Raw genomic sequence first — 110,511 nt, forward strand, 5'->3', positions numbered from 1 at the left:
CGACTGTTCCCACTGCCGGCGCGGTTCGTGCGGATAGATCGTATCGGTGGCGACCAGCTTGCCGGTGGCGTCGACCGCGGCGACCTTCACCCCGGTGCGCAGGCCCGGGTCGAGTCCGAGCACCACGCGTGGCCCGGCGGGTGCGGCCAGCAGCAGGTCCTTGAGGTTGTCGCCGAAGATCGCGATGGCTTCGGCCTCGGCCTTCTCGCGCGCCTGGTTGAACAGGTCGAGCATCAGGTGCAGCTGCAGCTTCGCGCGCCAGGCCAGGCGGCAGGCGTTGCCCAGCCAGGCATCGGCGGCGTTGCCCTGGATGCGGATGCCGGCGTGCAGCGCGACGCGGCCTTCGGCGTAGGCGTTGCCGGCCTCGGCGTCGGCGCCCGGGTCGAGTTCGAGCTGCAGGAACTCCTCGCGCCGCCCGCGGAACAGGGCCAGCAGGCGGTGCGACGGGATCTTCGCCAGCGGCTCGGCGTGGTCGAAATAGTCGCGATACTTCACGCCCGCCGCTTCCTTGCCTTCGGCCACGCGCGCACGGATCACGCCGTTGGCCGACAGCCATTCGCGCAGCTCGCCAACCAGCGTCGCGTCCTCGCCCCAGCGCTCGATCAGGATCGCGCGCGCGCCTTCCAGCGCGGCCTTCGCGTCGGCCACGCCGCGTTCGGCATCGACGAAGCTGGCGGCGAACTCTTCCGGCACGCGGGTCGGATCGTCGAGCAGGCCATCGGCCAGCGGTTCGAGCCCGGCCTCGCGCGCGATCTGCGCGCGGGTGCGGCGCTTGGGCTTGTACGGCAGGTACAGGTCTTCCAGCCGCGACTTGCTGTCGGCGCCTTCGATCTGGGCGCGCAGCGCGTCATCGAGCTTGCCCTGCTCGTCGATGCTGGCCAGGATCGCGGCGCGCCGGTCCTCCAGCTCGCGCAGGTAGGCCAGGCGTGTTTCGAGGTTGCGCAGCTGGGTGTCGTCGAGGCCTTCGGTGACTTCCTTGCGATAGCGCGCGATGAACGGCACCGTCGCGCCCTCGTCGAGCAGGCCGACGGCGGCTTCCACCTGGGCGGGACGGGCGCCGATCTCGTCGGCAATGGTGGCGGCGATCTTGCGCGCCAGCGCGGGGGAAGGAGCCTGCATCGTGTCCGGTATCCATGCGACCTCGTCGCGATGCCCGCATTGTCGCAACGCGGCGCGCGCGGCGACAGGTTGACAGCGCGGTCATCGCGCGGCAGCGCGATCGCGTCAGAGCCGGCGCTGGACGCGATCGTCGCGCGCGCGGCGCCGCCACGGCAGCGGGATCGCGAACAGCATCAGCGCCGCCCACGCCAGCCGGCTCGACCAGCTTTCGCGATCGGGCGCCTCCAGGGCAGCGGCCTCGTCGCCGTCGCCGTCGAGCGCGTATTCGCCGGCGTCCATCGCGCGCAGCACGGCGCGCGCGCGGTCCACGTCGCGATGGGCCACGCGCAGCTTCACCCCGCCCACCGCCAGCCGCCACTCCCAGTTGGCCATCGCCAGGTGCTCGTCGCCCAGGTGCGCGTCGATGCCTTCGGACTGCAGCAGGCCGCGCGCCAGGTGCGCTTCGATCGGGTCGGTGTAGTGGGCGACGGTGGTGAACATCGTGCGCCGATGATGCGCCGCCGCCGACGATCGCGGCCAGTGCTCCTGCAAGGGCGGCTTCAGCCGCGAGCGGCGCACGGCCGACGCGCGCCGTCGGCTTGGCGCGAAGCCAAGCCCACGCCGCGTCGCGTCCGATCCCGTCCTCGAGCGGCGAATCCAGAATCTTTCGCAGCCCGCAGCCCGCAGCCCGCAGTCCGTTGCGCGAAAATCCGTTGCCGGCACGCTCGCTGGGTCGCGCCGCCGCGAGGCCATCCGCCCCGGCGCCGCCCCGAATCGTGACCTGGAGTAGGCTTGGTCGCCATGAAAAACGCCGCCCTGCTTCTGATCGCCGGATGCGCGCTGCTGGCCGCCTGCCAGCAGGCGCCGCAGCCTGCAACCACCACCGATGCCGCTGGCAACACGCTCACGCAATGGGCGCTGCCCGCCGCGGCCGGGGCCGCGCAGCCGGACCTGTCGCTGGCCCCCGACGGGCGCCTGCTGCTGAGCTGGATCAGGCCCTTCGACAAGCAGCGGCACGCGCTGCAGTACACCACCTTCGACCGCCAGCAGCAGTGGCAGTGGACGCCGAAGACGATCGCGGTGGGCGCATCGATGGTGGTCAACTGGGCCGACACGCCGCACGTCGCGGCCACCGCCGATGGCACGATCTGGGCGCACTGGCTGCAGAAGACGCGCGGCGCGGGAGATGGCGCGGCCTACGACATCATCGTGTCGCATTCGGTCGACGACGGCCTGCACTGGAGCGGCCCGGTCCGGGCGCACGACGACGGCAAGGCGGTCGAGCACGGCTTCGTCTCCTTCTGGCCCGCGGCGCGCGACCGGCTCGGGATGGCGTGGCTGGACGGACGCAACACTACCGGCGGGGCGCACGCCGGCCATGACGCCGGTGCCGCCGGCGATGGGGCCGGTGACGACACGACCGAAGGCGCGGGCATGACCTCGCTGCGCGCGGCGAACGTCGATACCGCGTCGCGGATCGCCGATTCGGTGGAAGTCGACCCGTCGGTCTGCGACTGCTGCGGCACCGATGTCGCGGTGACTGCGCGCGGGCCGCTGCTGGTCTATCGGGATCGCACCGCCGACGAGATCCGCGACATCCGCGCCACGCGTCTGGACGGCGATGCCTGGCGCGCGCCGCAGCCGGTGCACGAGGACAACTGGAAAATCGCCGCCTGCCCGGTCAATGGCCCGGCCGTGGCCGCGACCGGCAACGGCGCCGTGGTCGCCTGGTACAGCGCCGCCGACGACCGGAGGAAGCTGCAGCTCGCACGCAGCGCCGACGCCGGCGACAGCTTCGGCGCGCCGGTGATCGTGGACCAGGGCGACGCGGTGCAGGGACGCGTCGACGTGGCCCTGGACGCGAAGCAGGCCTGGGTCGCGTGGTTGCGCGAGGACGCGGGTGGACAATCGCTGTGGCTGGCGCGCTACGCGCCGGACCTGTCGCGCGAACTGTCGCGCACGCAGCTGGCGAAGCTGCAGGGCCGCGGCCGCGCCACCGGCTTCCCGAAGCTGGTCGCGCGCGACGGCGAGGCGTTCGTCGTGTGGACCGACATCGTTGGCAGCGTCCCGCAGCTGCGCGGATTGCGGGTTCGGCCGGCGCGCTGAGAGCAGGAGCGCCGATGCCGCGAGCCGTGATCGTTGGCTGCATAGCAGTGACGCGGGAAGAACGGCCTCAGCGGCAGGTTGGGCGGGACGTGAGCCGGTGAAGTGAGAGCTCGCGGCTGAAGCCGCTCCTACAGGAGCCGTGGGCGAATGGCGAACGGATAACGCTTCCGCCGGCTCGCGGCCGCGGCGCCTACTTCTCCTTGCGCCAGTTCACCGAGCCGCGGTTCTCCACGCTGCTCGATTCGATTTCGATGTCGAAGCCCTTGCGCAGCAGGTACTTCAGCGTCAGCACCTGGCCGGTGCCGAGCAGCGAGACGCCGAAGCCGATGTACAGGCGCGGCGAGATCTGCTTGCCGATGCCCAGCACGCTGCCGCCCAGCGCGCGCGACTCGATCACGCCGGCGTCGTCCAGGCCGATCTTGCTGCCGATCTGTCCGGCCAGCAGGCTGCCGCCGGCGTTGAGCGCGGTGGTGGCGGCGTTGAGCTGGTTGCTCTCGTCGCTCGACAGGTTGGAGGTCGAACGACCCAGCGCGAGATAGGACAGCGCCTCGGAATCGTTGGTCGCCGGGTCGGACCAGACGTCGGCCTGGGGCGAGGACGCGCGGCCGGTGACGTCGATGCCGGCGGTGATGTCGTGCGCTTCGATCCGCCGCTCGGCGCGGATGTCGAGGATCGGGTCGGACACCGGCCCGTTGGACCACACCAGGTGGCCCCGGCTGATCCGCAGCTTCTGGCCGTAGGCTTCGTAGCGGCCGCCGACCTCGAGGTTGCCCACCGCGGTCATCTCGCGCCCGGGCACGGCGCGCACGCGCAGTTCACCGCCGAGGGTGCCGTCGAGGCCGAAGCCCTTGAGCTTCACGTCGTCGCCCATCACCAGGGTCAGGTCGAGGTCGAGCGGCGATGCGCCGGAGCGCTCGGGGTCGATCGGGTCGAGCACCACCACGTCCGGCGAAGCCGAGACGCCTTCGTCCAGCCGCTCCAGGTCGATCATCGCGCTGGGCACCGTCACCTTGCCGGTGACCGCGAGCGGCTGGCCCGCGGCGTAGCGCACGGCGATGTCGGGATCGGCAATCGCGCGCAGGTCGCGGGTGTTGGACACCAGCACGCCTTCGCCGTGCAGGCGCAGGACCAGCGGGGTGTCGGTGCCGCGCCAGCCGAGGCTGCCGTCGACGTGCAGGATGCCGGCCTGCGCGGCGCTGTCCGGCGGCGCGGATCGCACGCTGCCGGTGATGCGCGCGGTGCCGTCGGGCAGCGCATCGAGGCGCACGTTGCCGTTGTCGAGCAGGATCCCGAGCGCCGGCAGCTCGGTGCTGAAATCGCTGAGCTGCGCCTGTCCGCCCAGCGATGGCGCGGCGCGCGACCCGGACAGGGTGAGGTGGCCGGCGAGCTTGCCGGTCGGCTCGACGATGTCCTGCGAGAACAGTTCCAGCCAGGTCAGCTCGTCGGTGGCGACGTCGATCGTGCCCGACAGCGGCGAATCGGCGTCCCAGCCGGTGGCCAGTCGCGCGTCGATGCGGCCATCGCCGTTGAAGGCCGCGGCGAGCGTGGCGTTGATCCGCCGCGGATCGAAGTCGGCGTCGAGGAGCAGGTTGCTGTAGCCGATCACGTCGCGGCGCGAGCGCTGGCTCATGCGCAGCCCACCGTCCGCCGATGCGATGGTCACGCTGCCGGCCCAGGCGTTGCCGGCGGGGCGCAGCCGGCCGTCGAGCGCGATCTCGCCGCGCAGGATCCAGGGCCGGCCGTCGTCGCGCTCGGGCAGGTAAGGCGTGGCCAGCGAGAGCGGCAGGCCGCGACCCTCGACCGCCAGTCCGCGGCGCGGCCAGTCGGCGCTGGCGCACAGCGAGCCGCCGTCGCTGGCGGCAAAGCAGCTTTGCGAGAGCGTCCAGTTGCCGCCGCGCTGCGCGTAGCGCGCCGGCGACTGCAGGCGCCAGGTCGCACCTTTCGCCGGCGCGAGCTGCAGCGACGCCAGCGTGCCCTGCCAGTTGGCACCGGTCCTGCGCGCGCTGCTGGCCAGGTCGAGGGCGCCGATCTCGCCGCGCGCGCTGGCGACCAGCCGCAGGTCCTCCACTGCGCCGCTGGCATCGATGCGCACGCTGTCGAGCGCGACGCCGGCGCTGACGCCCTGCGCCGACAGCGCCAGTGCGCCGCTGCCGCGTTGCCACGGCAGGCGCCCCTTGGCGACGAGCGAGGCGGCGGCGTAGTCGCCGTACCTGAGTCCGCTGCCGGTGAGGTCGGCCTCGACGTCGGGTGCGTTGCGCGGGCCGGCGAGGCGCAGCGTGCCTTGCAGCGTGCCGCTGGCGTCGGGCAACAGGTCCTCGAGATGCAGCGGCGACAGCCGCGCGTCGACCGCGATCACCTTCGCCACCCGGCCCTCGGCGTCGATCCGGCTGTTGCCGGCGCGCAGTGCGATCTCGCCCGAATACTCCGGCTGCACCGTGTCGCTGGCCAGCGCCTTGAGCTCGACACTCGCGCGGCCTTCGAGCGCACGACCGCGCAGCTGGCCGCCGATGTGCGGGACTTCGACCGTGGCGTCGTAACCGCCGTCGGCGCGCGCACCGCCGCGGCTGGCGACGTCGGCGTCGACCGCGCCCTCCCAACCGTCGACGAAGAACCCCGGATCGAAGCCGTCGAGCGTCGCGCGGGCGTCCCAATGCAGGCGCGGCGCGGTCCCGGCCTTGCCGTCCAGCGCGATGCGGCCGCGGTCGAGCGCAAGTTCCACGATGCCCGCATAGTCTTCGCCGCGCGCGGTCACGTCGGCCTTGCCGTCCAGCGCGCGGCCGCGCAGCCGGCCGCTGAGCTCGGGCACCGACAGCGTGGCATCGAAGCCGCCACCGTCGAGCGCGCGGCCCTGCGTGGCCAGCGTGCCGTCGATGTCGCCGTCCCAGCCGGTGACGAAATAGCCCGGATCGAAGCCGTCGAAGCTGGCGTCGAGCTTCCAGCTGGTCGCCGGGCTCCATGCGACGTGGCCGCGCGCGTCGAGCGTGCCGGTCGGCGTGCTCGCGCGCAGCGTGCGGAACGTCATGCGACCGTCGTGGCCGCGGCCGTCGAGCGTGACCGCCGCCCGATCGCCGTCGCGCGCGATGTCGGCCTTGCCCACCGCGGCCCACGCGGCGGCGGTGCCGGCCAGGCCCAGGTCCGCGTCGACCACGATCACCGGCGTGGCGTCGGTGCCGGCGACCGGGTCGGCCGGCGCGCCGCCGAAGCGCAGGCCGCGCGCGTTGACCGCGTAGCGGAACGTCGCCCTGCGCGGCTCGCTGAAGTCGCCGCGTCCGCGCGCCTGGATGGTGCCGTCGAAGATCTCAAGCTGCAGCGGTTCGAACGCCAGCACCTTGTCTTCCAGCACCAGCTTCGACGGCCGCACGGTGGCGCGCAGCGTGCCCTGTTCGAAGCGGCCCTGGACCGTCGCGCGGCCGCCGACGCCATCGGCGCGCAGCTGCAGCGCGATGGGCGACGGGTCTGGTTCCTTCGCGCCGGCGAGCAGCGCGGTGTCGAGCCGCTCGGCGCGTGCGCGCAGCTGCCAGTGCGGCGTGTCTTTGCCCTGCAACAGCAGGCTGGCGCGCAGCGGCCCTGGCAGCGCGCCGCCGATGCCGACCTCCATGCGCCGCAGGTCGCCGCGCGCGACCAGGCCAACGCGCAGCGGCGCGCGCTGCAGCGGCGATGCGGCGCTGCCGGCGATCGGGATCACGGCGGTTGCCGTCAGGTCGACGCGATAGTCGTCGCGCGGCACGTAGTCGCCGTGCGCGGAGAAGCGGCCGCGGTCGCTTTCCACCACGACGTGTTCCAGGTGCAGCTGCCGACGGCGCGCGTCGAGCCCGCCGCGGACGCTGCGGATGTCGATCAGGTGCTCGCCCTGCCGGGTGATGCGCAGGCCATCGACGCGGATCGCATCGGCCTGCAGCCCCAGCGGCGGGTTGATGTCGGGCAGCACCTCGGGCCAGGTCGGCAGTTCGAACGGCGCGTCGGTCTTGGGCAGGTCGAGCGTGGCGCCTTCGACGATCATCGTGTCCAGCCGCAGCAGCTTGCCCAGCAGCGGACGGATGTCGGGGTCGATCACGATCCGGCGCGCGGCGAAGGTCAGCGTGCCCGGCTTCGCGCACTGCCCGTAGGGCACCGGTTCGCCGTCCTTCTGCGGGCACGTCTGCTGCACGAAGCGGACGTCGTGGATCGCCAGAGGCCCGCTGGCCGGGCCTTCGGCGCGGCTCCACGACAGGCTGGTGCCGGCCGGCATGCGCGCCTTGACCTGGGCCAGCAGGAAATCGCGGCCGCCCAGCGTCGACAGCAGCCACCACGCGACCACCGCGACCAGCAGCGCCAGCCCGGCGATCGTGAACGCGCTGCGGCGCGCCAGCATCCGGGCGCGCGCGTGGCGGCGCGCGCGCAGTTCGGCGATGCGCGCCTCGCGCTGCTCGGGCGTGAGATCCGGATCGAGGCGCGATCGGCGACGGAAGACCGGGGCCATGCTCAGAACTCCGCCCCGATGCTCAGGCCGATGGTGAACGGCGAGTCGGGATGGTCGAGGCCGCGCGCGATGTCGAAGCGCAGCGGGCCGACCGGCGATTTCCAGCGCACGCCGACGCCGACGCCGGTGCGCCAGTCCGCGTCCGTGCCGTCGAACGCGCTGCCGCTGTCGACGAACACCGCGCCGCCCCAGCTGTCGTTGAAGTAGTGCTCGAACTCGCCGCTGGCGGTCACCACGTTCTTGGCGCCGATCGAGAAGTCGCCGAGGCGCGGGCCGACCTCGCGCCATTCGTAGCCGCGGATGCTGCGGTCGCCGCCGGCGTAGAAGCGCAGGCTCGGCGGCATCGCGGTGAGCGCGTCGGTGAAGGTGTGGCCGATTTCGCCGCGCACGATCAGCCGGTTGCGTTCGCCCAGGCCCTTGAACCAGCTGGCGCGCGCATGCACCTGGGCGAAGCTGGCATCGGAGCCAGCGCCTTCCGCGCCGCCGCGCAGCATGACCGAGCCGCCGATGCCGCGACGCGGGAACAGTTTGTCGTCGACGTCGATGTATTCGGCCCGCAGCGCCGGGAACGCGAACGTCGCGAAGCGGTACGCGGTCGGCGTGTCGGGGTTGTTGTCGTCCTCGGCCACGTAGGCCCAGCGCTCGCGCAGCACGTGCAGCGAGGCGACCAGGTTGAGATGGCGGTTGTACTGGCCGCTGCGGCTGGCGACGAACTCCACCCGCCGCGAGTCGATGTAGTCGGTCTGCTCGTCGGCGAACTGCAGGCTGGCGGTGTACCAGCCGTCGAGCCAGGCGAACGCGGGGATCCGGTATTGCAGCGTGAGGGTCTTGCGCTTCTGCGCGTAGTCCAGTTGCGTCAGCGCTTTGTGCCCGCGCTGGTTGACGTAGCGACGTTCCAGCCCGAAGCGCACGCCCGGTCCGCTCTCGGTGCCGTAGCTCAGGCCCGCGGTGTAGACGTCGCGCTTGGCCGGCGTCAACGCCACCTGCACCGGCACGCGTCCGTCCACGGCCTGGTCGGGCTGCGGCTGGATGTCGATGCGGCTGAAGTAATCCAGCGCGATGAGCGACTGGCGCAGGCGGTCGAGCCGGCCCTGGTGGTAGTACTGGCCTTCCTCCCAGTACACCAGCTTCTGCAGCAGCCGGTTGCCCACCACCTGTTTCGGCGACTGGGTGAACGTGGTTGCGCCCATGTCGTAGCGCGCGCCGCTGGTCCACACCAGGTCGATGTCGGCGGCGTTTTCCGCGCGCGTCACCTCGACCCGGTGCGAGGCGAAGTCGGCGTCGAAGTAGCCGCGCTCGGCCAGGCGCCGGGTGATCCGGGTCTTGCTGGCTTCGTACAGGGCATGGTTGAACACGTCGCCGGTGTCGGGCCTGAACTTGCCAAGGTCCTGCCGGAGGTAACGATCGCGGCCGCCCTCTCCGAGGATCGCGACGTCGGCGTCGCGCACCCGCACCGGTTCGCCCGGCTGGATGGTGATCACCACGTCGGTGCCGCCGTCGGTCCGGTTGCGCTCGACGGTGATTTCCGGCGAGTAGTAGCCGAACGGCTCCAGCGCCTCGCGCGCCTCGTCGTCGGCCTCGCGCACCAGGTAGCCCAGCCGACGGCCGGTGACGTCCTTGCCGATCGCCTCGACCAGCGACAGCGAGACGCGCACGTTTTCGGTCATCCCGTCGTCGAGCCCGTGGATCTCGACCGAGCGCACGGTCGCCGCGCCCGCGGTGGCGGAGGCGAACAGGAGGACGAACAGGAGCGCGGCAGCGGCGGCGATGCGGGGGAGAGCCGGGGGCATGCGGGGAGGATACCCGGCGCCGATCAAGAACCGATTAACGGATCGATGGTTGACGCGTCATGGGTCGGCCCATGCATCAAGCGCCGGTAGCTGCTGACGGCAGCGCGGGACCACAGGATCAAGCCAACGTCTAGTGGAGCGGCTTCAGCCGCGAGCGTTTTGGCCAGGGTCGCGTCATGGGGTAAAGCTCGCGGCTGAAGCCGCTGCCACAACAACAATCCGGCGGCAAATTACGGATCGAGGCAAGCGGGCATGCACCCTGGCAGGCCTGTGCTCAGCCCGACAGATGCTCGATCGCCGCGACGCTGCCCAGCCGCTCCGACAGTCGCCGCAGCAGCGCGAGCCGGTTGTTGCGCAGCGGCGCGTCGTCGACGTTGACCATCACGCCGTCGAAGAACGCATCGACCTGGGGCCGCAGCCGCGCCAGATGCGCGAGCGCATCGACGTAGTCGCCGTGCGCCAGCGCGTGGCCGGTTTCGGCGTACACGGCTTCCACGGCTTCGGCCAGCGCGGCCTCGGCCGGCTCCTTCAGCAGCGCGCGGTCGACCGTGGCCGGGACCTCGTCGCCGGCCTTCTTCAGGATATTGTTGATGCGCTTGTTGGCCGCGGCCAGCGCCTCGGCCTCGGGCAGCTGGGCGAACGTGCCGATGGCGTCGATGCGGCGGTCGAAGTCGTACAGCGAGGCCGGACGCAGCTCGGCGACGGCGTTGAAATGCTGCACCGGCACGCCCTTGTCGGCGTAGTAGCCGCGGAGCCGGTCGAGGATGAACTCGTAAACTGCAGGTGCGACAGTTTCCGGAACTGGTGACCAAAGCGACACGCTTGCACTCTTGGCTTGGACGCCCATTCTTTTTGCGGCATCCATGGCGTGAGCGAGGCGATCGGCTTCTGCAGTTGCCATGTGATCGGCAACATGTTGAATCGCCAATTTGCTCAGCTCTAGCAGGTGAAGATCGAAACCAGATTCGATGATCGTCCGCGCCAGCCCCAGCGCGTTGCGCCGCAGCGCGAACGGATCCTTGTTGCCCGTCGGCTTCAGACCCGCGGCGAACCCGCCGGCCAGCGTGTCCAGGCGCTCGGCGATCGCCAGCACCTTGCCAAGCTTCGACAGCGCGATGTCGTCCGCGGCAAACCGCGGCTGCCAGGCCTCGTCGAGCGCGTTGGCCAGCGCAAGACGGTCATCATGCGACAGGTCCTCGAGCGCGGCGTCCTGCATCGCGTAGTAGCGCCCGGCGATGCCCTGCAGCTCGGGGAACTCGTTGACCATGCGCGACTGCAGGTCGGCCTTCGACAGCGCCGCTGCGCGCCTGGCCAGCGCCGGGTCGGCGCCAACCTGCGGCGCGATCGCTTCGGCCAGCGCGGCCACGCGCGCGACCTTGTCGGCCACCGTGCCGAGCTTCGCCTGGTAGGTCACGGTCTTCAGGCCGTCATTCATCGACGCCAGGCCCTGCTTCATGTCCTCGACGAAGAAGAACTGCGCGTCGGCGAAGCGCGGGCGGATCACGCGCTCGTAGCCCTTGCGGATCTCGCTCTCGTCCTTCGACGCGATGTTGGCGATGCCGATGAAATGCTCGGACAGGCGTCCGCCTTCACCGAGCACCGGGAAGAACTTCTGGTTCGCCTCCATCGTGGTGATGAGCGCCTCCTGTGGCACGGCGAGGAAGCCGGCCTCGAACGCGCACGCCACCGACTTGGGCCATTCGACCAGGCAGTTCACCTCGGCAAGGTTGCCCGCCTCGATCCGCGCGCTGCCGCCGGCCTGCTTAGCCGCGGCCTCGACCTCGGCCACGATGCGCGCGCGGCGCTCGTCGGGATCGACCAGCACCTTTGCGCCGCGCAGGGCGTCGACGTAATCCTCGGCGCGCCCGATCCACACCGGCTTGTCGTGCATGAAGCGATGGCCGCGGCTCATGCGGTCGGCCTGGATGCCGAACAGTTCGCCTTCCACCACGTCGCCGCCCAGCAGCAGCACCAGCCAGTGCAGCGGGCGCGCGAAGGCGTGGTCGTGGCCGCCCCAGCGCATCGGCTTGGGGATCGGCATCGCCGCGACCGCCTCGCGCAGGATCTCCGGCAGCAGCGCGCGCGTGGCCACGCCCGGCTTCACCGCACGGTGGACGAAGCGCTCGCCCTTGGCGTCGCTGGTGCGCTCGAGCGCGGTCCACTCGACGCCCGCCTTGGCCGCGAACCCTTGCAGCGCGCGCGTCGGCTGGCCATCGGCGTCCAGGGCGATGTTGAGATAGGGGCCGAGGACTTCCGAAGCCTGTTCGGGCTGCTCGCCGGCGACCGAAGGCAGCAGCACCGCCAGGCGCCGCGGCGAGTAGAGCGGCTTCGCCCCGGCTGGCTCCACGGCGATGCCGCGCTTGCCCAGCGCGTCGACGACGCCGTCGAACAGCGCCTGTGCCAGCCCGGGAAGCGCCTTGACCGGCAGCTCTTCGGTGCCCAGTTCGATGAGCAGGGATGTGGTGTCGGACATCGAAAGCCTCTTGCCTTGAAGTCCCCCCTTCAAGGGGAGGATTTAGGTCGGGACGGGTGTCCGGGACGGCGGCGCGCCTTCATGGAAACCCTTCCCCACCCCAGCCTTCCCCGTGACGGGGAAGGAATGAGTTCACGCAGCCTTGGCCGCCTGCTTCAGCCCTGGAAACCCGAGCTTCTCGCGCTGTGCCAGGTAGCTTTCGGCCACCGCCTGCGACAGCTTGCGCACCCGCAGGATCGTGCGCTGTCGCTCGGTGACGCTGATCGCGCGGCGCGCGTCGAGCAGGTTGAAGCTGTGGGAGGCCTTCATCACCTGTTCGTAGGCGGGCAGCGGCAGGTCGAGCTCGACCAGGCGCAACGCCTCGGCCTCGCAGGCGTCGAAGCGGTGGAACAGCTCCGCCACGTCCGCATGCTCGAAGTTGTACGCGCTCTGCTCGACTTCGTTCTGGTGGTAGACGTCGCGGTAGGTCACCGGCGTGCCGTCCGGGCCATGGGTCCAGATGATGTCGAACACGTCGTCGACGTTCTGCAGGTACATGCACAGCCGCTCGAGGCCGTAGGTGATCTCACCCAGCACCGGCCGGCATTCCAGGCCGCCCGCCTGCTGGAAATAGGTGAACTGGGTGACCTCCATCCCGTTCAACCACACTTCCCAACCCAGGCCCCAGGCGCCCAGCGTCGGCGATTCCCAGTTGTCCTCGACCAGCCGCAGGTCGTGCACCAGCGGATCGATGCCCAGCTCCTTGAGCGAGTTGAAGTACAGCTCGACGATGTTGTCGGGCGAGGGCTTCATCACCACCTGGTACTGGTAATAGCGCTGCAGGCGGTTGGGGTTCTGCCCGTAGCGGCCATCGGTGGGGCGGCGGCAGGGCTGCACGTACGCGGCGTTCCACGGCTCCGGGCCGAGCGAACGCAGGAAGGTGGCCGGGTGGAAGGTGCCGGCGCCGACCTCGAGGTCGAGCGGCTGCACCAGCACGCAGCCGCACGCCGCCCAATAGGCGTTGAGCTTCTGGATGAGCGCCTGGAACGTCGGTCCCTGCATCGCCGTGGGTCGCTGGAAAGGCCGGCCAGTATAGCGGGCGGGCTGCGGGCGCCCGCCGGGAGCAGGCGACGCCGCGCACCCCGGCAGGGATAATCGCGGCCTGCCCGCGCCCTTCGGAAAGCCATGTCCCGCAAGCCGTTCCTGATCGTCGAAACCGGCCAGCCGGTCGCTTCCATGCGTCGCCATGGCCGCTTTCCGCACTGGATCCGCAGCGCCGCCGGACTGGCACGCGACGAAGCCTTCGCGCTGGACGTCGCAGGCGGCGCCGCGCTGCCGCCGCACGACGGCCTGGCCGGGGTGATCATCACCGGCTCCGGGGCGATGGTGACCGAGCGCCGCGACTGGAGCGAACGCAGCGCGCAGTGGCTGCGCGGGGCGGTGCAGGCGGGCACGCCGGTGTTTGGCATCTGCTACGGCCACCAGCTGCTGGCGCATGCGCTCGGTGGCGACGTCGGCGACAACCCGAACGGGCGCGAGATGGGGACGGTGGCGATCGACCTGCTGCCGGAGGCGGCGTCCGACCCGCTGTTCGGCGGGCTTCCGGACAGCTTCGCGGTCCAGGCCACGCACCTGCAGAGCGTATTGCGCGCGCCCGAGGGCGCCACGGTGCTGGCGCGCTCCGTGCACGATGACTGCCACGCCTTCCGCTGGGGCGACGCCGCGTGGGGCGTGCAGTTCCATCCCGAGTTCGGCACCGTGCACATGCGCGGTTACGTGCAGGCGCGCGCGGAGGCGCTGGCGAAGGAAGGACGCTGCCCCAGGGCGCTGGCGAGCGATGTGTCTGCGGCGCCACATGCGCGCCGGGTGTTGCGGCGTTTCGTGCGGCACGCACGTGCCAGTATGCCGCGTCGCCGCTGAGCGCCACTGCTGTCGAGCTGTCGTGGGAGCGGCTTCAGCCGCGAGCTTTCCGAAGCAAATTCCGCCCCCTTTTCCGAGGCCCTTCGCCTGCTGCCTGGGCGGCTCCTGCTTCGTGTCCGATCGTGCGCCTCGCCGCGACCTGACGGATCCGGCGCGACCTGCAGGCCTTCGGGGCAAATGTCCCCTGGCTTCGCCTGCGGCGAATGCCTCCTCCTTGATTTGTCCCGAAGGCCTGCAGGCCGCGCCGGACGATCGGGTTGCAGACTTGCGGAAAGCCGGGCTCCTGTCTTCGCTATGAACCGCCGCGCAGGTTGGAACGCAGGGTGCGAATGTCCTTGGGTGCGAAATCAAGGGGGAGGCGTCGGCAACAAGCCGACGCCGGAGGACATTCGTACCCAAGGGCATTCGTACCCTGCGCCCGGTCATTGCAGAAGCAGTGCTTTTCCCCGGTCGGAAGAAGAACTTTTTCCGACCGGGCAAAGGCGGGAAGCTCTCCCGATTCCCGTCCTTCGAAAGCCCGTGGCTGAAGCCGCTCCCCCACCGCCGGTCGCGTACGATATCCACCTGTTCCCCACCCCCGGCGCGAGGCGCCAGACGTCATGTCCACCCACGCAAGAAGTCCTGCCGCCGGCTGGTCCTGGCTGATGCAGGCGGTCAACATCGGGCGCAGCAATCCGCGCGCGGTGTTCGGCGCGGTCGCGCTGCTGGCGCTGGTCGGGCTGGTGCCGAGCGTCATCCAGCTGGTGCTGCAGTCCGGACTCGGGCTCGGGACGACCGCGAGCCTGGCCGTGATGGCCGCCTGCACCCTGGCGATGGTGGTGGTCTATCCGCTGCTGATCGGCGGCGTGCTGCGGGTGATCGATGCCGCCGAACATGGCCGCCCGACCCATGCCGCGGCGCTGTTCGACACCTTCCGTGCCGGCAGCGGCGCCGGCCGGCTGGTCGGCTTCGGCGTGGCGATGTTCGTCGCCTATCTCGTGCTGTTCGTCGCGGTGGTGGCGCTGTTCGGGCAGGACTTTTCCGGCTGGTACATGGAGCTGCTCAGCGCCAGCACCCAGAACGATCCCGCAGCGCAGGCCAAGGTGCTGCAGGACGTTCCCGACGGTTTCGGCACCATGATGGCGCTGGGTACGCTGGCGGGGCTGTTCTTCAGCGGCATCTACGCGATCGGCTTCGGCCAGGTGGCGCTGGCCGGACGCGGCGTGGGCAGCGCGCTTGTCGACGGGGTCGCGGGCACCCTGAAGAACGTGCTGCCGATCCTGTTGCTGGCGATGGTGGTGTTCGCGGGTTTCCTCGCGTTCGCGCTGGCGCTGGCGATGGTGATCAGCCTGCTGGGCATGGTCGGCGGGCTGGTGCATCCCGCGCTGGCGGTGCTTCTGGCCGCGCCGGTCTACCTCGGCGGATTGCTGATGCTGTACGTGGTGATGTTCGGCGTCATGTATTTCATGTGGCGCGACGTCTGCGGCGAAGCCGCGCCCCTGCCGCCGGGGCAGGTCGAGTTGTGAGCCCTGCCGCGCGCTTCTCGTAGGAGCGGCTTCAGCCGCGAACTCTTGTTGGCCGGGAATCGAAATCGAACAGCCGGTGTTCTCGCCCCTTGGGAACAACGGGCAATGTAGATGTGCTCCAGGAGCTCGCGGCTGAAGCCGCTCCTACGAAGAGATCAGAGCCCGAGCGCGGCGTCGAGTCCCGCTTGCAGGACGCGATTGGTGTAGCCGACGCACGCCATCGTGGCGTAGACCAGCAGCAGCGCCTGCAGGCCCAGCCACGCGCGCGCCCACGTGGGCAGCGGCGTGCCGTCGGCGCACGACTGCACCATGCGGGTGCCGGCGACCAGGTCGTGCAGCGCGCGTCGATCGGGACGCAGCAGCACCAGCGCGTGGCCGATGTTGAGGGTGAGCCACGACAGCGCGCCGGCCAGGTGGCGTAGCAGCGCGCGACCATGCCCGATGCGGGCGCATTCGTCGTCGACCACTCGCAGGCCGAGCGCGCGCTGCCCCGGCGTCGCCTGCCGCGTCGCGGCTTCGAACGCGAGGTGATAGAGCGCCCCCAGCGCGGCGAAGCCCAGCAGCGGCGGCCAAGCCAAGGCAAACAGCGTGTGCTGCAGCGACTGCGTGGCCGCGCGCAGTGCGGGATCGGCGAGCCACTGGGTCGCTGCCGCCGCCGGCGGCATGCCGGATACGAGCGCATCGCCCAGGCTGCGGGCTGCGGTTTCGAGCAGGGCCTGGTACTGGGTGCCGAGTTCGCCGGCGATGCGCCGGGCGCGGGGCCACGCCAACAGCGCGACCGGCATGCCGACCAGCGTCGCGTCCAGCGACCAGGCCGCGCAGCGGCGCCAGAACCCGGCCGCGACCATCAGCGCGCGCGGTCGTCCGTGGCGGCGTCGGTGGGATCCGGCTTCGGCACCACCGCGCGTGCGGCGATGATGCCGGCCTCGTAGAGCAGCATCATCGGGATCGCCAACAGCAGCTGCGAGACCACGTCCGGCGGGGTGATCACCGCGGCGACGATGAAGATGCCGACGATCGCATAGCCGCGCCATTCCCGGAGCTGCGCCGGCGTCACCCAGCCCAGCAACACCAGGATGACCAGCGCCACCGGCAACTCGAAGCTGGCGCCGAACGCCAGGAAGATCACCAGCACGAACTCCAGGTAGGCGTTGATGTCCGGCGTGATCGCGACGATGTCCGGCTTGAAGCGCAGCAGGAAGTTGAACACCATCGGCAGCACGAGCAAGTACGCGAACGCGCATCCGGCGTAGAACAGCAGCACCGCCGAGCCCAGCAGCGGCACGGCGAGTTTCTTCTCGCGCTTGTACAGCCCCGGCGCGATGAACGCCCACGCCTGGAACAGCAGCCACGGCGCGGCGGCGAACAGGGCAATGAAGCAGGTCAGCTTGATCGGGGCGAAGAAGGCGCCGGCCGGATTCATCGCGATCATCTGCTGCCCGGCCGGCAGCCGCGAGACCAGCGGCATCGCCAGCCAGGTGTACAGCTGGCTGGTGAACGGCAGCAGCGCCAGCAATGCCACGACCACGCCGACGATGCCGCGCAGCAGCCGCGAGCGCAGTTCGACCAAGTGGTCGAGCAGGCTGCCGTCGGCGGCGTCAGGCGCGGTCATCGCGCGCCTCTCTGGGTGCGTCGTCGGCCGCGTCGTCCGGCTCCGGCTCGTATGCGCGGGCGTAGCCGGGCGCGTCGCGCCGGTCGGTGGGTGTCAGCGCAGGCGGCGGGTCGGCGGTGTCCGCGGGCAGCGCCCTGGTGGCGGTGCGCATGGCGTCGAATTCGCGACGCGCCTCCGCGTCCGCGGCGCGCACCGAGGCATCGATGTCGCGCATCTGCGTCTCGGTTTCGCGCAGGCTGCGCTTGAGCTCGTCGGCGGCCAGTTCACGCTCCAGTTCGCTGCGCACCGAGTACCACTGCGCGCGCGCGCGCCGCACCCAAAGCCCGGCGAAGCGCGCCGCCTTCGGCAGCCGCTCCGGGCCGAGCACGAGCAGGGCCACCACCGCGATGACGAGGAGTTCGGAAAAGCCGATGTCGAACATGGCCGGGCGCCGCGGATCGCGGCGTCAGCGCTGGACGTGGTCGTCGTCGCGCTGCTTGTCGGAGGCGTTTGCGTCCGTGCGCGACTGGTCGCCGAGCTGCCCGGCGGGCTTGTCGTCGTCGCGCATGCCCTTCTTGAATTCCTTGACCGCGCTGCCGAGGTCCTTGGCGCCGCTGGTGAGGCGCTTGGTGCCGAAGACCAGCAGTACGACCGCGAGCACGATCAGCCAGTGCCAGATGCTGAAACCGCCCATGGCTTGTCTCGCATGTACGTTGGAGGAGTGCGAAGGATAGCGCAGCGCGCCGCGCGCGGCGGCCGAGGCGTCAGGGCGTGGGCGGCAACGGCTCGGTGGTGGCCGGGTTGTCGACGGTTTCGAACGGCTGTGGCTGCGGATCGGTGGCCGCCGGCAGCGGGGTGGCCTGCGCGGACGGCTGCGGTTCCGGCATCGTCGTCGCAGGCTGCGCCGCGACCGGCGCCTGCGCGGCCGTACCCGTGCCGCGTTCGGCGCGCGCCGCCGCAGTGGCTTCCTCGAGCTGGTCGCGGAAATCCACCACCGCCGTCGAAGGCGCGCTCGGCGCGCGGCCTTCGAAGATCATCCGCGGCGTGGTATCGAGCCCGTACACCGCCTCGTTGGCGGCGTCGTCGATCGACAGCACCGCGCCGTCGAGCGCGACCCCGGCGAACAGCCCGCGCGCGCGCGACCACGACCAGATCTCGGCCTTGAGCTGGCCGTCGGTAGCCAGCGCGGCGCTGCGCCCGACCGGCCCGGCGGCGACGCCGGCATCGGCGCCAAGGGTGACCTTGCCGTTGACGATCGATTCCAGGCTGCGGTCGTTGCGGAACACCAGCACCACGTCGGCCGACTGCACGCCGGCCTGGAAACCGATGCTGCCGCCGGTGAGCTTGACGAACACCGGGTTCGACCAGGTGCCGTCGGGATTCTTCACCGACATCAGGCCGTGGCCGCGGCGGCCGCCGAGCACCAGCCCGACCTTGAGCGTATCTGGGACGACCACGATCGCGCGGGCCTCGTCGAGCAGCTTGTCGGGGATCGCCGATTCCGGGATGGCCTGGATGTCGGTCAGCACGCGCACCGCGTTGGCCGAGCGCGCGTCCTCCTGGGCGCCGGCGTGCGCCGCGGTGGCCACGCCCAGGGCGAGCAGCGTCGCGAGCGCCAGCGATGCCAGGCGCGGCGTGGAGGTGCGGTTCGGCGAAAGCGGGTGCGTCAGGGACATGGCGGGCTCCGGCGGGAATCGTGGCGACGCGCGGATCGCGCGACGCTGGCGGCTCAGGCTAGTGGCGGGGGGATGAATCCACTCTGAGGACAGCGGAACCGCGCAGGGGTTCCATGCAATCGCGTGCAGGCGTGGCGTCGATTCTGCCAGCCGACGGTGCCAAGCGCCGGCGGGCCTGCCATCCTATGTCCATGCCAACCGCACCAGACATGCCAGCACCCGGCGCCAACCGCGCCGTCGACCTCGCCGCGTCCGACACGCCTGCACCGCAGGGCGTGCTGGTCGTCAACCTCGGTACGCCGCGTGCGCCGACCGCCGCGGCCGTGCGCCGCTATCTGGCGGAGTTCCTGCATGACCGTCGCGTCGTGCAGCTCAGTCGATGGCTGTGGTGTCCATTGCTGCATGGCGTGATCCTGCCCTTGCGCTCGCCGCGGGTGGCGAAGAAGTACGCCCAAATCTGGATGGAAGACGGGTCGCCGCTCGCCGTGCACACGCAACGGCTGGCACTCGCGATCGGCGAGCGCTTGCCGGACGTGCGCGTCAGCCACGCCATGCGCTACGGCGCACCGGATATCGCGACCGAAGTGCGCGCCCTGCAGTCGCAGGGATGCGCGCGGGTGCTGGTGCTGCCGCTGTATCCGCAGTATTCGACCACCACCACCGCTTCGGTGGCCGACGTGGTGGAGCGCGTCGCCAGGGCCGCCGGCGCGCCGCAGCTGCGCATGATCGACCAGTACGCCACCGATCCGGCCGTGATCGCGGCGCTTGCCGGCAGCGTGCGCGCGCACTGGCAGGCCCACGGGCGCGGCGAACGCCTGCTGCTGTCCTTCCACGGCATCCCGCAGCGACTGGTCGACGGCGGCGATCCCTACTCGACGCAATGCCACGCCACCGCCGCGGCGCTGGCGCAGGCGCTGGGGCTGGGCCACGGCGAGTGGCTGGTCGCCTTCCAGTCGCGCTTCGGCCGCGAACAGTGGCTGCAGCCGGCCACCGACGCGACGCTGCGCGCGCTGGCGGGCGCGGGCGTCGGGCGCGTCGACGTGGTCTGCCCCGGCTTTCCGGCCGACTGCCTGGAGACGCTGGAGGAGATCGCGCTGCAGAACGCGGAGATTTTCCGCGCCGCGGGCGGCGGTGGCCTGTCGTACATCCCCTGCCTCAACGACGCTCCCGCGCACGCCGACGCGCTGGCGGCGCTGGTCAGGCGCGAACTGGACGCATGGCGCTGACCCGCGCCGGCGGCACTGACGGGCCATCGCCCGGCAGGTTCGCGCTCGAGGAGTTCGCGCTCGACGTTCCGCTCGGTCGCATCACTGGCCTGCGCGCCGGCGCGCCCGGCGCACCGCGGGTGCTGGCCCTGCATGGCTGGCTCGACAACGCCGCCAGCTTCGTGCCGCTGGCGGCGGAGTTCGAACGCACCGGCCTGGACGGCATCGAACTCGTGGCGCCCGACCTGCCCGGCCACGGCCGCAGCGCGCACCTGCCGCCCGGCGCGGACTACTCGTTCGCCGGCGCCCTGCATTCGGTGCTCGACATCGCCGACGCGCTGGGCTGGGAGCGATTCGCCCTGCTCGGCCATTCGATGGGCGCCGGCATCGCCAGCCTGGTCGCGGCCGGCTGCCCGCACCGGATCGAACGCCTGCTGGCGATCGAGGCGCTGGGCGCGCTGCCCGAGGCGCCGGAACGCACCACGCAGCGCCTGCGCGAGGCGGTCGCGGCCACGCGGGCGCTGGCGGACAAGCGGCTGCGGGTGTTCCCCGACCTCGAACCGGCGGTGCGCGCGCGGATGCAGGCCAACGGACTGGGCGAGGCGGCCGCGCGGCTGCTGGTCGAACGCGGCGTGCGCGCCGTGCAGGCCGATGGCGCAGCGGCCGGCTTCGAATGGAGCAGCGATCCGCGCCTCACCCTGCCGACGATGGTGCGCATGACCCATGCGCAGGTGCGCAACCTGGTGGCCGGCATCGAGTGCCCGACGCGCGTGCTGCACGCCGATCCGCCGCAGCCGTACCTGCCCGAACCGCTGCGCAGCGAGCACGCCGCGCTGCTTCCGCGCGGCGAGCGCATCGTGCTGCGCGGCGGCCACCACCTGCACATGGAGGATCCGCGCGCGGTGGCGGCGGCGATCGGTGATTTCTTCCTGCGTTGAACGCGCCGTGGGTCAGTGCGCGCCGCTGCGCAGCTGCACGTTCATCGTTACCGCGCCGGCGTCGTGGTCGTCGCTGAACGACAGCACGGCGGCGCGGTCGCCCTTTTCGTAGTTCAGCAGGGCGCCGTCGCTGGCATCGCGCATCGCCAGGGTCTGCTTCCAGCCGCGCCCGTCCATGCTGGCGCGCGCGGCTTCGAACAGCGTCGAAACGCGGCCGGGTGCCCGCAGGCTGACGACCCGCAGCGCGCCGCGATCCATGAGGCTGTCGATGCGATAGCTGGCGGGCAGGTAAATGTCGCTCGGGAAGTCGTCGGGCAGCGACAGTGCGTCGCCACGGGTGAACAGTGGACGTTCGCGTGCGGGCCTCGCCGCATCGTGCACCGGAAGCCGCAGGTCCGGGTGCTCGAGCGGGGATTCGGCGAACGCCTCGCGCGACTGCCGGCAGCCGGGCGTGGCGGCCAATGACAGGACGAACAGCAGCCACCAGTGGGAGGATCGAAACGGCACGACGCGGATCGCTGTAGTCCGGCGATCGCCGGGGACAGGGAGGACAACGCGATCGGCGCGGTCAGCAGGCCAGCAGGCGCCGCAGCCCGGACTTGAGCCGCCGGCCTTCGAGGTGGAAATAGCGTCGTTGCGCGCGCCAGTCCGGGCAGCGCGCCTCGACCTCGCGCCAGAAGGCCGGCGAATGATCGCGATGGACCAGGTGGCACAGCTCGTGCACCAGCACGTACTCGAACGCCGCCGGGCTGCCCAGCACCAGCGACAGGTCCAGCGACATCGCATCGTCCGGGGCCAGCGATCCCCACTGCGACGACATCACCTTGAAGCGGATCCGCGACGGCGCGTGCGGCAACGTGGGCAGGTAGCGGGGCATCCAGCGACCGAGGTCGGCGCGGGCCTGCGCCTCGTAGAAGTCGCGCAGCGCGCGCCGCAGCGCAGGCAGGCCGGCGCGCGCGGGCGCCTGCATCACCAGCGCGTCGCCGTCGAACTGCAGCCGCGTGAAGCGGCCTTCCTGCCAGGCCAGCGGCAGCATCTGTCCCCGCAGCGGCAGCTGCGCGGTCACACCGGGCTGCAGCGGCGCCACGCCGTCGTCGTCATCGTGCAGCGCCAACTGCTGCGTGAGCCAGTCGTGGTGCTCGCGCACGAAGCGTTCGCCGGACACCAGGCTGGCGCGCGGCGGCAGGGTCAGCCGCGCACCGCGTTCATCCACCGACAGGCGCACGCGCCGCGCGCGCGGATCGCGCACGCGCTGGATCTCGATGCAGCGGCCGTCGTCGAGTGCGAACGAAAGCGTATCGCGCTCGACCGCGCGTGGCTTCGGCGTCAGCAGGCGGAACAGGGAAGACATGCGTGCGGGGCAGTGCGCGTGGGCGCAGGAACGAATTCGGTCACGCGTCAGGATGCGGCAAAACGCCGGCGAAGAAAAGAAAAACGACGGCCCTTGCGGGGCCGTCGCGGGATTCGAACACGGTGGCTGGCTTAAAGCGCGCGGTTCACCGGCAGCATCACGGTGTCGCGCGTCGGGATGTTGGATTTCAACGTGCCGTTGCGGGACTGCCTGGGCAGCGTCTGGCCCGCCTGCGAATACCACTGCCGGGACAGCGACTGGCAGCGCGCCGATGCCAGCAGCGGATCGGCGCTGGCCGCGATCGTTTCGCCGGAGCACTGGTCGATGAACTGCTTGCCCGCATCCGTGAGCCTGTCGGGGAACTGCATCGTGGCGTCAGCCGGATCCGCCGCATCCGCCGGATCCGCCGCGGCCGCCAGCGACGGGACCGCCAGCGCGGCAGCGACGGTCAGTACACCCATGAACGCAGCAAAATCTCGTTTCATTGCGACAACCTCCGATGTTGGCCCAGGACTGGACCGTACCGGGGAATACGTGCAGGGGCCTCAAGGCGTCGCAGGGCCTCTCACCCATCGGCCTTAGACAGCTTCAACGCCGGCTCCAGCAGCGCGAACAGGCGCTTGAGCTCGCCAGCCATCAGTGCGAAGCGGATGTCGAGTTCGGCGCGGATGTCCTCGGTTTCCGTGCCCTCGAGCTGATCGACCGCGCCGTCGAGGAACTTGAGCTTGCGGATCACCAGATCCTCGCCGAGCACGAACGAGACGTGGTCGTCGAGCACCAGCGCCAGCCGCGTGACCTGCTTGCCCGATTCGAGGTGCTTGGCGATCTCGTCGGACTGCAGCTCCTGGTGCTGGCACTTGACCACCGCGCCGTGCTCGGCGGCGTCCTTGAGCTCGCATTCCTCGCCAAGCGAAAAGCCGTCGGGCAGCGGCTCGCCCGCGATCCAGCCGGTCAGCACCGAACGCGGTGCGATCTCGGCGTTGAGCGGAAGCGCCGGGAAGCTGCCCAGCGCGTTGCGGATCTCGGACACCACGCCTTCGGCGCTCTTGCGCGAGGAGCTGTCGACGATGCACAGGCCGTGCTCGAGGTCGAGCATGGCGTCGGTGCGCGACGGCCGCACGAAGGCGCGCGGCAGAAGTTCGTGCACCAGGTCTTCCTTGAGCCGCTTGCGTGCGCGTCCGCCGGGCTTGCGGCCTTCGCGCTGCTCCATCTCGGCGACCTTCTTGGCCAGCAGGTCGTTGACCACCGACGAGGGGAGCAGCTTGTCCTCGCCGCCGACGGTCAGCCAGATCGCGTCCTCGATGCGGTGGCTCAGCGACTCGGCGTCACGGCCGAACGGCGACACGAAGCCGCGCGAGGACAGGTCCAGCCCGCCCACCGGCTTGAGCGGGAATTCGGCCAGGTGGGTGTCGAGGTCGGACAGGTCGAGCGAGGTCGGAAAGCGGAACAGGGTGAGGTTTCTGAAGAACATGAAGGGTCCGGGATGGGAGTGGGAGAACTGGAATCAGGAGGGACAATCAGCGATCGCCATGGGAAGCGAGCATCTGGAATCGCGCAGGTCGGCCGAAAGGCCCCCCGCGCGCAGCGTGCTGGCCCCGCCTGCGCGGGACGGACGACGGAACGGCCATCGGCGATCAGGGTTCGCCGCGCGCGTCGCGCTCGTGCGGCTCGCCGGCCAGCCATGCGTGCGCGTCGGGCAGCGCGGTGGCGGCGTCGCGGCCCAGGGCGAGGAAGTCGAACAGCCTGGGATCGCTCAGCTGCGACGGCCGGATGTCGCCCAGCGCGCGTGCGATCTGGTCGATGCGGCCGGGCGATTCGCGCTCCCAAGCCTCGAGCATCCTCGCGACCTGTTTGCGCTGCAGGTTTTCCTGCGAACCGCACAGGTTGCACGGGATGATCGGGAATTCCCTGGCCGCGGCGTAGGCGGCGATGTCCTCTTCGCGCACGTATGCCAGCGGCCGGATCACCACGTGCCTGCCGTCGTCGCTGAGCAGTTTCGGCGGCATGCCGCTGATCTTGGCGTGGAAGAACAGGTTGAGGAAAAACGTGGCGACCAGGTCGTCGCGGTGGTGGCCGAGCGCGATCTTGGTGAAGCCCTGTTCGGCGGCGAAGCGGTACAGCGCGCCGCGGCGCATGCGCGAGCACAGCGAGCACATCGTCTTGCCTTCCGGGACCACGCGCGCGACGACCGAATAGGTGTCCTGTTCGAGGATCCGGTAGTCGACGCCGAGCGACTGCAGGTATTCCGGCAGCACGTGCCCGGGGAATCCGGGCTGCTTCTGGTCGAGGTTGACCGCGGTGATCGAGAACGCCACCGGCGCCTTCGATCGCAGCTGCAGCAGGATGTCCAGCAGGGTGTAGCTGTCCTTGCCGCCCGACAGGCAGACCATCACCTTGTCGCCGTCCTCGATCATGCCGAAATCGGCGATCGCGCGCCCCACCTGGTGGCGCAGGCGCTTGGCCAGCTTGTGATGCTCGCGTCCGGCGCGCGGATCGGCCGCGACGCGGCGAACGGGCTCGGCAAGGGGCAGGATGGTGCTCATGGGCCGCCCATTCTACGGGTCGCGCGCGAGGGCCGGACCGGCGCTGACGACCGCCCGGGACCGCGTGTAAGCTCGGCCACGATGGAACCTGCCAACGACGCCGTGATCAGCCAGAAGCTGGTCGACCTGAAGACCGAACATCGCGACCTGGATCTCGCGATCTCGCGCCTGCAGGCCGACATCCAGGCCGACGAGCTGGCGGTCAAGCGGATGAAGAAGCGCAAGCTGCAGCTCAAGGACCAGATCGCGCGCCTGGAGTCGGATCTGATTCCCGACGAGCCCGCCTGACCGCCAAGCGCCCGAAGCGTTCGAATTCCGCAAGCCTTCGCTTCGAAGGAAGGAGCGCGCGCGCCTACGCTGCCGGCGGCTCCGGCGCAGGGGCCTCGACCTGCGGCCTTACCGCCTCGGGGCTCACCTTCTCGATCGTGTGCCGCAGTTCGCGACCCAGGATCACCTTGGCGTCGCGCGCCCAGGCCACGAGGCGCTGGTCGAAGACCAGCTTGCTGTTGCCGTCCAGCCACACCAGTTCCAGCTCGCGCAGCTTCTGGATGAAGCCGCGGAACAGCGTCTTGTCGAAGAATTCCGGCGCCGCCGGTGCGTACAGCAGGCTCAGCCGCTGCGCGGCGAGCTGGCACAGGCTTTCGAGTTCGCCGGCGCCGAGCGTGCCGGGGCCGTTCTTGGCCAGCACCGAGATCGCGATGTAATAGCGCTCGAACGCCTGCTGCAGCGGATGGCCCAGGGCGCGCAGGCGGAACACCTCGTCGCTCTGCCCGGCGTTGCGCGCCAGGATGCCGCCGTCGTCGTCGCTGACCTGTTCCAGCAGCCCCTCGCGGATGAACACCTCGATCGTCGCGTCGATGCGCGTGGCGAAGCTCTCCGGGTCCCACGGCAGGAACAGCTCGCCCTGCAGGAACGGATACACGCTGCGGCCGATCCCGAGCAGGTTGGCGCGCGCCATGCGCCGGTTGTGCTGGAAGCAGCACGCGATCCAGGCAGACGCGGTGAACAGGTGGAGGACGTTGTTGCGGAAGTAGCTCAGCAACACCGCGGTTTGGTCGTCGGCGACGCTGAGCACGTCGCCCAGCGGGTGCGCGGTGCGGCGCAGGACGCCGATCTCCTCGCCGTGGGCGATGATTTCCTCCGGCGAATGCGGGGTCACCGTCACCAGTTCGCTGTAGGGCACGTCCACCAGCAGCGTCTTCGACAGCGCGATCTGCGCGCGCAGGTCGCCCTCGCCCATCGCGTGCTTGGGGGTCGACAGCAAGGCCAGCGCCAGCAGGTTGATCGGATTGACGTCCGCGGCGCGGTTGATGTTGACCTGGATGCGCTGCGCCAGGGTGTCGACGGTCGACGACAGCCACGACGGCTTGTCTTCTTCGGACACCGGCTTGCCATCCCATTCGGGCGCCTGCTCGGCGAGCACGTCGCCCAGCGCGATCGGCTCGCCGTAGTTCACCACGACCTGGCCATAGTTCTGCCGCAGCACCCTGGGGATGCCCCACAGCAGCGACCAGATGGATTCCTTTTCCTTCGGCTTACCGGTGAGTTCGTCGAGGTAGCTGCCGCCTTCCATCAGCTTTTCGTAGCCGATGTAGACCGGCTGGAACAGCACCGGGCGCGTGGGCTGGCGCAGGAACGCGCGCACGGTCATCGAGATCATCCCGCCCTTGGGCTGCAGCAGCCGCCCGGTGCGCGAGCGTCCGCCTTCGATGAAGTACTCGATCGAGTAGCCGCCGGCGACCAGCTGCGCGACGTACTCGCTGAGCACGGCCGAATACAGCATGCTGCCGCGGATCGAGCGTCGGATGTAGAACGCGCCGCCCTTGCGCAGGATGGTGCCGATCACCGGCAGGTTGAGGTTGATGCCGGCGACGATGTGCGGCGGCACGATGCCGCGGTCGTAGAGCAGGTACGACAGCAGCAGGTAGTCCATGTGGCTGCGGTGGCTGGGCACGTAGACGATCTCGTGCCCGGGCGCCACGGCCTTGAAGCGGTCCAGGTGGTGCACCAGCACGCCGCGGTAGATGCGGTTCCACACCGTGGTCAGCAGGAAGCTGGCCGAACGCACCACGGGATGCGAATAGTCGGCGGCGATCTCGTAGGCGAAGGCGTGCGCCTTCTTCCACGCCTCGGCCGGCGTGCTCTTGTCGCGGCGCGCCTGGTCGGCGATCGCGTCCTTGACCGTGTCGGCCGCCAGCACCTTGTCGATCAGCAGGCGGCGGGTGGACAGGTCCGGCCCGATCATCGCCTCGCGGATGCGGTTGAAGTGCGTGCGCAGCACCCGCGAGAGTTTGCGCACCGTGCGTTCGGGCGGCAGGTCCTCGGCGATGATGCCGCGCAGGTCCACAGGCGTGGCGAAGCGCACCAGGGTGTTGCGGCCGTTGAGCAGGATCGCCAGCAGCCGGCGGAAGCGCCCGACCAGGGCCCAGTTTTCCGAGAACAGCACCGAGAACCACCCGCTGGCGCGGTCGGGCGCCTGGCCGACGAAGATCGACACCGGCACCAGCTGCACGTCCAGCGCAGGATCCTCGCGGTGCGCCTCGAGCAGTCGCGCCAGCGATTCGGAATGGGTCTTGGCCGGGGCGGGCTTGCCGGCCGACGCCAGGTAGTTGAGCGTGCCGCCGGCGCTGCGCCGGGACAGCGCCACGTAGGCGCGCTTGCGGCCGAGCGGATCGCCCGGCAGCGGTCGCAGCGGCGACGGCATGCCGTTCTCGCGGCAGGCACGGTCGAGGATCAGGGCATTGGACAGGCCGTAGTCCTCGAGCACGTAGCACACCGGGCGCCGATCGATGAACTGCTGCGGTGTTTCGGGTTCGATCCGCAGCGAGATCCACGGCCGCAGCAGGCGGCCGAGCATGCGGGCCCACAGCGGCCGCCGTTCGCGCAGCTGGACCACCGAAGGCGGCGGGCCATCGCCGCGCAGGGGGGGCTGCGCGTCGGGCATCGCGGTGTCGCTGGCCTCGGCGGCGGGCGTCGGGTGGTCGCCGGCTTCATCGCTGCCCGCCAGCATCGGACCGGCCGACGCGTCGGCGCCGGGCGCGGTCGCGTCGCCGGGCGGCGCGGCTGCGACCTGCGGGTCATCGCCAGGCTGGGCGGATCGCTTGGGGTCGGGTTCGAACAGGTTCGGCTGGGTGGGCATCGCCGGCATTATGCCGAAGGCGGTCGCCCCGCCGCCGCCGGGCGGGGTTTGGCCGCGGCAGGCGCGTCGACTGGCCCCGCCGGCGCTGCGGCGGGCCGATCCAGCGCTGCGCGGGCGTGACGCAGCACGTCGCTCAGGTACCAGCGGCCGTCGTGGCGCTCGACCTCGACCACGGTGTCGACCGGCTCGCCCGCCAGCACGTAGCGCATGCGCACCCGCGCCGTGTCGCCGGTCTGCGACTGCAGGCTCGCATCCAGCGCGTCGAGGCTGGCATCAAGGTCCAGCCCGTAGCCAGCCAGCGCCTGTTTGACCGCGGCGGCGAACGGCGCCATCCGGCGCAGGCTGTCGTCCATGCCGAGGCGGGCGAAATCGGCTTCCGAGGCCAGCCCGGTCCGGCGGGCCGCGGCTGCCAGGCGCGGGAGGGCCGCATGGGCGCGGCCGGGATCCGACAGCGGCGCCGCCTGCGCCCAGCGGCTCATCGCGGTCACGATCTGGGTGTAATGCTCACGCTCGGCGTCGCTGAAATCGCCCTCGTTCTGCACGTACTGGACGCCGAACAGGCCCAGGGTCGCGGCGGTGGAGTCGATTTCGCGGTCGGCGTTGGCGAACTGGCGATCGAACACCTTGCCCCAGCGTGCTTCCGCTTCGGGCGCCTCCAGCGCGGCCAGTACGCCCGGCAGGTGCTCGCCCAGCGGCAGTTCGTCCAGTGGCCAGCGCGTGCGGCCCTCGCGCCAGGCGGTTTCGAGCCGGGCATGGAGGTCGGGCGGCACCGCGTCGCGGGCATAGGCATCCAGGGCGTTGTCGCGCAGGTGCCGGGTGAGCAGGCGCACGGCCTGCGCAGGCTTGTCCGCACCGGGTGCCGGAGTGGCCGGCACGGGCGCGTCCGCCGCCGGGCGGCAGGCCGCGACGAGGGTGCACAGGCACGCCAGCAGCAGCGGGGTCCAGCATCGGCGCATGTTCGGTCCCCGTTGGGCAGCGGGGCATCTTGGCGGCGGGGACCGGGTGCCGCAAGTTCAGCTGCGCCGGCTGTGACCGGGTGCGCACAAGCCGTCGCGCCCCTTCCCGCGCGTCGCATCGCGCATTGCGCCGTTCGGGCGAGCCGCTGGAGCGGGTCGCGAGCGCGCGGCTGTTCGCGCTACAGGTCGCGGACCACCCAGTGCACGGGCGTGTCGGTGGCCTGCGCGTCGAGCGCAGCCTGCGCGACCTCGTCGGGCGAGCGTCCCGCCTTCCACGCCGCCGCGATCGCCGCCAGCCGCTCGCGGGTGGCGCGGGTATAGGCGCCTTCGAGTTCGTTCTGGGCGTCGGCGGCGAGCTTCTGCGGGTAGAGCGCGCGCGCGTCGTCGCTGCGGTTGAGCAGCGCGATCATTCGCGACAGCGCGGTGCGGAAGGTCGCCGCGCCGAGCGCCGTGCGCTGGGTGCGCTGCAGGTGCCACACGGTCAGGTATTCCACCGGCCCCAGCAGCCGCTGCGGGGTGGCGCCGAAGAAACGCCCGGAGAAGGCGCTTGCGTCCAGCGGGCCGGTGCTGTCGGGCAGTCGCGCCGCGCCCCACGAGCTCAGCGCCCCGCCGGGCATGTCCATGCGCCGCAACGCGGTGCCGAAGGTTTCGGCCAGCAGGCGCTGCGCGCGCGTGTCGTCGCTCTCGGCGACCACGCCCAGCAGCCGCAGGAACAGCGGATAGCGCTCCTCGCCCAGGCGCCGCACCAGGCGCTTGAGCACAGTCAGGCGGTACTCCGGATCGCTGTGTGCGGCCAGCGCGGACACCAGCCGGTCGGCGGCGGCACGCAGTTCGGCCGGCGAGGGCACCGGCTGCGAGGGATGAGCGTTCATGGCGTCGCCCGGGGGATCGATGCGCGCCAGTCTAGGCGTCGCGCCCGGATGGAGCGAACACGCGGCGCGCGCGGATCAGCCGATGGCGGAAAGAATGGCGTCCGCGGCGCTGTCGGCCGCGCTGGACAGTTCCATCGCGCCCAATCGCGCTTCAAAGCCGTGGTCCCCGGCCAGCATCCGCAGGCCCGCGGGCACGCCGTCCCACGCTGCGGCGTTGAGCACGTCTTCGCCCGCGTCGGCGCTGGGCGCGCGGACGTCTGGAGCGGTCCCGCGAAGCTGTTCGAGGCCTCCAAGCTGGCCTGCGCCGGTGCCCTGGTCGCGACCGCGCAGTTCGTCGAGCGACACCCGTCCATCGAGGCGGTCGAGGCCGGCTCGGGTCAGGTGCGGATCGGAACTGCCGATGGTGCTCATGGAAGGGTGCTGGAGCCTGCGGGGAGCCGCTTGGGCGGCGATGGCGGAAAGATAGCGCCGCAACGCCTGTTCAGCCATCTGGGGGCAACCCTAGATGACAGGGGCATGACGGGCGAGCGTTCAGCTGCGCGAACCCATTCAGCGACGCATGGCGCGGCGCGGCGCCGTGGTGCCGACGGGGGGCAGCGGACGCCATGCTAGCCTGCGGCGGCACGCAGTGCACCAGACCGTTTGCAGCAGAGGCCGGCATGGCAGACAAGGACAAGGGCGCCGACAAGACCGAAAAGCCGACCCCGAAAAAGATCAAGGACGCGCGCAAGGAAGGCAACGTCGCCAAGAGCAGGGAGCTCACCAGCACGGTCCTGGTGCTGGGCTGGCTGGTCGGCGGCTGGCTGATGATGGGCTTCATGTACCGCAAGATGCAGGAGCTGTTCGATGCCAGCATCGGCGCGGTGGGCCAGCCGTTCGAGGTCGGCCTGCGCGAGGTCGGCCGGATCGCGTTCGACACCCTGCTGTGGCTGTCGCTGCCGCTGCTGGCGCTGGCGCTGTTCCTCGGCGTGCTGGTGGAGTTCCTGCAGGTCGGCCCGCTGGTCACGATCAAGAAGCTCACGCCCCAGCTCGACAAGCTCAATCCGGTCGAGGGCATCAAGAAGATGTTCTCGATGGACAACCTGGTCGAACTGGTCAAGTCGATCATCAAGAGCGCCGCGCTGATCTTCATCGGCGGCTTCGTCCTGTGGGGCATGCTGCCGGCGCTGCTGCGCCTGCCGTCCTCGCCGCCGGCGGCGATCGGCTCGGCGATCTGGTACGCGCTGCTGCGCATCGGCATCTGGACGATCTTCGTGTTCTTCTTCGTCTCGGTGCTCGACGCCTGGTACCAGAAGTTCTCCTACACCAAGCAGTTGCGGATGAGCCGGCGCGACATCCGCCAGGAGGTCAAGGAGAACGAGGGCGACCCGTACATCAAGTCGCGCCGCCGCCAGTTGCACCAGGAGTGGTCGCAGCAGAACATGCTTTCAGCCGTCAGGGGATCGAATGTCGTGGTGACCAATCCAACCCACATCGCCATCGCGCTGCAGTACGAACACGGCGTCGACGACCTGCCGGTCGTGGTCGCCAAGGGCGAGGACGGCATCGCCGCGCTGATCAGGCAGACCGCCGAGGAGGCCGGCGTGCCGATCATGCAGAACGTGCAGCTGGCGCGCGGGCTCAACGAGAAGGTCGAGCTGGACAACTACATTGGCAGCGAGTTCTTCGACGCGGTGGCCGAGGTGCTGCACTGGGCCGAGGGCATGCGCCGCGAGGTCGGTGACGGCAGCAGCGGCGAAACCTGAAGCGAGACCGCCCCGCGCCGCTAAGGCTTCTTTGCCCGGCCGCTGCATATCCTCGGTGACCCGTGTGCCTGGGATGCCTGCCCAGTCGGAAGTGCATCCGATTTACGTGCCAAACACCCGCTGCAGCACGTCCAGGAAGCCGCGGCTGTCGCCGAGGCGCCGGATGATGAACTCCATCAACGAGCCCAGCATCAGCAGGATGATCGCGGTCGCCAGCCAGGCCTTGATCGGCAGCGTCAGCGCGAACACGTTCAGCGACGGCGCGTAGCGGTTCACCAGTCCGAACGCGAGATCGATGATCAGCATGATCACCACCGCCGGCGCCGCGAGCAGCAGCGCGGCGGTCATCAGGTAGCTGAACTGGCCGACGAACAGATGCATGCCGGCGACCTGGATGGTGGGGAAAAACGACATCACCGGCCAGATCGAGTAGCTGGTCAGCAGCAGGTCGAGGAACACCAGGAACGCGCCGCTGGCCATGAACAGCCACGCCGCCAGCTGCGACAGGAACTGCCCGTGCAGGGACGTCTGGTGGCCCTGGATCGGATCGAAGATCGACGCCATGCTCATGCCGATCTGGGTGTCGAGGATGTTGCCGGCCGCGCCGATCGCCCAGAACACGATGCCGAAGCAGAAGCCGATGGCGATGCCGATGAACAATTCCTTGAGCACGATCGGCGCCATCACCGACATTTCCATGCTTGTACCGGGCAGTCCCGCCAGCGCCACCGGCAGCGCGACGATCGCCAGGCTCACCAGGAAGCTGTTGCGCACCATTGCCGGCATGTTCTGCTGGGTCAGCAGCGGCAGCATGATGAAGGCGCCGGCGATGCGCGGCAGGGTCAGGCCCAAGGCCAGCAGCGGATTGCCGAGGAACTGCTCGAACTGCATCGGTGAGAGCGGCCTAGTGCCGGACCAGGCCAGGGAAGTCGACGAAGATCCGGTCGGCGAAGGTGTACAGCGTGCCGCCGATCAATGCCGCGGTGATGAACAGCGTCACCACGATGGTGAAGAACTTCAGCGCGTAGGCGAACGTCTGCTCCTGCAGCTGGGTGGCCGCCTGCAGGAAGGCGACCAGCAGGCCCACGAGCGCGGCCGCGCCGACCGGCGGACCGGACAGGATCAGGGTCAGCCACAGGGCCTGCTTGGTGAGTTCGATGACTTCGCCCACGTCGTCCTCCTCAGTTGCCGTACGTCAGCACGAGGCCGTGCACGAGCTTGGCCCAGCCATCGATCAGTACGAACAGGAGCAGCTTGAACGGCAGCGAGATCGTGGTGGGCGACAGCATCATCATGCCCAGCGCCAACAGGATGTTGGCGACCACCATGTCGATCACCAGAAACGGCAGGAAGATCAGGAAGCCGATCTGGAACGCCGCGGTGAGCTCGCTCACGGTGAACGCGGGCACCACCACCAGGAAGTGGTCGGCGCTGATCTCGTCGCGATGCGCCGGCGGCAGCAGCCGCTGCGCGCTGCGCAGGAAGAACGCGCGCTCGGCGTTGTTCGAATGCTGCAGCAGGAACGCGCGCAGTGGTTCCTTGCCGGCGTTGGCGAGCCCGAGCATGCGCGCCACGCCTTTTTCCGGCAGCGGCGCCAGCGTCTCATCAACCTCCTCCGAAGCGGCATCGCCGCCAGCGCCCGGGCTCGCCGGCGCTTCGTCGCGACCGTCGCGCACGTTGGCGAAGGACGGGCCGCGCGCGCCGGCACGCGCCTCGGCGGCTGCCGCGGCGGCCTCGCCGTCGGCGGCGGCGGGCGACGTGGCCGGCGGCGGTTCGGTCGTCACCGCCGGTGCCGCGCGCGGGGCGGGCTTGGCCAGCAGTGAGGGCACCGGCGGCGGCTGGCCGTTCTTGCGCGCCTCGATCGCCGCCTGCGTGTCGAGGATCACCGGATACATCACGTAGATCGACAGCACGATCGCCAGGCCGTTGATGACCACGTTCGGCGGAACCTGCTGCAGCCCCAGTGCGTTGCGCAGCAGGCTCAGCACCACCACGATCTTGGTGAACGAGGTCACCATCACCGCCACGAAGGGCGCCAGCGCGAGGCTGACGACGGTGAGGATGACCAGTGCCGGGTCGAGGGTATTGAAGTCCATGCAGGGCCTTGGGGTGGATGGTCCGTTGGTGCCATCGGGAGGGCCATGGCGGGTATCGCGCGCCATGGCAGCCCCCGTGGAGTCAGATCAGCAGGCTTTCATTCCCAGGCCAGCAGGCGCACGCCGAGCGTGTCGCCCACGGCCACCACCTCGCCGCGGCCGGCGATCCGGCCGTTGGCGCGGATGGTGACGTTGGCGCCCCGCAGCTGGGCCGGCAACGCGAACACGTATCCCGGCTGCAGCGCGGCGAGGTCGCCGATGCTCACTTCGACCCGGCCGACGTCGAACGCCAGCTGCACCGGCAGGTTGCGCGCAACGGCCTCGCCGCCGGCGGCGTCCGCACCGGCGTCTGCGCTCGCATCGTTGGGGGATTCGTCGTTCATCGTGGAAGGCTCCAGGGGGGAAGATCGTGGTTGCGCGGGCGCGGCGATCCGCCAGCCATCGGGCGCGGCCACCAGCGGCCACGCCAGCCGCGTCGCGCGCGCCTGCAGCGGCGGCAGGCTGCCGTTGCCGATCAGCACCACGTCGCCGGGTTGCAGGCCCTGCCAGTCGGCGAGTGGAAGGCTCGGGCCGTCGAAGCCCACCAGCACCGGTATCGGCAGGTCGCGCAGCGCGTCGAGCCGCGGCAGCGGGTCGTCTTCGTAGACCGGTTCGGCGCGGTCCTGCAGGCGGGACAGCCAGCGCACCGGGAACCGGATCGCGCCGCGCAGCGGTTCCAGGTTCGCGCTGTCGGGGTCGGCGTCGGTGGCGAAGGCCAGCCAGATTGCGTCCTCGTCCGCGGCGTCGCCGTCGGTGGCTTCCTGCGGCAACAGCGAGGTGCCGAGCACTTCGCTCAGGCGCATCAGCCCACGCTCGTGCGCCAGGCTCCACGCCAGCAGCCGGGCGCGGCCGCGGTAGTCGCTCCAGTGCAGGCCGGATGGGCTGGGCTGCGTCGGGTCCGCGGTTTCCAACCGCAGGCGCAGCGCCGTGCCTTCGGCGTCGACGCAGAAGGTTTCATCCGCCGCTGGCGCAATGCCGGGCGTGAACCGCAGTACCGCGCCATCGCCCAGTGGCCAGCGCCTGGGCGCTGCGAACAGGTCGCGCAGCGCCTCGGCCTGTGCCGGGGCGACGCGGGCAATGCAGTCGTGCAGATCGCGAACGGCGGCGGGCGCCCGGGAAACCGGCGCCTTGCGCGCGGCGGGCTTGGACTTGCGTACTGCGCTGTCAGGCATGTCCGAGGGCTACCTTCATCAGTTCGGGCAGCGAGCGCACCCCGAGTTTGCTCATCATGTTGGCACGATGCAGTTCGACGGTCTTGATGCTGATGCCGAGGATGTCGGCGATGATCTTGTTGGGCTTGCTGGCGATCACCAGGTCCAGCACCTGGCGCTCGCGCGGGCTGAGCTTGGCCAGGCATTCACCCGCCGCGCCGACCGCGCCGTGGCTGCGCGCGCTGGCCAGCGCGGCGCGGATCGCGCCCACCAGCGCATCCTCGCTGAAGGGCTTTTCGAGGAAATTGGCCGCGCCCTTGCGCATCGCCTCCACGGCCAGCGGCACGTCGCCGTGCGCGGTGACGAACACCAGCGGCAGCACGATCCCGCGCCGATGCAGCTCGTCCTGCAGCTGCAGCCCGCTCATCTCCGGCATGCGCATGTCGGAGACCAGGCATTCGGGCTCGGCGCCGTGGCGGTCGCCGCCGTAGGCCTCGATGAACTCCGGCCCGGACCCGAACGGCACCGCCTCGAAGCCCGCGGTTTCCAGCAGCCACGCGGTGGAATCGCGGAACCCCGCGTTGTCGTCGACCAGGTACACCCGTGCCTCGCCCATGGATCAGACTCCCCCTGCCTCGTAATGCGGCAGGGTGAATCCGAACACGCTGCCGCCGCCCTCGCGCGGTTCGAAGAACAAGCGTCCCTTGTGGTACTCGATGATCGACCGGCAGATCGCCAGGCCGATGCCGAGGCCGTCGTTCTTGGTGGTGAAGAACGGCGAGAACAGCTGGTCCTGTTCGGCCGAACTGAGCCCTGTGCCGCGGTCGCAGACGCGGATCTCGACCTCGCCGTCGAGGTTCACCCGGCCCTCCACGCGCAATTCGCGCTGGGCCACGGGAATCCCGCGCATCGCCTCGATCGCGTTCTTGACCAGGTTCAGCAGCACCTGTTCGACCATCACCCGGTCGGCATAGACCGGCGGCAGCGAGGCGCTGAGCGCGATGTCGATCCGCAGCTGCTGGCGTTCGGCCTCGAGCCGCAGCAGTTCGAGCACGGTCGCGGCCATCGCATGCACGTCCTGGGCGTCGCGCCGCGGCTCGCGGGCGCGGACGAATTCGCGCACCCGCGAGATCACCGCCGCTGCGTGCTCGGCCTGGGTGCGCGCGGCCTGCAGCGCACGTTCGACCTGGGCCGGGCCGCCGGCCTGGTCGATCAGGCGCAGCGAGCCGTTGAGGTAGTTCACGATCGCCGCCAGCGGCTGGTTGAGCTCATGCGCCAGCGTCGCCGCCATCTCGCCGACCGACATCATCCGCGAGGTGAACAGCAGCTTTTCCTGCTGCGACTTGTGCGAGTCGAGCGCCTCGATGCGCTCGCTGATGTCGATCGCGGTCAGCAGCGCCAGCGCCCGGCCTTCGTGTTCCGCCTCGCCCCAGTGCAGCGCGTACCAGCGTCCGCTGTGCGGCGCGCGCACCTCCGAAGGTTCGGCATCGTCGAGCGCGCCGTCGCGCAGCCGGGCCAGCAGCTGGTCGCGCTGGGCGTGTTCGGGCAGGGCCGCGAACTCGTGGCCAAAGCGCTGGTTGGCGGCCACCAGCGCGCCGTCGTCGCGGGCGTAGGCGGCGCAGGCGAAGGGCACGGCCTCGAGCAGTGAGATCGCGCCCGGCCTGGCGGACGGCGCAGCGCGTGGGCGCTTGCCCGAAGCGGGAACGGCCTTGGCCGCCTTGGCGCCCACCGGGCTCACGCCGCCGGCGCCGCGCTGGTCGCCCCGGGGCGCGGGTCGCTGTTGCCCGGCGTGCCGCGGCTGCTACGGTACCCGGCGACCCGGCGGCACTTCCCGCCGACTTTCCGGAACCCCATGAACTCCCATCGCCCGCCGCTCCTCCCCGCCGCCATCGGCGCCCTGCTGGCCTGCTCGCCTCTGGCCTCGCTCGCAGCGCCCGCACAGCCCGAGGCGCCGAGCTCGCTTGCCGGCGAAGTGCTGGGGATCCTGCTGCCTCTGGCCTTGATCATCGTTGCCCTGATTGCCGTGCTGTACCTGATCCGGCGTCGCTTTGGCCTGACCGGCCAAGATGCGCCGCTGTCGATCCTGCAGATCCTGCCGGTGGGATCACGTGAACGGATCGTGCTTGTGAAATCCCGCTCCGGTCGCGTGTTCGTCGTGGGGGTTGGAGCTCAAACAGTGAACTTGATCACAAATTTGGAACAGTCGGATATCGAGCCCGCTCCCTCGTCCGCTGCCTCCATGGATGCCGCCGACACCCATATAGCGCCGTTGGGTTAAATCGTCGTGAGCCCAGGATTACCGATTCATTACAAGGACTTGCATTCATCTGGATGAACCCGGGCCGAATCGCTGGAGTGCCCTGAACCCTCGCGATCACGTCTTGTGGAATTGCGGAAGGTATCGTAATTTGCCACAAAGTGACGCATGAGGTCAGGGGCAAATGCGGCAGGTTCGCATCATCTTCGATGAGCACTCGATGTCTGGCGCCAGACCCTGCGGACACGTCCGCTGTCCTGGCCTTGGCCCCGATCAGACAGTGCGGCCAAAGGCGGACTCGATGCCTGCGTACACCAATGGGGATCTTGCGTGCGCGCGCTGATCGACTCGATCTTCGCCGCGCCGGCCGGTAACGCACCGCGCCAGCGCACCGGTTACAGCGACATCGTGCTGGCCTTCGCCGCGGTCACGATCATCAGCGTGATGATCCTGCCGCTGCCGATCATGGCGATCGACACCCTGGTCGCGGTCAACATCTCGATCGGCTTCGGCCTGCTGCTGCTGGCGATCTACATCCCCACGCCGGTCGCGTTCTCCAGCTTCCCGAGCGTGCTGCTGCTGACCACCCTGTTCCGGCTCGCGCTGTCGATCGCGATCACCCGCTCGATCCTGCTCAACGCCGAGGGCGGCCACATCGTCCAGACCTTCGGCTCGATGGTGGCCGGCGGCAACCTGGTGGTTGGCCTGGTGGTGTTCCTGATCATCACCGTGGTGCAGTTCATCGTCGTGGCCAAGGGCGCCGAGCGCGTGGCCGAGGTCGCCGCGCGCTTCACCCTCGACGCCATGCCCGGCAAGCAGCTGTCGATCGACTCGGACCTGCGCTCGGGCCTGATCGACAAGGACGAGGCACGGCGCAAGCGCCGGCATCTTGAAGTGGAAAGCCAGCTGCACGGCAGCCTCGATGGCGCGATGAAGTTCGTGAAGGGCGACGCCATCGCCGGCATCGTCATCATCATCATCAACCTGCTTGGCGGCCTGGCGGTGGGCGTGCTGCAGCACGACATGCCGCTGGGCGAGGCCACGCACACCTACTCCATCCTCACCATCGGCGACGGCCTGGTGTCGCAGATCCCCGCCATCCTGGCGACGATCGCGGCCGGCCTGGTGGTGACGCGCACCGCAGGCGAGGAAGACGACAAGCACCTGGGCGACGCCATCACCCGGCAGATTTCCGGGCAGCCGCGGGTGCTGCTGATCACCGGGCTGCTGGCGCTGCTGATGACCCTCGTGCCCGGCTTCCCCAAGCTGGTGTTCGCCGTGCTCGGCATCGCGATGCTGACCATGAGCGCGTGGCGCTATCGCCACCAGTTCGAAATGCTGCGCCGCGCGTTCCGGGTGCAGGACGAGGAAATGGTTGCATCGCGCAAGCCGGTCGACGCCGACGACCTCGCGCCGCCGGCGCCGCTGCAGCTGGAGATCGCGCCGTCGCTGGCGATCCTGCTCGGCGACGAAGCCGAGACGCGCAGCCGCGTCGCCGGGCTCGCCCAGGGCATGCGCGAGGAATATGGCGTGCCGATCCCGGTGCCGCAGGTACGGGTGTCGAGCGCGCTGGGCGAAGGCGAGTACCGGCTTACCGCTCATGGCGCACGGATCGCCTCCGGACGCGTGCGCGGCGACGCCCATTTCCGCCCGGCCCGCGCCGGGATGGAAGCGGCGCCGAAGCTGCCTGGCTTCTTCCCGACGCTCAACGGCGAGTGGGCCGATGCCGCGAACGACGGCACGCCCAGACCGATCGATATGGTCAGCGATCACCTGCGCAGCTCGCTGAAGCGGCGCATGGGCGGCTTCATCGGCATCCAGGAAACCTCCAACCTGTTCGGCAAGATGCAGCGCGACTACCCGGACCTGGTCAAGGAGATGCTGCGCGTGGTCGCGCCGCAGCGGGTGGCCGACGTGCTGCGGCGGCTGGCCGAGGAGGGCGTGCCGGTGCGCAACCTGCGCGATGCGTTCGAGGCGATCACCGACGTCGGTGGCCGCGAGAAGGACGTGGTGCTGCTGACCGAATACGTGCGCGTGGCGCTGAAGCGCGAAATCGCCGACCGCTACGCCGATGCCGACCGCACCCTGCACGTGCTGCTGATCCACCCGGAGCTCGAGGACAAGCTGCGCCAGTCGGTGCGCGTGGCCGGCGGCGCCAGCCAGCTGGCGATTTCGCCCGAGCTTGCGGCACGCCTGGGCAACGAGGTGCGCGCGCAGCTCGCGCGCCAGCCGGAGGACGTGCGCCCGGTGCTGCTGTGTTCGCTCGATGTGCGTCGCCACCTGCGCAAGCTGATGGAGGTCGACTTCTTCGACCTGCCGGTGTTGTCGTACCAGGAACTCGCCCCGGACCTGCGCATCGTGCAGGCCGGCCAGATCAATGCATAACGCTGCAACAACGACAGCGCAGAATTCCGCGAGGAGCCAAGCCATGTCATCCACGAAGCCCGAATCCCCCGCCGCCGAAGCCGCGCCCGAGCCGGTGGAAGCGCCGGTCAACGTGCTGCGCATCCTGTCGGGCCTGCATGCAGGCGCCAGTCGCGACCTTGCCGAACAGGAGATGATCCTGGTGGGCAGCGGCGACGACTGCGACATCGTCCTGGCCGACCAGGGCGTCGCCCGCCACCACGCGCTGATCAACCTGATCGGCGGCATGTCGTCGCTGCGCGCGCTCGATGCGCCGCTGCGCGTCGATGGCCAGCCGCTGCATCCCGGCGACCCGGTCGAACTGCGCGGCCTGCAGCGGATCCAGATCGGCCAGGCGGCGATCGCCTTCGGCGAAGAGCATGATCCGGGCTGGGCCACGCTCGCGCCCGATTTCGACATCGACGAGCCGCGCGCGCCTGCCGCGGGCGTGCGCAAGCTGCCGCTGGTCGCGGCGCTGGCGGTGCTGTCGCTGGCGTCGCTTGCGATCTTCGCCGCGGTGATGCCCAAGCCCGAGCAGCCGGCGGACCCGCGCAGCCAGCTCAATTCCCTGATCGCCGAATTCCAGGTGCGTGACGGCCAGGTTTCGGAGGACACCGAGGGCAGGCCGATCCTCAAGGGCACGGTCGATAACGACCGCGTGCGCGAGAGCATCGAGGGCCGGGTGGCCCAGGCCGGATTCGAAGCCGCGCTGGACCTGCGCTCGGCCGAGAAGATCGCCGCCGACGTCAGCGAAGTGCTGCGGACCCAGAACATCAATGCCAAGACCCGCTACGTCGGCAACGGCGTGGTCGAGGCCAGCGGGCGGTTCGAGGACATGGACGCGATGCGCGCCGCCGCCCGCTCGCGCGCGATGGACGATGTGCCGGGCGTGACCAAGGTGCTGGTGAGGAACTACGTCGAGCCGAAACAGCTCAAGCGCACGGCCAACGGGCCCACCGAGGCCGCAATCAAGTCGGGTCCGACGCGGATCGTGTCGGTGGTGCGTGGCAAGACGCCGCACCTGGTCGCGGTCGACGGCACCGAGTATCCGGTCGGGGCCGAGGTGCCCGGGCACGGCCGGCTGGTGTCGATCGGCGAATCGGCGCACGTCGTCAGCGCCGACGGCATGCTCCACAAGATCGTGCCCAAGCCGGTGACCGCGGCGGAAATCGCAGCCGCCGCCGAACAGCAGGCGCAGGCGGACGCGGTGGCCGCGGGGTCTTCGACCGCGCAGCCCGACGCCGATCCCGCAGGCGAAGTCGCCGATCGGCGCGTCGCACGCGCGGCCGGCGCCGAGCCGACGGGCGGCCACGACAGGCAATAGTGTTTCACGCGGCGCCATCGGGGCGTCTGGTTCCATCGAAGCGCGATCCAGCGATCGCACCAAAGGAGAGACCATCATGATCGATAACCCCATCAACCCCGTCACAAGCTTCATTGGCCGCGCAGGCGTTGGCAGCGCATCGGTCGGCCGCGGCGGTTCGTCCACCGACGGTGGCAGCTGGTACGAGGCGATGTCCAAGGCCTGGGGCCAGACGCTGGACATCCAGGCATCGCGCATCACCACCCTCTCGGACGTGATCAGTTCCGGCGGCGACCAGCCCTCGAACATGGTCAAGCTGACCGCAGAGAGCCTGAAGATGCAGTTCATGTCGAACAACGCCGCGACCTCGCAGAACAGCGTCGGCCAGGCACTCGAAACGCTGGGCAAGCGCCAGTAATGCGTGCCGAGCGCTGCGCGTGCGCGTGGCGGCGAATCGCCGCCGCGCGGGCATTGCATCGCGATGATCCGCATGTCGCCAAGTCCGAGGAGAGACGGAAATGATCGAAGCCATCCAGGTCGCGGTGGATGCCGCGCAGGCCAATCCGGCCGCGTCCCCCGCGGCGCAGCCGCAGGCCACCATGTTCGAAGTCAGTCAGTTCGCGGAGGCCTACGGCAACGGCGGCAAGGCCAGTGCCAGTGCAGGCCCGGCGCAGGTGTCCGCGGCCGCCCAGCCGTCGGAGGGCATGCGCGCGCTGCTTTCCACCTTCGAAAACCTCAACACCGGCGCGGACAAGATCAGCGCGATGTCGCACGCGATCACCAGCAGCGGCGCCGATCCCACACCCGGCCAGCTGATGCAGGTCACGATGGAAGCGCACAAGTTCCTGTTCAAGGCGGAACTGACTTCCAACGTCGCCAACCGGACTTCCGATGGCGTCCAGCAGCTGTTCAAGCAGCAGTCGTAAGGCGGGAGCAGGCATGAAAGCGTCGAACGCAATCAAGCGTCCCGTGGTGCTGGCGTTGCTGCTGGCATGCCTTGCGCTGGCCGGCTGTGGTGGCACCGCGCTGTACAGCAACCTCGAGGAACAGCAGGCCAACCAGGTGATGGCGGAACTGATCGGCTCCGGGATCCAGGCCGACAAGACGCTCTCGACCGACAAGAAGGGCTGGGAAGTGCGGATCGCCAAGGACGACATTCCGCGGGCCATGCAGATCCTGCACGCCAGGGGCTTGCCGCGCCGGCAGTCGTTCACGATGGGCGACCTGTTCAAGAAGGACAGCTTCGCGACCTCGGCCACGCAGGAAAAGGCGCTGTACGTGTTCGGCCTGGAAGAGTCGATGCGGCAGAAGCTGCTCAAGATCGACGGCGTGGTCGATGCCGCGGTGTCGATCGCGCTGCCGGACCGCGATCCGCTGGGCGGGGACGCCGCGGATTCGTCGGCGTCGGTCTTCATCTACCAGGCGCCCGGCGCGGACCTGCGCGATCGCGAAACCGACCTGAAAGTCGGGGTCAAGGACAGCATCGAGGGCCTGGACGACGTCAACAAGGTCACGATCAAGTTCTTCACCGTCGGCTCGACGATAGCCGGCAAGCAGGCCGCGCGCGGCCCGGCCGGGGCGATGCCGGTGCTGTCGTCGATCAGCCCCCTGGCGATCGCGATCACCGTCGCGATCGCGGTGCTGCTGGCGCTGGTGATTGCGTTCGGTGGACGTATTCGCGCGCGTTTGGCCCAGCCAAAGCAGCCGCCGCGCGTGTGGAACGGATGAGCCGGGCGGCACGATGAGTTTGCAGGCGGTGTTCGCCGAGATCCATCCCGACTGGTATGGCCAGGCGGACGGGGACGGGCCCGAATCCGCGTCGCCGTCGCCGGAACTCCTGCAGCGCGCACGCGACAGCGCCCTCGGGCGCAGGATCCTCGCGCGCTGGCTGATGCGGGACGTCGGCATCGGCGGCGCGCTGCTGGCGCCGCGTCCCGACGGCGCGCTGGCGGCCGCGGTGGTGCGCTGGCCGCGTGCGCGTCTGGCGACGTTGCTGCGAGATGTCGGGGCGCTCGCCTATGCGCCCGTGATCCGCGCCGAGGTCCGGCGCGAACCGGTGCGCCTGCTGCGGCGCGCGCTCGGCAACAGCTATCTCCTGGCGCTGGACAAACAGGTGTGGGACGGCCAGGTGCCGCCTCCTGTCGCCACGCGGCTGCGCGCGGCGCTGGCGACCACCCTGGCAGGCACGCCCGACGCCGCGGCGCTGCACGCCCTGCTGGATCACCAGGGGCGCTGCGAACTGCATGCCTGGGCGGCGCAGGCCGATCCTGCGCTGGCCGAATGGGTGCTGCTCCAGTCTCCGCGCGAGGCTCCTGTCGCCGCGCATTTGCCCGGGCAACAGGTGCAGTTCCTGCACGACCACCATCTCGCCCGCGCCCGCGCGGGTTGACCCACCGGAACGAGGCCATGTCCGCCGAGCCAGTACGCCGCTCTTCCACCCGCTCCGCCGCCTCGGCCACGGTGTCGGTCTTCGAGCCGCGCCGCTTCGACCGCGCGCTGGCCGGCAACGTGGTGCCGGCGCGGCAGTGGCAGCGCATCGAGGAGCTCGACGCGCTGCTCGAACAGGTCAACGCGCTGTACGTCGAGGCCGGCACCGAAATCGCAGCGGCACGCGAACAGGGATACACGGACGGCTTCGCCGAAGGCCTGGCGCGCGTGCAGCAGCAGATGACCGAACACCTGGCCGCGCTCAACGAACGCCGCGCACGCGTGCTGGCCGAAGCCAGCACGCGCGTCACCGAACTGGCCTGCGCGATTGTCGCGCGCATCGCGCCGAGCTTCGACGCGAGCGCCGTGGTGCCGTCGCTGGTGATGCAGGCGGTCGAGGCCGCACAGGCCGAACAGTTCCTGATGATCCGCGTGCACCCGTCGGTGCGCGACGACGTCGCAGCCGGCCTGGGCGCCGTGCGTCAAGCACATCCGGCGGTGGGGGTGATCGAACTGGTCGAGGACGTGAGCCTGGATCCGCAGAGCTGCGTCGTGGTGTCGGAGGCCGGCGAGGTCCGTGCCGGCGTCGCGCAGCAGATCGAGGCGATCCGCACCGCGCTCGCCGGCGTCGGGGGACAGGGATGAACCTGCCCTTCGCCTCCCCGGCGGACACGGTCCGGATCGTGCCGGGGGCGGCGGCGGACCCGCTGCTTGGCGCGCTCGCCAAAGTGCAGTCGATCGAGCGCGTCGGCCGCGTGGCCGAGGCGCACGGCACGCTGATCCGCGCCACCGGCCTGAAGGCGGCGATCGGCGAACTGTGCGAACTGCGCAATCCGGTGGGCGAAGGCGACCCGCATTTTCACCTGGCTGCCGAAGTGGTTGGCGTCTCGAAGCAGATGACGCTGCTCACGCCGCTCGGCGCGCTCGACGGCGTGTCTGCGACCACCGCCGTTTACGCCACCGGGCGCCAGGCCGCGGTACGCGCCGGCAACGGCCTGCTCGGCCGCATCCTCGACGCCCACGGCGAGCCCATCGACGACAAGGGTCCGATCGGCGACACGGTGGAGGCGCCGATCTACGCCGCTTCGCCCAATCCGCTCACCCGCAGCCTGATCGAGCGCCCGTTCTCCACCGGCGTGCGCGCCATAGACGCCACCATGACCACCGGCGAAGGGCAGCGCGTGGGCATTTTCGCCGTCGCCGGCGGCGGCAAGAGCACGCTGCTGGGCATGCTGGCCCGCGGCGGCGACGCCGACGTCAACGTCATCGCGCTGGTCGGCGAGCGCGGGCGCGAGGTCAACGAATTCATCCACGACAACCTCGGCGCGGAGGGCCTGGCCAAGTCGGTGATCGTGGTGGCCACTTCCGATCGGCCGGCGCTCGAGCGCAGCCGCGCGGCCTGGGTCGCGACCGCCATCGCCGAGCATTTCCGCGACAAGGGCAAGCGCGTGCTGCTGCTGCTCGATTCGGTGACGCGCTTCGCCCGCGCGCTGCGCGACGTGGGCCTGGCGGTCGGCGAGCCGCCAGCGCGGCGTGGCTTTCCGCCGTCGGTCTTCAGCGCGCTGCCGCGGCTGTTCGAGCGCGCAGGCAACAACGACAAGGGGTCGATCACCGCGTTCTACACCGTGCTGGCCGAGGACGAGGACGGCGGCGACCCGATCGTGGAGGAGGTGCGCTCGATCCTCGACGGCCACATCGTTCTGTCGCGCAAGCTCGCCGCCGCCTACCACTACCCGGCCATCGACGTGCTCACCAGCCTCAGCCGGGTGATGCCGCGCGTGACCGAGCCCGCGCACCAGCGCGCGGCCGGACAGCTGCGCAAGTACCTGGCCAAGTACCAGGACATCGAGCTTCTCCTGCAGTTGGGCGAATACAAGCGCGGCACCGACCCGGATGCCGACATCGCGATCGAGAGGATCGGCCCGATGCGCCAGCTGCTGCAGCAGCCGGCGAGCGAGCTGGTGCCATTCGACCAGTCGGCGCAGGCGCTGCGCAGGTTGTTCCCGTGAAGGATGGGGATCGGAAACTCGGGGTTCGGGATCTGGCAGCGCATGCGCCAGCCCCGTTCGCCTTCCACGCATCCGAAACTCCGAACCCGACCCTGCAATCCCGGTGTTTCCAATGAAGCGCTATCCCCTGCACACCCTGCTGCGGGTGCGCGAGCACCGCACCGATGCCGCGCGGATGGTGGTGCTGGAAAAACAGCGCGCGGTGCAGGCCTGCCGCGATGCCTGCACGCGGATCGAGCACGAGATCCTGCAGCTGTGCGATGAGCGCAGCGGCCAGCGCGCGCGTCTGCTGGACGCGCCGCCGCCCGGCGTCGACTGGTCCAGTGTGCTGGCGCAGCGCGAGGCGCATATTGATTGGCTGGGCGCGCAGGTGGAGGCCGCGCGCCAGCGGCTGGCCCAGGCGCACAAGGCGCTGCAGGCCGCCGAGCGCGAGCTGGTGCAGGCGCGTGAAGCCTTCTTCCGCGCCAAAGCCCGGCAGGAAGCGCTCGAGAAGCGACGCGACAGCTGGCGCGGCGAACAGCGCGCCCTGGAAGCGCGGCAGGAAGAAGACATCACCGCCGATCTGCTGCTCGCGCGCCACCACGGCGCGCGGCCCACGCATTGAGAGGACGACCATGAGTATCGACCGCAGCCCGTCTTCCACCCAGACGACGACCCAGGACATCAGTCGCGACAAGTCCGACACCCGCCCCCGGGAACCGGCGCCGCGTGAGAAGGTCGACGACTTCCAGCGGCTCTTGCAGGGCAAGCGTGAATCGCGCGAGCCGCGCCTGCAGGGACAGCCGGGCGACGACAGCCAGCCGCTGCAGCAGGCCGGACGGCGCGAAGGGCAGGAAACACCGAAATGGCAGCAGGACGAAGGCGCCATCGCCGGCCGGCAGGAGGCGGGCGAGCACTACGAGGACGACGCGCTGCGGCGCCAGCGCGACGACACGGGCGGCACTTCGTTGCAGCAGCAGACGCTCGACCCGGCGGCGCTCTACCAGGCGCAGATGGCGATGCGCGACGGCCTGCCGCAGGCCACGGCGCCGACGCCGCTGAACCCGAACGCCTTTGCCGACATGGTCGAGCGCCACCTCAAGCAGATGGCCGCCGATCGCGGCGCGGCCGGCGACGGCGACGGTCGCGTCCTGCTGCGCATGGCCGACGCCACCCTGCCGGGTACCGACCTGCTGCTCAGCCGCACCCCGGAGGGCTGGATGCTGCGCGCCGATGTGCGTTCGCGCAGCAGCTTCGACGCAATCCGCGAAGCCGCGCCCGAGCTGGCCCGCCGCTTCGCCGAGCGCAACCTCGGCACGCTCAGCATCGATCCGCATTTCCATGGCTGACCCCATGCGCCCTCCTAGGGTGAACCCCAGATCGGGCCTGTCCTAGCTTGGCGGTGAATCGGCGGCGGTGGAAAGTGGAATTGCGCCCCCGTCCCGTTCTTGAAGCAGGGTCAGCAGGCGTCCATTCCAGACTGATGAGCAGGGAGAAATCAAATGTCTTTTGACCTAGGCGGAATCTGCAAGCTCGCGGGACAAGTCATCGGCGGCATGATCGGCGGTCCGGTCGGCAGCATGATCGGCAGCATGATCGGCGACATGGTCGGCCAGATGATCACCAACCAGGCCGGCGATTCGCTCGACTCCTCGGGCCTGTCCAGCGCGGCACAGAACATCTTCAACGCCAACTACAGCGCGGGCCTCGGAGGCTGATCGATGAATGACCCCCGGCAGTCCGCCGTGCAGGACTGGATGGACGGTCTCGAGCAGCTGCAACAGGCAGGCGCGATCGATGCGGATGAGCAGAACATGCTCATCCGCTACCTCGATGAGCACAAGCGCGCCATGGACGAAGCACTCGCCGGCATCGTGCCGGAGTATGAGAGACGCGTGGCCGAGGATGGGCAGCTGGAAGCCGACCAGTGGTTGGCGACAACGGCGCGAGCGCTCGGGGAAGAGCATCGCGAGCAGAGGCAGCGCGTGCTTGGATCCCTCGCAGTCAACAGGGATGCCACAGCCTGACCACCCCGGCAACGCGAAGGCCCGCGTTGTCCCTTGGCCCACACCCCGCTGGATCACCGGTCGTTAACGCGAGTAGCGCCTGCAGCTGGTAAAAACGGCGGTACTCCTTTCAAAACATCGGATGAACATGAATCACAACAAGGGCAAGCGCCCCGTTCCGCTCGATGTGCAATCCCTCCAGGCCGCCGCAACCAGCGCGATCGCCAAGCCTCCCCGCATCGAGGATGGCAATGGCAGGATCTATTTCGACGGCGACGAACAGCGACGCCAGTTCAAGGAAGAGATTGACCGCCTGCGCGCCGAAGATGCCATCAGCGCCGATGAACACGCGACCTTGGACAGCGAATACGAGCGCATCCAGCGGCAGACCTACGACCGGTTGACCCAGATGACAGCCGAATTCGAGCGCCGGGTCGAGACCAGCGGCGAAGACGAGGCGCGCCGCTGGCTGGCGGCGGAAGCGGAGGATTTTCGCCAGGCCCTGGAACGGGCGCCGGAAGAGGTGGCTGCGAAGCTTCCCGGTGCATAGGGTCAGCCCCAGCTAGGTTACGACCTAGCTTGGAGCGAAGATGCGCTGGACGTAAAAAGACACCACGGAATCAGGAGTGCGGTTGGATCGGCACCCTGCGAGACCCGAAGCGGCTACCAGGCAATGGCCGGCCAATCCAAATCAGACAGGAGAACATCATGTTCCAGAATGCCATCAGCTCCATCGTCAACGTCAGCATCAATGGCGCCGGCAAGGCCTCCACTTCGAGCTTCGACCTCGGGTTCAAGACCGCATTCAAGGCCGCGTCCGACGCGTTCGCCAAATTCCTCAACGACCAGATGGTCGAGAACGGCGACAACACCGGCGACGCCAAGAAGAAGGCCAAGGGCGGCAGTGCTGGCGCTGCCAGCTGGTTCGAAGCCATCGCGGGCGTGTTGGGCAAGCAGCTGGGCGAGCGCGTCATGAAGCTGATGGATGCCCGCGACCGCATGGAGAAGAACTTCGAGGCTTCCACGGAGCCGGAGAAGAACAAGGAAGGCGCCAAGGAATACATGAAGGCGCAGACCGACTTCCAGGTGCAATCGCAGATGTTCGGCATGGACAGCCAGATGGCCGCCACCTCGATCAAGGCGATCGGTGAAGGCCTGGCGAGCGTAGCGCGCAAGCAGTAATCCGCGCAGCAAGCCCGCCACACAGGAACGCCGGGATGCAGATCCCGGCGTTTCCCTTTTGGAGCATGCCCATGTCCCGATTCCCGTCCTCATTTCCGCTGGTCTGCGCCGTGGCCCTTGCAGGATTGTGCGCGCAACCCGTTGGCGCGCAGGATTACGGGAGCGGCTGGTTGGACGTCGCGCAGGGCATGCGTCAGAACATGGGCCAGCAGGAGGCCTTGCGTGATCGCATGCGCATGGCCAACGCCAGCAACAAGGCCGCCCAAAAAAGGGACGTGACGCGGTCTCGCGCCGATGCACCACGCACGCGTCCATCGAATGATGCCCAGCCTGCCGATCCCGCTACCGAAGGACTGTTCGCGCAGGCAGCCGCCAGCGTCATGCGCGTGGCGCGGTCGAAGGGGCCGCCGCCGGCGAGCGACGTTTCGCCAGCCCGTTTCCAGTCGTCGTCACGTGTACGCGACCGCGTAGTGCAGCGTTTCGTGGCGCTGCTCGACCAGAGCGATGGCTTGGAACGCGACCAGATTCGTGCATTCCTGGAGTCCGGCAGCCTGAAGCGCGACTTCGACGCGGTGTTGGACAAGTTCGGCTTCGACAAGCACAACCTGGCCGATGTCGTGTCCGCCTACTACATCGGCATGTGGGAGGTTGGCAATGGTCGCTACATGAGCGACCAGCAGGCCAGGGCGGTGCGCGCCGCGCTCGCTCCGGCGCTTGTCCGCGACACCAACCTGGGCGCGTTGTCGCAGGAACAGAAGCAGGAGGCGGCCGAGACTTATACGTTGTTGGTGATGTTGGCCATCCTCAATCAACAGGTTCTCGACAAGCAGGGACAGGCTTCGGCCGCCAAGGTGTTCCGCGAGGGCGTGTACAAGGGCGTCCTGCGGCAAGGCGTCGACTTGCGCAGGCTCGACGTGGGCAGCAACGGATTCGTGCTGCGCTAGCGTGCAATGCCGGCGCCACCGGCCCTTTGGCTGGAGATGGCGATGGCATCACTACGCTTCGCTTCGCGCAGAGGCTCCTAGCGCCGGCGGCCCACCCTGCGGGCCACGGCCCAAGCGGCCACGGCGGTCGCCAGGCCGCACATCGCCAGCCATGCGGTCGAATTGCGATCGGCCAGCGAATCCATCACCCGCCCGTCGCTGCCGACGAAGATGACGATCGCAGCAGCCACGCAGCCGTAGGCGATGATCGCCAGCATCCAGAACAGCCACTGCATGGCGCGCTGGATGTCGCGTTCCGATCCGGCTTGGCCATCGCCAGCGTGTCCGATCGCACCCATCGCCCAGAGCAGGCGGGCCAAGCCGCCCCTCGGCATCGCCTGCAGCCGGCTGCGCAGGTTGCGTCGCTGCGCGCCATCGAGCGTGTGGCCCGCGGGATTGAGCATGTTCTCGCCGCGCAGCGCGGCGACCGCATCGTTAGCGGGCAGGATGATGCCGCGCGCGTCCGCCAGCTGGCTGACCGGCGAGGTGGCCATGGTCAATCCTGCAGCGGCCAGCGCCGCGGTGGTGCCGGAAGGCAATGCGGGTGCGGCCGGCAGGGCGGGTGGCGCCACGGTCGCGGGAGGCGGCGCAGTCGCCGGTGCGGCATTCGCGGTGCGCCCGGCGGCCAAGGCGGCGTCGGCAGGCCGGTTCGCCACGAGCTGTGCAGGATCCATGGCTGCGCGCTGCTGCACTGCCGGAGGGGCTGTTTGCGACAACGTCGCCGCGGCCGTGCCGGCTGCGTTTGTGCTGCTAGCGCTTGTGTTGCCCACGCTCGTGTTGGCTGCAGTTGTCGCAGTCGCGGGCGTGGCAGTGCCGGCTTGCGCCCCGAAGGCGCCCTGCGCGCGCCCAGCGGCGAGCGGGGCATTCGTGCCGGAGGGCATGGGGACGCCGTCGGCGCGCGCATGCGCCGAGGGCCCGGCGTTCGCATGGGCGGCCTGGGCGTTCGACGTGGCGGGGCCGCTGGAGGCCGGATTCGCATTGGCATTGGCATGCGCCGGCGGTCCACGCCCGTCTGCATCGCGCAGCATGCCCGGCGCGCCGTTGGCGATGGAAAACAGGGTGTTGCCAAGCTGGCGGGCGATGTCGGGCGCGATGTGCAGCAGGCCGGGCAGGTTGCCGCCACCGGTGGTCATCGAGCCGGAACCGTGAGGACCGCCGTAGATCCCTTGGTTGCCCTGGTTGCCCTGGTTGCCCTGGTTGCCTTGGTTGCCGTGCGGCCCTTCGTTGCCGCGGTTGGCTTCCGAGGCCGGATTGTTGCCGCCGGTGCGTGGACCGTCGCCCTGCGGCACGCCGTCGTGGTCGTGTCCGTTGCCGTTTCCGGTGCCCGGCACCTTGCCGTTGTCGGCGTGTTCACCGTGCTCGCCGCGTAGCCCGCCCGGTCCTGCCGGTTCCCCCTTGCCTGCGTGGCTGGGCAGGTTGGCGTGCACGAACTCCCTGTGGCCGCTGGTTGGTCCGATCGTCATCGCAAGCCTCCGGGATCGGGCGCAGGCGCCCGATTGCAGCCTATGGGAATGGCTGAACACCAATCACCTATGGCAAACCCTAGGTCCTAGACCGCCGTCATGCGCCGCGCGTGCCGGCCCGCACGGAACCGGCATAAAAAAGGGGAAGGCACTGGGCCTTCCCCTGGAAATATCCGGCTGGGCCGGAGGACTTTCGGTTGTCGCATGGCTCCGGCGGGAACGCCGGATACGGACAGGCTACCGCCGTCGGCAACTTGATGCAACACCTGAAATAAAACTAATCAAGTCATTGATTTTATTGCCCAGCCAAATCCAGGGCTTGGCGCTTGACCTTGCGCCGCTCCGGTTTGGGCAGGGCCCAGTCGTTGTTGAACAGCGCGGGCTCCCAGCCGCCGTAGGTCGGGTTGGGCAGCATCCACCAGCGTTCGCCGAACCAGTCGCCATATTCGTCGAGCAGTCCGCTGCGGCCCTGCGGGGTGTTGGCCACGACCTCGACGAAGTCGCCGAGCTGGTCGCCGAACTGCATCAACACGCGGTATTCGCGCCCGGCCAGTCGGCGGCGGCAGTTTTTCTCGCTGCCGTTCTGATCGCAGCCGGGCACGACGGTGCCCAGGCCGAGGAAGACGTCGTCGCTGGCCACCGGCATTCCCACCGCCTCGAGGTTGGCGATGGTCGCGTCCTTCAGGTGCACGGCGCGGTTGGACAGGTACAGGATGGTGATGCCCTTGGCCGCCGCCGCCTTGGCGAACTCGACCACGCCCGGCACAGCCTTCGCCTTCTTCTCGGCCACCCAGAGGTCCCAGCTGGGATCGCTGTACTCGGCATTGTCGCGGACAAGCCGCGCCTGGTAGGGCGAGTTGTCGAGCACGGTTTCATCGACGTCCATCACCACCGCCGGCTTCAAGCCCGCGGTCTTGCCGGCGTTGTCGCGTTCGGTGGGCACCAGCGCGTCCCAGTTCTTCTCTTTCAGCGCCAGGTCGAGCTTGTCGGCCGCGGCGCGGTAGATCGTTTCCGTCGAAGCCCGGTATTCGGCCGACGCCTGGACCCAGAGCACCGCATTGAGGTTGTCGTGGGCCGCCGTGGCGGCGTTCTCACCGGCAGGTGGGCGGGCCGCCGATGCCGGGACGGGTCGTGCAGCGTCGCCCTGCGGCCTCGTGTACGCGGCGGGCTTGCAGGCCGCCAGCGACAGCGTGGCGGTGAGCAGGGCAATGAGGGGCATCGAAGGGCGCATGGCGATCCTGGCCAGGACGAAGAGGCGCCGAGTCTAGCCGAGTCCGGTGACCGGCGAAGACGTGCGTGGAACGTGCCCGGGCTTTCGTTACCCTGCAGGTCGCACTGGAACGGATACGTCGATGGACAATGACAACACGACCGCGCTTCCCCTGCTGGACGCGGTGGAGGCGCGCGCGCTCGGCTGCCTGATCGAAAAAGAGGCGACCACGCCCGACGCCTATCCGCTCACCGTCAACATGGTGCAGCTCGCGGCCAACCAGAAGACTGCGCGCGAGCCGGTGATGGCCATTGACCCTGGCAATATCCAGCACGCGTTGCGCAAGCTTGAAAGCCTGGGGCTGGCCAAGCAGACGTTTTCGTCGCGTGCGGAACGCTACGAGCACCGCGTCGGGCAATGCCTGAGCCTGCCGCAAGCGCAGGTCGCGCTGCTCGGGTTGCTCCTGTTGCGCGGCGCGCAGACCGCGCACGAACTGCTCGCGCGCAGCGAACGCATCGCGAAGTTCGCCGACGCCGAGGACCTGCGCCATCACCTCGAGCGCCTGTCGCAACGCCGGCCCGCGCTGGTCCTGCAGGTGACACGCGGGCCCGGCCAGCGCGAGGATCGCTATGTCCACTTGTTGTGCGGACCGGTGGATGTTGCCGTGATCGCGGCGGCAAGGCCGACGGCGCGCGAAGCGACCGATCCGGTCCCTGCGGAACTCGAAGCGCGCGTGCGCGCCCTCGAGGACGAAGTCGCAGCGCTGCGGGAGGCGGTGGTGCTACTTGAACGCGCGCGCTAGGCGCGCAGGCGATCAGCCTTCCAGCATCGCCTTGATGGCAGCGAAGCCGACGTCGGCGCGCTCCTTCTTGCGTGCGGCGTCGGCCACCGGGTCGGCGCCGTCGCGCTGCAGTTCCATCGCGGGCAGTTCGTCGAGGAAGCGGCTGGGCGCCAGCCGCAACTTGGAGCCCCAGCGCTGCGCCTCGCGCGAATGCGACAGCCACAGCTGCTCCTTGGCGCGGGTGATGCCGACGTAGAGCAGGCGGCGCTCTTCATCGAGCCGGCCTTCATCGAGGCTGGCCTCGTGCGGCAGGGTGCCGTCCTCTACCCCGACGATGAACACGTAGCGGAACTCGAGCCCCTTCGCGGCGTGCAGGCTCATCAGCCGGACCTGGTTGCCGGCGTCATCCTTGTCGGCGCGGGTGAGCAGGGCGAGCGAGGCCGCGAGTTCGGCCGCGCTCGTGCCCTTCGCGCCTTCGAACCAGTCGGCCAGCTCGTCAAGGTTGCCGCGACGGATCGCGAACAGCTGCTCGGTCTTGCACTGCGAGCGCAGCGCCGCGAGCAGGCCGGAGCGCTCGCTGAGCTTGCGCACCAGCTCCGCCGGCGGGAGTCGCCCGGCGTCGGCGCGCAGGCCGCGGACGATGTCGGCGAAGCCGCTCAGCGCATTGGCCGCGCGCGGCGGCAGCTGCTTGAGCAGCGTGATCGATTCGGCCGCGCGCGAGAGCGGCAGGCCGGCGTGCTGCGCGAGTTCGGCGAGCTTCGCCAGCGACGTTGCGCCGACGCCGCGCACCGGCGACTGCACCGCGCGCAGGAATGCCGCGTCGTCCTCCGGGTTGGCCACCAGTCGCAGCCACGACAATGCGTCCTTGACCTCGGCGCGTTCGAGGAACGCGGTTCCGCCGCTGAGGTGGTACGGCACCCGCAGCAGCTGCAGCGCCTTTTCCAGCGCGCGCGACTGGTGGTTGCCGCGGAACAGGATGCAGAAGTCGCTCCACGGCGCGGCGCGCGCCTGGTTGATGAAATGCACCTCGCCGGCGACCCGCTCGGCCTCGTGCGCGCTGTCGCGGCATTCCCAGACGCGGATGCGTTCGCCGTCGGACTGCGCGCTCCACAGCGTCTTGGGGTGTTCGTGTGGGTTGTTGGCGATCAGCGCGTTGGCGGCGCGCAGCACGCGGTTGCTGCAGCGGTAGTTCTGTTCGAGCTTGACCACCTTCAGCGCCGGGTAGTCCTGCGCCAGCTGCGACAGGTTCTCGGGGTTGGCGCCGCGCCAGGCGTAGATGCTCTGGTCATCGTCGCCGACGCAGGTGAAGTGGCCCTTGTCGCCGGCCAGTGCCTTGAGCATCCGGTACTGCGCGTCGTTGGTGTCCTGGCACTCGTCGACCAGCAGGTAGCCGATGCGCTCGCGCCAGCCCAGCGCGACCTCGGCGTCGTTCTCCAGCAGCTCCACCGGCAGCCGGATCAGGTCGTCGAAGTCGACCGCATTGAACGCCGACAGCCGCGCCTGGTATTTCGCGTACAGCGTCGCGGCCTCGCGCTCGCGCGTCGACTGCGCGACGTCCAACGCCTGCTGCGGCGACAGCCCGGCGTTCTTCGCCCGCGAGATCAGCCCGTGCGCGGCCAGCACCGCATCTGGCTTGGCGCCGGGCAGCAGGTCCTTGAGCTGCGACGCGGTGTCGTCCGCGTCGAAGATTGAGAAGCCGCGCCGCAGTCCCGCCTTCGCATGTTCGATCTGCAGCAGCTTCAGCCCCAGCGCGTGGAAGGTGCAGATGGTTAGCCCCTCCGCGCCGTCGCCGCGGATGCGCTTGGCGACGCGCTCGCGCATTTCCTTCGCCGACTTGTTGGTGAACGTGATCGCCGCGATGCGCTTGGCCGGATGGCGCCCGATGGCGATCAGGTGCGCGATCTTCTCGACGATCACCCGCGTCTTGCCGCTGCCCGCCCCGGCGAGCACCAGCAGCGGGCCTTCGACCTGCAGGACCGCGGCGGATTGTTGGGGATTGAGGCCGTGCATCGGGCATTCCATCGGGGGGCGGCAGTTTACAGGGTCGCTTCTTCCGGTCCGTGGGCACTCGCCTGTCATGCAGCGCAGGGCGAACGAGCGCGCGACGGGCCGACGTCGCACCCCAGCGGCAGAGCCGATATGATCGGCTCGCGCGGCGGCCGCGTCGGGCCGCCATCAATGGGAGGGCGCGATGTCGAAGGCATGGAGCGGCCGCTGGCCGGTGGCGCTGGTGCTGCTGGCGCTGCTGGCAGGACTCGTTGTCCCGCCGTCCCTGTACGCGCAGGATCCCGAAGCGTATTTCCCGCCCGAGGTGGACCGCTCGTTGATGACCAGCGGCTTCCTCGCCGGGCATCCGGACCTGGACGCCCGCAAGCGCGGGATGGATGCCATCGGCCGACAGCATTACGGGACCGCCCGTACCGCTTTCCTGCGGGCGGCGCGCTATGGCGACAAGCCTTCGCAGGCGATGCTCGGCGAGATCTACTGGAAAGGCCTGGGCGTCGAACGCGATCCGGTCCTGGGCTATGTCTGGATGTTCCTGGCCGCGCAGCGCGGCTACCACGACTTCCGCGCCTGGAGCGAGGTGTACTGGCAGGGCCTCTCCCTCGCACAGCGACAACAGGCGCAGGTACGCGGCCTGGCGATTCTCGAGTCCTACGGCGATGCGGTTGCGGTGCCGCGACTGGAACGGGTCATGCGTCGTGAACTCGGCAAGGCGACCGGCAGCATGCTGGAGCATCCCGAGCAGCTGATGGTCATTACCAGCTATGACACGACGCCTCCGCGCGGCATCTCGCCGCAGGCCTTTTACGCGGACATGTACTGGAAGCCCGCGAAATACCGACAGCTCCAGGATCGGTTGTGGAAGGCGCCGCTGTACAAGCGGGTCGACGTTGGCCCGGTGGAGGATGTCAGCGCGCGTGCGCGCGGCACGTCGCCGAAACGATGAACCCCCGCCGGGCGAGGGATTGCAATGGTGAGTGCCGCGCAGCCGCGCGTGTCCACGGATGGGCCCTGCGGGATCGAAGCCATGCACCTGTCGGGCATTGCAACGATTTGTTCGGCGCCGTAGCGTTCCAGCGAACGGCGCAGCTGGTGCCCTGGACTGGCCGGCGGCCAGTCGAGAGAAACATGATGAAGGCGGACGACGACTACGCGTCGTGAAACCGGGCGGTGAACCACTACTGGCAGCGGCCGCCCTGGGCGCTGCAACGTTCTATGTGGGCGACGTAGTCCCGGTCGGCACAGCCAAGAAGCAGGCCAAAGGCTTCCCGACAGATCCAGATCCTTGATCTGGGCGGCAGGATGGCGCATTGCGCGCGGTTTCGGGACCGGATTGCGCGCTGCCAGACGACGGCGAGCGCCGACTCGCCGTTCTGGCCGCCGACGCCCACGCCGACACGGTTGGCGCCGGCGAGGCCCGCGGTGTTCATCGCCATGCCGGCAGGATTCGGGAATGGCGCGATGGCTGTATTGCGGTGCGCCTTGCCGTCGAAGTGTCGGCAAGGCGCGTGATGCCGCGTCCCTGCGCGCGGGTGCGCAGCGACATCGGCAGGCGGTCGGGAAAACAGGGTTGATTTTCCAGGCGTGCCCGAAGATGTTCCTCGGTTCTGTTGGCGGTTGGTGCGTCGTCGCGAAGCGTGGCCGCTGGCCCGGCAGGGATCGGAATGCGCGTCGAGCCGGTCTGCGGTTCTCCCCGAACCTGCCGATTCTTCGCTGCTGCCGCACCATGAAGCCTGCGCCCGCCGGGGTCCGGATGCAGCGCACGGTTCGCGCATAAAATGCGCGCCATGGCCAAGCTCTACTTCTACTACTCGGCGATGAACGCCGGAAAGACCACCACGCTGCTGCAGAGCGCGCACAACTACCGCGAGCGCGGGATGCGGGTGGCGATCCTGGCGCCGCGGCTCGACCACCGCGCTGGTGCCGGCACGGTGGCCTCCAGGATCGGCCTGAGCGCCGAAGCGGTGGGCTTCGACGCGGGCGATGACCTGTTCGCCTGGGCCAATGCCGACATCGTCGCGCACGGCCGCATCGATTGCCTGCTGGTCGACGAAGCGCAGTTCCTGCGCAAGGCGCAGGTGTGGCAGTTGAGCGAAGTGGTCGACCGGCTGCGCATCCCGGTGCTGTGCTACGGCCTGCGCACGGACTTCCGCGGCGAGCTGTTCGAGGGCAGCCAGTACCTGCTGGCCTGGGCTGACGAGATCAGCGAGATCAAGACCATCTGCCACAGCGGCAAGAAGGCGACGATGACCGTGCGCGTGGACGAGCAGGGCTACGCGGTGCAGGAAGGCCCGCAGGTCGAGATCGGAGGGAACGAGCGCTACATCTCGGTCAGCCGGGCCGAGTTCAAGAAGATCGTGCGCGGCGAGGGACGGATCGAACCGCTGCAGGAGCGGCTGCCGCTGGTACCGCCGCGCGACTAGTGGTGTTGGCGCTTGTTCTGTATTCGCCGGCGTGGGAGCGGCTTCGGCCGCGAGTGCCTTGGTATGGATCGTGACTGGTGTTGATCATTCGTGACTGGCGCTTCGAAAGGCAAGCGGCCGGGATCGGGTCTTTGTCCAGTCAGCAATCGCCAATCACTCATCGCCAACCAGGATTGTCCAAAGCTCGCGGCTGAAGCCGCTCCTACAACGGCGTGCTGGCGTTCGCCGATAGCGGGGCCGGCTGGGCGGCGGATAGGCAGCCATCGCGAATGCCGTCGATCTCGCGCACCACCGCGCCGCCTTCGGGCTGCGCCTGCTGCAGCGATCGATGCAGCGCGGCGAGCTCCCGCAGGATCTCGCTGCGCTGCGGGCCATGGCAGCCGAGCTCGGCCAGGTAGGCGCGCGCAAGCCAGGCGATGCGTCGCCGCTCGATGTCCTTGGCCGACAGGCTGGCCAGCCGCTGCAGCTCTCCCGCCGCGGCCGGATTGCCCTTGCTCGCCTGCAGGCGAGCCAGCGACAGCGCGCTGCGCAGGGCGTGCGAATGCGAGGCGCCGTAATCCTGGCGGGTCAGCGACCGCGCCTGCCGCAGCTGCTGTTCGGCGGTTGCCGCATCCCCGAGCGCGGCGTTGGTTTCGCCGAGCAGGCGCAGGGTGTCGCCGACGAGCCCGGCGTGGTGGCCCGGCAGGCCCTGGCGCAGGCGCAGCGATTCGTGCAGCTGCAGCCTGGCTTCGGCGTCGCGTCCGACGGCGTGCAGGATCATCGCGCGGTTGAACAGCTGGCCGGCGAGCAGCTGCGCGTGCCCTGGCTTGCGGCTGATCGCGATGGCGCGGTCGAGGTTGTGCAGTGCGGCCTCGATGTCGCCGCGCTCCCAGTCGACGATCGCCAGGCTGTTGTAGTTGCGCGCCACTTCCTCGTGTTCCATCCCGAGGCGGGCCAGCAGCCACGCCTGGCTGCTGGCGAACTCGGCGGCCGCTTCGTTGTAGCGGCCCTGGTCGACGTGCAGCGCCGCGAGCTGGCGGCGGGCGTCGATGGTGGCGCGATGTCGCGGTCCCTGCAGTTCGAGCGCCAGGGCGAGCGCCCTGCGGCACTCGTTCTCGGCGCCGCGGATGTCGCCCTGCTCGCGGCGCAGCGCACACAGGCTGCGCAGGATCTCCACCGCGAGCGGATGGCGGTCGCCGACCTTGGCCGAAAGCTGCGCCAGCGCATCCTGTAGTTCGGACTGCGCGCGCGCGTTGTCGCCGGTCGCCGCATGCAGGCGGGCCAGGTCGGCCAGGTTCTCGACCACGCCCGCTTCGTTGCGCAGCGGATCGCGGCGCAGCGCCAGCGAACGCTCGAACATCACGCGCGCGGCGTCGTAACCGCCGGCGTAGCGCTGGCAGCGGCCGAGCTGCGAGTAGAACTCCGACGCCTGCGCCGGAAGCTGGTGTTCCTCGCGCCGCGCAAGTGCCCGCCACGGACGCATGCCGTCGATGCATTCCGCGTACCGGCCGAGCATGCGCCGCGTGTGGCCCAGGTCGGTCGCCGATTCCAGCCGCAGGCTGGGCGGCACCTCGTCGAGCGCGTCGAGGATCATCGCCTGGCGGTCGAGCAGCCGGGAGGCCTCTTCGTAGTCGCCCAGTCCCACGCGCAGGCGCGCGATGACGCCGAACAGCTCGGCGCGCGCCTCCGGCTGCCGCGCCAGCTCGCGGTCGCCGCGCTCGACGCCCGCGTCGAGCAATTGGCGTACGTCCAGCGGCACGCCTTCGGGGGTGCTGCCGGCGTTCTCGAACAGACCGACGACGAAATCCTTGAGCGCCTGCGCGCGCGCGCCCTCGTCGACGAACTGGCGCGACTGCCAGACCACGATGCCCAGGGCCGCGGCCAGCGTGACCGCGACCAGCGACGCGCTGACCAGCGCCCAGCGATGGCGGCCGGCGTACTTGCGCAGCCGATAGGCCAGGCTCTGCGGCCGCGCATGCACCGGCTTCCCGTCGAGGTAGCGCTGCAGGTCGAGCGCCAGCGCCTCGACCGACGGATAGCGCTGCTCGGCGCGCTTGGCCAGCGCCTTGAGCACGATGTTGTCGAGGTCGCCGGCCACTTCGCGCGCGCGGCGGCGCAGCGCGCCCGGGTTGCCGGTTCGCGTGTCGTCGGGGCCGCGCAGCAGGGTCGACGAGGGCTTGAGCGGATCCACCCCGAGGATCGCCTCTTCCCATTCCGCGTCGGTCTGGCGCTTGAGGCGGTAGGGCTTGGCGCCGCTGAGCAGTTCGTACAGCACCACGCCCAGCGAATACACGTCGGTCATGGTGGTGACCGGCTCGCCGCGGATCTGTTCGGGCGCGGCGTAGTGGAGGGTGAAGGTGCGCAGGCCGGTGCGCGTGTTGTCCGGCGCCTGCTCGGCGGTGTCGAGCAGCTTGGCGATGCCGAAGTCGAGCAGCCGCACCTCGTCGAGCGGAGTGACCAGGATGTTGGACGGCTTCAGGTCACGGTGCACGATCAGGTTGGCGTGGGCATGGCTGACCGCTTCGCACACCTGCATGAACAGGCGCACGCACGCCGGCACCTCGAGCGCGCGGGCCTTGCACCAGTCGGTGATCGGTTCGCCGTCGACGTAGTCCAGCGCGAGGTAGGGCTGGTTGTCGGCGCTGATGCCCGCGTCGAGCAGCCGCGCGATGTGCGGATGGCCCAGTCGCGCGAGGATCTGTCGTTCGCGGGTGAAGCGCAGCCGCAGGTTGGGATCGGCCAGGCCGGGACGCAGCAGCTTCAGCGCCACCCGGCGCTGGTACAACCCGTCGGCGCGACTGGCCAGCCACACCTGGCCCATCCCGCCTTCGCCCAGCAGGCGATCGAGCTTGTAAGGGCCGATCACCGCGTCGGGCCGGGCGCCGGGCAGCGGGGCGATCAGCGGTTCGGAGAGGAAGTCGTCGCCCTCGGCCTCCAACGCCAGCAGTCCGGCCAGGTCGTCGGCCAGCTGCGGATCTTCGGCACGCAGCGATGCCAGGCTGCGCTCACGGGTCTCGGGGTCGAGTTCGAGCAGCGCATCGAGGAGCGGCGAGAGTCGCTGCCAGCGTTCGGCGTCCATGGGTCAGTCGGTCCGTGGCCCGCGAGCAGGGCGCCAGGCAGGCTGGCGCCCTGCTCGCCGTTCACCGTGGACGTGGTGATGGATGCGCTTGTGGTTGGGCGTCGGCAACGACGGGCTCCTCGCTACGTTCGGAAAGGCGGGCGGCTGCGACATCGAACCCTGCGTGCGTGCCCGCCGCGCGGGCCGGGGCGTTGTCGATAATGTTCGCCGGGGACGGCTCCAGCGGCATCACCCGATCGGCACTGCGCGGCTCTCCCGGCGACAGGGCGGTGGACCAGCCGTTCGCGCCTTGCCTAGGAATCCTTCAGCGACGCCAGCAGGAACAGCCGCGCCTTCTGCCAGTCGCGGCGGATGCTGCGTTCCGAGCGCTTGAGCAGGGCGGCGATCTCCAGCTCCGACAGTCCGGCGAAATAGCGCAGCTCGACCACCTGCGCCAGGCGCTCGTCGACCGCAGCCAGCTGGTTCAGCGCGGTGTCCAGGCCGAGCATGTCCTCGTCCAGGCGCAGCCCGCCCTCGATGTCCTCGGGCAGGTCGGTCACCCGATGCAGGTCGCCGCCGCGCTTCTGTGCCAGCCGCTGGCGGGCGTAGTCGACCACCACGCTGCGCATCGCGGAGGCGGCGTAAGCGAAGAAGTGCGCGCGATCGTCGAACTTGGCCTCGCGCCGGCCGATCAGTTTCAGGTAGGCCTCGTGCACCAGCGCGGTGGCGTCCAGGGTCTGGCCATGCTGGCCGGCGAGCTGGCGCCGCGCCATCGTGTGCAGCTCCTGGTAGAGGGTCGCGAGCACGCGGTCGAGCGCGCCGCGATCCCCTTCGCGCGCGGCATCGAGCCATTCGGTGATGTCAGCGGTTTGCGTCATCGATTTCCCCAAAGGCGCGGCGCGACTATACCCCGCGTCCCGGCTGGCCGCTCGCGCCGGCAATCGGCGCGCAGGGGGCGAGCGACAGGGTTACCGCCCGGGTGGGAACAGCTTCAGCCGCGAGCTTCTTGCCAGGCCAGGCTGGTATGGGAAGAGCTCGCGGCTGAAGCCGCTCCCACGAAAGCACTGGCGCGGCCGGCCGCCTAGCGCTGGCAGTGGCCGCACCACACCGTGGCGCGCTGGCCGATCATGGCTTGCTTCAGCGGCCGGCCGCAGCCCGGGCAGGGCGCGCCGCCGCGACCGTAGGCCGACAGTTCCTGTTCGAAATAGCCCGGCGCGCCGTCCGGGGCAATGAAGTCGCGCAGGGTGGTGCCGCCGCGGACGATGGCGTGGGCAAGGATGCGCTGCACGACGTCGGCGAGCAGGCCATAGCGCTCGCGCGAGACGCGGCCGGCGGCGCGCAGCGGCGAGATGCCGGCCGCGAACAACGCCTCGGCGGCGTAGATGTTGCCCACGCCCACCACCACGCGCTGGTCCATCAGGAAGCTCTTCACCGGCCCCCGGCGCCCGCGGCTGCGCGCGAACAGGTAGTCGCCGCTGAACACCGGCGCGCCCTCCGCCCCCGGACCATCCGCCGCATCGGGCAACGGCTCCGGCCCCAGTCCGCACAGCAGCGGATGCACCTCGCCCGGCGGCTGCCACAGCAGGGAGCCGAAGCGGCGCGGGTCGTTGAACCGGAGCACGCGTTGCGCGGTGCCCGCGTCGCCTTCGAGCGCGATGTCGACGTGGTCGTGCGTGCGCACCGGCGTATCGGCCGGCAGCACGCGCAGGCTGCCGGACATGCCCAGGTGCAGCAGCGCGCTGCCCGCGGCGGTGTCGAACAGCAGGTACTTGGCGCGCCGCCGCACCGCGGTGATGCGCTGGCCGGGCAGGAGGTCCGGCACCTCGGTGGGGACCGGCCAACGCAGGTCCGGGCGGCGCAGGACGACGGCGGTCACGCGACGGCCTTCGACGTGGGGCAGCAGGCCGCGGCGCGTGGTTTCGACTTCGGGCAGTTCGGGCATGGGATGCGATGGCTTCGCCGCCGGCGTGGCCTGCATGGTCGGGTGCTTGCGGGATCGCCGCAAGGAAGTCGTGCTCCGGGCCGTGGTCGCCCGGGCGCCACCGCGTGGGCGGCTTGCCTGCGAGGCGTCGCGCGTCGGGGCGCCGCGGCGCCCCGCGTTTGAGTCGTCCGACATCCGCCGAACCGTGCGCGCCATCACGGCCTCCGCCGGATCTCCGTGGGCTGCGCAACCGGCGGCGCATCCCGCCAATTTGTCATGAACGTGAACAGGCGCGCGCACGCGCATGGCGAATGAATCAGGGGCCGCCATACCCGCGCGCAGGGATGGCAATGTGTTCCGGCTGCCCCCATCATTGCCGGGCACACACACTCCAAGTTCGCACACGATGCCCGCTTCGATCCTCGACGCTTCCCTGCTGGACTTTCTCGCCGGTGGCCTGCTCCAGTTCAGCTGGGGCGGCATGCTGCTGTATCTCATTGTCGCCACCCAGCTGACCATCTTCGCGGTCACGCTCTACCTGCACCGCAGCCAGGCGCATCGCGGGGTCGACTTCCATCCGGCGATCGCGCATTTCTTCCGCTTCTGGACCTGGCTCACCACGTCGATGATCACCCGCGAATGGGTGGCGATCCATCGCAAGCACCACGCCAAGTGCGAGACCGAGGAAGATCCGCACAGCCCGATGCACAAGGGCATCAAGACGGTGTTCTGGCGTGGCGTGGAGCTGTACCGCGAAGCGCGCGGCATGCGGGCCGACATCGAGCAGTACGGCAAGGGCGCACCCAACGACTGGATCGAGCGCCAGCTGTACACGCCGTACGCGACGATGGGGCCGACCGTGCTGCTGTTCATCAGCTTCGCGCTGTTCGGCTTCATGGGCGTGGCGGTTTGGGCGATCCAGATGGCGTGGATCCCGTTCTGGGCCGCCGGCGTGGTCAACGGCCTCGGCCACTGGTGGGGCTACCGCAACTTCGAGACCACCGACACCGCGACCAACCTCACGCCCTGGGCGGTGTGGATCGGCGGCGAGGAATTGCACAACAACCACCATGCGTTCCCGAGCTCGGCGAAGTTCGCCCTGCGCAAGTGGGAGTTCGACATCGGCTGGGCCGTGATCAAGGGCCTGCAGCAGCTGCGCCTGGCCAAGGTGCTGCGCGTGGCGCCTTCGCTCGACGTGCGGCCGAACATCCACGTGCCCGATTCGGACACGATGAAGGCGCTGCTCGCGCACCGCTTCCAGGCCATGACCGACTACCAGCGCAACGTGCTGACCCCCGCGCTGCGAGAGGAAGCCCGCGCCGCGGGTGCGAAGCTGCGCTCGCTGCTGCCGCGCCAGCTGCGCAAGGGCATCGTCGACGACGGCCGCTGGCTCAAGCCCGATGCCCGCCAGCAGTTGCAGCAGTGGGTCGCGCAGCGTCCGCGCATCCGCACCCTGGTCGAACACCGGGCGCGACTGGCCGCGGTGCTCGAGGCGCGGACCCACAATGCCGGCGAATCGCTGCGCAACCTGCAGGCCTGGTGCCAGGAAGCGGAAGCCAGCGGCATCCGCGCGCTGCAGGAATACTCGGAGCGGCTGAAGGGCTATTCGCTGCAGCCGGCGCGGGCGTAAGGCCCGCAACGCGACTGGCACGCTTCATGTGATCCTCGATGGCGGGCCGATGGCCCGCCGTTTTCTTGGCGGATTCGTAGGATGGCTCTTGTAGGAGCCGCTCCTGCAACGGCAGCCTCGGCCTACAATGCGCTGGTGAGGATCCTCGCCGCCTTCGTTCTGTCTTCGCTCGTGCCGCTCGCCGCGCACGCCCAGGTCGACGCGACCGGCGACTACCTGTCGCGAATGGACGGTGATGGCAATGGCCGCGTTTCGCTGACCGAATACCAGGACTGGATGAGCTATGCCTTCGACGCGATGGATCGCGATCGCGACGGCACGCTGACGCCCGGCGAGCTGCCCGGCGGCAAGGGCAAGCCAGTGACGCGCCATGGATACCGCGCCCGCATCGCGGAGACGTTCAACAAGCAGGACGTCAACCGGGACGGCAGCCTCAGCGCACGCGAACTGGCCGCGCCGCCGCAGTAGCACACTTGAACCCGCGGCGAAGGCTGGCGGCTGCGCGGAAGAGACCGGTGGCCTCGCACGGCACCAGGCTTTCTTGGGTCCGCCCGCGCGTGCATTGCCGGCATCGGGTCAATTCGTTTTTCCGGTTCGCTACCGCGCAGGCGCGCTAGCGTGCGCGCCTGCGAAGTGCAGCGGGCTTGTGCCACGTCAAGGAGGATGCACCGGACGCTGGTCTAGAATTCGCGCCAGATGCGCACTCCCCCCTTCCACGCCGCCATGGCCAGGCTCGCGCTGGTCGCCGCACTGCTGCTGGCGGCGGTGCCGACGCTCGGCCGCCTGGCGCCGCAGCTGTCGCAGGTCGTGGATGCGGCGCACCAGTCGCTGGTGGCGCTGTGCACGACGCAGGGGTTGCGATACGTCAGCGTCACGCCGCGCAACGTCACGGATGACAGCTTCGATCACGTCAGCCACGATGACAGTCACAGCGTCGGTCAAGGCGGCGGCCAGCACGGCGGCCGCGATCATGGGACCGCGCATCACGCGCATGGTGTCGACGATGGCGCGCCGCCGGCGCGACCGCCGCATGATCATGGTGCGCCCGATTGCACCTATTGCCCGCTGCTGCTGTCGCTCCTGGTCGCCGGAGGCTGGCTGCTGGCGCCGCGTCCGGCCGGCGCGCGCGGTTGCCCGCCGACGAGGTTCCGCGCTGCGTCGCGTGCCTTCCTGCACCCCTGCGGCCTCGGCTCGCGCGGCCCGCCCCGCATCGACGGGTGCCTGCGCGCCTGAGGTGAAAGCGGCACTGCCCTTCGGTCCCGCCGAGGCTTGACCGCGCATCCGCCGGTCGCCGCATCCCACTGGGCGAATTGCTTCACCACGACGGCACTCCACTCGTATCGACCGCCGTGCGGCATTCCGCCGCACGCCCATGCCTTCCGATGTTTCCGGAGCCTCCATGTCGATTCCACTTTCGGTGGCGCGCTGCGCGCGCCTGCCTGCGGCCGTGGCCGCGCTCGCCCTGATTCCACTCGCCACCGCCCGCGCCTCGGCGCTACCCGACGACGAACCGGCCACGCTCGATCGCGTGATCGTCACCGGCGTGCGGCCAAGCGCCGTCCTCACCTTCGAAACCGATCCGCGCCTGCCGCGCCAGCCCGTGCCTGCCAGCGATGGTGCCGACTATCTCAAGACCATCCCGGGCTTCACCGCGATCCGCAACGGTGGCAGCAACGGCGACCCGGTGCTGCGCGGCATGTTCGGTTCGCGCCTGAACCTGCTGTCCAACGACGGCAGCATGCCCGGCGCCTGCCCGGCGCGCATGGACAACCCGCTGTCGTACGTGTCGCCCGACACCTACGACCGGCTGGTCGTCATCAAGGGTCCGCAGACCGTGCTCTGGGGGCCCGGCGCGTCGGCCGGCACCGTGCGCTTCGAACGCGACCGCGAACGCTTCGACGCCCCCGGCCTGCAGCTTCGCGGCAGCGTGCTGGCCGGTTCCGCGGGCCGCAACGACCAGGTGTTCGACGGCACTGCCGGCAACCCGCTGGGTTACCTGCGCGCCAACGGCAACCGCTCCGAGGCCGATGACTACGCTGATGGCCGCGGCGCGCGCGTGCCGTCGGCGTGGCGCAAGTGGAACACCGACGCCGCGATCGGCTGGACGCCTGACGACGATACGGTGCTGGAGCTCGCCGCCGGCTCCGGCGACGGCCGCGCACGCTACGCCGGACGCGGCATGGACGGCGCGCAGTTCAAGCGCGAAAGCGCCAGCCTGCATTTCACCCGCCGCCACCTCGGCGCGATCGATGCGCTGGAGGCGAGCCTGTACCGCAACCGCGCCGATCACGTGATGGACAACTACACGCTGCGCGACCCGAACCCCGACGGCGCGATGCCGATGCCGATGGCCTCGAACGTCGAACGCACCACCGTCGGCGGGCGCATCGCCGCAACCTGGCGCGGCGATGCGGTGGACGTCACCGCGGGCGTCGACGCGCAGGACAGCCGCCACCGCACGCGCAATGCGATGGGTCGGAACACCTACCAGCACGTGCCGTGGTCGCGCGACGCGCGCCTGGACAACGCCGGCGTCTTCGCCGAATTCACGTGGAAGCCCGGCGCGGGACAGCGCGTGGTCACGGGCACGCGCATCGACCGGGCGCGCGCCGAGGACCAGCGCGTGACTACCGGGATGATGGCCATGCCCAACCCCACCCCCGGCGAGATCCGCCGCGAAACATTACCGAGCGGCTTTGTCCGCTACGAGCATGGCGTCGAGGGCGCGCCGCTGGGCTGGTACGCCGGCCTTGGCCACGCGCAGCGGATGCCGGATTACTGGGAGCTGTTTTCCGCCGACATGGGACCGATGGGGTCGGTCAACGCGTTCTCGTCGGTCGCGCCCGAGCGCACAACCCAGCTCGACGTGGGCCTGCAGTACCGCACCCGGCGGCTGGATGCATGGGTGTCGGCGTATGCCGGCCGCATCGATGACTACCTGCTGTTCCGTTACGACGCGGGCGGGATGATGGGAGCGATGTCGTCGGTGTCGAATGTCGAGGCGCGCATCCACGGCGCCGAGGCCGGCGTCGAGTGGCGGCCGGCACCGGCATGGACGCTGGGTGGCAGCCTGGCGTGGGCCTGGGGCGAGAACCGCGACGCGGGTCGGCCGTTACCGCAGATGCCACCGCTGGAAGCGCGGGCATCGCTGGCCTGGGCGGGCGAGCGCTGGTCGTTCGGGAGCCTGCTGCGCGTGGCGGCGCGCCAGGATCGCGTGGCCGTTGACGAAGGCAACGTGGTCGGCCGCGACCTCGGTCCTGCACCAGGATTCGCGGTGTTCTCGCTCAACGGCGGCTACCGCTTCGGCCCGCGCGCGCAACTCACCGCCGGCATCGACAACCTGTTCGACCGCAACTACGCCGAGCACCTCAACCTGTCGGGCAGCGCTGACTTCGGCTATCCGGCCGATCCAGTGCGCATCCACGAGCCCGGGCGCACGGCGTGGGTCCGGCTCGACCTCACGTACTGACTGCGCCGCGCAAACGACGACGCCGGCAGGCAGCCGGCGTCGCCTCTTCCATGCTGCTTCCGGCGGCCTACCAGATCCGCACGCGCGCATCCGGTGCGAGGTACAGCTGCTCGCCTGCTTTCACGCCGAAGGCCTCGTACCAGGGATCGAGGTTGCGCACGGTCAGTGCGCGGTACGGTCCCGGTGCGTGCCCGTCGCCGATGACGCGCGCGCGCAGCGTGGGCTCGCGCATCTTGCTGCGCCAGACCTGGCCGAAGGCGAGGAAGAAGCGCTGGTCGCCGGTCAGGCCGTCGATGACCGGCGGCTCCTTGCCGCCCAGCGACGCGCGCCACGCGCGATAGGCGGCCTGCAGGCCGGAAACGTCGGCGATGTTCTCGCCCAGGGTCTGGGTGCCGTTGATGTGCAGCCCGGGCAGCGGCTCGTAGGCGTCGTACTGCTTCACCAGCCGGTCGCTGGCGGCCTCGAAATGCGCGCTGTCCTGCGGCGTCCACCAGTTGTGCAACTGCCCGTCGGCGCCGAAATCCGCGCCGGTGTTGTCGAAGCCGTGGCTGATCTCGTGACCGATCACCGCGCCAATCGCGCCATAGTTCGCGGCCGGGTCGGCCTTCGGGTCGAAGAACGGCGCCTCGAGGATCGCGGCGGGGAAATTCATCGCGTTCTGCAGCGGCAGCTGGATCGCGTTGACCGTTTGCGGCGTCATCCACCATTCGCCCGGATCGATGTCCTTGCCGAGCTTCGACAGCTGGTAGCGGTATTCCCGCTCCTCGGCGCGCAGCGCGTTGCCCAGGGGGTCGTCGCGGCGGATCTCCAGCGACGCGTAGTCGCGCCACGCGTCCGGGTAGCCCACGCTCACGCGCATGGTTTCGGCCTTGGCCTTGGCGATCTTCCTGGTTTCCGGTGCCATCCACTCCAGCTTGTCCACGCCATCGCGGAACGCGGCCAGGATGTTGTGCACCATCTGCTCGACCTGCGCCTTGGACGCCGGCGGGAAGTACCGCTCGGCGTAGCGCTTGCCGACCGCGTCGCCGAGCGCATCGCTGGTCGCGGCGACCGCGCGCTTCCAGCGATCCTTCTGCTGCGGCGTGCCCTGCAGGGTTCTGCCGTGGAAGCCGAAGTGGAGATCGGCATACGCCTTGGGCAGCAGTGCGGCGCTCTGGTCGAGCGCATGGAAGCGCAGGTAGTCCTTCCACGCCTGCAGCGGCTGGCCGGCGACCAGCGCCGACAGCCCCCGGATCGCCTCCGGCTGCCAGGCGACGATTGTCGTCTCGCCCGACAGGCCGGAAGCCTCCAGGAAGGCCGGCCAGTCGATGCCCGGCGCCTTGTCCGCCAGCGCCGCGGTCTGCCAGGGGTTGTTGCCCTTGTGCACGTCCTGGCTGTCGACGACGCTGGCATGCGCCTTGGCGATCCGCATTTCCAGGTCGAAGACCGCCTGCGCCCTGCTGTCGGCGTCGGGCGTGCCGGCCTGCGCCAGCAGTGCGGCGATGTAGGCGCGGTACTGGTCGCGGTTCTGCGCCATCGGCTTGTCGGCCGACAGGTAGTACTCGCGATCGGGCATGCCCAGGCCGCCCTGCATCAGCGTGGCGACGTTGCGCGACGGCCCTTCGAGCCCCCGCGCCACGAACACGCCGAACAGGTTGCCGGTGTGGAAGCTGGTGAAGTTGAGCGGGTCGGTGTCGGCGCGCACGCTGCCGCCGATGTAGCGCGACAGCGCGGCCACCGAATCGATGCCGTCGATCCGGTCCAGCTTCGGCTGCAGCGGCGCCAGCCCGCGCTGCTCGATGCCCGCCTCGTCCATGTACGCGGCGTAGTAGTCGGCGATCCTGCGCGCGTCGCTGCCGGCGGGCGGATCGGACTTCTCCATGCCCTGGATCAGATCGGCCGTGCGCTTCTCGGCCAGTTCGAACACCTGCACGAACGCGCCGGTGCTGGAGCGGTCGTCCGGGATCTGCGTGGTCTTCTCCCAGGTGCCGTTGGCGTACGCGTTGAAGTCGTCCCCGGGCTGCACCGACTTGTCGATGCCGGCCAGGTCGATGCCCGAGACGGGCTGCGCCGCGGTGGCGGCGGGTGCCGGCGCTGCCGGCTGCGCTGTCTGGCCGCCCGGAGACGGCGAGCGCTGGCACGCGGGCACGGCCGCGGCGATGGCCAGGGCAAGCGCCGCGGCGGCAAGGGGACGGGGGGAAGGCATGCGCGCTCCTCGGACGAGTGGAACCGGCCATGCTGCGCCCGACAGCCCGCGCCGCATGTGCAGGAAGTCACCAAGGGGTGCCTGCGGCCTCACGATGGAAACGAAAACGCCGGCCCCTGCGGGCCGGCGTCGTCGCGGATCGATGCGTGTCGCGCGTTACAGGGTGATGTCGCGGTCCTTGGTTTCCGGCAGGAACAGCGTGCCGATCACCAGCGTCATCACCGCGATCCCGATCGGGTACCACAGGCCCTGGTAGATGTTGCCCGAGGCCGCCACCAGCGCAAACGAGATCGTGGGCAGGAAGCCGCCGAACCAGCCGTTGCCGATGTGGTACGGCAGCGACATCGAGGTGTAGCGGATGCGGGTGGGGAACAGCTCCACCAGCCAGGCCGCGATCGGGCCGTAGACCATCGTCACGTAGATCACCAGGATCGACAGCAGCACGATCACCATCGGCGTGTTGATGCGCGACGGGTCGGCCTTTTCCGGATAGCCGGCGGCGGTGAGCGCGGACTTGATCTCGTCGCCGAAGCGCGCGGTGCCCGCCTTGAGCGTATCGGCGTCCTGCCCCTTGCCCTCGAAGGCGTCGATCACCGTGTCGCCGATGGCCACGGTGGCCACGCTGCCGGCCGGCGCGTCGACGTTGGAGTACGGCGTGCCGCTCTTGGCCAGCGCGCTCTTGGCGATGTCGCACGAGGTGGTGAACTTGCTGGTGCCCACCGGGTTGAACTGGAACGTGCAGGTGTCCGGATCGGCGGTCACCACCACCGGGCTGGTCTGCGCGGCGGCCTCGATCGCCGGGTTGGCGTAATGCGTCAGCGCCTTGAAGATCGGGAAATAGGTCAGCGCCGCGATCAGGCAGCCGGCCATGATGATCGGCTTGCGCCCGATCTTGTCCGACAGCCAGCCGAAGACCACGAAGAACGGCGTGCCGATGATCAGTCCCGCGGCGATCATCAGGTTGGCCGTGGACGCTTCCACCTTGAGCGTCTGGGTGAGGAAGAACAGCGAGTAGAACTGGCCCGCGTACCAGACCACCGCCTGGCCGGCGGTCGCGCCGAGCAGTGCCAGCAGCGCGATCTTGCCGTTCTTGCTGAAGAAGCTCTCGGTGATCGGCGCCTTGGAGCCCTTGCCCTCGGACTTCATCTGCACGAACGCGGGCGACTCGGCCAGCTGCATCCGGATCCACACCGACACCAGCAGCAGCACGAACGACACCAGGAACGGGATGCGCCAGCCCCAGGCCTCGAAGTCCTCGCTGCCGAGGAAGTAGCGACAGCCCAGGATCACCAGCAGCGACAGGAACAGGCCCAGCGTCGCCGTGGTCTGGATGAAGCTGGTGTACAGCCCGCGCTTGCCCATCGGCGCGTGCTCGGCGACGTAGGTCGCCGCGCCGCCGTACTCGCCGCCGAGCGCCAGGCCCTGCAGCAATCGCAGCGTGATCAGGATCACCGGCGCGGCGAAGCCGATCGTGGTGTAGCTGGGCAGAACGCCGACCAGGAACGTCGACAGGCCCATGATCACGATCGTGATCAGGAACGTGTACTTGCGCCCGACCATGTCGCCGAGGCGGCCGAACACCAGCGCGCCGAACGGACGCACCGCGAAGCCGGCGGCGAACGCCAGCAGCGCGAAGATGAAGCCACTGGTGGGATTGAGGCCGGTGAAGAACTGCTTGGCGATGATCGCGGCGAGCGATCCGTACAGATAGAAGTCGTACCACTCGAAGACGGTGCCGAGGCTGGAGGCGAAGATGACCTTCTTGTGGCCCTTGGTCAGCGATCCGGGCGTAGGTGCGGCGTTCGCGGTCGTGCTGGACATGGTGGCTCCCCTTAGAAGCTGTACTTGACGGTGGTCTGCAGGCGCTTGAGGTCACCCTCGCGGTCGTCCTCGAGCGAACGCTGGCCCCACATCAGTTCGGCGCCGACGTCGAGCTTCGGGATCGGCGAATAGATCAGGTTGGCGTGGAACGACTGCGCGCGCTCGGTGACGCCGAAGCCGGTCAGCGCCGTGTCGTTGTCGAACTGCGCTGCCGAATACATCAGGTTGCTGCGCAGCTTCGCGTTCCACGCGTGCCGCCAGGCGACGAAGCCGCCGTAGCCGTCGAGCGCGTGCAGCTCGCCGTTGGCATCCATCACGGTATCGGTGCCCAGGCCGAAGGCCATGTAGCGGCCGATGCCGCTGCCGGCGTTGGCCATGTAGCGGATGTCGTCGTTCGCGCCAAGGTTGAAGCGCCCCGACACGCTCACCGCGCCGCCGGTCTCGGTTTCCTCGCCGTACTTGAACTGCCGCAGCAGCGCGGCCACGGTGAAGTGGCCCCAGTCGCCCTTGGTGAGCCAGCGGCCGGTGAAATCCGGTGCCACGCTGTCGCCACTGTTGAAGCGCGACGCGCCCAGGTAGGAGGTGACCGTGGTCTGCGGGTTCTCCACCGAGAACGACCACGGCCCCTGGGTGTAGCGCAGCTGCGCCTGGCGCACGAACGTGGTGCCGTCGGTGACGCCGACGAAATCCACCGCTTCGGGCAGCGCCGCGGTGTCCTGGAAGTTCGACCAGGTCTGGCCGGCCAGCCAGTTGTTCCAGCTCACGTAGGCCTGGCGCAGGGTGATGGCGTAGGTGTTGGTCGACGTCTCGTTGCCGGCGAAGCTGTTGTTGCCGCCGCCGTACATGTCCGCCTCGATGTAGGCCTTGAGCTTGTCGCCACCGTCGGTGACGGTGTCGGCGCTGAACCAGAAGCGCGAGAACTGCGCGTGCACGTCGGTGTAGGGATCGCCGCCGTCCGCGCCCTCGTCGCCTACCGGGATCGCGCTGGGCAGGTAGAACAGGCGGCCCGCCGAGCCGTCGGCGATGCGGCCATCGCTGGTGTCGGTGACCATGGCGTCGAGCTTGATGAAGCCGCCGTAGCTGAAGGTCGTGCCCGGATTGCCGCTCGCGTTGATCGCGGTGGCCTGGATCGGCTGCTTGCCGGCCGGCAGCGCGGCCGGTGCCTGTGCCTGCGCAGTCTTCACTTCGCTGACCTGCGCCTGGGCGTCGGCCACCGCGGTCTGCGTCTGCTGCTGCTGGGCGACCAGCTGCTGCACCATCTGCTCGAGCTGCGCGACGCGCGCCTCGAGCTCCTTTTCCTTGGCGGTTTGCGCCAGTGCCGCGCCTGGGGCGAGCAGGGCGACGACGACCGAGAGCGCCAGCAACCGGCGCTGCACGGTGGCGACGGGCATGGACCCGCCGTTGCTGCGGAAAGCAGTCATGGATTCCCCTCCCGAGGGCTGCGCATTGAAGTGCGCCGGCAGGGTGCGCGAGCGCCAGCGGCGCGTCGATTCGCCATTGGTCGCCTAGACGAAGGTCTAACGCCGGCGGCTCGACGATGGGGCACACTTGGACCGTTCCCGCGTCATTCCGGTGGAGGCCATGTCCGATATTCCCGCGATCTATCCCGTCCCCGAAGACTTCGCGGCCAAGGCCGCCATCGGCCATGGCGACTACGAGCGCCTGTACGCGCACTCGGTCCGCGACCCGGACGCGTTCTGGGCGCAGGTCGCCGAGCGCCTCGACTGGGATCGCAAGCCGACCCGGATCCGCGACGTCAGCTTCGACCTGAAGGACTTCCACATCCGCTGGTACGCCGACGGCGAACTCAATGCCAGCGTCAACTGCCTCGACCGGCACCTGACGACGCGTGGCGACAAGACCGCACTGGTGTTCGAGCCCGACGATCCGGACGCCCCGGCGCAGAACGTCACCTACCGCGAGCTCCACGCGCGTGTGTGCAGGCTCGGCAACGCGCTGCGCAACCTTGGCGTGCGGAAGGGCGACCGCGTCACCATCTACCTGCCGATGATCGTCGATGCCGCGGTGGCGATGCTGGCCTGCGCGCGCATCGGCGCGATCCACTCGGTGGTGTTCGGCGGATTCTCGCCCAACTCGATCGCCGACCGCGTCCGCGACTGCCGGTCGAAGCTGGTCATCACCGCCGACGAAGGCCTGCGCGGCAGCAAGGCCATCCCGCTCAAGGCGAACGTCGATGCCGCGCTGAAGATGCCGGGCACCGAGACGGTTGAAACCGTGCTGGTGGTACGCCACACCGGCGGCGCGGTGGACATGCAGATGCCGCGCGATCGCTGGTTCGACGCCGTGGTCGACAGCCAGCCGGATACCTGCGAACCCGAGCGCATGAACGCCGAGGATCCGCTGTTCATCCTCTACACCTCCGGCAGCACCGGCAAGCCCAAGGGCGTGCTGCACACCACCGGCGGCTACCTGGTGTTCGTGTCCTACACGCACGAGTGCGCGTTCGACCTCAAGGAAGACGACGTCTACTGGTGCACCGCCGACGTCGGCTGGGTCACCGGCCACAGTTACATCGTCTACGGCCCGCTGGCCAACGGCGCGACCGCGCTGATGTTCGAGGGCGTGCCCAACTATCCGGATTTCTCCCGCTTCTGGCAGGTGATCGACAAGCACAAGGTGACGATCTTCTACACCGCGCCCACCGCGATCCGCGCGCTGATGCGCGAGGGCGACGGCCCGGTGAGGAAGACCTCGCGCGCCTCGCTGCGCCTGCTCGGTTCGGTCGGCGAGCCGATCAATCCCGAAGCGTGGCGCTGGTACCGCGACGTGGTCGGCGACGGCAGGCTGCCGGTGATCGACACCTGGTGGCAGACCGAAACCGGCGGCATCATGATCTCGCCGATCCCCGGCGCGATTCCGGCCAAGCCCGGTTCGGCCACCAAGCCGTTCTTCGGCGTGCAGCCTGCGATCGTCGACGCCAACGGCGTGGTGCTCGAAGGCGAGGCGGAAGGCAACCTGGTGATGCTCGACTCCTGGCCCGGCCAGATGCGCACCGTGTACGGCGACGACCAGCGCTTCATCGACACCTACTTCAAGACCTATCCGGGGATGTACTTCAGCGGCGACGGCTGCCGCCGCGACGCCGACGGTTATTACTGGATCACCGGCCGGGTCGACGACGTGATCAACGTCAGCGGCCACCGCATCGGCACCGCCGAAGTGGAAAGCGCCCTGGTGCTGCATCCCAAGGTCGCCGAGGCCGCGGTGGTCGGTTTCCCGCACGACATCAAGGGCCAGGGCATCTACGCCTACGTGACGCTGGTCGCCGGCGAGCAGGAAAGCGAGGCGCTGCGCAAGGAACTGGTGCAGCAGGTGCGCAGCGAGATCGGGCCGACCGCCACGCCCGACTACATCCAGTGGGCACCGGGTTTGCCGAAAACGCGCTCGGGCAAGATCATGCGCCGCATCCTGCGCAAGATCGCCGAGAACGCGCCCGACCAGTTGGGCGACACCAGCACGTTGGCCGATCCGTCGGTGGTCGATTCGCTGGTCAGGCAGCGCCGCGTGCCCGACTGAGGGCTTGATGGCCTCGACCATCCTCGTCGCCGACGATCACCCCCTGTTCCGCGAAGCGCTGCGCGGCGCGGTGCAGCGCGTGCTGCCCGACGTGCAGCTGCGCGAAGCCGAGGACGTCGACGCGCTGTACGCGCTGGTCGAAGCCGAACCCGACGCCGACCTGCTGCTGCTCGACCTCAACATGCCCGGCGCGCAGGGGTTTTCCGCGCTGGTGCACCTGCGCGCGCTGCACCCGCAGCTGCCGATCGTGATGGTGTCCGCGCGCGAAGAGCCGGCGGTGATGCGGCGCGCGCTCGACCACGGCGCGATGGGCTTCATCCCCAAGTCCGCCGACGCCGCCACGCTGGGCGAAGCGATCACCCGCGTCCTCGACGGCGACCGCTGGGCCCCCGCCGCGGCCCTTGCCGCGCCCCCGGCCTCGGCCGACGAACACGACGCCGCCCAGCGCCTGCAGGGCCTCACCCCGCAGCAGTTCCGCGTCCTGCAGATGCTCGGCGAAGGCCTGCTCAACAAGCAGATCGGCTACGAACTCGGCGTGTCGGAGGCCACCGTCAAGGCGCACATGACCGCGATCCTGCGCAAGCTCGGCGCCAGCAACCGCACCCAGGCGGTGCTGATTGCAGGCAGGCTGGCGCTGGAGCCGGGGGCGATGAAGCCGCAGCCCGACGAACCGGAATAACCACTTCCGGAGTATTACGCCACGCTTGCCGGATTTGGTCGCTGGCTACGCTTTTCGCGACATGGACAGGTTTTCCGGCAGATCGACCAACACATGGTCAACAGAAGGGGCGGTCAGCAAAGGGGGATCGAAGTAGGTGGTCATTTTCCTTTGCCTGCTTGCTTGGCCGCCCGCGCAGCTAATGGATTGCCAAGCGATCCGATGCCCCATCCGAAAGCGGGGTGCTCCACCCCGCCAACATTCTTGGCCTCGATCGATCAATGAGCCGCGTGCTAGGCTTGAAGCACAGGGAAACTGTTGAAATTGCAATGGACATGCATCATCGCCCGCGCTTGCGTACCACGCTGCTGCTCGCAAGCGCCTGCTTGCAGGCCGGATGCGGCCAGCCGAAGCCCGATATCGACGTCGCATCGGCACCGCCAACGCCAACGTCTTTCATCCAGGCGGATACATCGGACACGACGTCCGCATCGCACCCGACGCTTGCAGGTGCCTATGCCACAGAAGGCGGTTGGGGCAGGCTGTCGATCGAGGCTCCTGCCGTCGAAGGCGTCCGCTTCACGTTGGAAACCGAGAATGCCGGCAATGGTTGCAACTTCAGCGGCCAGGTGCGCGGCCGCCGCGCGGTTGTGTACGAGGGTGCGATGGCCAGCCAGTGCACGCTGGATCTGACCTCAAGCCGGCGCGGAATCGCGGTAAGTACGTCCACCGCCGACGCCTGCAATGCCTATTGCGGCCACAACGGCAGCTACCGGGGGGACTACCTGCGTCTGCCTGCCGCGTGCACGCCGGATGCGATCGCGCATGCGCGTGAGCGCTTCAAGCAACTCTATGACAGCAAGGACTACGCCCAGGCCAACCAGGCGCTTGCGCCGGTCTATCGAGGATGCCTGCCCACGCTGCCGATGGTGGATGAGGGTGGCGTGCGCAACGACTACGCGCTCGTGCGCCACAAACTGCACGACAATGCCGGCTGCCTGGAGGCGCTGGACAAGTACCGCGCGGACGTCGCTCGCAATGACGAAGGGATCGTCGACGGCATGGCGCCGACAGTAGCCGAGGAATATCTGGCGGTGGTCGGCGCGGCACGCACCAACCTCGCGCTATGCGGTGACCGACGGGCGTCCGCAAACCGGTAAGACTACAAGGAGCAGGACATGGTGCAGGAGCAGGAAGCTCTCCGGGAACAACTCAGTGATTTGCAGCTGCGCACGCTGGCGTACTTCGCGATCGGCGTGGCCTCAGAGGGCAGCATGGCCGGCAGGAATGTGGCTTACAAGCTGTCTTTCGCCGGCAGCGTCGGCAACGGCATCATGAGGCCAGTCGGCAATAGCGGCTTTTCCATCGGCACGCTGCAGACTGACCTGGGCCAGCATCCGCAGGTGGCTACGGGGCTGGTGGATGCCTATCAGGCATGGGCGGCACAGCAGACACCAAGCCTGGCGCTTTCGCCGCAGGAGCGCGAACAGACCATCCACGACCTGCAGCGCGACGGCAACGCGATTCGTGCCGAAGACGGTCGCGCCCCGGACGCAACGATACAGGCCAACCTCAACCACTTCCTCGCATCCGACGACGGCATTGGTTTCGTCCACGAACACGACCGCACGCAGGTGGCCCACCTGATGCGCACCGGCGACGATCAGCAGGATCCGGGCAGTGCGCTGCACCAGCTGCGCCAGACCGACCTGTACGCCAATGCCAGCCTGGATGATCAGGCAAAGCTGGCCACCATGCTGATGAAGTTGGAAAACCAAGCGGGCCGTGGCCGTTACCCGGGAGTGATCCGGAGCATCAACGACGGCAGCCTGCAAAGCGCAGATGACGTAAAGGAGAAGATCGACGGGATGCTGCGCAACCGCACCGTCAACGGCGAGGAGCGTCCCGATTACATTGAAAGTGGCGTGGAGCATGCGCTTCACGGCACGGAGGTATTCACCCTGCTGCGCGAGGCCGATGCCACCAGTCCCCTGCGCGCCGCCTTCGATGCGGTCAGTGCGGATCCGTTGGTCAATCCAGCGATGTTGCGCAACGATCGCACGCCCCGGGATGCCGCGCACCACTACGACACGGTCAAGACGCTGTTCCTGCAGAGCATCGAGTCACCTGATTTCATTCGGGCACTCGACCGCGGCGGCGCTCACGCGTGGGGTCGCCCGCAGCCGGAAGGCGGGCGGCGTGTGACGGCCGGGCTGTACGCGTCCGGCAACGATCTCGTGGTCTGGAATCGGGATGGCAAGGGTCATGCCTGCATCGACGGCGCTTGGTCGGACGTGCCGCGCACTGACTTGACCCGCACTCGCAATCGCGATGGCGCTATCGACCTGGGTCGCACCCGATCGGACGGATCTACCACGCGCCTGCTGCACGTCGATCCGCGCCAGCCGCCGCTGCGTGCGTTGCTGCGGGACGGGCGATCGCCGCCCGCCAATGATCCGCTGCTGCGCCAGGCTGACAGTGCCGTGCGGCGGCTGGATCAGAGCATGGGGCGCGATTTCGACGGCTTCAGCGCCTGCATGGCCGCCAGCGCGGCCTGCCCGGCGCGTCGGTCAGGCCTGACTGGCATCGACCATATTGTCCTCAGCACGGACAACGGCCACGTGCGCAGCGGCGAAAACATGTTCGTAGTCCAAGGCGACATGCGGGATCCAGCCCACCATCGAGCTTGGATGCGTACCGACGAGGCCGTGCGTATTCCTGTGACGCAGTCCTTGGAAGAACTCGAACAGCTTGCCCAGACGCGCCAGCAGCAGGAGCAGGTTCAAGCGCTGGATAATCCGCAGCGACATATGCAGGGGCCGGTGCGGGCGTAGTCTTGCCTCCGGAGCGGTGCCCCGGTTTGCGCGATTCCTCATCGCAGGTGCCCCCGCCGACCGCCCACGATGACGCCGCGATACCAGCGCCGTGATGCGCTGCCGGCGACCAGCAGCCACGCCAGCAGGCTGACGTAGACGCCGATGGCCGGCACGATCATCAGGACATCCAGGCCGAGCGCCTGCGCGAGCGTGTAGGTGCTGACCGTGTACATACCCAGCGGGAAGACGATGTCCCAGTCGTCGGCCTCGTAGCGCAGCGGCACGTGGCGCCAGCCGTGGCGCCAGAGTTCCAGCATCAGCAGCAGCGGAATCCACCAGGTGGCGGTGGCCCAGAAGAACAGCGTGAAGCCCTTCACGAACGGCACCAGCTCGCGCAGCGGCCCGTGCATCGGTGCGTGCCGCACGAACAGGCTGCCGGCCAGCGTGGTGATCGCCAGCGCGCCCATGTTGATCCAGTACGGCGGCGTGAACTCGCGCGCGCGCAGCGGGAAGAACACGATGCGATACACCACCAGGGTGATGATCAGCAGGTACAGCGCGGCGCCCAACAGGTACAGGCACAGCGCGCCGAACAGCCAATCGTCGTTTCCTGCCGGGTTGTCGGCCGCCAGCAGCACCGCCAGCACGGCCAGCGACTGGGTGGCGACCACCGCGACCAGCCAGCCGCCGTTGATGCTGCGGGTGAAGCCGGGCTTGGTCCGCGCGGTGATGGTGGCGACCAGGAACAGGTAGGTCAGCGCCGTCCAGAACAGCGCGCCCAGCACGGCCAGCACGCGGGCCGCGCCGGGCCAGTGCACGACCATGAGGCATTGGCTGCCGAGCACGCAGGTGGCCGCGGGCAGGGTGAGGAAACCGGCGCCGCGGCCGGGATCGACGAAATCGGCCACGAGTTCGCGGCGAAAGCGGATCAGGCGCCATCCGGTCAGCGCCAGCAGGATCGGCCACGCGAGCAGGTTCACGCCGAACAGCGCGAGTGCCAGCGTGCGCATGGCGTGCTGGTCGAGGTCGATCGACACGATGCCGGTGGCCATGACCCGGGCAAAGCAGCCGGGACTCAGATGGCGCGCGCGGGATGACACGACATCGACGACCGTCATCGCAACCTCCATGGTGAAGGGGCGGGTGCGGGCATTATGGCGCCCGCGGGTTTTTCTCCGCGGGCATGTAAAGGGGCGGCGCGGTGAATTTCAGCTTCCGCTTCGCGTCCGGCTGCGCTGCGCCGCAAGGAACGCGCGCAGCGACGCCGGCTTGATCGGCTTGGTCAGCACCCGGTAGCCGCGGGCGCGGGCGGCCTGTTTCAGCGCGTCGCTGCCGTCGGCGGTGAGCAGGGCGCCGGGTAGCTGCGGGTTGCCCGCGCGCAGTGCGTCGAGCGTATCGAGGCCGTCGAGGCGATCGTGCAGGTGGTAGTCGACCAGCAGTACGTCGGGGTTTCCGGCCATCTTCGCCAGCGCCTCGTCGACGGTGGCGGCGCGCAGCACGTCCACTTCCCAGCGGCCCAGCAGGGCGGCCATGCCGGCGAGGATGTCGGAGTCGTTGTCCACGCACAGCACGCGCAGGCCCGACAGCGAATCGGGCAGCCCGCCGCGCGGCAGTTCGGGCAACGCGATCGGCCCGCGTGCGTGCGGCACGAAGATTGAGAACATGCTGCCGCGCCCCGGCGTCGAACGCACGTGCATGGGCTGGTCGAGGATGTGCGAGATGCGCTGGCAGATCGACAGGCCAAGGCCGAGCCCTTGCTCGCCCCAGTTGGTCGGCTGCTCGTAGCGCATGAACTCCTCGAAGATCTGGCCGAGGTGGTGGTCGGGAATCCCGGGGCCGGTATCCCACACCTGCAGCTCGATGCGGTTGCCGCGCGCGCGCGTGGCCAGCACGATGCGGCCCTCGCGGGTGTAGCGCAGCGCGTTGGCGAGGAAGTTCTGCAGCACGCGCCGCAGCAGGCGGCGATCGCTGTGCACCGGCGTCGGACGCAAATGCAGGCGCAGGTCGATGCCGCGCGCGGCAGCCATCGGCGCGTACTGAGCGGCGAGCTGGCGCAACAGCTCGCCGGCATCGAAATCGGACAGTTCCGGCTGCAACGCGCCGGCGTCCAGGCGCGAGACATCCAGCAGGCCGTCGAGCAGTTCCTCGGCCGCGCGCAGCGAGGTGTCGACGCGTTCGGCCAGGTGGCGTTGTTCGGCCGGCTCGCTGGCCTCGCGCAGGGCCGAGGTGAACAGGCGCGCGGCGTTGAGCGGCTGCAGCACGTCGTGGCTGAGCGCGGCGAGGAAGCGCGTTCGCGACTGCTGGGCTTCGGTGGCTTCGCGGGTGCGCGCGGCGACGCGGTGCTCCAGCGTTTCGTTGACTTCGCGCAGCGCGGACTCCACGCGCTTGTAGTCGGTGACGTCGCTGTAGCTGGTGACATAGCCGCCGCCGGGCAGCGGCTGGCCACGCATCTCGATCACCTGCCCGGACGCGCGCACGCGCTCGAACACGTGCGGCGAACCGGCGCGCATGTAGCTGATGCGCTTGTCGATCTGCGCCTCCACGTCATTCTCCGACGCCTCGCCGCCCGCTTCGCCGCCGCCCAGTTCGCCGCGTTCGGCGTTGTAGCGGATCAGGTCGGCGACCGGGCGGCCGACGTAGAGCATGCCGTCCGGGTACTCGAACATCTCCTGGTAGCGCCGGTTCCACGACACCAGGCGCATGTCGTGGTCGACCACGCTCACGCCCTGGCCGAGGTTTTCCAGGGTGCTCGACAGGATCTCGCGGTTGAAGCGCATCTCCTGCCCGGCCTCGTCGAGCACCGCGACCACTTCGGCCACGTCCATGCCCGAGCCCTTGAGCGCGCGGGTGAGCACCAGGCGCGCGCTGGACGAGCCGATCGCCGCGGCCAGCATGCGTTCGGTGAACTGCACCCAGTGGCGATCGGCCGGCGCGTGCGGGGCGAACGCATCGTCGCGGGCCTCGGCCTGTTCGCCGAACGCGCGCCGCGCCGGCTGGTCGCCCACGATGCGCCCGGCCAGCGCCAGCAGGTCGCCGACCTGCACGCCGCTGTGCGACGCGCCGGGCACCAGGGCCGGGCGTGCCGCGTAGGGATCGAGGAACGGCGCGTTGCGCAAGCGCTCGTCGAAACCCGGGCGCCAGCGCGCCGACACCAGGAACAGCGCGCCGATGTTGAGCAGCAGCGACCAGAACGTGCCGTGGGTGAGCGAATCCCAGCCGAGCAGCCCGAACAGCTGTCGCGGCCGCAGCCAGGCGATGCCGAACGGTCCCTGGTCCAGCCAGGCGCGGTCGAACCAGCCGGCGTCGGTGAGCGCAGGCAGCAGCAGCGTGTACAGCCACGCGCCGAAGCCCAGCAGCAGGCCCGCCTGCACGCCCTGGCGGCTGGCACCGCGCCAGTACAGGCCGCCGATCAGCGCCGGCGCGAACTGCGCGACCGCCGCGAACGACATCAGCCCGTACGAGGCCAGCGTCGTGTCGCTGCCGCTGACCCGGTAGTAGCCGTAGGCCATGGTCGCGAAGCACACGATCGCGATGCGGCGGATCCACAGCACGAACGAGGCGACGTTGCCGCCGTGGCGCTGCGCCCAGCCGCGACGCAGCAGCGGTGGCATCACCAGGTCGTTGCTCACCATGGTGGCCAGCGCCACGCTGGCCACGATCACCATGCCGGTGGCCGCTGAGAAGCCGCCGATGTAGGCCGCCAGCGCCAGCCAGTCGCGACCTCCGGCCAGCGGCAGCGCGAGCACGATGCTGTCGGCCGCCACGCCCGGGTCGCCCGCGAACAGCGCCAAACCGGCGCTGGCGATCGGCAGCACCATCAGCGAGACTACGACCAGGTAGGTGCCGAACATCCAGCGCGCGCGGCGGATGTCGGCCACGTCCACGCACTCGACCACGGCGACGTGGAACTGCCGCGGCAGGCAGATGATCGCGGTGAACGCGAGCAGGGTCTGGCCGATGAAGCCGACCGGGCGGTGGTCGACCAGCAGCGCCCGGGTGGCGGCGGCCAGCGGCAGATCGCGCGCGGCGAACCAGCCCACCGCGAACACGCCGACGGCGACCAGCGCCAGCAGCTTGACCATCGATTCCAGCGCGATCGCCAGCATCATGCCTGGCCGGTGTTCGCTGGCGTCCACCTGGCGCGTGCCGTACAGGATCGCGAACAGCGCCATCAGCGCGGCCACGTACAGCGCCGGGTCGCCCAGCGCGGTACCGGCCACGCCCGGCCCGCCGAGCACCACCAAGCTCACCGCCACGGCCTTGTACTGCAGCGCCAGATAGGGCACCGCCGCGATCAGCGCGATCACCGACACCATCGCCGCGAGCGTCTGCGAACGGCCGTAGCGCGCGGCGATGAAGTCGGCGATCGACACCGTGCCCTGCGACTGCGCGACCAGCGCCAGGCGCTCGAGGATGCGCCAGCCGAACAGCAGCATCAGCAGCGGGCCCAAGTAGATCGCGAAGTAGCCGACGCCGGTCCGGGTCGCCGTGCCCACCGCGCCGTAGAACGTCCACGAGGAGCAGTACACCGCCAGCGACAGGCTATAGACAAGCGGCCGCAGCCAGGTGCGGCCCTGCGAGTACTGCGGATGGCGGTCGCCCCACCAGGCCACCGCGAACAGCAGCGCGGCGTAGGCCACGGAGACCAGCAGCAGGATCCAGCCAGGCAGCATGCGGGGTCCTCGAGGGCGGGAGGCGAGTGTAGCCGGGTGCCCGGCGCGCGGGATTGTCCAGCACTTTTGTAGGAGCGGCCTCTGCCGCGAGCTCCTGATCTTCGGCTTCGTCATGCCGGGGAAAAGCTCGCGGCTGAAGCCGCTCCCACAAGACAGGCCAGAGGCGTAGGCACAGCAAAGCCCGCCTTCCGCCCGGCTCTGGAGCCCCGGTTAAAGCAATCAAAGATGACGATTTGCTGGCGCCAACGCTATCGCGTTGGCTGGGGAATCTCCCAAAGAAAACCCGCCTTGCGGCAGGTCTTCTTCAAGTCACTGGATCCCCGACTAGAGCATTCGGGGATGACGATTTGCTGGCGCCAACGCTATCGCGTTGGCTGGGGAATCTCCCAAAGAAAACCCGCCTTGCGGCGGGTCTTCTTCAAGTCACTGGATCCCCGACTAGAGCATTCGGGGATGACGATTTGCTGGCGCCAACGCTATCGCGTTGGCTGGCAAATCGTCACTTGATCTTGCCTTCCTTGTAGATCACGTGCTTGCGGACGACGGGGTCGTACTTCTTGACCTCCATCTTCCCGGGGGTGTTTTTCTTGTTCTTGTCGGTGGTGTAGAAGTGGCCGGTGTTGGCCGAGGAGATCAGACGGATCTTGTCGCGCTTGGTTGCCATGGTGTGCTCCTCAGACCTTTTCGCCGCGGGCGCGCAGGTCGGCCAGGACGACGTCGATGCCGTTCTTGTCGATGGTGCGCATGGCGGCTGCGGAAACGCGCAGCTTCACCCAACGGTTCTCACTGGCGACCCAGAAGCGGCGCTCGTGCAGGTTGGGGAGGAAACGGCGACGGGTTTTGTTGTTGGCGTGCGAGACGTTGTTGCCGCTCATCACGCGCTTGCCGGTGACCTGACAAGTCCGGGACATGACGCACCTCGATAGGTAATTGTTGTCGCCCATGGCCTGGGAGACGGCGGCCCCGGCGCATCCGGCTGGATGGCGCCGCGCAAAACGGGTTTGAACCCACACTGCCGGCGGCGGGTCGGAATCGCGCTTCCGGCCCCGCCCGGTCGCAGGCCTGGAGGGGCCGACCGGACGCAGTGAGCCGCGCATTATGCCGGCCGGCCGGGCCCCGGGCAAGGACTCTCCTGACGCCCAGGCCAAGATGGCCCTTGTGGAGCGACTCAAGCCGCGAGCTCTCCCGGTCGCCGGAACGCGATCCCCCTCCCGCGCCTCGCTCGGATTCGGCCAACCGGGCCGCGCCCTTCCGGCTTGCGCCGCCCGGCAACCGGGGCTGGCAGACCCGGCCACGCGGGTGGCTGGCATTGGTACCCGCCGATCCGGCCGGTCCGCTGGCCCGCCGGTTGCCGACGTGAATCCACCCCGCACCAGGCTCAGCCGCCGGCGCCTGCTCCCCCATCCGCGGCCGTGTCCGGCGCCGCGGCTCCGGCCTCGGCGATATACGCCCGCACCTGCGTTTCCAGCACCGGCAGCGGCACCGACCCCTGCGCCAGCACCACGTCGTGGAACTTGCGCACGTCGAAGCGCGGTCCCAGCGCCTGTTCGGCTTCCTCGCGCAGGCCGGTGATGGCCAGTTCGCCCAGCTTGTAGCTCAGCGCCTGCGCCGGCCAGGAGATGTAGCGGTCGACCTCGGTGGTGACTTCGTGCTCGGACAGCGCGGTGCGGTCGCGCAGGTAGGCCAGCGCCTGGTCGCGGGTCCATCCCTTGTGGTGGACGCCGGTGTCGATCACCAGTCGGCACGCACGCCACATCGCGTAGGTCAGGCGGCCGAAGTCCTCGTACGGGGTCTGGTAGATGCCCATCTCCACGCCCAGGTCCTCGCTGTACAACCCCCAGCCCTCGCCGTAGGCGGAGATGTAGTTCTCGCGCCGGAACGCCGGCAGCGCGTCCTGCTCGCGGGCCAGCGATCCCTGTAGTGAATGGCCGGGCGCCGATTCGTGCAGCGTCAGCGCCGGCAGGTTGTACAGCGGCCGCGAGGGCAGGTCGTAGGTGTTGACCCAGTAGGTGTCGGCGCCGCCGCGGCCGGCAGTCCAGAACGGGGCGATGTCGTCGGGCACCGGGACGATGGTGAAGCGCCCGCGCGGCAGCGTGCCGATGACCTTGCCGATCTCGCCATCGACGCGCTTGCTGATCCACGCGGCACGGCGCAGCAACTCTTCCGGCGTCTTCGCGTAGAACTGCGGGTCGGTGCGCAGGAAGTGCAGGAAGTCCGCGAACGTGCTGTCTTGATGCCGGCCCTTGAACCCGAGTCCGGCGATGATCGCGTCCATCTCGGCCTGGATGCGCGCGACTTCGCGCAGCCCCACCTGGTGGATGTCTTCCGGGGTCATGTTCAGCGTCGTGTATTCGCGGATCTGCTGGCGGTACCAGGCCTTGCCATCGGGCATGGCCTCGGCGGCGAGCGTCGTGCGCGCGTTGGGCATGTATTCGTCGCGGAAGAACGCCAGCAGCTTGCCGTAGGCGGGGATCAGCTGGCGGCTGATCGCCTCGCGGGCCGCGCCGCGCAGCTGTGCCTGCTCGGCTTCCGGAATCGATGCGGGCATTTTCTTGAAGGGCTTCCAGAACGCCGACTGTTCCGGATCGGCCAGTTGCGCGACGTTGGCGATCGACACGTCGCGACCGGCCAGCACCGCCTTGGGCACGCTGAAGCCGCGCGCCAGCCCGGCGCGCATGTTGTCGACCTGCTGGTCGAAATAGCGCGGCACGTCGCTCAGCCGGCCGATGTAGTTCCGGTACGCCTGCGCGTCGCGCATCGGCTTGCGCGCCATGAACGCCAGGTTGGACCAGAACGAGCTGTCGGCGTTGAACGGCATCTCGTAGTCGCGGAAGCGGATGCTGGCGGCGAGGTTTTCCACCTGCGGTTTGTACACCGCGTAGTTGACCCGCTCGGCGGACGACAGCGCGGCCGGGTCGATGCCGTCGAGCCGGCGCAGCACGCGATCCCACATCGCCAGCCGGCGCCGCTGCGCGTCTGCGCCGACATCGGGCAGGCGCGGCAGGTCGGCGCCGCCTTCATCGTCCTCGTCGCCGGCGATGCCGAACTCGCGCTCGCGCCAGGCCCACTCGGCTTCGTAGATGGCACGGAATGCCGCGTCGGCGGCGGGCACGCTGGCGGCGGTCGATGCGGCGGCGTCGGCGGCCAGCGCGGGAAGCGCGGGCGCCGTGACCAGCGCCAGGGCGAACGCGAGTACGCCGTGCAAACGGATGCGATTCAAGGCCGAGTCCCCGGGAAAGATGAAGCCATCGTATCCGCAGCGCGCTTTCGGCATAAGCGCTGGCAGTTCCCGTCGTGGCGTCCCGCGGGAAGCCGCCGCCCGCGATGCCCGCGAAGCGGGCAACACCTCGGCGTCAAGACAATCGAAAGCAGCTCAATGGAACGCCGCCTTCGCGGGGACGGCGGAATCCAGGCGTTCGCAGGACATCGGCGCGCGTCGCGCCATCCATGCGCCGCTCAATGGCCGGCGCGATCGCGTCGCCAGCCGCGGTGGCGGATGTCCAGGTACAGGCTGTAGGCCGCGGTGAAGGCGGGAAACAGGTTCTGCACCACGCCGACCGAATCCTGCTTCTGCGAGAACACGAAATAGCTCAGGGTCATCACGCTGCCGACCAGGCTCATGTACCAGAACAGGCGCGGGATCACCGGCTTGCGGTGCTTGCGCGAGGCCAGGAACTGCACCACCCAGCGGCCGCCGAACATCAGCGCGCCGGTCAGCCCGATGAGCTTCCACGGCGACATGTGCAGGCCGGTCCACTCGAGCCATGCGATGGAGGTGTTCATGACATCGGGGGCGGGGATCATCGCTGGAGTCCCGGACCAGGCGTGGGCTCGACTTCCTCGACCGCGGTGACCCGGCTGCGCCGGATCAGCCACGCCACGCCGCGCAGGTCGCGGATGCCGACCAGCGCGCGGTCCAGGTTGTTGTATTTCGAAACGCCCGCCGTGCGGTGGCGGTGATGCACGGGCACGCTCACCGTTCGCCATCCGGCGCGCTGCATCAGCGCTGGCAGGTAGCGGTGCATGTGGTCGAAGTACGGCAGGTCGAGGAACGCCGCGCGCTCGAACAGCTTGATCCCGCAGCCGGTGTCCGGCGTGTCGTCGCGCAGCATCCGCGAGCGAATCGCGTTGGCCCATTTCGAGGCCCAGCGCTTGCTGCCCGAGTCCTGGCGATCGACGCGCCAGCCGGCAAACAGCTTCACGTCGGCCGGCGACTGCGCGCGCTGCGCGAGCAGCTTGGGGATGTCGGCCGGGTCGTTCTGGCCGTCGCCGTCGAGGGTCGCGATCCAGGCGCCGCGCGCGGCCTTGACCCCGTTGCGGATCGCGGTGCTTTGCCCGCTCTGCGTCGCGTGGCGCAGCACCCGCAGCTCCGGCACGGAGGCTTTCAGCCGCTGCAACGCGGCGAAGGTGCCGTCGCGCGAGTGGTCGTCGATGTAGACGATCTCGAAGTCGCCGCCGTCGTCCGCCGCGCGCCCGCGCAGCGCGGCCACGATTTCGGCGACCAGCGGTGCGACGTTGTCCTGCTCGTTGAAGACCGGGACGACGACAGACAGGTGCGGGGTGTTCATGGAGACAGGCCGATGCGGTCGATGGGAGCCGGGCGGCGCGCGGTAGCGATCAGGCCTTGGCGCGCAGCCGTTCGAGCACGCCGTCGAGCGTGTCCAGGTCGCTGTAGTGGATCACCAGCCGGCCCTTGCCGCCGCGGCCGTGGACCACGCTCACGCGGGTGCCCAGCGACTCGGACAGTTCGGTTTCCAGCGAGGCGATGTCGGCTTGCGGCCGCGCCTTGCCGCCGCCGGGCTTTTTCGCCGTCGGCACCTTGCCCGCGGCGAACTGCTGCGCGCGGTGTTCGACTTCGCGCACCGACCATCCGTGTTCCGCGGCGTCCGACGCCAGCTTGCTGGCCAGCTCCGGCGACAGCGTCAGCAGCGCGCGCGCGTGGCCCATTTCCAGCCGCCGCGCCTCGAGCAGGGCGCGGATCGCCGGCGGCAGCTCCAGCAGCCGCAGCAGGTTGGACACCGCCGCGCGCGAACGGCCGACGGCGCCCGCCGCCTGCGCGTGGGTCAGGTCGAATTCGTCGATCAGCCGCTGCAGCGCCTGCGCTTCCTCCAGCGGATTGAGGTCTTCGCGCTGGATGTTCTCGATCAGCGCCATCGCGACCACGGTGCGGTCGTCGGCGCGGCGCACCACCGCCGGGATCTCGGCCAGCCCGGCCAGGCGCGAGGCGCGCCAGCGTCGTTCGCCGGCGATGATCTCGAAGGTGCGGTCGGGCAGTTCGCGCACCACGATCGGCTGGATCACGCCCTGGGCCTTGATCGACTCGGCCAGCTCGGCGAGCTTGTCCTCGTCCCACTGCTTGCGCGGCTGGTACTTCCCGGCGGCGATGGCGTCGACCGGCAGCGTGCGCAGGGTGTCGTCGGGGCTGGCTTCCAGCGCCGGGGCGTCGGCCGCGGCCTTGGGGCCCAGCAGCGCCTCCAGGCCGCGCCCGAGGCCGCGCTTCTTGGCGGGCGCCTTGGCGCTCATGCCGGGTTTTCCATCGTCGCGGGTTCCTGTGTCTTGTCTTGCTGGCGCTGGCCCTTCTCGCGTTCGCGCTGGCGGCGCAGCAGCTCGCCGGCCAGGCCCAGGTAGGCGACCGAGCCGCGGCTGCCGCGGTCGTAGCCGACGATGCTCTGGCCATGGCTGGGCGCCTCGGCCAGGCGCACGTTGCGCGGCACGATGGTGCGGAAGACCTTGTCGCCGAAATGGTTGGTGAGTTCGGCCGAGACGGCGTTGGCGAGGTTGTTGCGCACGTCGAACATGGTGCGCAGCACGCCCTCGATCTCCAGCCCCGGGTTGAGCCGCGACTTGAGCGCATCGATCGTCTGCAGCAGCGCGGTCAGGCCTTCGAGCGCGTAGTACTCGCACTGCATCGGCACCAGCACCGAGTCGGCCGCGGTCAGCGCGTTGAGCGTGAGCAGCGACAGCGCCGGCGGGCAGTCGATGATGATGAAATCGTAATCGCCGCGCAGCGGGTCGAGCGCGCGCTTCAGGCGCTGCTCTCGGCCTTCCTCGTCCATCAGCTCGATTTCGGCCGCGGTCAGGTCGGTGTTGCCGGGCAGCAGGTCCAGGCCTTCGGGCGTGCGCACGATCGCGTCGCGCGCGTGCACTTCCTCGAGCAGCACGTCGCAGGTCGACGCGGTGACTTCGCGCTTGTCGACGCCGCTGCCCATGGTCGCGTTGCCCTGCGCGTCGAGGTCGACCAGCAGCACCCGCTTGGGCGTGCGCGACAGCGCCGCGGCGAGGTTCACCGCCGTCGTCGTCTTTCCGACGCCGCCTTTCTGGTTGGCGATGGCGATGATGCGGGCCATGGGGTCCGGAGCCTCGATGCGAAGGGTACCGGCGCGGACGCGAGGCCAGCGGTCGGACCGGTGATTATGCCTCAGCCGGTCGCTCGCCCCGGGAGGCGCGTCGCCGGCAGGCGCTGGCGGGGGCCGGGTCGCTGCGGCGCAGCGTAGGGCCAGCCGATCGGCGACCCGCGCGCCATACCGCTTCTTCGCACGCGGGCGCGCGTCCGTCGACGGAGGCCGCGACGCCCCGCGGCCACGTTCAGCCCGGCGCGCGGCCGACGATGACCAGATGGCGTTCGGCGTCCAGTCCGGGCACGGCGATCGGGTGGCTGGCGACTACCTGCCAGCCGGCCGGCAGCGCGGCGATCTCGGCCTCCGGCCTTGCTCCCTTCATGGCCAGCAGCCGGCCACCGGGACGCAGCAGGTGCGCGCCGGCCGCCAGCAGGTCGGCCAGCGTCGCCATCGCGCGCGCGGTGATCGCATCGAACGCCCCGGGTGCGTCCAGCGCCTCGGCGCGCGACTCGGCGACGCGCAGGTTGCCCAGCCCCAGCGTGCGCGCCGCCTCGCGCAGGAAGCGCGCCTTCTTGCCGTTCGATTCCACCAGCGTGACCTGCAGCGCCGGCACGGCGATCGCCAGCGGAATGCCCGGCAGGCCGGCGCCGCTGCCCAGGTCGGCCAGGTTGCCCAGCTCGCGGACGAACGGATGCACCGCCAGCGAGTCGAGCAGGTGCAGCGACACCATCGCCCGCGGGTCGCGGATCGCGGTGAGGTTGTAGGTGCGGTTCCAGCGATGGAGCAAGGCGAGGTAGGCCAGCAGCGGATCTGCCAGCGCGCCGGCCAGCCCCAGGGCGGCCAGGCCGCGTTCGAGTTCGGCGCGCAGGACGGGATCGGGAACGTCGTTCATCGCCGCATTGTAGGAGCGGNCGCTCGCGGCTTGCGCCGCTTCTACAGGGGCTGCGGCCGCCACGCCAGGCTGGCCAGGTAGCCCGGCATCGGCGCGAACGCGTGCAGGGTCCAGTCCGACGGCCGGCCCAGCGCGGGATCGCAATCGACCAGCGTCCAGGTGTCGTCGTCCGGTGCGAATTCCAGCCGGTGCAGGCCGAAGGCCAGCCCGCGGCCGTGGGCCTTGAGCACCGCCTCCTTGGCGCACCACAGGCGCACGAAGGCCGCCTCCCGCGTCGCCTCGGGGAGCGCCCGCAGCGCGGCGGTTTCGGCCCTGACGAAGAAGCGTTCGGCCAGGGCCAGCGCGCGCGGGCGCGGACGCAGCAGCTCGAGGTCCGCGCCCAGCTGCACGCCGCGGCCGGTCGCCACCAGCAAGCGTTCGCCGCTGTGGCTCCAGCTCACGTCGGCCGAGGCATCGAGTCGCGGCCGGCCGTGCGCATCGCGCCGCAGCGGCAGCGCGTCGTCCGGAATCCCGAGCGTCGTGGCCAGCCAGGGCCGCACCAGCGGAGCGACCGGCGTGCCGTGCCGGTGCGGGCCCCAGGCGCAGCGCAGCGGCCCGATGGCGAGCTGGTCCGGCGGGCTGAACATGAATCGCGGCTTGGCGTCCGGCATCCCGCTCAGCGTAAGCTAATCGACGGGGATCTACGGATAGGGACACAGGGCGGCCATCGCCGTCCGGCAAGACCACGCAATGTCGGCAGTCATCGAAACCCAGCCAGCGCCGTCCGCGACGGCCACCACTTCACGCCAGCCGCTGGCCTGCGGCGACGGCGCGCGTCCGATCGCGTTCGGCGCCGGCGGCGCCGTGTCGCTCGACACCTTCTTCTCGCACGTGCGCGGCCTCGCGCGGCAGCTGCCCGAGGCGACCCACGCGATCAACCTGTGCGAGGACCGTTACCGCTTCCTGGTGGCGTTCTGCGCGGTCGCGCTGCGCGGCCAGACCACGCTGCTGCCGCCATCGCGCACGCGCGCGGCGATCGACGACGTGCGCGCGCAGCACCCATCGAGCTACTGCATCGGCGACGGCGACCACTGCGGCTGCACGCACGCTTCGCTGGCGCCGCTGCCGCACTACCTGCGCATGCCCGACGTGCTGCCGCAGTGCGATGGCGAACGCCCGCACGTCGACGACGACGCGCTGGTCGCGATCGGCTTCACGTCCGGCAGCACCGGCGCGCCCAGGCCCAACGCCAAGACCTGGCGCAGCTTCCGCACCAGTACCGCGCAGAACCTCGCGGCGTTGTCGGGACTGTGGCCGGACGACGCCGTCGTGCACGCGGTGGCGACGGTGCCCCCGCAACACATGTACGGCATGGAGATGTCGGTGCTGCTGCCGCTGCTCGGCAACGTCGCCGTGCACGGCGCGCGCCCGTTCTTCCCGCAGGACGTGACCGATGCGCTGGCCGCCACGCCCGAGCCGCGGCTGCTGGTGACCACGCCCGTGCACCTGCGCGCGCTGGTCGAGGCCGGCGTGTCGCTGCCGCCGATGGCGGGGATCGTTACCGCCACCGCGCCCTTGCCGCAGCCGCTCGCCGCAGCCGCCGAAGCGCGCTTCGGCTGCGAGGTGCGCGAAATGTTCGGGTCCACCGAAACCTGCGTGATCGCGCGCCGACGCACCGCGGTCGAGGCCGTGTGGACGCCGATGCCGGGCGTGCGCGTGGTCCCGCAGCCCGACGGCGCGCTGGTGCACGCCGCGCACCTGCCGCAGCCGGTCGCGCTGGCGGACCTGGTGGAAGTGCACGCCGACGGCCGCTTCGAACTGCGCGGCCGCCAGGCCGACCTGCTGGAGATCGCCGGCAAGCGCGCCTCGCTCGGCGACCTGACGCGGCGCCTGCTGGCCGTCGCAGGCGTGGATGATGGCGTGGTGTTCCAGCTCGACGACGTCGACGATGTCGGCGTGCATCGCATCGCCGCGCTGGTGGTGGCGCCGAGCCTGGCCGAAGCGGACATCCTGCAGGCGCTGCGACGCAGCATCGATCCGGTGTTCCTGCCGCGCCGTCTGCGCTGCGTGCCCGCGTTGCCACGCAACGAAACCGGCAAGCTGCCGCGCGCCGCGCTGCTGCGGTTGCTGCACGGCAACAACGGCTGATCCGAGGCCTGCTGCCCGCGACGCGGTCGTCACGCGACCGCCGACAGACTGCGTCCTGCCTCCTGCGAGGAGGCGTCGGGTCTCTCGCCAAACTTAAGGAGTCGCAGCATGAGTTTCATCATCTGGTTGATCGTGGGTGGGATCATCGGCTGGCTTGCAAGCTTGATCATGAAGACCGACGCGCAGCAGGGCCTGATCCTGAACATCGTGGTCGGCATCGTCGGCTCGTTCCTCGGCGGCATGTTCATCGCCCCGCTGCTGGGCGCGGGAACGGTCAACAGCGGTGACTTCAGCATCATGGGGCTGGTCGCTTCGCTGATCGGCGCGATCATCCTGCTGGCGATCGTCAATCTGTTCAGGCGTGGCCGCGTGCGCTGAGCGCATGTTTTCGATAGACGAGGCCCGGCAATCGCCGGGCCTTTTTTCTGGCGCAATTTTTTCATTCGTCGCAAGCGCGGACTGAAGCAAACGTGCAGTTGCAGTTGCAATTGCCGTGGCTTGCTACTTTTTAATAAGCCGTCAGCAAAAGTCTGCAGACCCGGAGGGCGCCGCACATCCATGTGCGCCGCCCTCCGGGTCTGCCATCGAGCCAGGGACGTTCGTTCCCCACGGGAAAATCCAAAGCCAAAATTCAAAGCCCAGCCGAAAGCCCAAGTCCAAAGTCAAAATCCAGATTGCTGGGACAACTTCTGGTCTATGCGTGCTCGATTCGTGGTTCCGGGTCGCAAGCCATATTGCCCGCGAGGCAGCGAAAGCCGATTCAAAGCGCGAGTCGCACCCACGCCGGCGCGTGATCGCTCGGGCGCTCCCAGGTCCGCGGCTCGCGATCGACGCCGGCCTCGATCGCCTGCGCACGCAGGGCGTCCGAGACCAGGGTCAGGTCGATGCGCAGTCCGAGGTTGCGGCGGAAGGCGGCCTGGCGGTAATCCCACCAGCTGAAGATGCCCGCGTCCTCGTGGTGCAGGCGGAAGGCGTCGTGCAGGCCCAGTGCCTGCAGCCGGCGCAGGCCGTCGCGCTCTGCGGTGGAGGTGAGGATGTGGGCGTCGTGCCAGATCGCAGGGTCGTGGACGTCGCGTTCGTCGGGGGCGATGTTGAAGTCGCCCAGGACCACCATCCGCGGATGCACCGCGAGCTCGGTCGCGAGCCAGTCGTGCACCGCGTCCAGCCAGCGCAGCTTGTAGGCGTACTTTTCGGTGCCGACGTCCTGGCCGTTGACGACGTACAGGTTGACCACGCGCACGTCGCCCACGGTCGCGGCGATCACCCGCTTCTGGTCGTCGACGAAACCGGGAATGCCGACCTCGACGTCCCCGATCGCGCGGTCGCGGGCGAGGATGGCGACGCCGTTGTAGGTCTTCTGCCCGGAAAACACGCTGCGGTAGCCGAGCCCCGCGAGCAGCGCATCGGGAAACTTCTCGTCGGCGAGCTTGGTTTCCTGGATCCCGACCACGTCCGGCTGCGCGTCGCGCAGCCACTGTTCCAGGTGTGGCAGGCGCACGTTGAGGGAGTTGACGTTCCAGCTGGCGATCTTCATTGGGTCGGGTCGTGGCTCGTTGGCTGGAGGGGCGACAGGCGAATGGAGCAGCAATTGAGGATTGGCGATCCAGGGCCGAGGTCGGCGCTTGCCGACGATGGCCGGTGCAGGCGCGACGCGCAACACTCAGCGCGATCGCGACCACGGATCTTTTCCGGGATGGAAATCCCGCTGCGCTCGACCGACGCCGCCTGCATCGCCATTCCGCCCCGGCAAAGATGCGTCACACCGGTCGCCCGGTCACCGGCCTCCACACGATGGCCAATCGCCGGCCACCGATCAACCCTTCGCCAGCAGCCTCACCATGCGATCCACGAATCCGCGGTACGGCGGCTTGAGCAGATCGCTCGCCGCCCAGCGCGACTGCCACAGCACCGGCATCGCCTTGGTCATCGCGTCGAAGCCGGCGCGGCCGTGGTAGGCGCCCATGCCGCTGGCGCCGATTCCGCCGAACGGCAGGTTGCCCGCGGCGAAATGCAGCAGGGTGTCGTTGACGGTGACGCCGCCGGCGAGCAGGCGCCCGAGGATCTTTTCCACCGTCGCGCGGTCGTGGCTGAAGGGGTAGAGCGCCAGCGGGCGGTCGCGTGCCTCGACCCAGGCGATCGCTTCGTCGAGGCTGCGGTAGCTGCGGATCGGCAGGATCGGGCCGAACAGTTCTTCCTGCATCACGCTCGCGTCGTCGCCCGGTTCCAGCACCAGGGTCGGAGCGATCAGGCGTTCGGCCTCCGCGCGCACCGGATCGAGCGCCACCAGTTCGATCACTTCAAGCCCGCGCGCGCGCGCGTCGTCGAGGTGGGCGCGCAGGCGCCGGTACTGGCCTTCGTTGATGATCCGGGTCAGGTCGCTGGCCTGCTTCAGGTCGCCGTAGCGCGCCGTGGCCTGTTCGCGCAGCGCGGCGACCAGCGCGTCGCGGCTTGCGTGGTCGACCAGCACGTAATCCGGCGCGATGCAGGTCTGGCCGCTGTTGAGCCATTTGCCCGTCGCCAGCCGGGCGGCGGCCTTTGCCGGCGGAAAATCGGCGGCGACGATCGCCGGCGACTTGCCGCCCAGTTCCAGCGTCAGCGGGGTGAGGTTCGGCGCGGCCGCCGCCATCACCTTGCGGCCCACCGCGGTGGAGCCGGTGAACACGAGATGGTCGAACGGCAGCGCGGAGAACTGCGCGCCGAGCGCGGCATCACCGAGCGCCACGGCCACGCGGTCGGCGGGAAACGCGTTGGCCAGCAGCTCACGCAGCCAGGCGCTGGTCCGCGGCGTGTGTTCGGACGGCTTGAGGTAGACGTGGTTGCCGGCGGCGATCGCGGTCACCAGCGGGATCAACGCCAGGTTGACCGGATAGTTCCACGGCGACATCACCCCGACCACGCCCACGGCCTCGTGCCGGACCTGCGCGCGCGCCGGCCACAGCCGCCAGCCGCTGCCGGCGCGGCGCGGTTTCATCCAGCCGCGCAGCTTGCCGCGCAGGTGGTCGATTTCGGCGGTGACGGTCATCGCGTCCGACAGCAGGGTTTCGTGCACGGATCGGTGGCCGAAGTCGGCCGCGATCGCGGTGAGCATGTCGTCGCGGCCAGCGCTGAATGCGTCGCGCAGCCGGGCCAGGTCGTCCAGCCGCTGGCGCGCATCGGGCCGTTCGCGCCGCCATGCATCGCGCAGGCGGTCGAGGGTGGGCTGCAGCTGTGCGGGAAGCGTGTCGGCGGGCATGTCCATGGGTCGACTATACGGGCGCGCACGGCCGGTTGGCGCGTGGCCGGCGCCGATCCCAGCGGCTGCCGAGGTGGGCAGAAGGGACTGTGCGGGCGTGCGCCTACAATCCGGGCATGACCACGATCCGCCCCTATCGCGACATCCTTCCCACCCTCGGCGCGCGCGCGTGGGTCGATCCCACCGCGACCGTCATCGGCGACGTGGTGCTGGGCGACGACGTCTCTGTGTGGCCGCAGGTGGTGATCCGCGGCGACGTCAACGTCGTCCGCATCGGCGCTCGCACCAACGTCCAGGACGGCACCGTGATCCACGTCAGCCACGACGGCCCGCACGCGAAGCTCGGCGGGTTCGCCACCGTGATCGGCGACGACGTGACCATTGGCCACAAGGCGATCCTGCACGCATGCCATCTCGAGGATGCGGTGCTGATCGGCATGGGCGCGATCGTGCTCGACGGCGCGCGGATCGGCAAGCACGCCTTCATCGGCGCCGGCGCGCTGGTGCCGCCCGGCCGCACCGTGGGCGAGGGCGAGCTGTGGATCGGCAACCCGGCGCGGAAGATGCGGATGCTCAGCGACGCGGAGATTGAGGGGCTGCACTACAGCGCGCAGCACTACGTGCGGATGAAGGACGAATACATCGCCGCGGCGGCGCCCTAGCCCGGATCGCGTGGCATCGGCTCTTGTAGGAGCGGCTTCAGCCGCGAGCTCTTCTGATTTCGCGTGACCGGTTGAAAGCTCGCGGCTGGAGCCGCTCCCACGAGAGCAGCGATACGGCGCGCGACGCGTTGCGCCAAGTCGACGAGCCGGTAAAGTAGCGCCGGGGATCGGCTTGGGATGCGGACGGCATGGATGACCTGATGGCGGCGCGCGCGCGCGGCGGGGCGATCGCGGGCTGATGCTCGACACCTTCCGCGAAGTCCACACGCCCGAAGGCGTCGCGCTGCGGTTGCCGGCCGCCGGCCCGGTGCCGCGCGCGCTGGCCTGGCTGATCGACCTGGGCATCCGCTTCGGCGTGCTGGGCGCGTCGAGCGCGCTGCTGGGCGTGCTCGGCAAGGCCGGCATCGGCGTGTACCTGATCCTCGTGTTCGTGATGCTGTGGCTGTACCCGGTGGTGTTCGAGGCCATGTTCGATGGCCAGACGCCGGGCAAGCGGGCGATGGAGCTGCGCGTGGTCTCCGCCGACGGCGCGCCGGTCGGCTGGCTGGCCTCCTTCGTCCGCAACCTGCTGCGCACGGTCGACGCGCTGCCGCTCGGCTACGGCTTCGGCCTGGCGGCGAGCCTGTGGGATCCGTTCGGCCGCCGCCTCGGCGACATGGTGGCCGGCACGCTGGTGGTGCACGCGCCGCGCCTGCGCGTGGCATCGACGCCGCCGGTGGCCGGCATGCACGCACCGGCGCATCCGCTGCGGCCGGAGGAGCAGCTGGCGGTGATCGCCTTCGCCGAACGCGCCGCGCAGCTGACGCCCGAGCGCCAGGAAGAGCTGGCCGACATCGCCGAACCGGCGACCGGCGCCCGCGGCGAACTCGGGGTGATGCGGCTGCTGGGCATTTCCAACTGGCTGCTCGGGCGGTGATGAAGCAGGCGCACTTCGTCGCGCGCCACCAGCGCGAGTGGGAGCAGTTCGCGCAGTGGCTCGATGCGCGCGCGGGCAGTCCGCGCAGCGCCCGGGCTGCGCGCGGCTGGCAGGGGATGCGCGACGAGGAGATGCCGGCGCGCTACCGGCGCCTGTGCCAGCAGCTTGCGCTCGCCCGCCGCCGCAACTACAGCCCGGTCGTGACCGCACGGCTGCAAGAGCTGATGCAGCGCGGCCACAACGCGCTGTACCGCCCGGCGCCCCCGCGCTGGCGGCGCGCGCTGGAATTCCTGCTGGCCGAATTCCCGCGCCTGGTGCGCGCGCAGCGGGGCTGCCTGTGGGCGTCGGCGGGGCTGTTCGTGGTGTCGACCGTGGCCATGTACCTCGCCGTGCGCTGGCGGCCGGAACTGATCCACAGCCTGTTCGATCCGCAGCAGCTGGCGCAGTTCGAATCGATGTACGACCCCGCCGCGCCGGACGCCAGGCTCGGCCGCGACAGCGGCAGCGACCTGGCGATGTTCGGCTACTACATCGCCAACAACATCGGCATCGGCTTCCGCACCTTCGCCAGCGGCCTGCTGGCCGGGGTCGGCTCGCTGCTGGTGCTGGTGTTCAACGGCGTGATCTTCGGCGCGGTGGCCGGGCACCTGCAGGGCATCGGCCACGGCGGGCCGTTCTGGCGCTTCGTGGCCGGGCATTCAGCGCCGGAGCTGTCGGCGATCGTGGTCGCCGGCGCCGCCGGCCTGCGGCTGGGACTCGACCTGGTCGCGCCGGGCCGCCGCAGCCGCCTCGACGCGCTGGTCGAAGGTGGCAAGGTTGGTGGCAAGCTGTGCCTGGGGGTGTTCGCGATGCTGCTGTTCGCGGCGTTCGTGGAAGCCTTCTGGTCGTCGATCGGATCGATCCCCGGGCCGGTTAAGTTCGCCGTCGGCGGGCTGCTGTGGGCGCTGGTGCTGGGCTGGCTCGGTTTCGCCGGGCGCGGGCGATCGATGACTGCGGAGCCGGCGCCGCTGCCGCCCGGTCGGCAACGGGGCAGCGCAGCGTGAAACTCGAATCCCTGCGCGTCGAACTGCGTCCGCGGACCCCCTGGGAAGCGGTCGAACTGGGCACCGCGCTGGTGCGCCGCAACGCCGCCGCGATCTGGATCCCGTGGCTGCTGCTGGTCGCGCCGGTGTTCGTCGCGGTCAACCTGGCCGCGCTCGCGGCCGGCCGGATCTGGATCGCGTGGCTGGCGATGTGGTGGCTCAAGCCGCTGTTCGACCGCATCCCGCTGTTCGTGCTGTCGCGCGCGGTGTTCGGCGAGACGCCCGGGGTGCGCGATACGCTGGCCGCGCAGCGCAGCTGGGGCTGGCGCGCGATGCGTGGGCACCTGTCGTGGCGCCGCATCAGTCTGGTCCGCGCGCTCGCGCTGCCGGTGGACCTGCTCGAAGGCGCCGATCCCGCGCGCCTGCGCGAGCGGCGCCGGGTGCTGGGCGACGCGGTGCGCGGACAGGGGATGCTGCTGACGCTGGTCTGCCTGCTGTTCGTCGCTGCGCTGTCGCTGTCGATGCTGTCGCTTGCGCTGTTGTTCGTGCCGTGGGAGTTCCTGCCCGAATCGGTGCGCGCGACCTGGTCGCTGCTGACCGTGCAGCCGCCGCCCTGGGCGCAGTTCGCGCTGCACGCGGTGGCGTGGATCGCGACCAGCGCGATCGAGCCGTTCTACGTCGGCGCCGGCTTCGGGCTGTATCTCAACCGCCGCACCCGGATCGAAGCCTGGGACGTGGAGATCGCCCTGCGGCGCATGCGTACGCGGCTGGCGTCGACGGCCACCGCGCTGTTGCTCGCGGTCGCCGTGGCGTCGACCTTGCCGCTGCCGTCGCAGGCCGCGCCACGCACCCCCACCGCGCAGGACGACGATCGCGCACCGGCAACGCGCAGCGACCGCGCCAGCGTGCCGCGCAGTGCCGCCGCGATGCATCTAAGCGACGTGTTCGGCGAGGCGCGCGTCGACGACCCGGGCTTCGACAGGGCGGTCGAACAGGCCTATCGCGATCCGCTGCTGCGGCCCAAGCGCACGCAGTCGCACTGGCAGGCGCGCCAACGCGAGCGCCACGCGCCGCCGCCGGACCTGGCGTTTCCCGCGCTGGCGAAGATCGTCGCCTTCATCGGCGAATTCGGCCTGTGGCTGCTGCTGCTCGCGCTGCTGGTGCTGCTGGCCGCCACGGCGAAGCGCTGGCTGCCCTGGCTGCGCGGCGGCCTGGTGGCCAGGACCTCGCCGGCGCCGGTGGAGGTAGCCGACGCGGCGCTGCCTGACGTGTTGCCGGAGGACATCGCCGCCGCGGCGCGCCGGCTGTGGCGCGAAGGCCGGCCGCGACGCGCGCTGGCCCTGCTGTACCGCGCCAGCGTCGAGGCGATGGCCGCGCGCGCGGCGGTGATGCTGGTGCCGGGCGCGACCGAATCCGAGTGCCTGCGCGCATCGCGGCGCATGCCCGACCCGCAGGACCGCGACGCCTTCGCGCGAGTGGTCCGCGTCTGGCAGTACGCGGCCTACGCACAGCGCCTGCCGGGCCAGGAGGAGTTCGATGGCCTGCTCGACACCCTCGCGCAGCGTTTCGGATGGGCGCGATGAAGGTGTCGTTGCGCAACGTCGGGCTGGTGGTGCTGGGCCTGCTGGTGTTGGCCGCGGCTGCGGCCTGGTGGACGTACAACTACGAATACGTCGAGCGCGAAGTCATCCTGCGGCCGCGCGGCGAGGCCAGCTACAACCCGCTGTACGCACTCAAGCTCGCGCTGCAGGCCGATGGCGTCCAGGCCCGGTCGCGGCAGCGCCTGCAGCTGGACGACATGCCGCCCGGCCCGCGCGACACGGTGCTGGTGCTCAGCGACCCGCGCACGCTGCCGGTCGAGGATGTGGAGCGCCTGCTCGACTGGGTCCGCGCCGGCGGCCACCTGCTGGTGCGCACCCCGCCGCTCGAGCGCGGCGAAGCCACCCGCGCGGGCGAGTTGTTCGATGCGCTGCGGCTTCGGCCGCTGGCCACCGGCGACTGCATGCGCCTTGCACCACCCGCGCGCGCCGGCGGCGAACGTGGCGACGACAGCAAAAAGGCGACGGGCGCCGCGTTTGCATTCTGCAGCGGCACGCGCTTCACCATGCTCGGCGTCGAACCGCTGCATGCCTGGGGCGATCTCGACAATGGTTACGCGTACGCGCGCTTGGCGCACGGCGCGGGCACCGTGGACGTGGTGGCGGACTTCGACTTCCTCACCAACGCCTCGCTCGAGCATCCGGCTTTCAGCGCGCTGGCGCGGCAGCTGCTGCAGCCGGGCTGGAAGCGCGGCACCGTGCACCTGGTCTACGCCGCCAACATGCCGTCGCTGTGGCGGTTGCTGCTGGAGCGGGCCTGGATGGCCTGGCTGCCGGCGCTGCTGGCCCTGGTCGCCTGGCTGTGGATGCGCACCCAGCGTTTCGGTCCGCGGCTGCCGTCGCCGGAGCCGGCGCGGCGTGCGTTGCTCGAACACGTGCAGGCCAGCGGCGAGCACCTGTGGCGCTACGGCCGCGCGTCGGCGCTCTATGCCGCGGTGCGCGAGGTGTTCATGGCGCGGCTGCGCCGCCGCGATCCGCTGGCCGCCGCGCTCGACGGCCGGGCCCAGGTCGAAGCCATCGCCCGCCGCACCGGCGCGTCGCCCGCCGACATCGAACAAGCCCTGCAGACGCCGCGTCCCAACGACGGTGCCGATTTCCGCCAGCGCATCGCAAGACTCCTCCAGTTGAGGCAACAGCTATGACCGAACCGCAACCGCTTCCCGCCCCGATCACCGGCGACGCCCTCGCCACCCACGTCGCCGCGGTGCGGGACGAGGTGTCCAAGGCCTTCATCGGCCAGGCCGACGTACTCGACCAGATCCTGGTCGCGCTGCTCGCCGGCGGCCACGTGCTGGTCGAAGGCGTGCCCGGGCTGGGCAAGACCCTGCTCGTGCGCGCGCTGGCGCAGGCGCTGGGCTGCAGCTTCGCGCGCGTGCAGTTCACGCCCGACCTGATGCCCAGCGACGTCAGCGGCCACGCGGTCTACGACCCGAAGACCGAAAGCTTCGTGGTCCGGCGCGGTCCGGTGTTCACCCACCTGCTGCTGGCCGACGAGATCAACCGCGCGCCGGCCAAGACCCAGTCGGCGCTGCTGGAAGTGATGCAGGAACAGCAGGTGACCATCGAGGGATCGAGCTTCGCGCTGCCGCCGCCGTTCATGGCCCTGGCCACGCAGAACCCGGTCGAACAGGAAGGCACTTATCCGCTGCCCGAAGCGCAGCTCGACCGCTTCCTGCTCAAGGTGCTGATCGACTATCCGTCGCAGGCCGACGAAGCGCGGATGGTCGCGGCGGTCAGCGCCGGCCGCACCGCCGCCGGCTTCGAACTGTCGCAGGTGGCGCAGGTGCTGTCGGCCGATGACATCGTGGCGATGCAGCTGGGTACCGGGCAGGTGACGCTGGACGACGCGGTGGTGCAGTACGCGGTACGCATCGCCGCGGCCACGCGCAAGTGGCCGGGCATCGCGCTGGGCGCCGGCCCGCGCGGCAGCCTGGCGCTGGTGCGCGCCGCGCGCGCGCAGGCGGTGCTGATGGGGCGCGACTTCGTCACCCCCGACGACATCCGCGACATCGCCAAGCCGGCGCTGCGCCACCGCATCGCGCTGGCGCCGGAGCTGCAGATCGAAGGCCAGGACCCCGACCAGGTGCTGCACGCGCTGCTGGCCAAGGTGGAGGCGCCGAGGCAGTGAGGGCGGTGCGTGCCCGTTGCTGTCACGGCCCTGGCGCGAAGGCGACGCCGGGTTCCGGCAGGGCCTGGATTCCACGCGGTCGCGGCAAGGCAGTGCGTGAGGGTGTCGCGACGGGTCGTCGGCCATGAGACCGGCCCCGCTCCTGGTCGTGCTGCTCGCGCTATGGGCCGCGCTCGGCATCGCCGCCAGCTTCGGCGTCCTGCCCGAGCGCTGGTGGCTATGCACGGGCGCGGCGATCGTGGTCGCAGCGCTGCTGGATTTGTTGCGCCTGCGTCGCCGGGCCACGCCCGAAGTGGTGCGCGAACTGCCGGAGGCGCTGCCGGTCGGGGTCGAGCGCGAAGTCACGCTGCACGTCGAATCGGGCCCGCGCCGCCAGCGCGTGGACGTGTTCGACCTGCATCCGGGCGGCTGGGAATCGAGCGGCCTGCCGCGGACGCTGCGGCTGCCGCCGGGCACGGTGTCGAGCTTCGGCTATCGCCTGCGCCCGACCGCACGCGGCGATTTCCGCTTCGAAGGCGTGCAGCTGCGCCTGCTGTCGCCGTGGCGGCTGTGGCGCCAGTCGCGCGTCGCCGGCGTACCGCAGGCGGTGCGCGTGTTTCCCAACTTCGCGCCGCTGGCGCGCTTCGCCCTGCTGTCGGCCGAGCAGGCCTCGCGCATGGTCGGTGCGCACCTCAAGCGCCGCCGCGGCGAGGGCACCGACTTCCACCAGATGCGCGAGTACCGCATTGGTGACAGCCTGCGCCAGATCGACTGGAAGGCCACGGCGCGCGCGCGGCGGCTGATCTCGCGCGAATACCAGGACGAGAAGAACCAGCAGCTGATCGTGGTGCTCGACACCGGCCGCCGCATGCTCGCGCGCGAAACCGCCCCGGAGGCGGGTGGGCGCGCGCTGGCGCATTTCGACCACGCGCTGGACGCCGCGCTGGTGGTGTCGTACCTCGCGCTGCGCCAGGGCGACGCAGTGGGATTGTTCGCTACCGGCGGCGAGCAGCGCTGGGTCGCGCCGCAGCGCAGCCTTGGCGCGATCGACACCCTGCTGCGCGCCAGCTACGACCTGCAGCCGCAGCCGGTGGCCACGGACTACCTGGTCGCCGCCACCGGACTGTCGCTGCGCCAGCGCCGCCGCGGACTGTTGATGCTGGTGACCAACCTGCGCGACGAGGACAGCGAGGACCTGCTGGCCGCGGTGCGGATGCTGCAGCGCCGCCACCTCGTGGTGGTGGCGAGCCTTCGCGAACGCGCCATCGACGATGCGCTGGAAAACCCGGTGCATGAACTCCCCGACGCCCTGCGCGCCGCCGCCGCCGCCCGCTACCTTGCCCAGCGCGCCGCGGTGCACGACGCCCTGCGCCACCAGCGCGTGATGGTGCTGGACGTGACCTGTGAACAGCTGCCCGCGGCGCTGGTGGAGAACTACCTGGCGATCAAGCGCGACGGAAGGCTGTAGCCGTCCCGCGGCAGCGACGCTGCTCTTGTAGAAGCGGCTTCAGCCGCGAGCTCTCAGCGTTGGCCCTGCCCCTGCGACAGCAGGACAGGGAGGGGATGGTCATGATTCGCGCTGATCCCGAAGACACTGCTCCTCTGCCTCCGCAGGAGAGTCGAAGCTCGCGGCTGAGGAGCTCCTACCGAGCGCGCGGTTCGACGAGTCGTCGAGCGCGCGGCTGGGTTCTGTTCCGAGCAGAAAAGCTCGCTGCTGAAGCCGCTCCCACGATGGCCGCGGGTGCGACTAGTCCCCCGTCACCAGCAACGCATCGCGCTCGCGCAGCGCCGCGTAGGCCTCGTCGGTGTACGGACGTATGCCGTGCCAGAGCTTGAAGGCTTCGGCGGCCTGTTCGACGAGCATGCCCACGCCGTCGATCGCGTGGTGCGCGCCTGCCGCGCGAGCCCAGGCCAGGAACGGAATCGCCACTTCGCCGTAGCTCAGGTCGACGCACGCCGTGCGCGCACCGACCAGCGAGGTCGGCAGCGTCGGCAGGCCGCTTCCCGCTTCGCCCGCGGCCGGCGCGCGCGCAGCGGACGTGGCGTTGATGACCAGGTCGAACTCGCCCAGCGCCGCCAGGTCCTCGAGGTAGCGTGAATGCACGTGCTTGGGCAGGCCGAGCTTGTCGACCAGTGCATCGGCGCGGGCGCTGGTGCGGTTGACGATGAACAGGTCGCCGATGCCGGCGTCGATCAGCGCCGGCGCCACGCCGTGCGCGGCCCCGCCGGCGCCGAGCAGCAGGGTGCGGCGCTGGCGAAGGTCCAGGCCGTGGCGGCCGGTGAGGTCGCGGACCAGGCCGACGCCGTCGGTGTTGTCGCCGCGCCAGTGCCCGCCGTCGCGCACCAGGGTGTTGACCGCGCCGGCGCGCCGCGCGCGGTCGCTGGCGTCGGCGCACAGCGCGAGCGCGGCTTCCTTCAACGGCAGGGTCACGCTGGCGCCGCTGCCGCCAGCGGCGGCGAAGGCATCGAGCGCGCTGGCAAAGGTGTCGGGTGTCGCGTCGATCGCCTCGAAGCGCAGCGCGACGCCGGTCTGGCGGCCGAAGCGTGCGTGGATGCGCGGCGACAGCGAGTGCGCGATCGGGTGGCCGAACACGGCGTGGTGGGATTCGGTCATGGCAGGCCCTGTGCGGCGAGGAATCGTGCGGCGGCGACGTGTTTGCCGCCGACCGCGGCGGTCGCGGCCAGTGTACTCCGCCGGTTTGTGGAGTCTTTGCGATGGCGCGCGGCGATCGCCGCGCATGGCAGGCGTGCCGCTCGCGCATCCACGACCGGTCTCCACGACCGGTCCCGCGCCGCCCGCTAGACTGCCGCCGATCCGAACGGAGAGCGGCGATGGGACAGGCGGAAGTGCGTGCGATGGAGCCTGCGTGGACCGTGCTTGCGGTGACGTTGGCCACGGCCGCCGTGGCCGGCTGCGGCGCGGCGCGCGCGGCGCTGCAGGAATTCGGCATCGAAGGCATGGGGGTGGTGTCGACCCCGCACGTCGAGGTGCGCGCGAGCGTCAGCCCGGATGGCCAGCGCGTGGTCTGGGGCAGCACCGACCGTCCCGGCGGCGCCGGCGGCTGGGACCTGTGGCAGGCCACGCTGCGCGACGGCCGCTGGCAGGACCCGCAGCCGCTGCCACTCAACTCGGCGGACAACGACTTCGACCCCGCCTTCAGCGCCGACGGCCGCTGGCTGTACTTCTTCTCCAACCGCGCCGGCGGCTTCGGCGGCGACGACCTCTATCGCGCGCAGGTCAACGCCGAAGGCGGCTTCGGCGAAGCGGTGAATCTCGGCGCCGGCGTCAACAGCCCGGGCGACGAATGGGCGCCGACGCCCGGCGCCGATGGCGCGCACCTGCTGTTCGCCAGCGATGGTTTCGGCGGGGCCGGCGGCCATGAGCTGTTCGTCGCCGCATGGGACGGCGCGGCGTTCGTCGCGCCGCAGCCGGTGTCGGGCATCAACACCGCGGCCGACGAGTTCGACGCGGCGTGGCTGGGCGATGGCAAGGCGATCGTGTTCGCGCGTTCGGACGACGCCGCGAACGCGCCGGTCCGGCTGATGCTCGCGCAGTGCAATGGCAGCGCCTATGCCGATGCCCTGCCGCTGGCGCTGTCGTTCAACACCGCCGAAGGCACCACGCTCGGCCCGGTGGTGGACCTGTCCAAGCCGACGGAACTGCTGCTTACCGGCGCGGCGACGGCGCCGAAGGCGGGCAAGCTCGATATCTACCGCATGCGTGCACCGGCGGTGACCGGCCAGCCGGGCTGCCTGTAGGAGCGGCGGAAGCCGCGACCGACGATTCCGCGCAAGCCATCGCGGCTTCCGCAGTTCCTACGCGCGTGACCCTGTGGGGGCCGCTTCGGGCGCCAGCTTTCCCGCACAGGAAGCTGCAGCGTCCGGATGCCGGATCTCCCGGCAACAACTCGCGGCTGAAGCCGCTCCCACACAGGCTAATGGCAGGACGGCTCAGGCGCCTTCGCGCAGCCAGCGCGCCGCGTCGAGCGCGAAGTAGGTCAGCACGCCATCGGCGCCGGCGCGCTTGAAGCCCAGCAGCGCCTCCAGCGCGCACTTGCGCTCGTCAAGCCAGCCGTTGGCGAACGCGGCCTTGAGCATCGCGTACTCGCCGCTGACCTGGTACGCGTACGTCGGCACGCCGAACTCGTCCTTCACCCGGCGCACGATGTCCAGGTATGGCATGCCGGGCTTGACCATCACCATGTCAGCGCCTTCCTCGAGGTCCAGCGCCACTTCGCGCAGCGCCTCGTCGGAGTTGCCCGGGTCCATCTGGTAGGTGCGCTTGTCGGCCTTGCCCAGCGCGCTCGCCGAGCCCACCGCGTCGCGGAACGGGCCATAGAAGCTGCTCGCGTACTTGGCCGCGTAGGCGAGGATGCGGGTGTGGATGAAGCCGTCCTGCTCGAGCGCCGCGCGGATCGCACCGATGCGGCCGTCCATCATGTCGCTGGGCGCGACCACGTCGGCGCCGGCGCGCGCGTGCGACAGCGCCTGCTGCACCAGCGCCTCGACGGTGACGTCGTTCATCACGTAGCCGGTGTCGTCGACGATGCCGTCCTGGCCGTGCGAGGTGTACGGGTCGAGCGCGACGTCGGTGATCACGCCGAGATGCGGGAAGCGCTGCTTCAACGCGCCGATCGCGCGCTGGCACAGCCCGTCGTCGTCCCACGCGGCAACCGCGTCGAGCGACTTGGCATCGGGCGCGGTGACCGGGAACAGCGCCAGCGCCGGGATCCGCAGCTCGCTGGCGGCTTCGGCCACGCGCAGCAGCTCGTCGATCGACAGCCGCTCGACGCCCGGCATCGACGGCACCGCGGCGCGACCGGCCGGTTCGTGCACGAAGACCGGATAGATCAGGTCGTCGGCGGTGAGCACGGACTCGCGCATCAGGCGGCGCGAAAAATCATCGCGGCGCATGCGCCGCGGACGGAGGTAGGGATAGGTCATGCGGGCATTTTACGCCGCGGCGGCGGTGGACGTCCGCAGTGCATTGGTGGGAGCGGCTTCAGCCGCGAGCTCTTTCCCGCAATCGGCAAGGAATCAAAGCTCGCGGCTGAAGCCGCTCCCACAAGGACTTCCGGTACGCAAGCCGGCATGGAGCCCGCGCTCAGATCATCCCGCCGCCCAGCATCAGCCGCACCACGGCGACCACGATCACCAGGCCGTTCAGCGCCAGCCCGGTCTTGGCCCGGCCGCGGTTGCCCGGGGCGGTGAGCATCACGCCGATCGCGGCGATGATCGCGCCCACGGCGGCGAACGGAATCAGGAACCAGTTGCCCCATCCGAGCAGCGGAATGAGCGCGACGATCATCCAGAGCATCGCGACGATGCCCCAGAGCAGGCTGATGAGTCCCATGACGTGTGTCCCTCGTGGTGTGCGGCGTGCCTGTGGCACGCCTGTTGAATCGGCTCCACAGACGCGGATCGGCGGCGCGACCTGCGTCATGTGTCGTAGAAGTTTGCTTCATCCAGCGACAGGATGTCTCGCCGTGCCGGGATGATGGCCACGGCAGGCTGGTCCGGAACGCCGAATTCCCGGGCCCGATGCGGATCCCGGGCCTTCAGCCATGCACGCCGTCGATTTCCACCGCCAGCTCGCGCCGGCAGATCGCCGCGTGCAGCAGCACCCGCGGCACGCTGTCGCCGAGGCGGCGGTCGAGGGCGTCGGCGACGGTCGCCATGTCGTCGTGATCGCGCACGTACACCTTGAGCCGGGTGCCCGGGCCGAAGTGCGCCGGCAGCGACGGCTGGCGCGCGCGCGCCGCGCCGACCAGGGCGTCGAAGTTGTTGAAGGTCTCGTCGAGCTGGGCGAGCAGTTCGCCCTCGTGCGCGGTGGCGTGGCCGACCACGCTGGCCGTGCCCGACAGCAGCAGCGGCATCGCGCTGCCCGGCGGCGGCAGCATGGCGCGGGCGAAGCTGGGCTGCTGCGGGCCGTACTGGCGCGGGTAGCGGTAGGCGCTGACCTGGCGCGGGTTCTCCACCGGCGTGCCGGGCGTGCGCGCGGCCAGCCAGTAGACCTGGACCACCCGGGCGTCGTCGCAGCGGCCGATCGCGGTGGCCGCCGGCAGGTGGTGCGCGTCGAAGTCGCCGAGCCCGCGCGCGCGACCGACGCAGAATTCGCGATAGCGCTCGGCATCGCCTTCGCCCAGGGTGATGGCGTCGAGGTAGTTCCAGACCCGCAGCAGGTGCGGCGTGTCGCTGCCGCGGACGAAGGCGGTCATGCGCGCATAGGCGTGCCGGGCCGCCGCGGTGATCGCGGAGTCCGCGCCGGCCGCGTACGGCGCCTCGTCGACCTCGATCGCCCCGAACAGCAGCTGGCCGTCGGTCGCCCAGCGGATGGCGCCGCCGGCGTGCGCGGGGCCGGGCTCGCGGCCGTGGAGCACCGGCGCGTTGGCGCGCCACACCTCGAACGGCGCGACGCCGTGCGGCATCAGCGGCACGCGCAGGTAGCGCGGATCGTCGTGCGCGTGCGGCACGTCGCCGAAGCCGAACACGGCCAGCGTGTCGTCGCCGAGCAGCGGCATGGGCGATGCGGCGCGGACGTAATCGACCCGCAGCCGCGGCACCGCGGGCCCCGGCATCGAGTGCAGCGGCCGGCTCACGGGTTGCCTGCCTGCAGGGAGTCGCCGTCGAAGTCCGCGCGAGCCTGGCGCCGGCGATGCCACCAGTCGCGCAGCGCGCGCGGCGCCATGGCCAGCGAGGCGACGGCGTACAGCACGCGGAACATCCGCAGCCGGCGCCGTACCCGCGGACTGTCGAACACGTCGCCGGCCAGCATCGCCACCACCGCCTGCTCGATCTTCAGGTAGTTCTGCGGATTGGCGAACAGGTGCTTCATGGTGGGCGAGGTGAAGCGGTAGATGAACCACTTGAACTCGTCCAGGCCGTCGACGAGCCGACGCTCGGTGTCGCGCTGCAGCCGCGCTTCGCACGCCGGATCGCGCAGCGCGCCGTCGACCACCTCGGCGCCCTGCTCGGCGCCGTGCATGCCCAGGTACACGCCGGAGGAAAACATCGGGTCGACGAAGTTCCACGCGTCGCCGACCAGCAGCCAGCCCGGTCCCGACATGCGCGTGCATTCGTAGGCGTAGTTGCCGGTGACGTGCACCGGCGCCACGCGCTGCGCGCCCTCCATGCGCCGCTTCACTTCCGGGATCGCCTCCAGCGTGCGCAGCAGGAAGCCCTCGCTGTCGCCCTTGCGGGTCTTGAGGTAGTCGGGATAGCAGACCGCGCCGACGCTCATGTCGCCATCGGCCAGCGGGATCAGCCACGCCCAGCCGTGCTCGTGGCGGTAGATGCTGACGTTGCCGGCGTCGCGGCCGGGACGCCGCTCGACGCCGCGGTAATGGCTGAACACCGCCGCCGACTGGTGGCGCGGGTTCTTGCGCTTGAGCTTGAGCTTGCCGCCGAGGAAGGCATCGCGGCCGCTGGCGTCGACCACGTAGCGCGGGCGGAAGGCCAGCGTGTTGCCGTCTGCGGCCTGCGCGTGCACCAGCGACGGGCGGTCGCCCGCGTCGAACTCGACCCGTTCCACCTTGACCTGCTCGCGCGCGTCGACGCCGTTCTCGCGCGCGTGCTCGAACAGCACCTGGTCGAACTGCTCGCGCTTGACGTGATAGGCGTGCGGGAACTTGGCATCGAGCGCGTTGGCGAAATCGAAGGTGTTGTAGCCACCCTCGTCGCGCGGGAAGTCGGCGCCGAGCTTGCGCATGCCGATCGCATCGACCTTCTCCAGCGCGCCCAGGCGCTCGAGGATCGGCATGTTCATCGGCAGCAGCGACTCGCCGATATGGAAGCGCGGATGGCGGTCCTTCTCCAGCATCGTCACCTGCCAGCCCTTGCGCGCCAGCAGGGTGGCGATGGTGCTGCCGGCCGGTCCGCCGCCGATCACCAGCACGTCGGTTTCGATGCAGGGGGGCGTTTCCGGCGCTGCGTCGTGGCTGGCGGAAACATCGGGCTGGGCGCGGTGCGTGGTCATCCTGAATGCGGGCGCTGTCTGGCGGGAATGGCCAATCATGATAGCGGCTGCGTCCGGCGCCCAGTTGCGCGACCGGGCGCGATGCTGGATCGTTGCAGCCCCCGGAAGCGGCGGACCACGCCCGCGCCGCACCCAACCGACCTCCCGACGGAAGCCCGATGTCACCGCAAACCGATGCCGAACGCGAACTGGCCGAACTGCTGGTCGAAAGCCTGAACCTGGAAGTCGAACCGGGTGCGATCGACCCCGAGGCGTCGCTGTTCAACACCGGCCTGGGGCTGGATTCGATCGACGCGCTCGAACTGGCGCTGGCGATCAGCAAGCGCTACGGGTTCCAGCTGCGCTCCGACAACGACGAAAACCGCCGCATCTTCGCTTCGCTGCGCGCGCTGTCGGCGCACGTCGAGCAGAACAAGGCAGCCTGATCCCGCGCCCGTCGCCGGGTCCCGCCTGCGGGCGGACCGTGCGTCGGGGCCGCAACCGCACGACAACCGGGGCGCCGTCGGCGCCCGCCGCCACTTCCGCTTCCATCGGTGACCGTGCCGTGACTCTCGTCTTCCAGGCGCTGCTGGCGCTGGCCTACACCGTGCTGGCGCATCTTTCCAACGCCTGGGACCGCCCCGGCCTGGCGGCGCTCGCGCTGGCGCTGCTGGCGCTGATGCTGCTGCTGCCGCCGATGCTGCAGCGTCGCTGGTGGGCGTGGGCGACCCTGCCGCTGCTGTTGCTCGGCGTGCTGCTGCTGCATCGCCACGGGCTGGTGCGCGCGCCGATGCTGCTGGTGCCGGTGGCGTTCGTGGCGCTGATCGCGTGGTGGTTCGGGCGCAGCCTGCGCG

101 protein-coding genes and 2 pseudogenes (2 of these 103 only partly in view) are annotated in these 110,511 nt (G+C 70.0%); 47 read left to right on the forward strand and 56 right to left on the reverse strand.

Annotated features, from left to right (window positions below; translation table 11 throughout):
* Both ACFOM9_RS11170 and ACFOM9_RS11175 read right to left on the reverse strand, forming a co-directional pair.
* Positions 1 to 1,119 carry the start of a Tex family protein gene (locus ACFOM9_RS11170; RefSeq protein ID WP_386710405.1) on the reverse strand. The gene continues 1,269 nt to the left of window position 1, outside the view, so 1,119 of the gene's 2,388 nt are visible here — the first part of the coding sequence; it begins with the start codon at positions 1,117 to 1,119; its stop codon lies beyond the left edge, outside the window.
* Between the two features lie 105 nt (positions 1,120 to 1,224).
* On the reverse strand, positions 1,225 to 1,599 hold the full coding sequence (locus tag ACFOM9_RS11175; RefSeq protein ID WP_386710408.1) for a putative signal transducing protein: 375 nt from the start codon (positions 1,597 to 1,599) through the stop codon (positions 1,225 to 1,227).
* A 300-nt stretch (positions 1,600 to 1,899) separates the two neighbouring features.
* Between ACFOM9_RS11175 and ACFOM9_RS11180 the strand changes: the two genes are divergently transcribed.
* Positions 1,900 to 3,204, forward strand: a complete 1,305-nt coding sequence (locus ACFOM9_RS11180; protein ID WP_386710411.1) for a hypothetical protein — start codon at positions 1,900 to 1,902, stop codon at positions 3,202 to 3,204.
* 190 nt (positions 3,205 to 3,394) lie between these two features.
* Here the strand turns inward: ACFOM9_RS11180 and ACFOM9_RS11185 are convergent, their stop codons facing one another.
* From ACFOM9_RS11185 to glyQ, 4 genes are all read right to left on the reverse strand, one after another.
* Positions 3,395 to 7,663 carry a translocation/assembly module TamB domain-containing protein gene (locus ACFOM9_RS11185; protein ID WP_386710414.1) on the reverse strand — a complete coding sequence of 1,423 codons (4,269 nt, stop codon included), beginning with the start codon at positions 7,661 to 7,663 and terminating at the stop codon, positions 3,395 to 3,397.
* 2 nt (positions 7,664 to 7,665) lie between these two features.
* A complete protein-coding gene (locus tag ACFOM9_RS11190) occupies positions 7,666 to 9,453 on the reverse strand; it encodes an autotransporter assembly complex protein TamA (RefSeq protein WP_386710417.1) in 1,788 nt (595 codons plus the stop codon).
* A gap of 274 nt (positions 9,454 to 9,727) precedes the next feature.
* The gene (gene glyS / locus ACFOM9_RS11195; RefSeq protein WP_386710420.1) at positions 9,728 to 11,926 is read right to left on the reverse strand and encodes a glycine--tRNA ligase subunit beta; all 2,199 of its coding nucleotides are present in this window, start codon (positions 11,924 to 11,926) and stop codon (positions 9,728 to 9,730) included.
* A gap of 132 nt (positions 11,927 to 12,058) precedes the next feature.
* Positions 12,059 to 12,967, reverse strand: coding sequence for a glycine--tRNA ligase subunit alpha (glyQ, locus tag ACFOM9_RS11200; protein WP_386710423.1), 909 nt, complete (start codon positions 12,965 to 12,967; stop codon positions 12,059 to 12,061).
* Positions 12,968 to 13,090: 123 nt separating this feature from the next.
* On the opposite strand from glyQ, the gene ACFOM9_RS11205 reads away from it, so the two are divergent.
* On the forward strand, positions 13,091 to 13,825 hold the full coding sequence (locus ACFOM9_RS11205; RefSeq protein ID WP_386710426.1) for a glutamine amidotransferase: 735 nt from the start codon (positions 13,091 to 13,093) through the stop codon (positions 13,823 to 13,825).
* A gap of 599 nt (positions 13,826 to 14,424) precedes the next feature.
* Complete coding sequence (locus ACFOM9_RS11210) at positions 14,425 to 15,330, forward strand: hypothetical protein (RefSeq protein WP_386710428.1); 906 nt, start codon at positions 14,425 to 14,427, stop codon at positions 15,328 to 15,330.
* A 155-nt stretch (positions 15,331 to 15,485) separates the two neighbouring features.
* On the opposite strand, the gene ACFOM9_RS11215 is transcribed toward ACFOM9_RS11210, so the two are convergent.
* From ACFOM9_RS11215 to ACFOM9_RS11235, 5 genes are all read right to left on the reverse strand, one after another.
* Positions 15,486 to 16,178: an RDD family protein gene (locus ACFOM9_RS11215; protein ID WP_386710430.1), complete on the reverse strand. Its 693-nt coding sequence runs from the start codon at positions 16,176 to 16,178 to the stop codon at positions 15,486 to 15,488.
* The gene (gene tatC, locus ACFOM9_RS11220; RefSeq protein WP_386710433.1) at positions 16,178 to 16,942 is read right to left on the reverse strand and encodes a twin-arginine translocase subunit TatC; all 765 of its coding nucleotides are present in this window, start codon (positions 16,940 to 16,942) and stop codon (positions 16,178 to 16,180) included. The genes ACFOM9_RS11215 and tatC overlap by 1 nt, the downstream gene beginning before the upstream one ends.
* Positions 16,929 to 17,363 carry a Sec-independent protein translocase protein TatB gene (gene tatB / locus ACFOM9_RS11225; RefSeq protein ID WP_386710436.1) on the reverse strand — a complete coding sequence of 145 codons (435 nt, stop codon included), beginning with the start codon at positions 17,361 to 17,363 and terminating at the stop codon, positions 16,929 to 16,931. Before tatB ends, tatC begins: the two co-directional genes overlap by 14 nt.
* Before the next feature lie 24 nt (positions 17,364 to 17,387).
* Complete coding sequence (gene tatA / locus ACFOM9_RS11230; RefSeq protein ID WP_386710439.1) at positions 17,388 to 17,615, reverse strand: Sec-independent protein translocase subunit TatA; 228 nt, start codon at positions 17,613 to 17,615, stop codon at positions 17,388 to 17,390.
* A gap of 70 nt (positions 17,616 to 17,685) precedes the next feature.
* A complete protein-coding gene (locus ACFOM9_RS11235) occupies positions 17,686 to 18,597 on the reverse strand; it encodes a lipid-binding SYLF domain-containing protein (protein WP_386710442.1) in 912 nt (303 codons plus the stop codon).
* Between the two features lie 209 nt (positions 18,598 to 18,806).
* On the opposite strand from ACFOM9_RS11235, the gene hemH reads away from it, so the two are divergent.
* Both hemH and ACFOM9_RS11245 read left to right on the forward strand, forming a co-directional pair.
* Positions 18,807 to 19,823 (forward strand): ferrochelatase, encoded by a 1,017-nt coding sequence (hemH, locus tag ACFOM9_RS11240; RefSeq protein ID WP_386710445.1) that lies wholly within the window; start codon positions 18,807 to 18,809, stop codon positions 19,821 to 19,823.
* Positions 19,814 to 20,740, forward strand: coding sequence for an alpha/beta fold hydrolase (locus ACFOM9_RS11245; protein ID WP_386710448.1), 927 nt, complete (start codon positions 19,814 to 19,816; stop codon positions 20,738 to 20,740). The genes hemH and ACFOM9_RS11245 overlap by 10 nt, the downstream gene beginning before the upstream one ends.
* Before the next feature lie 12 nt (positions 20,741 to 20,752).
* On the opposite strand, the gene ACFOM9_RS11250 is transcribed toward ACFOM9_RS11245, so the two are convergent.
* The 5 genes from ACFOM9_RS11250 to ttcA all read right to left on the reverse strand — a co-directional run bounded on the left by ACFOM9_RS11250 (position 20,753) and on the right by ttcA (position 24,634).
* Positions 20,753 to 21,247 carry a hypothetical protein gene (locus ACFOM9_RS11250; protein ID WP_386710451.1) on the reverse strand — a complete coding sequence of 165 codons (495 nt, stop codon included), beginning with the start codon at positions 21,245 to 21,247 and terminating at the stop codon, positions 20,753 to 20,755.
* A gap of 61 nt (positions 21,248 to 21,308) precedes the next feature.
* Entirely contained in the window at positions 21,309 to 22,091 is a 783-nt protein-coding gene (locus tag ACFOM9_RS11255; RefSeq protein ID WP_386710454.1) for a M48 family metallopeptidase, read from the reverse strand.
* Between the two features lie 131 nt (positions 22,092 to 22,222).
* Positions 22,223 to 22,576 (reverse strand): hypothetical protein, encoded by a 354-nt coding sequence (locus ACFOM9_RS11260; RefSeq protein WP_386710457.1) that lies wholly within the window; start codon positions 22,574 to 22,576, stop codon positions 22,223 to 22,225.
* A gap of 80 nt (positions 22,577 to 22,656) precedes the next feature.
* Positions 22,657 to 23,562 (reverse strand): recombination-associated protein RdgC, encoded by a 906-nt coding sequence (locus ACFOM9_RS11265; protein WP_386710460.1) that lies wholly within the window; start codon positions 23,560 to 23,562, stop codon positions 22,657 to 22,659.
* A 163-nt stretch (positions 23,563 to 23,725) separates the two neighbouring features.
* Positions 23,726 to 24,634 carry a tRNA 2-thiocytidine(32) synthetase TtcA gene (ttcA, locus tag ACFOM9_RS11270; RefSeq protein ID WP_386710463.1) on the reverse strand — a complete coding sequence of 303 codons (909 nt, stop codon included), beginning with the start codon at positions 24,632 to 24,634 and terminating at the stop codon, positions 23,726 to 23,728.
* 81 nt (positions 24,635 to 24,715) lie between these two features.
* Here ttcA and ACFOM9_RS11275 point away from each other — a divergent pair, with 81 nt between their 5' ends.
* Positions 24,716 to 24,922 (forward strand): YdcH family protein, encoded by a 207-nt coding sequence (locus ACFOM9_RS11275; RefSeq protein WP_386710466.1) that lies wholly within the window; start codon positions 24,716 to 24,718, stop codon positions 24,920 to 24,922.
* Between the two features lie 64 nt (positions 24,923 to 24,986).
* Here the strand turns inward: ACFOM9_RS11275 and plsB are convergent, their stop codons facing one another.
* From plsB to ACFOM9_RS11295, 4 genes are all read right to left on the reverse strand, one after another.
* A complete protein-coding gene (gene plsB / locus ACFOM9_RS11280) occupies positions 24,987 to 27,644 on the reverse strand; it encodes a glycerol-3-phosphate 1-O-acyltransferase PlsB (RefSeq protein ID WP_386711036.1) in 2,658 nt (885 codons plus the stop codon).
* A gap of 137 nt (positions 27,645 to 27,781) precedes the next feature.
* Complete coding sequence (locus ACFOM9_RS11285) at positions 27,782 to 28,729, reverse strand: hypothetical protein (protein WP_386710468.1); 948 nt, start codon at positions 28,727 to 28,729, stop codon at positions 27,782 to 27,784.
* 179 nt (positions 28,730 to 28,908) lie between these two features.
* Positions 28,909 to 29,601 carry a hypothetical protein gene (locus ACFOM9_RS11290; protein WP_386710471.1) on the reverse strand — a complete coding sequence of 231 codons (693 nt, stop codon included), beginning with the start codon at positions 29,599 to 29,601 and terminating at the stop codon, positions 28,909 to 28,911.
* A gap of 75 nt (positions 29,602 to 29,676) precedes the next feature.
* Entirely contained in the window at positions 29,677 to 30,090 is a 414-nt protein-coding gene (locus ACFOM9_RS11295; protein ID WP_386710474.1) for a hypothetical protein, read from the reverse strand.
* 170 nt (positions 30,091 to 30,260) lie between these two features.
* On the opposite strand from ACFOM9_RS11295, the gene sctU reads away from it, so the two are divergent.
* Positions 30,261 to 31,346: a type III secretion system export apparatus subunit SctU gene (gene sctU / locus ACFOM9_RS11300; RefSeq protein ID WP_386710477.1), complete on the forward strand. Its 1,086-nt coding sequence runs from the start codon at positions 30,261 to 30,263 to the stop codon at positions 31,344 to 31,346.
* A 102-nt stretch (positions 31,347 to 31,448) separates the two neighbouring features.
* Here the strand turns inward: sctU and sctT are convergent, their stop codons facing one another.
* The 7 genes and pseudogenes from sctT to ACFOM9_RS11335 form a co-directional block, all read right to left on the reverse strand.
* On the reverse strand, positions 31,449 to 32,237 hold the full coding sequence (sctT, locus tag ACFOM9_RS11305; RefSeq protein ID WP_386710480.1) for a type III secretion system export apparatus subunit SctT: 789 nt from the start codon (positions 32,235 to 32,237) through the stop codon (positions 31,449 to 31,451).
* 13 nt (positions 32,238 to 32,250) lie between these two features.
* Entirely contained in the window at positions 32,251 to 32,517 is a 267-nt protein-coding gene (gene sctS / locus ACFOM9_RS11310; RefSeq protein ID WP_386710483.1) for a type III secretion system export apparatus subunit SctS, read from the reverse strand.
* 10 nt (positions 32,518 to 32,527) lie between these two features.
* Positions 32,528 to 33,175, reverse strand: a complete 648-nt coding sequence (locus tag ACFOM9_RS11315; protein WP_386711038.1) for an EscR/YscR/HrcR family type III secretion system export apparatus protein — start codon at positions 33,173 to 33,175, stop codon at positions 32,528 to 32,530.
* A 9-nt stretch (positions 33,176 to 33,184) separates the two neighbouring features.
* Positions 33,185 to 33,508, reverse strand: a pseudogene (locus ACFOM9_RS11320) (hypothetical protein); the annotation flags it as partial.
* 32 nt (positions 33,509 to 33,540) lie between these two features.
* On the reverse strand, positions 33,541 to 34,653 hold the full coding sequence (sctQ, locus tag ACFOM9_RS11325; RefSeq protein WP_386710486.1) for a type III secretion system cytoplasmic ring protein SctQ: 1,113 nt from the start codon (positions 34,651 to 34,653) through the stop codon (positions 33,541 to 33,543).
* Positions 34,646 to 35,248 carry a response regulator transcription factor gene (locus ACFOM9_RS11330; RefSeq protein WP_386710489.1) on the reverse strand — a complete coding sequence of 201 codons (603 nt, stop codon included), beginning with the start codon at positions 35,246 to 35,248 and terminating at the stop codon, positions 34,646 to 34,648. Before ACFOM9_RS11330 ends, sctQ begins: the two co-directional genes overlap by 8 nt.
* Before the next feature lie 3 nt (positions 35,249 to 35,251).
* On the reverse strand, positions 35,252 to 36,370 hold the full coding sequence (locus ACFOM9_RS11335) for a sensor histidine kinase (RefSeq protein ID WP_386710492.1): 1,119 nt from the start codon (positions 36,368 to 36,370) through the stop codon (positions 35,252 to 35,254).
* 114 nt (positions 36,371 to 36,484) lie between these two features.
* Here ACFOM9_RS11335 and ACFOM9_RS11340 point away from each other — a divergent pair, with 114 nt between their 5' ends.
* From ACFOM9_RS11340 to ACFOM9_RS11415, 16 genes are all read left to right on the forward strand, one after another.
* The gene (locus tag ACFOM9_RS11340; protein WP_386710495.1) at positions 36,485 to 36,910 is read left to right on the forward strand and encodes a FliO/MopB family protein; all 426 of its coding nucleotides are present in this window, start codon (positions 36,485 to 36,487) and stop codon (positions 36,908 to 36,910) included.
* A gap of 309 nt (positions 36,911 to 37,219) precedes the next feature.
* Positions 37,220 to 39,274 carry a type III secretion system export apparatus subunit SctV gene (gene sctV, locus ACFOM9_RS11345; RefSeq protein ID WP_386710497.1) on the forward strand — a complete coding sequence of 685 codons (2,055 nt, stop codon included), beginning with the start codon at positions 37,220 to 37,222 and terminating at the stop codon, positions 39,272 to 39,274.
* Between the two features lie 43 nt (positions 39,275 to 39,317).
* Positions 39,318 to 40,616, forward strand: a complete 1,299-nt coding sequence (locus ACFOM9_RS11350) for an FHA domain-containing protein (RefSeq protein ID WP_386710500.1) — start codon at positions 39,318 to 39,320, stop codon at positions 40,614 to 40,616.
* Positions 40,617 to 40,692: 76 nt separating this feature from the next.
* On the forward strand, positions 40,693 to 41,013 hold the full coding sequence (locus ACFOM9_RS11355; protein ID WP_386710503.1) for a hypothetical protein: 321 nt from the start codon (positions 40,693 to 40,695) through the stop codon (positions 41,011 to 41,013).
* Between the two features lie 100 nt (positions 41,014 to 41,113).
* Positions 41,114 to 41,521, forward strand: coding sequence for a hypothetical protein (locus ACFOM9_RS11360; RefSeq protein ID WP_386710506.1), 408 nt, complete (start codon positions 41,114 to 41,116; stop codon positions 41,519 to 41,521).
* 13 nt (positions 41,522 to 41,534) lie between these two features.
* Entirely contained in the window at positions 41,535 to 42,323 is a 789-nt protein-coding gene (locus ACFOM9_RS11365) for a hypothetical protein (RefSeq protein ID WP_386710509.1), read from the forward strand.
* Between the two features lie 13 nt (positions 42,324 to 42,336).
* On the forward strand, positions 42,337 to 42,984 hold the full coding sequence (locus tag ACFOM9_RS11370; RefSeq protein WP_386710512.1) for a hypothetical protein: 648 nt from the start codon (positions 42,337 to 42,339) through the stop codon (positions 42,982 to 42,984).
* 17 nt (positions 42,985 to 43,001) lie between these two features.
* A complete protein-coding gene (locus ACFOM9_RS11375; protein ID WP_386710514.1) occupies positions 43,002 to 43,667 on the forward strand; it encodes a FliH/SctL family protein in 666 nt (221 codons plus the stop codon).
* The gene (locus tag ACFOM9_RS11380) at positions 43,664 to 45,031 is read left to right on the forward strand and encodes a FliI/YscN family ATPase (protein ID WP_386710517.1); all 1,368 of its coding nucleotides are present in this window, start codon (positions 43,664 to 43,666) and stop codon (positions 45,029 to 45,031) included. The genes ACFOM9_RS11375 and ACFOM9_RS11380 overlap by 4 nt, the downstream gene beginning before the upstream one ends.
* Before the next feature lie 112 nt (positions 45,032 to 45,143).
* Positions 45,144 to 45,635 (forward strand): hypothetical protein, encoded by a 492-nt coding sequence (locus tag ACFOM9_RS11385; protein WP_386710520.1) that lies wholly within the window; start codon positions 45,144 to 45,146, stop codon positions 45,633 to 45,635.
* A 10-nt stretch (positions 45,636 to 45,645) separates the two neighbouring features.
* Positions 45,646 to 46,359 (forward strand): hypothetical protein, encoded by a 714-nt coding sequence (locus ACFOM9_RS11390; RefSeq protein ID WP_386710523.1) that lies wholly within the window; start codon positions 45,646 to 45,648, stop codon positions 46,357 to 46,359.
* Positions 46,360 to 46,512: 153 nt separating this feature from the next.
* Positions 46,513 to 46,728 carry a hypothetical protein gene (locus tag ACFOM9_RS11395; protein ID WP_386710526.1) on the forward strand — a complete coding sequence of 72 codons (216 nt, stop codon included), beginning with the start codon at positions 46,513 to 46,515 and terminating at the stop codon, positions 46,726 to 46,728.
* A 3-nt stretch (positions 46,729 to 46,731) separates the two neighbouring features.
* Entirely contained in the window at positions 46,732 to 47,037 is a 306-nt protein-coding gene (locus tag ACFOM9_RS11400) for a hypothetical protein (protein WP_386710529.1), read from the forward strand.
* Between the two features lie 127 nt (positions 47,038 to 47,164).
* Complete coding sequence (locus ACFOM9_RS11405) at positions 47,165 to 47,566, forward strand: hypothetical protein (RefSeq protein WP_386710532.1); 402 nt, start codon at positions 47,165 to 47,167, stop codon at positions 47,564 to 47,566.
* Between the two features lie 158 nt (positions 47,567 to 47,724).
* Positions 47,725 to 48,198 (forward strand): hypothetical protein, encoded by a 474-nt coding sequence (locus ACFOM9_RS11410; protein WP_386710535.1) that lies wholly within the window; start codon positions 47,725 to 47,727, stop codon positions 48,196 to 48,198.
* Positions 48,199 to 48,233: 35 nt separating this feature from the next.
* Positions 48,234 to 49,142 (forward strand): DUF6683 family protein, encoded by a 909-nt coding sequence (locus ACFOM9_RS11415; protein ID WP_386710538.1) that lies wholly within the window; start codon positions 48,234 to 48,236, stop codon positions 49,140 to 49,142.
* Positions 49,143 to 49,219: 77 nt separating this feature from the next.
* Here the strand turns inward: ACFOM9_RS11415 and ACFOM9_RS11420 are convergent, their stop codons facing one another.
* Positions 49,220 to 50,644, reverse strand: a complete 1,425-nt coding sequence (locus ACFOM9_RS11420; protein ID WP_386710541.1) for a hypothetical protein — start codon at positions 50,642 to 50,644, stop codon at positions 49,220 to 49,222.
* A 295-nt stretch (positions 50,645 to 50,939) separates the two neighbouring features.
* On the reverse strand, positions 50,940 to 51,863 hold the full coding sequence (locus tag ACFOM9_RS11425) for a 5'-nucleotidase, lipoprotein e(P4) family (protein WP_386710544.1): 924 nt from the start codon (positions 51,861 to 51,863) through the stop codon (positions 50,940 to 50,942).
* A 133-nt stretch (positions 51,864 to 51,996) separates the two neighbouring features.
* On the opposite strand from ACFOM9_RS11425, the gene ACFOM9_RS11430 reads away from it, so the two are divergent.
* Entirely contained in the window at positions 51,997 to 52,656 is a 660-nt protein-coding gene (locus ACFOM9_RS11430; protein ID WP_386711041.1) for a YceH family protein, read from the forward strand.
* 12 nt (positions 52,657 to 52,668) lie between these two features.
* Here ACFOM9_RS11430 and ACFOM9_RS11435 read toward each other — a convergent pair whose 3' ends face one another.
* Complete coding sequence (locus ACFOM9_RS11435; RefSeq protein WP_386710547.1) at positions 52,669 to 54,645, reverse strand: UvrD-helicase domain-containing protein; 1,977 nt, start codon at positions 54,643 to 54,645, stop codon at positions 52,669 to 52,671.
* Positions 54,646 to 54,856: 211 nt separating this feature from the next.
* Here ACFOM9_RS11435 and ACFOM9_RS11440 point away from each other — a divergent pair, with 211 nt between their 5' ends.
* Positions 54,857 to 55,585 (forward strand): sel1 repeat family protein, encoded by a 729-nt coding sequence (locus ACFOM9_RS11440; protein ID WP_386710550.1) that lies wholly within the window; start codon positions 54,857 to 54,859, stop codon positions 55,583 to 55,585.
* Between the two features lie 232 nt (positions 55,586 to 55,817).
* Here ACFOM9_RS11440 and ACFOM9_RS11445 read toward each other — a convergent pair whose 3' ends face one another.
* On the reverse strand, positions 55,818 to 56,075 hold the full coding sequence (locus tag ACFOM9_RS11445; RefSeq protein ID WP_386710553.1) for a hypothetical protein: 258 nt from the start codon (positions 56,073 to 56,075) through the stop codon (positions 55,818 to 55,820).
* Positions 56,066 to 56,428, reverse strand: coding sequence for a hypothetical protein (locus ACFOM9_RS11450; protein ID WP_386710556.1), 363 nt, complete (start codon positions 56,426 to 56,428; stop codon positions 56,066 to 56,068). Before ACFOM9_RS11450 ends, ACFOM9_RS11445 begins: the two co-directional genes overlap by 10 nt.
* Here ACFOM9_RS11450 and ACFOM9_RS11455 point away from each other — a divergent pair.
* Positions 56,427 to 57,062: a thymidine kinase gene (locus tag ACFOM9_RS11455; protein ID WP_386710559.1), complete on the forward strand. Its 636-nt coding sequence runs from the start codon at positions 56,427 to 56,429 to the stop codon at positions 57,060 to 57,062. The genes ACFOM9_RS11450 and ACFOM9_RS11455 overlap by 2 nt on opposite strands.
* 202 nt (positions 57,063 to 57,264) lie before the next feature.
* Here ACFOM9_RS11455 and ACFOM9_RS11460 read toward each other — a convergent pair whose 3' ends face one another.
* From ACFOM9_RS11460 to mutM, 3 genes are all read right to left on the reverse strand, one after another.
* Positions 57,265 to 60,120 carry a serine/threonine-protein kinase gene (locus ACFOM9_RS11460; RefSeq protein WP_386710562.1) on the reverse strand — a complete coding sequence of 952 codons (2,856 nt, stop codon included), beginning with the start codon at positions 60,118 to 60,120 and terminating at the stop codon, positions 57,265 to 57,267.
* Positions 60,121 to 60,413: 293 nt separating this feature from the next.
* Complete coding sequence (locus ACFOM9_RS11465; RefSeq protein WP_386710565.1) at positions 60,414 to 60,977, reverse strand: ECF-type sigma factor; 564 nt, start codon at positions 60,975 to 60,977, stop codon at positions 60,414 to 60,416.
* A gap of 203 nt (positions 60,978 to 61,180) precedes the next feature.
* Positions 61,181 to 62,041: a bifunctional DNA-formamidopyrimidine glycosylase/DNA-(apurinic or apyrimidinic site) lyase gene (gene mutM / locus ACFOM9_RS11470; RefSeq protein ID WP_386710568.1), complete on the reverse strand. Its 861-nt coding sequence runs from the start codon at positions 62,039 to 62,041 to the stop codon at positions 61,181 to 61,183.
* Positions 62,042 to 62,426: 385 nt separating this feature from the next.
* Here mutM and ACFOM9_RS11475 point away from each other — a divergent pair, with 385 nt between their 5' ends.
* From ACFOM9_RS11475 to ACFOM9_RS11490, 4 genes are all read left to right on the forward strand, one after another.
* Positions 62,427 to 63,650 carry a DesA family fatty acid desaturase gene (locus tag ACFOM9_RS11475; RefSeq protein ID WP_449284267.1) on the forward strand — a complete coding sequence of 408 codons (1,224 nt, stop codon included), beginning with the start codon at positions 62,427 to 62,429 and terminating at the stop codon, positions 63,648 to 63,650.
* Positions 63,651 to 63,731: 81 nt separating this feature from the next.
* Positions 63,732 to 64,118 (forward strand): calcium-dependent protein kinase 21, encoded by a 387-nt coding sequence (locus tag ACFOM9_RS11480; RefSeq protein ID WP_386710571.1) that lies wholly within the window; start codon positions 63,732 to 63,734, stop codon positions 64,116 to 64,118.
* Between the two features lie 228 nt (positions 64,119 to 64,346).
* Entirely contained in the window at positions 64,347 to 64,883 is a 537-nt protein-coding gene (locus ACFOM9_RS11485; protein WP_386710574.1) for a DUF2946 family protein, read from the forward strand.
* A gap of 166 nt (positions 64,884 to 65,049) precedes the next feature.
* Positions 65,050 to 67,119, forward strand: a complete 2,070-nt coding sequence (locus ACFOM9_RS11490; RefSeq protein ID WP_386710577.1) for a TonB-dependent copper receptor — start codon at positions 65,050 to 65,052, stop codon at positions 67,117 to 67,119.
* A gap of 67 nt (positions 67,120 to 67,186) precedes the next feature.
* Here ACFOM9_RS11490 and ACFOM9_RS11495 read toward each other — a convergent pair whose 3' ends face one another.
* The 3 genes from ACFOM9_RS11495 to ACFOM9_RS11505 form a co-directional block, all read right to left on the reverse strand.
* Positions 67,187 to 69,304 (reverse strand): M13 family metallopeptidase, encoded by a 2,118-nt coding sequence (locus ACFOM9_RS11495; RefSeq protein WP_386710580.1) that lies wholly within the window; start codon positions 69,302 to 69,304, stop codon positions 67,187 to 67,189.
* A 156-nt stretch (positions 69,305 to 69,460) separates the two neighbouring features.
* Positions 69,461 to 71,125, reverse strand: coding sequence for an MFS transporter (locus ACFOM9_RS11500; protein WP_386710583.1), 1,665 nt, complete (start codon positions 71,123 to 71,125; stop codon positions 69,461 to 69,463).
* An 11-nt stretch (positions 71,126 to 71,136) separates the two neighbouring features.
* Complete coding sequence (locus tag ACFOM9_RS11505) at positions 71,137 to 72,546, reverse strand: DcaP family trimeric outer membrane transporter (RefSeq protein WP_386710586.1); 1,410 nt, start codon at positions 72,544 to 72,546, stop codon at positions 71,137 to 71,139.
* A gap of 160 nt (positions 72,547 to 72,706) precedes the next feature.
* Here ACFOM9_RS11505 and acs point away from each other — a divergent pair, with 160 nt between their 5' ends.
* The 4 genes from acs to ACFOM9_RS11525 all read left to right on the forward strand — a co-directional run bounded on the left by acs (position 72,707) and on the right by ACFOM9_RS11525 (position 78,154).
* The gene (gene acs, locus ACFOM9_RS11510) at positions 72,707 to 74,662 is read left to right on the forward strand and encodes an acetate--CoA ligase (protein ID WP_386710589.1); all 1,956 of its coding nucleotides are present in this window, start codon (positions 72,707 to 72,709) and stop codon (positions 74,660 to 74,662) included.
* A 7-nt stretch (positions 74,663 to 74,669) separates the two neighbouring features.
* A complete protein-coding gene (locus ACFOM9_RS11515) occupies positions 74,670 to 75,341 on the forward strand; it encodes a response regulator transcription factor (protein ID WP_386710592.1) in 672 nt (223 codons plus the stop codon).
* A gap of 314 nt (positions 75,342 to 75,655) precedes the next feature.
* A complete protein-coding gene (locus tag ACFOM9_RS11520; RefSeq protein ID WP_386710595.1) occupies positions 75,656 to 76,480 on the forward strand; it encodes a hypothetical protein in 825 nt (274 codons plus the stop codon).
* A gap of 18 nt (positions 76,481 to 76,498) precedes the next feature.
* Positions 76,499 to 78,154 (forward strand): XVIPCD domain-containing protein, encoded by a 1,656-nt coding sequence (locus ACFOM9_RS11525; RefSeq protein WP_386710598.1) that lies wholly within the window; start codon positions 76,499 to 76,501, stop codon positions 78,152 to 78,154.
* Positions 78,155 to 78,192: 38 nt separating this feature from the next.
* On the opposite strand, the gene ACFOM9_RS11530 is transcribed toward ACFOM9_RS11525, so the two are convergent.
* The 11 genes from ACFOM9_RS11530 to ACFOM9_RS11580 form a co-directional block, all read right to left on the reverse strand.
* Positions 78,193 to 79,254 carry a tellurite resistance/C4-dicarboxylate transporter family protein gene (locus ACFOM9_RS11530; RefSeq protein WP_386710600.1) on the reverse strand — a complete coding sequence of 354 codons (1,062 nt, stop codon included), beginning with the start codon at positions 79,252 to 79,254 and terminating at the stop codon, positions 78,193 to 78,195.
* 90 nt (positions 79,255 to 79,344) lie between these two features.
* Complete coding sequence (locus ACFOM9_RS11535; protein ID WP_386710603.1) at positions 79,345 to 82,809, reverse strand: hybrid sensor histidine kinase/response regulator; 3,465 nt, start codon at positions 82,807 to 82,809, stop codon at positions 79,345 to 79,347.
* A gap of 499 nt (positions 82,810 to 83,308) precedes the next feature.
* Positions 83,309 to 83,473 (reverse strand): 50S ribosomal protein L33, encoded by a 165-nt coding sequence (rpmG, locus tag ACFOM9_RS11540; protein WP_027079588.1) that lies wholly within the window; start codon positions 83,471 to 83,473, stop codon positions 83,309 to 83,311.
* A 10-nt stretch (positions 83,474 to 83,483) separates the two neighbouring features.
* Positions 83,484 to 83,720 carry a 50S ribosomal protein L28 gene (rpmB, locus tag ACFOM9_RS11545; RefSeq protein ID WP_027079589.1) on the reverse strand — a complete coding sequence of 79 codons (237 nt, stop codon included), beginning with the start codon at positions 83,718 to 83,720 and terminating at the stop codon, positions 83,484 to 83,486.
* 467 nt (positions 83,721 to 84,187) lie between these two features.
* Positions 84,188 to 86,083: a DUF885 domain-containing protein gene (locus ACFOM9_RS11550; RefSeq protein WP_386710608.1), complete on the reverse strand. Its 1,896-nt coding sequence runs from the start codon at positions 86,081 to 86,083 to the stop codon at positions 84,188 to 84,190.
* A 182-nt stretch (positions 86,084 to 86,265) separates the two neighbouring features.
* Positions 86,266 to 86,592, reverse strand: coding sequence for a lipid-A-disaccharide synthase N-terminal domain-containing protein (locus tag ACFOM9_RS11555; protein ID WP_386710611.1), 327 nt, complete (start codon positions 86,590 to 86,592; stop codon positions 86,266 to 86,268).
* A gap of 17 nt (positions 86,593 to 86,609) precedes the next feature.
* Entirely contained in the window at positions 86,610 to 87,377 is a 768-nt protein-coding gene (locus ACFOM9_RS11560; RefSeq protein WP_386710613.1) for a glycosyltransferase family 2 protein, read from the reverse strand.
* Between the two features lie 49 nt (positions 87,378 to 87,426).
* Positions 87,427 to 88,332, reverse strand: coding sequence for a ParB/RepB/Spo0J family partition protein (locus tag ACFOM9_RS11565; RefSeq protein ID WP_386710615.1), 906 nt, complete (start codon positions 88,330 to 88,332; stop codon positions 87,427 to 87,429).
* Positions 88,329 to 89,156 carry a ParA family protein gene (locus ACFOM9_RS11570; protein ID WP_386710618.1) on the reverse strand — a complete coding sequence of 276 codons (828 nt, stop codon included), beginning with the start codon at positions 89,154 to 89,156 and terminating at the stop codon, positions 88,329 to 88,331. The genes ACFOM9_RS11565 and ACFOM9_RS11570 overlap by 4 nt, the downstream gene beginning before the upstream one ends.
* A gap of 238 nt (positions 89,157 to 89,394) precedes the next feature.
* On the reverse strand, positions 89,395 to 90,039 hold the full coding sequence (gene rsmG, locus ACFOM9_RS11575; protein WP_386710621.1) for a 16S rRNA (guanine(527)-N(7))-methyltransferase RsmG: 645 nt from the start codon (positions 90,037 to 90,039) through the stop codon (positions 89,395 to 89,397).
* 41 nt (positions 90,040 to 90,080) lie between these two features.
* Positions 90,081 to 90,665 carry a 4'-phosphopantetheinyl transferase family protein gene (locus ACFOM9_RS11580; RefSeq protein WP_386710624.1) on the reverse strand — a complete coding sequence of 195 codons (585 nt, stop codon included), beginning with the start codon at positions 90,663 to 90,665 and terminating at the stop codon, positions 90,081 to 90,083.
* Positions 90,666 to 90,780: 115 nt separating this feature from the next.
* Between ACFOM9_RS11580 and ACFOM9_RS11585 the strand changes: the two genes are divergently transcribed.
* The 3 genes and pseudogenes from ACFOM9_RS11585 (at position 90,781) to ACFOM9_RS11595 (ending at position 92,544) form a co-directional block, all read left to right on the forward strand.
* Positions 90,781 to 92,166 (forward strand): AMP-binding protein, encoded by a 1,386-nt coding sequence (locus ACFOM9_RS11585; protein WP_386711046.1) that lies wholly within the window; start codon positions 90,781 to 90,783, stop codon positions 92,164 to 92,166.
* A gap of 108 nt (positions 92,167 to 92,274) precedes the next feature.
* A pseudogene (locus ACFOM9_RS11590) lies at positions 92,275 to 92,398 on the forward strand (GlsB/YeaQ/YmgE family stress response membrane protein); the annotation flags it as partial.
* 8 nt (positions 92,399 to 92,406) lie between these two features.
* A complete protein-coding gene (locus ACFOM9_RS11595) occupies positions 92,407 to 92,544 on the forward strand; it encodes a GlsB/YeaQ/YmgE family stress response membrane protein (protein WP_386711049.1) in 138 nt (45 codons plus the stop codon).
* Positions 92,545 to 92,926: 382 nt separating this feature from the next.
* On the opposite strand, the gene xth is transcribed toward ACFOM9_RS11595, so the two are convergent.
* Entirely contained in the window at positions 92,927 to 93,700 is a 774-nt protein-coding gene (gene xth, locus ACFOM9_RS11600) for an exodeoxyribonuclease III (RefSeq protein ID WP_386710627.1), read from the reverse strand.
* A 279-nt stretch (positions 93,701 to 93,979) separates the two neighbouring features.
* Positions 93,980 to 95,404, reverse strand: a complete 1,425-nt coding sequence (locus tag ACFOM9_RS11605) for a coniferyl aldehyde dehydrogenase (protein ID WP_386710630.1) — start codon at positions 95,402 to 95,404, stop codon at positions 93,980 to 93,982.
* A 110-nt stretch (positions 95,405 to 95,514) separates the two neighbouring features.
* Here ACFOM9_RS11605 and ACFOM9_RS11610 point away from each other — a divergent pair, with 110 nt between their 5' ends.
* The 7 genes from ACFOM9_RS11610 to ACFOM9_RS11640 all read left to right on the forward strand — a co-directional run bounded on the left by ACFOM9_RS11610 (position 95,515) and on the right by ACFOM9_RS11640 (position 103,171).
* Positions 95,515 to 96,060, forward strand: coding sequence for a gamma carbonic anhydrase family protein (locus ACFOM9_RS11610; RefSeq protein WP_386710633.1), 546 nt, complete (start codon positions 95,515 to 95,517; stop codon positions 96,058 to 96,060).
* A 238-nt stretch (positions 96,061 to 96,298) separates the two neighbouring features.
* Positions 96,299 to 96,976 (forward strand): RDD family protein, encoded by a 678-nt coding sequence (locus tag ACFOM9_RS11615; protein WP_386710636.1) that lies wholly within the window; start codon positions 96,299 to 96,301, stop codon positions 96,974 to 96,976.
* The gene (locus ACFOM9_RS11620; RefSeq protein ID WP_386710639.1) at positions 96,976 to 98,019 is read left to right on the forward strand and encodes a stage II sporulation protein M; all 1,044 of its coding nucleotides are present in this window, start codon (positions 96,976 to 96,978) and stop codon (positions 98,017 to 98,019) included. The genes ACFOM9_RS11615 and ACFOM9_RS11620 overlap by 1 nt, the downstream gene beginning before the upstream one ends.
* Positions 98,016 to 99,581 (forward strand): DUF4129 domain-containing protein, encoded by a 1,566-nt coding sequence (locus ACFOM9_RS11625; protein ID WP_386710642.1) that lies wholly within the window; start codon positions 98,016 to 98,018, stop codon positions 99,579 to 99,581. Before ACFOM9_RS11620 ends, ACFOM9_RS11625 begins: the two co-directional genes overlap by 4 nt.
* The gene (locus ACFOM9_RS11630; protein WP_386710645.1) at positions 99,578 to 100,738 is read left to right on the forward strand and encodes a DUF4350 domain-containing protein; all 1,161 of its coding nucleotides are present in this window, start codon (positions 99,578 to 99,580) and stop codon (positions 100,736 to 100,738) included. Before ACFOM9_RS11625 ends, ACFOM9_RS11630 begins: the two co-directional genes overlap by 4 nt.
* On the forward strand, positions 100,735 to 101,724 hold the full coding sequence (locus ACFOM9_RS11635; protein ID WP_386710648.1) for an AAA family ATPase: 990 nt from the start codon (positions 100,735 to 100,737) through the stop codon (positions 101,722 to 101,724). The genes ACFOM9_RS11630 and ACFOM9_RS11635 overlap by 4 nt, the downstream gene beginning before the upstream one ends.
* A 124-nt stretch (positions 101,725 to 101,848) precedes the next feature.
* A complete protein-coding gene (locus ACFOM9_RS11640) occupies positions 101,849 to 103,171 on the forward strand; it encodes a DUF58 domain-containing protein (protein ID WP_386710651.1) in 1,323 nt (440 codons plus the stop codon).
* Between the two features lie 279 nt (positions 103,172 to 103,450).
* On the opposite strand, the gene aroE is transcribed toward ACFOM9_RS11640, so the two are convergent.
* On the reverse strand, positions 103,451 to 104,317 hold the full coding sequence (gene aroE / locus ACFOM9_RS11645; protein ID WP_386710654.1) for a shikimate dehydrogenase: 867 nt from the start codon (positions 104,315 to 104,317) through the stop codon (positions 103,451 to 103,453).
* Between the two features lie 242 nt (positions 104,318 to 104,559).
* Between aroE and ACFOM9_RS11650 the strand changes: the two genes are divergently transcribed.
* Positions 104,560 to 105,462, forward strand: coding sequence for a TolB family protein (locus ACFOM9_RS11650; protein ID WP_386711052.1), 903 nt, complete (start codon positions 104,560 to 104,562; stop codon positions 105,460 to 105,462).
* 192 nt (positions 105,463 to 105,654) lie between these two features.
* Here the strand turns inward: ACFOM9_RS11650 and hemB are convergent, their stop codons facing one another.
* The 4 genes from hemB to ACFOM9_RS11670 form a co-directional block, all read right to left on the reverse strand.
* A complete protein-coding gene (gene hemB / locus ACFOM9_RS11655) occupies positions 105,655 to 106,647 on the reverse strand; it encodes a porphobilinogen synthase (protein WP_386710657.1) in 993 nt (330 codons plus the stop codon).
* 160 nt (positions 106,648 to 106,807) lie between these two features.
* Complete coding sequence (locus ACFOM9_RS11660; protein ID WP_386710660.1) at positions 106,808 to 107,056, reverse strand: hypothetical protein; 249 nt, start codon at positions 107,054 to 107,056, stop codon at positions 106,808 to 106,810.
* A 205-nt stretch (positions 107,057 to 107,261) separates the two neighbouring features.
* Complete coding sequence (locus tag ACFOM9_RS11665; RefSeq protein WP_386711055.1) at positions 107,262 to 108,281, reverse strand: chorismate transformation enzyme, FkbO/Hyg5 family; 1,020 nt, start codon at positions 108,279 to 108,281, stop codon at positions 107,262 to 107,264.
* A 17-nt stretch (positions 108,282 to 108,298) separates the two neighbouring features.
* Complete coding sequence (locus ACFOM9_RS11670; protein ID WP_386710663.1) at positions 108,299 to 109,678, reverse strand: NAD(P)/FAD-dependent oxidoreductase; 1,380 nt, start codon at positions 109,676 to 109,678, stop codon at positions 108,299 to 108,301.
* A gap of 158 nt (positions 109,679 to 109,836) precedes the next feature.
* On the opposite strand from ACFOM9_RS11670, the gene ACFOM9_RS11675 reads away from it, so the two are divergent.
* Together ACFOM9_RS11675 and ACFOM9_RS11680 are read left to right on the forward strand one after the other, a co-directional pair.
* The gene (locus ACFOM9_RS11675; protein WP_386710666.1) at positions 109,837 to 110,103 is read left to right on the forward strand and encodes a phosphopantetheine-binding protein; all 267 of its coding nucleotides are present in this window, start codon (positions 109,837 to 109,839) and stop codon (positions 110,101 to 110,103) included.
* Between the two features lie 119 nt (positions 110,104 to 110,222).
* On the forward strand, positions 110,223 to 110,511 hold the 5' end (the start) of the coding sequence (locus ACFOM9_RS11680) for a ketosynthase (RefSeq protein ID WP_386710669.1). 398 nt of this gene lie beyond the right edge of the window; only the first 289 of its 687 coding nucleotides appear in the window; it begins with the start codon at positions 110,223 to 110,225; its stop codon lies off the right edge, out of view.

It is taken from the genome of Luteimonas notoginsengisoli (genome assembly GCF_042648885.1).
Taxonomy (GTDB): Bacteria; Pseudomonadota; Gammaproteobacteria; order Xanthomonadales; family Xanthomonadaceae; genus Luteimonas; species Luteimonas notoginsengisoli.

What these genes read in the sequence shown, in the direction of transcription:
- ACFOM9_RS11175 (WP_386710408.1), bottom strand. Translation starts at nt 1,599, where the DNA reads ATGTTCACCACCGTCGCCCACTACACCGACCCGATCGAAGCGCACCTG.
- ACFOM9_RS11180 (WP_386710411.1), top strand. Translation starts at nt 1,900, where the DNA reads ATGAAAAACGCCGCCCTGCTTCTGATCGCCGGATGCGCGCTGCTGGCC.
- ACFOM9_RS11185 (WP_386710414.1), bottom strand. Translation starts at nt 7,663, where the DNA reads ATGGCCCCGGTCTTCCGTCGCCGATCGCGCCTCGATCCGGATCTCACG.
- ACFOM9_RS11190 (WP_386710417.1), bottom strand. Translation starts at nt 9,453, where the DNA reads ATGCCCCCGGCTCTCCCCCGCATCGCCGCCGCTGCCGCGCTCCTGTTC.
- glyS (WP_386710420.1), bottom strand. Translation starts at nt 11,926, where the DNA reads ATGTCCGACACCACATCCCTGCTCATCGAACTGGGCACCGAAGAGCTG.
- glyQ (WP_386710423.1), bottom strand. Translation starts at nt 12,967, where the DNA reads ATGCAGGGACCGACGTTCCAGGCGCTCATCCAGAAGCTCAACGCCTAT.
- ACFOM9_RS11205 (WP_386710426.1), top strand. Translation starts at nt 13,091, where the DNA reads ATGTCCCGCAAGCCGTTCCTGATCGTCGAAACCGGCCAGCCGGTCGCT.
- ACFOM9_RS11210 (WP_386710428.1), top strand. Translation starts at nt 14,425, where the DNA reads ATGTCCACCCACGCAAGAAGTCCTGCCGCCGGCTGGTCCTGGCTGATG.
- ACFOM9_RS11215 (WP_386710430.1), bottom strand. Translation starts at nt 16,178, where the DNA reads ATGGTCGCGGCCGGGTTCTGGCGCCGCTGCGCGGCCTGGTCGCTGGAC.
- tatC (WP_386710433.1), bottom strand. Translation starts at nt 16,942, where the DNA reads ATGACCGCGCCTGACGCCGCCGACGGCAGCCTGCTCGACCACTTGGTC.
- tatB (WP_386710436.1), bottom strand. Translation starts at nt 17,363, where the DNA reads ATGTTCGACATCGGCTTTTCCGAACTCCTCGTCATCGCGGTGGTGGCC.
- tatA (WP_386710439.1), bottom strand. Translation starts at nt 17,615, where the DNA reads ATGGGCGGTTTCAGCATCTGGCACTGGCTGATCGTGCTCGCGGTCGTA.
- ACFOM9_RS11235 (WP_386710442.1), bottom strand. Translation starts at nt 18,597, where the DNA reads ATGTCCCTGACGCACCCGCTTTCGCCGAACCGCACCTCCACGCCGCGC.
- hemH (WP_386710445.1), top strand. Translation starts at nt 18,807, where the DNA reads ATGCCAGCACCCGGCGCCAACCGCGCCGTCGACCTCGCCGCGTCCGAC.
- ACFOM9_RS11245 (WP_386710448.1), top strand. Translation starts at nt 19,814, where the DNA reads ATGGCGCTGACCCGCGCCGGCGGCACTGACGGGCCATCGCCCGGCAGG.
- ACFOM9_RS11255 (WP_386710454.1), bottom strand. Translation starts at nt 22,091, where the DNA reads ATGTCTTCCCTGTTCCGCCTGCTGACGCCGAAGCCACGCGCGGTCGAG.
- ACFOM9_RS11260 (WP_386710457.1), bottom strand. Translation starts at nt 22,576, where the DNA reads ATGAAACGAGATTTTGCTGCGTTCATGGGTGTACTGACCGTCGCTGCC.
- ACFOM9_RS11265 (WP_386710460.1), bottom strand. Translation starts at nt 23,562, where the DNA reads ATGTTCTTCAGAAACCTCACCCTGTTCCGCTTTCCGACCTCGCTCGAC.
- ttcA (WP_386710463.1), bottom strand. Translation starts at nt 24,634, where the DNA reads ATGAGCACCATCCTGCCCCTTGCCGAGCCCGTTCGCCGCGTCGCGGCC.
- ACFOM9_RS11275 (WP_386710466.1), top strand. Translation starts at nt 24,716, where the DNA reads ATGGAACCTGCCAACGACGCCGTGATCAGCCAGAAGCTGGTCGACCTG.
- plsB (WP_386711036.1), bottom strand. Translation starts at nt 27,644, where the DNA reads ATGCTGGCGGGCAGCGATGAAGCCGGCGACCACCCGACGCCCGCCGCC.
- ACFOM9_RS11285 (WP_386710468.1), bottom strand. Translation starts at nt 28,729, where the DNA reads ATGCGCCGATGCTGGACCCCGCTGCTGCTGGCGTGCCTGTGCACCCTC.
- ACFOM9_RS11290 (WP_386710471.1), bottom strand. Translation starts at nt 29,601, where the DNA reads ATGAACGCTCATCCCTCGCAGCCGGTGCCCTCGCCGGCCGAACTGCGT.
- ACFOM9_RS11295 (WP_386710474.1), bottom strand. Translation starts at nt 30,090, where the DNA reads ATGGCTGAACAGGCGTTGCGGCGCTATCTTTCCGCCATCGCCGCCCAA.
- sctU (WP_386710477.1), top strand. Translation starts at nt 30,261, where the DNA reads ATGGCAGACAAGGACAAGGGCGCCGACAAGACCGAAAAGCCGACCCCG.
- sctT (WP_386710480.1), bottom strand. Translation starts at nt 32,237, where the DNA reads ATGCAGTTCGAGCAGTTCCTCGGCAATCCGCTGCTGGCCTTGGGCCTG.
- sctQ (WP_386710486.1), bottom strand. Translation starts at nt 34,653, where the DNA reads ATGCCTGACAGCGCAGTACGCAAGTCCAAGCCCGCCGCGCGCAAGGCG.
- ACFOM9_RS11330 (WP_386710489.1), bottom strand. Translation starts at nt 35,248, where the DNA reads ATGGGCGAGGCACGGGTGTACCTGGTCGACGACAACGCGGGGTTCCGC.
- ACFOM9_RS11340 (WP_386710495.1), top strand. Translation starts at nt 36,485, where the DNA reads ATGAACTCCCATCGCCCGCCGCTCCTCCCCGCCGCCATCGGCGCCCTG.
- ACFOM9_RS11350 (WP_386710500.1), top strand. Translation starts at nt 39,318, where the DNA reads ATGTCATCCACGAAGCCCGAATCCCCCGCCGCCGAAGCCGCGCCCGAG.
- ACFOM9_RS11355 (WP_386710503.1), top strand. Translation starts at nt 40,693, where the DNA reads ATGATCGATAACCCCATCAACCCCGTCACAAGCTTCATTGGCCGCGCA.
- ACFOM9_RS11360 (WP_386710506.1), top strand. Translation starts at nt 41,114, where the DNA reads ATGATCGAAGCCATCCAGGTCGCGGTGGATGCCGCGCAGGCCAATCCG.
- ACFOM9_RS11365 (WP_386710509.1), top strand. Translation starts at nt 41,535, where the DNA reads ATGAAAGCGTCGAACGCAATCAAGCGTCCCGTGGTGCTGGCGTTGCTG.
- ACFOM9_RS11370 (WP_386710512.1), top strand. Translation starts at nt 42,337, where the DNA reads ATGAGTTTGCAGGCGGTGTTCGCCGAGATCCATCCCGACTGGTATGGC.
- ACFOM9_RS11375 (WP_386710514.1), top strand. Translation starts at nt 43,002, where the DNA reads ATGTCCGCCGAGCCAGTACGCCGCTCTTCCACCCGCTCCGCCGCCTCG.
- ACFOM9_RS11380 (WP_386710517.1), top strand. Translation starts at nt 43,664, where the DNA reads ATGAACCTGCCCTTCGCCTCCCCGGCGGACACGGTCCGGATCGTGCCG.
- ACFOM9_RS11385 (WP_386710520.1), top strand. Translation starts at nt 45,144, where the DNA reads ATGAAGCGCTATCCCCTGCACACCCTGCTGCGGGTGCGCGAGCACCGC.
- ACFOM9_RS11390 (WP_386710523.1), top strand. Translation starts at nt 45,646, where the DNA reads ATGAGTATCGACCGCAGCCCGTCTTCCACCCAGACGACGACCCAGGAC.
- ACFOM9_RS11395 (WP_386710526.1), top strand. Translation starts at nt 46,513, where the DNA reads ATGTCTTTTGACCTAGGCGGAATCTGCAAGCTCGCGGGACAAGTCATC.
- ACFOM9_RS11400 (WP_386710529.1), top strand. Translation starts at nt 46,732, where the DNA reads ATGAATGACCCCCGGCAGTCCGCCGTGCAGGACTGGATGGACGGTCTC.
- ACFOM9_RS11405 (WP_386710532.1), top strand. Translation starts at nt 47,165, where the DNA reads ATGAATCACAACAAGGGCAAGCGCCCCGTTCCGCTCGATGTGCAATCC.
- ACFOM9_RS11410 (WP_386710535.1), top strand. Translation starts at nt 47,725, where the DNA reads ATGTTCCAGAATGCCATCAGCTCCATCGTCAACGTCAGCATCAATGGC.
- ACFOM9_RS11415 (WP_386710538.1), top strand. Translation starts at nt 48,234, where the DNA reads ATGCAGATCCCGGCGTTTCCCTTTTGGAGCATGCCCATGTCCCGATTC.
- ACFOM9_RS11420 (WP_386710541.1), bottom strand. Translation starts at nt 50,644, where the DNA reads ATGACGATCGGACCAACCAGCGGCCACAGGGAGTTCGTGCACGCCAAC.
- ACFOM9_RS11425 (WP_386710544.1), bottom strand. Translation starts at nt 51,863, where the DNA reads ATGCCCCTCATTGCCCTGCTCACCGCCACGCTGTCGCTGGCGGCCTGC.
- ACFOM9_RS11430 (WP_386711041.1), top strand. Translation starts at nt 51,997, where the DNA reads ATGGACAATGACAACACGACCGCGCTTCCCCTGCTGGACGCGGTGGAG.
- ACFOM9_RS11435 (WP_386710547.1), bottom strand. Translation starts at nt 54,645, where the DNA reads ATGCACGGCCTCAATCCCCAACAATCCGCCGCGGTCCTGCAGGTCGAA.
- ACFOM9_RS11445 (WP_386710553.1), bottom strand. Translation starts at nt 56,075, where the DNA reads ATGGCGATGAACACCGCGGGCCTCGCCGGCGCCAACCGTGTCGGCGTG.
- ACFOM9_RS11455 (WP_386710559.1), top strand. Translation starts at nt 56,427, where the DNA reads ATGGCCAAGCTCTACTTCTACTACTCGGCGATGAACGCCGGAAAGACC.
- ACFOM9_RS11450 (WP_386710556.1), bottom strand. Translation starts at nt 56,428, where the DNA reads ATGGCGCGCATTTTATGCGCGAACCGTGCGCTGCATCCGGACCCCGGC.
- ACFOM9_RS11460 (WP_386710562.1), bottom strand. Translation starts at nt 60,120, where the DNA reads ATGGACGCCGAACGCTGGCAGCGACTCTCGCCGCTCCTCGATGCGCTG.
- ACFOM9_RS11465 (WP_386710565.1), bottom strand. Translation starts at nt 60,977, where the DNA reads ATGACGCAAACCGCTGACATCACCGAATGGCTCGATGCCGCGCGCGAA.
- mutM (WP_386710568.1), bottom strand. Translation starts at nt 62,041, where the DNA reads ATGCCCGAACTGCCCGAAGTCGAAACCACGCGCCGCGGCCTGCTGCCC.
- ACFOM9_RS11475 (WP_449284267.1), top strand. Translation starts at nt 62,427, where the DNA reads ATGCCCGCTTCGATCCTCGACGCTTCCCTGCTGGACTTTCTCGCCGGT.
- ACFOM9_RS11480 (WP_386710571.1), top strand. Translation starts at nt 63,732, where the DNA reads ATGGCTCTTGTAGGAGCCGCTCCTGCAACGGCAGCCTCGGCCTACAAT.
- ACFOM9_RS11485 (WP_386710574.1), top strand. Translation starts at nt 64,347, where the DNA reads ATGCGCACTCCCCCCTTCCACGCCGCCATGGCCAGGCTCGCGCTGGTC.
- ACFOM9_RS11490 (WP_386710577.1), top strand. Translation starts at nt 65,050, where the DNA reads ATGTCGATTCCACTTTCGGTGGCGCGCTGCGCGCGCCTGCCTGCGGCC.
- ACFOM9_RS11495 (WP_386710580.1), bottom strand. Translation starts at nt 69,304, where the DNA reads ATGCCTTCCCCCCGTCCCCTTGCCGCCGCGGCGCTTGCCCTGGCCATC.
- ACFOM9_RS11500 (WP_386710583.1), bottom strand. Translation starts at nt 71,125, where the DNA reads ATGTCCAGCACGACCGCGAACGCCGCACCTACGCCCGGATCGCTGACC.
- ACFOM9_RS11505 (WP_386710586.1), bottom strand. Translation starts at nt 72,546, where the DNA reads ATGACTGCTTTCCGCAGCAACGGCGGGTCCATGCCCGTCGCCACCGTG.
- acs (WP_386710589.1), top strand. Translation starts at nt 72,707, where the DNA reads ATGTCCGATATTCCCGCGATCTATCCCGTCCCCGAAGACTTCGCGGCC.
- ACFOM9_RS11515 (WP_386710592.1), top strand. Translation starts at nt 74,670, where the DNA reads ATGGCCTCGACCATCCTCGTCGCCGACGATCACCCCCTGTTCCGCGAA.
- ACFOM9_RS11520 (WP_386710595.1), top strand. Translation starts at nt 75,656, where the DNA reads ATGCATCATCGCCCGCGCTTGCGTACCACGCTGCTGCTCGCAAGCGCC.
- ACFOM9_RS11525 (WP_386710598.1), top strand. Translation starts at nt 76,499, where the DNA reads ATGGTGCAGGAGCAGGAAGCTCTCCGGGAACAACTCAGTGATTTGCAG.
- ACFOM9_RS11530 (WP_386710600.1), bottom strand. Translation starts at nt 79,254, where the DNA reads ATGACGGTCGTCGATGTCGTGTCATCCCGCGCGCGCCATCTGAGTCCC.
- ACFOM9_RS11535 (WP_386710603.1), bottom strand. Translation starts at nt 82,809, where the DNA reads ATGCTGCCTGGCTGGATCCTGCTGCTGGTCTCCGTGGCCTACGCCGCG.
- rpmG (WP_027079588.1), bottom strand. Translation starts at nt 83,473, where the DNA reads ATGGCAACCAAGCGCGACAAGATCCGTCTGATCTCCTCGGCCAACACC.
- rpmB (WP_027079589.1), bottom strand. Translation starts at nt 83,720, where the DNA reads ATGTCCCGGACTTGTCAGGTCACCGGCAAGCGCGTGATGAGCGGCAAC.
- ACFOM9_RS11550 (WP_386710608.1), bottom strand. Translation starts at nt 86,083, where the DNA reads ATGCCGAAAGCGCGCTGCGGATACGATGGCTTCATCTTTCCCGGGGAC.
- ACFOM9_RS11555 (WP_386710611.1), bottom strand. Translation starts at nt 86,592, where the DNA reads ATGAACACCTCCATCGCATGGCTCGAGTGGACCGGCCTGCACATGTCG.
- ACFOM9_RS11560 (WP_386710613.1), bottom strand. Translation starts at nt 87,377, where the DNA reads ATGAACACCCCGCACCTGTCTGTCGTCGTCCCGGTCTTCAACGAGCAG.
- ACFOM9_RS11565 (WP_386710615.1), bottom strand. Translation starts at nt 88,332, where the DNA reads ATGAGCGCCAAGGCGCCCGCCAAGAAGCGCGGCCTCGGGCGCGGCCTG.
- ACFOM9_RS11570 (WP_386710618.1), bottom strand. Translation starts at nt 89,156, where the DNA reads ATGGCCCGCATCATCGCCATCGCCAACCAGAAAGGCGGCGTCGGAAAG.
- rsmG (WP_386710621.1), bottom strand. Translation starts at nt 90,039, where the DNA reads ATGAACGACGTTCCCGATCCCGTCCTGCGCGCCGAACTCGAACGCGGC.
- ACFOM9_RS11580 (WP_386710624.1), bottom strand. Translation starts at nt 90,665, where the DNA reads ATGTTCAGCCCGCCGGACCAGCTCGCCATCGGGCCGCTGCGCTGCGCC.
- ACFOM9_RS11595 (WP_386711049.1), top strand. Translation starts at nt 92,407, where the DNA reads ATGTTCATCGCCCCGCTGCTGGGCGCGGGAACGGTCAACAGCGGTGAC.
- xth (WP_386710627.1), bottom strand. Translation starts at nt 93,700, where the DNA reads ATGAAGATCGCCAGCTGGAACGTCAACTCCCTCAACGTGCGCCTGCCA.
- ACFOM9_RS11605 (WP_386710630.1), bottom strand. Translation starts at nt 95,404, where the DNA reads ATGGACATGCCCGCCGACACGCTTCCCGCACAGCTGCAGCCCACCCTC.
- ACFOM9_RS11610 (WP_386710633.1), top strand. Translation starts at nt 95,515, where the DNA reads ATGACCACGATCCGCCCCTATCGCGACATCCTTCCCACCCTCGGCGCG.
- ACFOM9_RS11615 (WP_386710636.1), top strand. Translation starts at nt 96,299, where the DNA reads ATGCTCGACACCTTCCGCGAAGTCCACACGCCCGAAGGCGTCGCGCTG.
- ACFOM9_RS11620 (WP_386710639.1), top strand. Translation starts at nt 96,976, where the DNA reads ATGAAGCAGGCGCACTTCGTCGCGCGCCACCAGCGCGAGTGGGAGCAG.
- ACFOM9_RS11630 (WP_386710645.1), top strand. Translation starts at nt 99,578, where the DNA reads ATGAAGGTGTCGTTGCGCAACGTCGGGCTGGTGGTGCTGGGCCTGCTG.
- ACFOM9_RS11635 (WP_386710648.1), top strand. Translation starts at nt 100,735, where the DNA reads ATGACCGAACCGCAACCGCTTCCCGCCCCGATCACCGGCGACGCCCTC.
- ACFOM9_RS11640 (WP_386710651.1), top strand. Translation starts at nt 101,849, where the DNA reads ATGAGACCGGCCCCGCTCCTGGTCGTGCTGCTCGCGCTATGGGCCGCG.
- aroE (WP_386710654.1), bottom strand. Translation starts at nt 104,317, where the DNA reads ATGACCGAATCCCACCACGCCGTGTTCGGCCACCCGATCGCGCACTCG.
- ACFOM9_RS11650 (WP_386711052.1), top strand. Translation starts at nt 104,560, where the DNA reads ATGGAGCCTGCGTGGACCGTGCTTGCGGTGACGTTGGCCACGGCCGCC.
- hemB (WP_386710657.1), bottom strand. Translation starts at nt 106,647, where the DNA reads ATGACCTATCCCTACCTCCGTCCGCGGCGCATGCGCCGCGATGATTTT.
- ACFOM9_RS11660 (WP_386710660.1), bottom strand. Translation starts at nt 107,056, where the DNA reads ATGGGACTCATCAGCCTGCTCTGGGGCATCGTCGCGATGCTCTGGATG.
- ACFOM9_RS11665 (WP_386711055.1), bottom strand. Translation starts at nt 108,281, where the DNA reads ATGCCGGGGCCCGCGGTGCCGCGGCTGCGGGTCGATTACGTCCGCGCC.
- ACFOM9_RS11670 (WP_386710663.1), bottom strand. Translation starts at nt 109,678, where the DNA reads ATGACCACGCACCGCGCCCAGCCCGATGTTTCCGCCAGCCACGACGCA.
- ACFOM9_RS11675 (WP_386710666.1), top strand. Translation starts at nt 109,837, where the DNA reads ATGTCACCGCAAACCGATGCCGAACGCGAACTGGCCGAACTGCTGGTC.